Below are 85664 nucleotides of genomic sequence, written 5' to 3'. Positions count from 1 at the left end.
CTATGACGCGGCGCGGCGAGCGCCCCGATCCTTCAGATCATCGCGCCCAAGCGAAGGCGTTCCCATCTCGCCTTTCGCGATCTGCGAGAGCAGGCGCTGCGTATTCTCCGCGCAATCCACCCCTTCGGGGCTCTCCTCGATTTCGCGGATGATCGCGAGCAGATGGGCTTTGCTTTGCGCAAGGCGGGCCTCCATCGCTGCGATTTCATCGACCTTGGCACGCAGCGCGACGATCAGCGTCTCATGCTGCCAGTTGCTCAGATCCCCCGGCAAAAGCGCGCGGATCTCGTCCAGACTGAAGCCTGCTTTCTGCGCAGAGGCGATCAGATTGAGCATGGTCAAAACGTCGCGGGAATAGCTGCGGTAGCCGTTCGGGCGGCGATCAGCCTGCAAAAGACCGATGCTCTCGTAAAAGCGGATCCGGGACGTGGCCAGTCCACTGCGTGCTGCAAGCTCTCCGATCCGCATATGTGCCCTGCGATTTTGACGATTGACCTTAAAGTTAACTCAAAGGTTAAGGATTGTCCAAATCTTCTGACAAGAGGCGAATCATGACGTTGTTTTCCGAACTGACGCTGGCCTCGGGGGGCGTCTTGCCCAACCGGATTGCCAAGGCGGCGATGGAAGAGAATATGGCGGACGGCGATCACGCGCCCTCGGCCGAGCTGCTCAAGCTCTATCGCGCCTGGGCCGAAGGTGGCACCGGGCTGATCATCACCGGCAATGTGATGATTGACGCGCGTGCCATGACCGGCCCCGGCGGCGTCGTGCTGGAGGACGACCGCCATCTTGACCGTTTCGCGCATTGGGCCGAGGCGGCGGGGCAGGGGGGTGCTCTGGTCTGGATGCAGCTCAATCATCCCGGGCGGCAGATGCAGGTCGCGCTCGGGCAAGAGGCGCTGGCGCCCTCGGCGATCCCGGTCGATCTTGGCCCGCAGTCCAAGCATTTTGCGCTCCCGCGCGAGATGACGTCCGACGAGATCGCCGAGGTTGAGAGCCGCTTCGTCGCGACCGCGCTGCTTGCCGCGCGCGCCGGATTTCACGGCGTCCAGATCCATGCAGCCCACGGTTATCTGCTCAGCCAGTTTCTCTCGCCGCTCTCCAACCATCGCAAGGATCGCTGGGGCGGGTCGCTCGAAAATCGCGCGCGGCTTTTGCTCGACGTGATCCGACGTCTGCGCGCCGAACTGCCGAAGGGTTTTGCCCTGTCGGTCAAGCTGAACTCGGCCGATTTCCAGCGCGGTGGCTTTTCGCCCGATGACGCGAGGCGGGTGGTCGATCTTCTGGCGGGGCTGGGTGTCGATCTGGTCGAGCTTTCCGGCGGCAGCTACGAGTCTCCGGCGATGGCGGGCATGGCGCGGGATGCGCGCAGTCTGGCGCGCGAGGCGTATTTTCTGGAATTCGCCGAAGAGATCGCCAAGACCGCGACCGTGCCGCTGATGGTCACCGGCGGCATCCGGCGGCGCGAGATTGCCGAGGAAGCGCTCGCCAGCGGCATGGCCATGGTCGGGCTTGCGACGGCGTTGGCGATTGATCCAGAGCTGCCAAACCGCTGGAAAGCGGGGCAGGGCAGGGCGCCCGTGCTGCGAACGGTCCGCTGGAAGAACAAGCCGCTGGCGGGGCTCGCGCTGATGGCGGCGGTGAAATATCAGCTCGACCGTCTGGCGCGCGGACGCAAAAGCGCGCCCGGGGTGTTTCCCCTCTGGGCGCTGATCGTGGCGCAGCTGAAAAACAAGGCGCGCGCGCGGCGCTATCGCCGCTGGATGGCCTCGGGGCGGCGTGGTGTCGGGCAAGACGGGCAGGCCGCTTAAGGCCTGCCAGCCTGCAAAGAAGCCGAGGCCGCAAGAACGGCTTCGGCCCCTTGGATCAGGACAGAGGAGGTCAGGCCAAGGCCAGGACCGGATAGTCGTTATATCCCTTGACCAGATCGGCCAGATCGCGCGGATCGGCGTGCAGCGGGTTCAGGGGCGCGTTCTGACGCAGACGCTCGACCAGATCGGGGTTGGCCATATAGGCGCGCCCGAAGGACACCGCCTCGGCCTCGCCTTTCGCCAGAACCTCGCGCGCGCTCTCGCGGGTCAGCCCCTGATTGAGAATGACCGGGCCGGTGAAATACTTGCGCAGTTCCGGGGCGATGCGGGGGGCATCCGTGGCATAGGCCTCGCGCGCGAAGATGAAGGCGATGCCGCGCGTCTGAAGCGCTTGCGCGACATAGGTGAACAGCGCGACCGGGTCACTGTCCGACATCGAGTAATCGCTCGACATCAGGTTCAGGTGGACGCCAACGCGATCGGCGGGCCAAACCGTCAGGATCGCATCGACGACCTCGATCAGCAGACGCGCGCGGTTCTCGACCGAGCCGCCATAGGCATCCGTGCGGGTGTTCGAGCCGTCATGGAGAAACTGATCGAAGAGATAGCCATTCGCCGCATGGACCTCGACCCCGTCAAAGCCCGCGGTCTTGGCGTTCGCCGCTGCCTTGCGGAAATCCTCGACAATGCCGGGCAGCTCGGCGGTTTCAAGTGCGCGCGGCACGGCATAGGGCCGCTCGGGCCGCAGCACGCTGACATGGCCCTCGGCGGCAATCGCGCTTGGAGCAACCGGCAGTTGCCCGTCCAGCAGGCTCGGGTCCGAGATCCGCCCGACATGCCAGAGCTGCGAGACAATCAGCCCGCCTTCGGCATGAACGGCCGCGGTGACCTCGCGCCAGCCGGCAACTTGTTTGTCGCTCCACAGGCCGGGGGTGTCGGGATAGCCGACCCCTTGCGGGCTGACCGAGGTGGCTTCGGTCAGGATCAGCCCGGCATCGGCGCGGGCGCGGTAATGCTCGGCTTGCAGCGCACCCACCGCGCGGCCATCGACCGCGCGCATCCGGGTCAGGGGCGCCATGACAATGCGGTTGCGCAGATGCAGGGCGCCAAGGGTGATCGGATCAAAAAGATCGCTCATAATCGGGTCTTTCTCAGAAAACTCGCGAGGTGGTCTAGAGGGTTATTCGGCCGCAAAGCGCGCCGGGGCAACCGGAGGCGCAATGGTCAGCTGATCGCCGTCGCGGGTGATGCGGATGGATTGCGCGGGCTCGTTCACGCCGCGCGGCGCCGAAAGTTCGACCGATTGCCCGGCGGCGAGATCGGTTTCAAAGCGCAGCGGGCTCGCGCCCTCGGCCCCGAGCGTCAGGACAAGGTGATAGCCCTGCGGCGTTTCGACATAATAGCCGGTCCCGCGATTTTCGCCGAGATCGAGCGAATAGCCCACGCCGGGCTTGCCGGTCAGGTTTTGATCATTGCGGGTATCGGCATAGGCGGGCGCAAAAAAGGCCAGCCCGAGAAGTGCGGCGCTCGCCGCTCTGGTCAGACGTGTCATCGTCGGACTCCTGTCAGCTTGATGTTGTGATAAGGATGCGCGCCTTCGTCTGCGCGCCAAGGGCGGTGCGCAGGGTGGCATCGGTCTGTCGTCTGTCTTGCGGCTTGGCTCCTGCCTAGCTGGCGGGACCCTCGCCCTTGTCGTCGGATGCCTCGGCCTTGAGGTGATCGGGCAGGGCATAGCGGTTGCCCCAATCGACAAAGGCCTCCAGCACCTTGCGGAAGTCTTCTCCCGCTTCGGTCAGGACATATTCCTGTCTCAACCCCTTTTCGCCGATGGGCTGCTTTTTCAGCAGGCCATTGGCCACCAGCGAGTCGAGCCTGCGGGTCAGCGTGCTGGTGCCGATTCCCAGACTTTTCTGGAATTCGTCAAACCGGCGCTTGCCCATCCAGGCATCCCGAAGGATCAGGATGCTCCACCACTCGCCCACCTTTTCAAGGCTGAGCGCGATGGGGCAGATCATATCGTCAAAGCTCTTGCGCTTCATGTGTCGTCCTTCCGCTGAATTACTTACATCATGGAAGTAATTTTACAAGATCCGTCGCCGGGATTTTATCGGAGCGCCGCGAAGATTTCCGGCAAAATTTTGAAATCACGCGTGAAATTAATGCGGTCAAACCGCGATGTGCAATGCGCCGATCCGGCTGGTTTCCTCTTCGATCCCGTGAATCAGCGCCTCGAGCGCCGGATTTCGGCTCTTGCGGGCGCGCCGCACGATATAGGCGAGCCCGCCGGGCTGGGGCAGGCCGTGCTCGATCACCTCCATGCCGGGGCGCAGATGGCGTTCGTTCAGCAGCGCGACGCCCATGCCCGCCAGAACGCCCGAGATGATCCCCGCCGCGCTGGCGCAATCCAGAACGATCTCGAAAATCGCGCCCTGATCCTGGCCCTGATCCATCGCCCAACGGCGGTAGAAGCAATTGTCGTCGAAGGACAGGAACGGGATCGGTGCACCGGGGGTCAGCACCAGCTCGGGCGATTTCACCCAGAGCAGACGCTCGCGGTAAAGCAGCACATCGGCGGGGCGGAGTTCATGTTCGAAGACCTGCACGATCGCCGCATCGAGCGCCCCCGCCGCCAGCATCTCAAGCTGAACAAGGCTCATGCGGACCTGCGTGCGCACGCTCACCTCGGGGTAAAGACGGCGGAAGCGGCCAAGGATACGCGCGAGATCCGAGCAGGCGGTGTCCTCGGTCATGCCAAGCGCGATCTTGCCCTGCAGTGGGCTTTTCGTGAGGTTCAGCACCGCCTCGTCATGGATCCCAAGAATGCGGCGGGCATAGCCCAGCAGATCCTGCCCGGCCGAGGTGAACATCGGCGCATTCGGCCGCCGGCTCAGGATCTCGCAATCGAGCGCTATTTCCAGCCGCCGGACCTTGTGGCTGACCGCCGATTGCGAGAGGCCAAGCGCCTCGGCCGCGCGGGTGACGCCGCCGTGCTGCTCGATCGCCATGAGAGCGCGAAGCTGGTCGACATCAAGGCGGCGCTGCATGACTCCGGACATGGGTTGATCTCCTGAGCTTATTCCTTTCGTCATAGAGTGACGGATTTGCGTCGGGAAATCAAATTATCATGCCATTGAGATCATGAAGATCATTGCACCATCAATTTTTGTCATGTGCATTTCTCCCCGGTCCCACGCTAATCCGAAGCCAGTTACCAACTGGGAAACCGTGCCATGACCCGCCAGAAACTCCTAACGCCCCAGCCGCGCCTTCTGTGGCCGCTGCTCGCAACCGCGCTGATCCTGTGCTGGAGCTCGGGCTATATCGGTGTGCGCTTTGCCAGCGAAAGTGCCGATGTCATGCTGGTGCTGTTCTGGCGGACGCTGGTCGCGGGCGTGGTGCTGTTGCCCTTCGCTTTGCTGATCGGGCCCAGGATCACGGCCCATGCCTTGCTGCGGCAGATGGCTTTTGGCGTCGCGACGATGTTTCTCTACCTCGGCGGTTTTGCGCAGGCGATCCAGCTCGGGGTGCCGACCGGGCTGGTCGCGCTGTTTTCTGATCTGATCCCGCTGGCGATTGCTGCGCTCTCGGCCCCGATCCTTGGCCAGTCACTCAGCGCGCGGCAATGGAAGGGCACGGTCATCGGCCTTCTGGGCGTGCTGATCGCGACCGCGAATAGCCTCAGCTTCGGAGCCGCGCCGATCTGGGCTTACGGCCTCGCGATTGCCGCCATGGGGATTTTCGCTTTGTCGAGCGTCCTGCAAAAGCGCCTTGGCGCCTTCGAGATGCCGGTCCATCAAAGTCTCTGCATCCAATGCCTGACCGGAGCCGGGCTCTTCGCGCTGGTCGCCACATCGCAGGGCAGCCTGATCCCGCCGCTTGGCGGTCATTTCGAGATCGGGATTCTTTGGCTCGTGCTGCTTTCGACCTTCTCGGCTTACGGTCTTTACTACACCTGCCTGCGGCTCTTTCCGGCGGCTCAGGTCGCGGGCGTGCTCTATCTCTCGCCGCCGGTGACCATGCTCTGGGCTTGGGCGATGTTCGGAGAGCCGCTCTCGGCGCTGATGTTTGTGGGACTTGCGGTCACGCTCTTCGGGGTGTGGATGACCATGGCGCGCGCGCCGGTCAGCGCAGAACCCGCGCCGCCCAATCCGCGGCAGGCTTGACGCCGCCGAAGGGGAAAAGGTGCAGCTGCGCGATGCCTTGCGCGGCACCCAAATCCAGCTGCGACAGATCCTCGATCAGTTCATTGGCTTCATAGGGCAGCAAAAGCCGGGTCAGATCACGCGCGCGGCGGCGCAGAACCCGGACCGAGGGGCCGATCCCGCAAGAGAGCGCGAAGCGCAGCAGGCTTTGCAGCTTCGCGGGTCCGGGCACGCCCAAATGGATCGGCAAATCAATCCCTTGTCCGCGCAGGCGACGCACCCAATCCATGACCGGAACGGCCTCGAAGACGAATTGCGTGACAATCGCCATCTCGGTCCCACCGCCCGCAAACGCGGATTTCAGGCGCAGGGCCGCGTCGGTCTGGGCAAAGCCGCCCTTGGGGTCGATGTCGGTATTCCCCTCGGGATGGCCCGCGATATGGAGCCGGCGAAACCCCGCTTTCTGGAAGGCGCCGCTTTCGAGCAGTTGTAGGCTCGAATGGTAATCGCCGACCGGTGCCGCCCGCCCGCCCGCGATCAGAAGCGCCTCGCGCACATCGGCCTCGCCCTGATAGCGCGCGATCCAATCGGCGAGCGTGCGGGCATCAGCAATCTCGCGCGCGGGGAAATGCGGCATGACCGGGAAACCGGCCTCGGCGATGCGGCGCGCGGCGGCGACCATCTCGGCAATCGGCCCGCCGCCGAGATGCGCGAGATAGACCCGCGTGCCGGGCGGAAGGCTCGCGCTCAGATCAGGGGTTTTCGCCAGAACCGCCGGGGTCAGTTCGATCGAATAGGGCCGGGCGCGGAAGTCGGGAATTTGGGTCATGGGGTCTCAGATACCGAAACGGGCAGGCGCGAAGGGGCGCGGATCAACCACCGGAGCCGTGCCGCCGATCAGATCGGCCACAAGCCGCCCGGCGCCCGGTCCGATGCCAAAGCCGTGACCCGAAAAGCCCGAGGCGAGCACAAGTCCCGGCAGCGCCGCAAGCTCGCCGATAGCAGGCAGGGCATCGGGCGTCACGTCGATATAGCCGCCCCAGCTTTTTGCCAGCCGAAGGTTGCGGAAAAAACTCATCTGTTTGGCGGCCTCGGTGCGGGCGCGGTCGATCACCGGCGCGACCGGGGCGGGATCCGAGATGCGATGCGCCTCAAACGGACTTGCGCGGTCCAAAGACCAGCGGCGCGGCATCATTGCCTCGGTCACGAAGCTGCGGCCAAGGCGAAAGCGCAGCTCGCGCAGGCTTTGGCGCAGAAGGGGCAGGAAGGGGGCGGCAAGGCGCAGATGGTCGGGGCCAAGATCGGCCACGGTCGCATTGGCGCGTGAGAGCACATAGCTGTCGTCATCCCGCCTGCGCCAGCCAAAGCCCTGCGCCGAAACGGAAAGATCGGGCCCGCCCGCACGCGGCGCGGTGATCGAGACAGAGCCCAGAACCTTCAGCTGCGGAAAGCGGATGCCCAGACTGCCCGCGAAAAGCCGCGACCAGATCCCGCCCGCCAGCACCGCCTGCGTGGTGCGGATCACGCCTTTCTCGGTTACGATGGCCGAGAGCCGCCCGCCCGAAGTCTCGACCCCGCGCACCGCGCAATGAGTGACGATCCGCGCGCCCAAACGCTGCGCATCGCGGGCAATCGCGGGGGCGGCGCGCGCGGGTTCGGCGCAGCCGTCATCGGGGGTGTAAAGCGCGCCCTCTCCGGCAAGAGCGGCATCGGGGATCAAGGCGGCAAATTCGCGGCGTGACAGCAGCCGGGTCGAGAGCCCGGCCCCCGCGACCTTCCCGAGCCACGCGGCCTGAGCGGCACCGCCGCGCGCATCATGGCTCCAGGCGATGCCGGTCGTGCGAAAGCCGGTGTCGAGGCCGCCGAAGACCGCCGGGTCGCGCCAATCCTCCATCGCCTTGATCATCAGGGGAATTTCAGCCGGGTCGCGCAGAGTGTTGCGACACCAGCCCCAATTGCGGCCCGATTGCTCGCCGCCGATCACGCCCTTTTCGCAAAGCGTCACGCTCAAGCCGCGCGCCGCCAGATGCCAAGCCGCTGCAACCCCGATCAGCCCGCCGCCGATGATGACGACATCCGCCTGCTCCGGCAGGCTATCGCTGACGACCGGCAAAAGCTCAAGCGCCGCCGTCCCATGCTCTGCGCTCATGTCGTGGGGCGGATCAGTTTGGGCGTGTCGGCCTGCTGGCCCCATTCGTGCCACGAGCCGTCATAGAGCCGCCAGCCGGAATGGCCGAGCGCGTCGAGCATGAAGCCGAGGATCGCGGCGGTCACGCCCGAGCCGCAGGTGGTGATGATCGGCCGCTCCAGATCAGCCCCGGCGCTGGCGAAAATCTCGGCCGCGCGTTCGGGCGTGACGAAGCGGTAATCCTGCGCCGCGTCGAAAAAGAGCGCCCACGGCGTGTTGATCGCCCCCGGCATATGCCCCGAGGCGACGCCGGGATAGCCCGAGCCCTCATGGCCATCAAACCGCGCCGCCGTGCGCGCATCAAGCAGCGTGACGCTGCCCGAAGCAATCGCCGCGCTCACATCGGCCAAGGCCGCGACGCGCTCGGGCGCAGGCGTCGCGCGGAAGGTGCGCGGGTCTGCGGGCGCGGCATCGCCGGTTTCAATCGCGCGGCCCTCGGCACGCCATTTGCGCCAGCCGCCGTTCAGGATGCGCAGGCGGTCATGGCCGAAAAAGCGGAACATCCACCAAAGCCGCGCCGAGACATAGCCCGCATCATAGATCACGACCTCGGTCTCATTGCCGATGCCAAGCCCGCCGATCACCTCGGCAAAGAGCGCGGGATCGGGCAGCATATTAACGTAAGGCGAGGCCGGGTCAGAGATCTCGGCCAGATCGACGAACCGCGCGCCGGGGATATGGCCCGCGCGGAAATCATCCCGCGCGTGCTTGTCCGCCTCGGGCAGATACCACGAACAATCGAGCACCACCCGGTCCGCACCATCGCCCAAGATGCGGGCGAGTTCCTCGGTTTCGATCAGCCAGTTTGACATCTGCCCCTCGCTTACAATGGCCGCGCCATGCGGCGGGCGTTGAGCTTGCCCGCGCGCAATTCGGCATAGATTGCGGGCACATCCTCGGGCGCGACCTTGGTGCCTGCTTCCAGCCGCTGGCCGATTTCGGCGTAAAGCGCCTGATGGCCGGTCTGGCGCTGGACGCGCGGCAAAGGCGCAAGGATCTCGCTGATCGCGTCATGCAGCGCGCTTGGCCAGAGCTGGTTATAGGCCTCCCGCGCCGGGCCGAAGTCGATGGGCTTGAGGGGCGCATCGCCCCGCTCCGCGCGCAATTCGGCCCGGCGCGCCTCGGTCGCGACCTCGTCGAGCGCGCCCTCCGCGCCGATCACCACGCCATAGGACCGCGCCGCCGTCTCGACCGAGACATAGCCATCCAGCACATCGGACTGAACCTGCTTGGCCGGCCGCTCAAGCGGGTCGCCATAGCCGCCGCCGCCCTGCGTGCCCATGCGGATGATATCGCCGATGCCGACATGAAGAATGTCGATCTTGCCGATATCCTGTTCCGCCTCGGTGCCGGGGTTCAAAAGCGTATAGCCGGTGGTTCCCGGCTCGCCGCCTTGCCGACCGGCTGGCGGGAAGATGTAGCGCTCAAGGTTGCGCGCGGTCACGGTCGAGAACGGCGCATGGGTTTCAAACTCGATGACCGAGCCGGTGCCGCCTCGATATTTCCCCGCCCCGCCCGAATCCTCGCGCAGCCCATAGCGGCGGATGAGGATATCGGGCATCTCGCGTTCCAGAAGCTCGGTCGGGACGTTCTTGAGGAAGTTCAGGATGACCATCGTCCCGTCCACGCCATCCGCCATCGGCCGCCCGCCCGAGCCGCCGACGACCGGCTGCACGACCGAAACCCGCGTCTCCGAGGTTTTGGGATCGGGGGTCGCGACCATCAGAATGCCGCCCTGACCGGAATCGGTCGCGGGCAACTGGTCCGGCACCGCCTGCGCCAAAGCGCCGATGATGACGTCACAGACCTTATGCGAGGTTGAATAGCGCGCGCCGTAAGCCGCGCCCGATTCCGGGTTGATGATCGTGCCCTTGGGGATCGAGATCTTCAGCGGGCGCACCAGACCGGCGTTATAGGCAATGTTCGGATCGCGGGTGCAAAGCCAGTTGACGACGCCGGTGACCAGCATCCAATGGCCGTCTTTGGAAAAGCTCGGCAGGTTCAGCGCCGCGCGGACCTCGGGGGCGGTGCCGGTGAAATCCATGTGGAATTCGCCATTCGTGACCGTCAGCTTCAGCGCCACGCGCAAAAGACCAAGGCCCGCCATATCGCCCTCGATGAAATCCTCGAAGCGGTAGACGCCTTCCGGCACGGTCGAGATAATGCGGCGCGCCTGCGCCTCGGCATAGCTCAGCACATCGTCGATCGAGCGCGAGACCGTTGACGCATCAAAGCGCGAGATCAGCTCGGCCAGACGGCGCTGGCCGGTGGTCAGCGCGGCGATACAGGCCTTCATATCGCCCCAGTTCTGCTCGCCGGTGCGGGTATTGGCGAGGAACATTTTCAGGAAGGTCTCGTCCAGAACCCCCTCGCGGAAGAGCTTTTGCGGCGGAACCCGAATGCCTTCTTGCACCAGCTCATAGCTCGACGGCGCGATCGAGCCAGAGACCCGGCCGCCAACATCGGTCATATGCACGAAGCTCCAGACGTAGCACACGACCTTGCCCGCATGGAAAATCGGCGCCCAGAGATAGACATCCGACAGATGCGTGGCCATGCCGCGCGTCGCTTCGGGATCGTTGGTGATGAAGATATCACCTTCGCGCACATCCTCGCCCATGGCGCGGATCGCGTCATCCATGGGCTTGCCGATCATCATCAAGACGCCATAGCGGCGCGAGGCGGCAAAGACCTCGCCCGAGGTCGAGACCAAAGCCGCGCCGTAATCCTGCGTCTCCTTGATGAAGACCGTATGAGCGGTGCGAAACAGGGCTTGCGCCATTTCATCGACAATCGCCTGAAAGCGATTGGACATGATTTCAAGGCCGATCTTGTCCGCGATCATGACAGGCGTTCTCCGATCAGGTTGAACCAAGGGTCGATCTCTGCGCGGAAACCGGCGGGCAGATAGATCGTGGTGTCGTATTGCTCGATGACGGCGGGGCCTTCGAAGGTGAAGCCGGGCTCGAGCGCGGCGCGCTGATAGACCTTCGCCACGCCGTCCTGGCCGTTTTCGTAAAGCCGCCGCTCGGTCACATCCTTGCGCGCGGTCGGCGAGAAGGGGCGGATGTCGGTGAAATCGGGCTTCGGCGTCTGGCCGATGATCTGAAGCCGCGCTTCGAGCACGCGGATCGGGCTCGAGCGATCGGCATAGCCATAGACCTGCGCATAGCGGTCATGGAACAGCGTCTCGATCTGCTCGCGGCTGATCGGGCCATCGGGGAAGATCACATTCAGCTCGAAGGACTGGCCGTGATAGCAGATATCGGCCGAGCGGATGATGCGGGTCTCGGCGACCTCGACCTGCTGGGCATCGAGCCAAGCCGTCGCATCTTGCTGCAGCTGGTCATAGGTCGCATTGAGCTGCGCATCCGTCAGATCGCGGCTGTCATGCCAAAGACTGCGCACGAAATCGGCGCGCAGATCGGCGACAAGGCAGCCAAGCGCGCACAAAAGCCCTGGCATCGGCGGCACGATCACGCGGCGCAGGTTCAATTCGCGCGCGAGCAGGAAGGAATGGGTCGGCCCCGCCGCGCCATAAGAGAGCAGCGAGAAATCATGCGCATCGACGCCGCGACGGGCCAATTGCGGCACGGTTTCGGCATAGATATTCGCGGTCGCGACCTGCAAGATCGCATCGGCGGTTTCCTCGACGCTCAGACCAAGACGGTCGCCAAGCGTCGCCAAAGCAACGCGGGCCTTGTCGATGTGCAGCTCCATCTCGCCGCCAAGGATCGAGGTCATAATGCCAAGCGCGGCATAGGCATCCGTGACCGTCGGCTCGACGCCGCCGCGCCCATAGCAGGCCGGACCCGGACGCGCGCCCGCCGAGCGCGGCCCGACCTTCAACACGCCCTCGGCATCAAGCCAGGCGACCGAGCCGCCGCCAGCGCCAATCGCCGAGACATCGACCGCGGGCAGCAGCACCGGGAAATCGCCCACGGTGTTTTCGTTCGAATAGGGCACTTCGCCGTCGATCACCGCCATATCGACCGAGGTTCCCCCCATATCGAGTGTCAGGATCTTGTCGTCGCCGATCAGCCGACCGACAAAGCCCGCGCCGATCACGCCCGAGGCCGGACCCGACAGCAGCGTCTCGACCGGACGATCACCCGCCGCATCCAGACCCATGACCCCGCCATTCGACTTGGTCGAGAAGATCCGCGTGGTCAGGCCAAGCTGGGCGGTTTTCGACTGGAGCGTCGCGAAATAGCGCCGCATCCGCGCGCCGATATAGCCGTTGATAACGCTGATCAGCCCGCGCTCATATTCGCGCTGCTGCGGCCAAAGCTCGGCCGAGGTGATGACATAGGCGTCGGGGAATTCTTCGAGGATCCAGGCCTTGGCCTTACGCTCGTGGTCCTCGTGGCGATAGGCATGCAGGAAGCAGATCGCGATATTGTCGGCGCCCTGTTCGATCAGGCCGCGTGCCTTTTCGACGACATCGGCCCGCTCGATCTCGCGGATGATGACGCCGTCATGGCCGATGCGCTCGCGGATCTCGGCGACGCGACGGCGCGGAACCAAAGCCTGCGGGCGCGGCGCGTAGAGGTTGTTGGCTTGCGGCAGGCGCAGGCGGCGCAATTCCAGCAGGTCGCGAAAACCTTCGGTGACCAGAAGGCCGACCTCGGCGCCGTCGCGCTCCAGCAGCGTGTTCACGCCAAGGGTGGTGCCATGCGAGAAATAGCCGATCGCCTCGGGCGCGACGCCGTGACGGTCGCGCAAGGTGGTCAGGCCCGAGATGATCGCCTCTTCGGGGTCCTGACGGTTTGACGGGACTTTGAGCGCGGTCAGTGCGCCGGTCCCTTCCTCAAACAGCAGCACATCGGTAAATGTGCCGCCGATATCCACGCCAAGCCGGTAGCGTGCTTGCGGTGCTGTCATGGGCTGAACGTGCCTCCTGTCATCGCGCCGGGGCGCGGGAATATCGCAGGGCGATCTCTCGCCGTTGTCCCAGATGTCGGAACTTGGTCCCATAATACGATACAATTACTCGGGATGGCAGAGCCGCCGCATTGCTTTTTTCGCCCGATCCGGGGGGCAATCTTCTCCGGCTACCCCGGTTTTCAGCACGGGGCTTTCGCGAAGGCGGTTCTGCACGGGAACGCGGGCATGGGGCGCAAATATTCCGAATTGCGAACACATGTTCCTGATTGCAGAACTTACGGGGTGATTCACCCAGAGGGCAAAGATGGGCAAGACCAGTTTCCGCCATATCGTCATCGGCCTCGGAGGCCTCGGCAGCGCCGCAGCCTACTGGCTTTCACAGCGCGATGGCGGCGATGTGCTGGCGCTTGAACAGTTCGAGCTGGGCCATGCGCGCGGCGAATCCGAGGATCACTCACGCATCATCCGCAAGACCTATCACACGGTCGATTATGTCCGCTATGCGCAGGCCGCCTATGACACATGGGCCGAGGTCGAGGCCCATGCGGGCGAAGAGCTGGTCGTGAAGACCGGCGAGCTGAACTTCTGGCCAGAAGTCACCACGCTCGACGAGACCGCCTTCAATTCGGCGATGGCGGCCTGCGATGTCCCGTTCGAGCGGCTGAGCGCCGCCGAGGTCTCGCGTCGCTTTCCGCAATTCCGCTTTGACGACAGCATCCATGCGGTCTGGCAGCCCGATGGCGGTCTGCTTGCCGCCTCGAAAGCCAATGCCGCCCATCGCCGTCTCGCCGCGCGGCAAGGCGCGGTTCTGCGCGACAACGCCCCGGTCGAGGCGATCCGCCAGATCAATGGCGGCTATGAGGTCCGCGCGGGCGGTCAGATCTATGAGGGCGAAAAGCTCATCCTCGCGGCGGGGCCGTGGACGAACCGGCTGCTTGCGCATTTCGGCCTCAGCCTGCCCTTGGTCGTGACGCAGGAACAGGTCAGCTACGTCACGCCGCTCGACGCCGCGCCCTTCACGCCGGAGCGCTTCCCGGTCTGGATCTGGATGATCCACGACAATTATTACGGCTTCCCGATTTATGGCGCCAATGGCGTGAAAATCGCCCGCGACCGCTTTGTGCCGACCACCGCCGAGACGCGCAGCTTCACGCCTGATCCCGAGAATGAGGCGCAGTTGCGCGGCTTTCTCGAGCGTCATATCCCACAGGCCGCCGGGCCTCTGCTTTACTCCAAGACCTGCATCCTGACCCATACGCCCGATACCGATTTCGTGCTGGACAGCCTGCCCGGTCATCCCGGGGTCTTCTGCGTGGTCGGCGCCAATCACGCGATGAAATTCGCGAGCGTCATTGGCCGCACGCTCGCTGATCTGGCCTGCACCGGCGAGACCGCCCAGCCGATTGAGGCCTTTCGCTTTGGCCGGGATGCTTTGCGATCAACCGAATAGGCTCAGCGCAGCGCCATAGATCAGCACGGTCATCAGCGCCGAGAGCAGCATCCCGCAGCTCGCGAGCGAGACGATCTCGGGTGAGACCGCCAGCGTGCGTGCAATCCCCATGGCATGGGAGGTCGTGCCAAGCGCGAAACCGCGATCCTCGGGGCCAAGTCCACGCCCGAAGAGCCGCCAGATCCCGTCCGAGATCAGGATGCCGCCGACGCCGTTGCACATGACCGCCGCCATCGCCAGACTGTCCCAGCCTCCGGTCATCTGCGAGAGCGGCAGGGCCACGGCCAGCGTCGTCGCTTTGGGGCCGATGCTGGCGAGCACTTCGGGCGATAGGCCCAAGGCCCAGCCTGCGCCGATCGCGCCGAGAATACCGGTGAGGCTCGCGATCAGAGAGGCCACGAACATCGCCCGACCATTGCGGGCAATCAGGCGGCGCTGATGCCACAGCGGCAAGGCGAGCGCGACGGTGGCTATCGAGATGAACAGCGTGACCGGCTGAACCGCCGCCAGATAGTCGCCGGGGGCGGTGCCGCTGAACCCCAAGGCAAGGCAGATCGCGACCGCCGCGAGCACCAGCGGATTGTCGAGCGGCGCGGGCTTCAAGCGACGCGCCAGCCACAGGCAGGGCGGCCAGATCGCCAAGGTCAGGCCCAGCCAGAACAGCGCGGGCCCGCTCATTTCAGCCGTATCCCGCGAAAGACCCGCGCGCAGATGATCATGGCAAACGCCAGCGAGCCGAAGATCGCAAGGCCGAGCTTGACGAGATCGAGCGCGGCGAAATGCGGCAGGCTGAGAAAGCCCACCGCCGCCGGATAAAGAAAGAGCGGCAGATTGCGCAGCAAGAGATCGCCCGGCGCGCGGGCGTGCTCGGCCAAGGCTGGCCGCGCGAGGAAGGCGAGAAACAGAAGCGCCATCCCCGTCACCGCAGGCGGGATCGGCAGACCGGCGAACGCGGTCAGCCAATTGCCCAAGGCCCAGGCGGCAAGGATCAGCGCCGCGCCGGGCAGATAGCGCGCAATCAGGCTGCGCATCGTGTCGCCTCAGCCTTTCGAGAGTTTCCGCTCGGGGTCGAAGAAGGGCATCGGCACGACCTCGGCCAGAAGCGCATTCTCGCCCGCCTGAACCGTGACCTCGGTGCCGAAGGAGAGCGTGCCCTCGATCAGCGCAATCGCGATCGGATAGCCAAGCGTGGGCGAGCCGAGCGCCGAGGTCACGATGCCGATCTGCGCACCGTCAACCAGCACGGCATCCTCGGTCAGCGGAACTTCCTCGCCCTTGAAACGCAGGCCGATGATGCTGCGCTTGGGCGTCTGATGCTTGGCCGCAAGCAGCACCTCGCCGGCGCGCCAGGGCGCTTTGCTTTCCGAGATCATCCAGCCCAGACCGACCTCGACCGGGTTGTGCTGCCAGTCGAAATCCTGCCCGAAATTGAGGATCGAGGCCTCGATGCGGCGGATCCCCAAGGACCGCGAGCCCGCAAGCTTGCCGCCCGCAGCCTCGGTCACTGCCCAGAGATCGGCAAAGAACTGCGCCGCGGGCGCCACCGGGACATAGATGTCATAGCCCAGCTCGGCCGTGTAGCCGGTGCGGGAGATCACGACATCGACGCCGCAGACCTTGGCGCTCAGAAGCCCGTAGAAGGGGACGGCGGCCAGATCGCCCTCGGTCACGCTTTGCAGGATCTCGCGCGATTTCGGGCCCTGGATCGAGGCGACATGGATGCGGTCGTTGAAGCTTTCCACCTTCACGTCGCGGCCCTGTGCATTGGCCCAGATCCATTCCTCGGCGCTGCCCGGACCGCCGATCCACCACAGCCGCTCATCCGAGAATTTCGCGACAATGCCATCCTCGACGATGCCGCCATGATCGTGGCAGAGCACCGAATAATAGCACATCCCGTCCTTCATCTTGCGCACATCGCGCGGCATGATCGCGTCCAGAAGCGCGATCGCATCGGGGCCGGTGATCTCGATGATCTCTTCGCCGGTCACGTCCAGGAGGCCCGCCGTTTCGCGGATCGCGTGATATTCCTCGAGCGGATCGGTGAAGAAATCGGGCTTGAGATAGGTGTTGTGCAGCTTGAAGTTCTCAGCCCGCGCCCAGACCAGATCGAAGAAGGCGGTGCGCTTGAGACCCTTGCGGGCGCGGATCGGGCTGGCGCTGAAGGGCGGCGTGCCGACCACCGAGTTGAAATTGACGGTCACATGACGCGGATCGGGTCGCTGATGCATGGCAGGGGTCCAGTTTTCGTATCGCCAAGGATCGCGTGCCGCCCGGCCATCACGGGCAAAGGGCTGCGGAAAAATCGCGATCCGTTCGACGGCGGACCTTGCTGGAGAGCCGCTTTCATGTCAATTAATGAAATATAGTTCCATATAGCAGAACATTCTCTTTCCAGCAAGCGCGAGAGAATGTTATTTCGAAGAGGCTCACCATGCCAGTTCCCGCCCCGGATTTCAGCGCCTCGACCGCGCCCGGACGCAGGGGAATCGCCCATGATCGCGCAGTTGTGAGAGCTGCGCGCCTCTTTCCCACGGGGCGCGCGCAGCCGCGCGCCCAAGCCGATCCTGAAAGGACAGCGCATGACACAGACCCGCTTTGAAGGCCGCCGCTTTGAAGGCCAAAGCGTCATCGTCTCTGGTGGCGCGGATGGCATGGGCGCGGCCGCGACCCGCCAGCTCGCCCGCGAAGGCGCCAAGGTTTTCGCGCTGGATGTGAAGCTCGCCGAGGCTGAGGCTTTGGCCGAAAGCCTGCGCGCCGAGGGCCATGACGTGACCGCGCTGCGCGCCGATGTCATGGACGAGGACGAGCTGACCGCGGCGATCACCCATGCGATCATCCTCGCCGGGGGCCGGGTCGATGCTCTGGTCAATATCGCGGGCGGTTCGGCCGCCGGGCTGATCTCCGAGATCGATCTCGCGACCTGGGACCGGCTTTACCGGCTCAATGTGCGCTCGACGCTGGTCGCGGCGCGGGCGGTCATTCCGGCGATGCGCGCGGCGGGCAAGGGCTCGATCGTGACGATGTCCTCGATCTCGGGGCTGCGCGGCGATCCCGAATGGGCGGCCTATAATGCGTCGAAGGCCGCGATCATCTCGCTGACGCAATCGCTGGCTTGGGAGGAAGGCCGCTACGGCATCCGCGTCAATGCAATTTGCCCCGGCCCGGTCGCATCCGAGCGGATGCTGGCCACGATCAGCGCCGAGGAGCTTGCCGAATACAACAATGCCACCGCCCTTGGCCGCATCGGCACGGCGGAGGAATTGGCCGATGCGATCCTGTTTCTCGCCTCGGATCAGTCCTCGTTCATCACCGGCGCGCAGCTCGTGGCGGATGGCGGGCTGACGGCCTCGACCGCCCAGCCGACCGGCTTTGGCCGCAAGCTGAAAGCCGGGCTGATCCCCGGCGCGACCGCGTAACGGGGGCCGAACATGCAAAGCTACGACTATATCGTCATTGGCGGCGGCGGTGCGGGCGCGGTGCTTGCCCGCGTTCTCGCCGAAAAGATCAGCGGCACGGTCGCGCTGCTGGAGGCCGGGCCGGTCGATGATCTGCCCGCGATCCATGACCTCGCGCGGTTTTCCGAGCTTGGTGAGACCGCGATTGCCCGCAACCTGCCGGTGGTGCTGCCCGAAGGCCAGCGCGCGCGCTTTCTGATGCCGACGAGCCGCGTCCTTGGCGGCTCGACCTCGCGCAACACCTGCATCTGGTTCCGCCCGCCCGCCCGCGACTTCGCCGAATGGGAGGCCAAGGGCGCGGAGGGCTGGGGCCCGGAGGAGGCCACGCGGCTGTTCGAGGCGCTCGAAGCGCGCATTGCCATTGAAAGCGAGGCGCCCGACGCGCCCGGCCATCGCGTGATGTGGGAGGCGGTGCGCGAAAGCGGCTTTGACGAGATCGACTTCGCCACCGAGATGCGCGAGGGCATCGGGCGCTATCGTTTCTCCAAGACCGGTGCGGCGCGGCAATCCTCGGCGGCGGCCTTCCTGCGCGGCCCCTTGCCCGCGAACCTGCATGTCCTGACCGAAACCGAGGTCTCGCGCCTGCGCCTTGATGCCGATCACCGCATCGAAGCGGTCGAGACCAATCGCGGCGCGTTCACCGCCCGCGCCGAGGTGATCCTGTCGGCGGGCGCCATCGACACCGCGCGGCTGCTGCTTCTGTCCGGCATTGGCCCGGCGGAGGAGCTCGCCGCTTTGGGCATCGCCCCCCGCGTCGATCTGCCGGGCGTCGGGCGGCATTTGCTCGACCATCCGGCGGCGGCCTTGAACCTGCGCGCCACGCGTCCGACCGGCCGCGATGCCTTCTGGAATTACATCGGCGTCCTTTTCGCCAATGTCGCCGATCCCGGCGATTGGCCCGATATCGAGATCCAATTCGGCCCCGAGCTTTACGACCGCCAGACCCTGCAAGCGGGCTATCCGACCGCCGAGGACGGCTTCACCGCCTATCTCAGCGTGAACCGCGCCCGATCCGAGGGCAGCGTGCGGCTGACGGCGGCGGATGTGGCGGCACCTTTGCGGATCGAGACCGATTTCTTCTCGGACCCCGACGGCTATGACCTGCGCGTGATGACCGAGGGGCTGCGTCTGGTCCGCCGCGTCTTTGCAGCGCCCGCCTTTGACGGCTGGCGCGCCGAGGAACTGGCGCCGGGAGCAGATGCGACCGACGACGCGACCCTTGGCGCCTTCGCGCGCGAGACCGCGTTGACCGGCTATCACCCGGCGGGCACGGCCAAGATGGGCGCGGGCTCCGATCCGCTTGCGGTGGTCGATTCCAAGCTGCGCGTTCGGGGCTGCGCGAATCTGCGCGTCGCGGATGCCTCGGTCATGCCGACGATGGTCAGCGTGAACATCGCCGCAACCGTGATGTTGATCGGAATGAAGGCGGCAGAGCTTTTGGCAGAATAAAACGACTGCTTTGGTCGTGATATTTGGGATGTCTTTCTCCCGTTTTTGCTTCATTTTGTGCCGTTTTTTGGAATATAGTTCCAATTAACGCAACAACACGGCGGTTATCGGAACCGCCTTCGCGATCAGCGGAGACTTTCATGACGACTGAGAGAAAGACGGACCTGACCCTGTCCCGGCGCGGTCTGATGCAAGGCGCGGCGGCGCTGGGGCTTGGGCTGACGGCGGGCGGGCTCTGGCTGCCCAAAGGGGCTTTGGCGGCTGGTCCGAAACGCGGGGGCTCGATCGTCGCGGGGATCTCGCATGGCTCGACCTCGGATTCGACCGTGCCGGGCACCTATTCGCATGGTCTGGGGATCCTCCTGTCCTATACGATCCATGCCCGCCTGACGACGGTCGTGCCGGACAACAAGCTGGAAGGCAATCTCGCCGAAAGCTGGGAAGGCTCGGAAGGCGCGACCAAGTGGAAGATCACCCTGCGCGACGCCGAGTTCCACAACGGCAAGAAGGTGACGCCCGCTGACGTCATCGCCTCGATCAACTTCCACCGCACGCCGGACACGACTTCGGTCGCGAAGGAAACCGTCAGCAATATCAAGGATATTGCTGCGGATGGCGACAAGGTCGTGGTCTTTACGCTGAATTCGGGCGATGCCGATTTCCCCTTCCTGCTCAATGATTACCAGCTTTGCATCGGTCAGGCCGATGCCGATGGCGCGATTGATTGGGAAGATGACGGCCGCCGCGCCGGGCCTTACCGCCTGACCGAATATGATCCGGGCATCCGCGCTGTGGTCGAGCGTGCCGACAATTACTGGAACAGCAATGTCGGCTTCCTTGACCGCGCCGAGATCCTGACCATCGCCGATCCGACCGCGCGCCAGAATGCGCTGCTCGCGGGCGAAGTCGATGTGATCGACCGCCCCGACACCCGCGCGCTCGACATCATCACCGCCAATCCCGAGCTGAAGGTTGAGGAGGCTCCGGGCTTCCGCTTCTACGGCTTCACCGTCTTCACCGATGTTGCGCCCTATTCGGATCAGGATTTCCGGCTGGCGCTGAAATATGCGGTCGATCGCGAGGCGCTGCTCGATGTCGCGCTGAACGGCCATGGCATCGTTGGCAATGACCAGCCGATTACCCCGGCTTACCGCTATTACAACCCCAATATCCCGCAGCGCCAGCACGACCCCGACAAGGCGAAGTTCCACCTGAAGAAATCGGGCTATGACGGCGCGGCGCTGGATCTCTCGACCTCGGTCGCGACCTTCTCGACCGCGGTCGATGCGGCGGCGCTTTATCAGGCCAATCTCGCCCAGGTCGGCATCAATGTGAATGTCGTCAACGAGCCCGCTGACAGCTATTGGTCCGATGTCTGGCTGAAAAAGCCCTTCATCACCACCGACTGGGGCGGACGCCCGACCGAAGACATGTTCTTCTCGGTCGCCTTCCAGAAGGACGCGCCGTGGAACGACAGCCATTTCAACAACGAGCGCTTTGAAAAGCTGCTGGTCGAGGCCCGCGCCGAGCTCGACGAGGCCAAGCGCGCCGAGATGTATGGCGAGATGCAGCAGATCGTCCATGACGAGGGCGGCTCGATCACGCCGCTGATCCCGAACAACGTCTGGGCGCGCAGCACCCGCATCAAGCACGGCGAGGCGCTTTCGACCGCCTATGAGCTCGACGGCTGGCACTTCATCTCGCGCTGGTGGGTCGAAGAGGCCTGATCCGCTGAAATCCTCGCCGGGGCGGCCAGACTGCCCCGGCCTTTGCCTTTGGTCCAAACCCGGTCGATGTCACATAGCGAAACCCACCTTTCCGGCCCGAGCCCAATTGTCACGCGGCGTCCGATCCTGGCGCGGCTGGCGCGCATTATCGGATTCCGGCTGGCACTGGGGCTGTTCACGCTCTGGATCATTTCCATCGTGATCTTTGCCGCCATCGAGGCTTTGCCAGGCGATTTCGCGCGCAGCTCGCTTGGCCGTTCCGCAACGCCCGAGCAGGTCGCGATCCTTGAACATCAGTTGGGCCTCGATCAGCCGCTGGCGACGCGCTACGGGGCGTGGATCGGCGGCGTGGTCCAAGGCGATTTCGGCCTGTCGTTGTCGTCAAAACCGAACCGGCCGCGCCCGGTGACGGCGATGATCGCGCCACGCCTGAAGAATACGCTGATCCTTGCGACCGTCGCGGCCAGCATCGCGGTGCCTTTGGCGATTGGGCTGGGCGTCCTTTGCGCCTTGTGGCGGGGCAGCCTGTTTGACCGCACCATCAGCGCGCTCACGCTGATCACCATCTCTTTCCCCGAGTTCTTCCTGGCCTATCTGCTGACCTATCTGGTCATTTCGAAGGATATTTTCCTGCATTCGGAGCTCGCCCAGCTTTTGCCCGGCTGGCTCAGTCAGGCGACGCAAACCGGGCTGGAAGCGATCCCGCGTTTCCCCATCCTCGCCTCGGTCAATGAGCGCACCGGATTTTGGGAGCATATGTGGAAGATCTCGCTGCCGGCGACCGTGCTGGGGCTGGTGATTATCGCTCATATGATGCGGATGACGCGGGCGGTTCTGATCTCGCTTTTGTCGTCGCAATGGGTCGAGATGGCGCGGTTGAAGGGCCTTGCGCCGACCCGCATCGTCGGGCGGCACGCGCTTCGCAACGCTTGGGGGCCGGTCGCGACCGTGGTTGCGCTGAACTTGGCCTATCTGATCGCGGGCGTCGTCATGGTCGAGGTGGTTTTCGTCTATCCCGGCATTGGCCAGCTGATGGTCGATGCGGTCAAGCAGCGCGATATTCCGGTGGTGCAGGCCTGCGCTTTGATCTTTGCCGCGACCTATATCCTCTTCAATCTGATCGCCGATGTGATCGCGATCCTTGCCAATCCGCGTCAACTCCATGCCCGCTGAACTCCATCCCGCCAAGGCGCTGCCGCGCCGCCGTTCGGCCGCTCTTCAAGCGATTGCCGGACTTGGCCTCAGCGCCCAGATCGGGCTGGCCATCATCGCGCTTTATGCGCTGGTCGCGATTTTCGCGCCGCTGATCGCGCCCTTTGGCGAGGCGCAGATCGTTGGGCGGCCCTATCAGGCTTGGGCCGCGCCGACCTATCTTGGCACCGATCAACTGGGCCGAGACCTTCTGTCACGGCTGATCTATGGCGCACGCAATACGATCGGGATCGCGCTGGCGACAACCGCTCTGGCCTTTGCGGTCGGCATGGCGGCGGGGATCTACAGCGCCCTGCGCAGCGGTTGGCGCGATCAGCTGATCTCGCGGCTGGCCGACATCCTTTTGTCGATGCCGAGCCTGATTTTCTCGCTGCTCCTGCTCACCGTCTTTGGCGCTTCGGCGGTCAATCTGGTGCTGATCCTTGCGCTTCTCGACAGCGCCAAGGTCTTTCGCGTCGCGCGCGCCTCGGCCCGCGATGTCGCGGTGATGGACTTCATCGAGGTCGCACGCCTGCGCGGTGACAGCGGCTTGCGGATCATGACGCGCGAGATCCTGCCGAATATCCTGCCGACGGTGGTCGCGGAATTCGGGCTGCGCTTTTGCTTCGTCTTTCTGGCGATCTCGGGGCTCTCGTTTTTGGGCGTCGGTCTGCAACCGCCGACCGCTGACTGGGGCTCGATGGTGCGCGAAAACGCCTCGCTCATCAGCCGCGGCCAGATCACCCCGATCCTGCCCGCGATCTGCATCGCCGTGCTGACGCTGGCGGTGAATTACGTCGCCGACGGCTGGCTGGAAAACCGCGCCGGAGGCTCGCGATGACGCTGCTTCATCTGCGCGATCTGCGCGTGACGGCTGGCGCGCGCGGGCAAGAGACCGCCATTCTCGACGGCGTCTCGCTGGCGCTTGCCAAGGGCGAGGTGCTGGGGCTGGTCGGCGAAAGCGGCTCTGGCAAATCGACCTTGGGGCTCGCGGCGATGGGCCACGCGCGACCGGGCTGCCGGATCGCGAGCGGCGAGATCGGCTTTGCAGGTCACGACCTGCGCGCGCTGCCGCCCGCCCGGCTGCGCGCCTTGCAGGGCGACCGCATCGCCTATGTCGCGCAAAGCGCCGCCGCTGCTTTCAACCCCGGGTTCCGCCTGATCGACCAGACCGTCGAGACCGCGCTGCGTCATGGCCATCTGTCGCGCGAGGCGGCGCAAGCCCGCGCGCTCGCGCTTTTTGCCGAGCTCGGCCTGCCCGATCCGGCGCGCATCGCGGGCTCTTATCCGCATGAGGTTTCGGGCGGGCAGTTGCAGCGTGTGATGACCGCGATGGCGATGATCTGCGAGCCTGATCTGATCGTCTTTGACGAGCCGACGACCGCGCTGGATGTCACGACGCAGGTCGAGGTTCTGGCCGCTTTGCGCCGTGTGGTGCGCGAGCGCGGCACGGCGGCCTTGTTCATCAGCCATGATCTGGCGGTGGTCGCGCAGGTCTCGGATCGGCTGGCGATCATGCGGCAGGGGCGGATCCTTGAGGAAGGCACGGTGCGCCAGATCCTCGACGCGCCGAAAGACCCCTATACCCGCACGCTTTGGACCATCCGCGAGATGGATGCGCCGGTTCGTCCCGCGACCCCGGCGCGGCTGAATATCGAGCGCGTCACGGCGGGCTATCCCGGTGGCGGTGACGTGATTTCCGATGTCGCGCTCTCGCTGGGGCAAGGGCGGACGGTGGCGATTGTCGGCGAAAGCGGCTCGGGGAAATCGACCTTGGCGCGGGTGATCGCGGGGCTTTTGCCCGCGCGACAGGGCCAGATCACGCTCGACGATGCGGCGCTGCCGCCCAAGCTCGACCGCCGCAGTCTGGCGCAGTTGCGCGATGTGCAACTGGTCCATCAATCGCCCGATACCTCGCTGAACCCGCGCCAAAGGGTCAGCGAATTGCTGGGCCATCCGGCGCGGCATTTCCTTGGCTTGAAGGGGGCCGCCCTGAAGGCGCGGATCGACGAGATCCTGCGCTCGATGGAACTCGACCCCGCCTTGGCCGACCGCTTCCCCGGAGAGCTGTCCGGCGGGCAAAAGCAGCGCGTCGCGTTGGCGCGCGCCTTGCTGGCCGATCCGAAATTGCTCATCTGCGACGAGGTGACTTCGGCGCTCGATCAGGTCGTGCAGGGCGATATCCTGCGCCTGCTTGCCCGGGTGCAGGCCGAGCGCGATCTCTCGATCCTTTTCATCACCCATGACCTCGCGACGGTGCGGGCGATTGCCGACGAGGTGGTGGTGATGCGCCACGGCCGAATCGTGGAATCCGGCGCCACCGCCAAGATTTTGGGCGCGCCGAAAGAGGATTACACCCGCAAGCTGATCGCCTCGGTGCCGACGCTTGATCCCGGTTGGCTGGACCAGCGTTTGGCGCTTCGAATGGACCTGAAAGTGGCCTGAGAAAAGGCCGGAAAACGCGCCGGAGGCCTTGCCAAAATCCTGAAAATAGTTCCATATAGTGGAATTACCGAACGAGGATGAGGCAAAGGGTGGAAACAACGGTCGTCAAAGGTCTGCGCGTCTTGGAAGCGATGGCGCAGAACCCAGAGCTTTGTAATCTCACGGCTTTGGCCAATGAATGCGGTATCTCGAAAAGCAATGCGCACCGGCTTTTGCAGACGCTTGAAGCCTGCGGCTATGTCACCCGCGACGCGGCCACGCGCACCTATCGCCCGACCTTGCGGCAATGGGAAATGGGGCGGCGGGTCTATGACCGGCTGAGCCTGCCGACGGTCGCGGGCCGCCATCTGGCGCAGCTGTCGCAAGACACCGAAGAGACCGCGCATCTGTCGGTCTTCGATCAGGGGCAGGTGCTTTACATCGACAAGGTCGACGGGCCCCATGCGGTGCGGACCTATGTCTCGAATGGCGAGCGCGAACCGGCCTTCTGCACCAGCTCTGGCAAGGCGATGCTGGCCTGGCTGCCGCATGAGGAGCTTTTGGGCGTCGGCGAAATGATCCAGAAATTCACCGAAAACACCGTGGGCTCGCTGCCCGAATTGCAGGCGCAATTGGCCGATGTCCGGGCGCGCGGCTATGCGACGACCAGCGGCGAATATCGCCTCGGCGTGACCTCGTTTGCGCGCGCGATCAAGACGCCCTCGAACAAGGTCATCGGCGCGGTCGGCGTCGCCGGTCCGGTCGAGCGCATGAGCCTGTCCGACCCCGAGCGCTATCACGACGCCTTGGCCCGCGCGGTCTCGCTGATCGAGACCGATCTGGGCTTTCCCGCCTGAAGGCTGACGGGCGGGCCGTCTCAGTCCGCCCCAAAAATCACAGCCGCGCACCGAGATCGCGCCCGACGACCCGCGCCGCATTATAGCCCGGAACGCCGGTGACCCCGCCGCCGGGATGGGCGGACGCCCCGCACAGATAGAGCCCCGCCACCGGGGTGCGGTAATCGGCAAAGCCCCGGATCGGACGGCGGAAGAACAGCTGATCCGGCGTCAGATCGCCGTGATGGGGGCTGCCGCCGGGCAGGCGAAAGATCTCTTCGTAATCCTCTGCGAGCAGGATCTGGCGGTGATGCCAGACCCGATCCCAGCCCGGCGCATGGGCGGAAATCGTGTCGAGCACGCGCTGAAACAGCGCTTCGCGGAAGTTCTCGCCACGCCGCTCGCCCTTGGCCGCAGGCGGGACATGGCCGCCGTAAAGCGAGAGCAGATGTTTGCCCTTGGGCGCGAGCGACGGGTCGATCAGCGTCGGACATTGCACGGTCATATAGGGGCGCGACGACAGCTCGCCGAGCTTCATCTCGTGATAGGCGCGCTCGATATAGTCGAGGCTGGGTGCCAGCGTGACCTGCACCGGCGCGTCATGGGGATAGCCCGCCTCGCGCAGCCCGGTGAAGGGGGGCGGGGTATCGACGGCGAGATGGATCTTGAAGGCGGTGGATTGGCTGTGGATCGCCGTCACCTCGCGCCGGAAGGGCTCGGGCGCGGCGCTTTCGGGCACGAGATCGCCGAAAAGATGCTGGGTCGCGGCATTCGAGATCACGCTGCGGGCGCGAATGATCTCGCCGCCGATCAGCCGCACACCACTGGCGCGCGCGCCTTCGATCAGCACCTCCTCGACCTCGGCATTCTCGCGGATTTCAAGGCCATAGCGTCGCCCCGAGGCCGCGATCGCCTGCGTGACCGAGCCCATGCCGCCGCGCGCGAGCCCCGTGCCGCCCGCGGGGCCGAAACCCGGCTCGCGCAGGTGGTTGCGCAGCAGGAAATAAGCCGTGCCCGGATCATGGATCGAGTTCGATTGCCCCGCCGCCGCCGCCGGATAATAGCCAAGGATCGCCAGAACCTCGGGGCTTTCGAACCAGCGCGCGAGATAATCCCAGGCCGACATGGTGATGAGATCGGTCACATCATGGAAGGCCGGAAGCAGCCCGCGATTGGCAAGCGCGGTGCGCGCCAGCCCCACCAGGGACCGCAATCCGGGCTTGGCCGGATCGGGCGGAACTTGCCACAAAAGCCGTTGGAAATGCGGCGCGACCTTGGCGAGATGGGCCTGAAACTTCGGATAATTCTCGGCGTCGCGCTTGGAGAATCGCGCGAATTCGGCCTGTAGTTTCGCCGCATCCTGCCACAACACGACCGGACCGACCCCCTCGATCAGATGCACGCCCGGCGGCGTCGCAATCGCGCCATAGCCGAATTTTTCAAGCTCGAGATCCACGACCACGCGCGGCTGCATCATCCCCAGCATATGCGAGGCGGTCGAGACGTGATAGCCCGGCCAAAGCTCCTCGGTCACGCAGGCGCCCCCGATCAGCGCGCGGCGTTCGAGCACCAGCACCTTTTGGCCCGCCTTCGCCAGATAGGCGCCGCAGACAAGGCCGTTATGGCCGCCGCCGATGATCACGGCATCATAAGTCGTCATGGGTTCATCCAATCGCCGCCCGCGATCAGGGCGGTCCTTTGCCTTCATTCGGATCGATCACGGCGAATCGCTTCCGTCGGATCTTTCGTGATTCTTCTCTTGTGGCGGGCTCGGGTGGCAGATCACCCCTGCCACCTCCCGGAACGCGAGAAAATTTGTTCCTAATAATGATATTCAGTTCCTTTTATTGACACTTTTTGCCCGAGAATGCTAGGCATTGCTCAGGAAATTCGCCGCCAACTGCCCGGTGGACCTGATGGGGCCATTCTAGGTAGGCGGCCCGCCCGACGGGGCGAAATGACACAGATTCAAAGGCTTGCCCGCGCATGTCGCGCCCGCCTGCCAAAGCCGATCGAGGATAAGATGACCGAGACCTCCCGCCGCAACCGCCAGCCCGGCCTTTCGACCCGCGCGATCCATCTGGGCTATGATCCCGCGACCGAAAACGGCGCGCTGACGCCGCCGATCTACATGACCTCGACCTATGCTTTCGAGACGGCCGAGCAGGGCTCCGAGCTCTTCCGGGGTGAGCGTAAGGGCTATATCTACGGGCGGACCAAGAACCCGACCCAGACCATTCTCGAAGAGCGCATCGCGAGCCTTGAGGGCGGCGAGACCGCGATTGCTTTGGGCTCGGGCATGGCCGCGATTTCGGGCACGATGCTCTCGCTTCTGGATGCGGGCGACGAGGTCGTGATCGACCATACGCTCTACGGCAATGCCTATGCCTATTTCACGCAGGCGCTGCCGCGTTGGGGGATCTCGGTGAAACTGGCCGATTTCACCCGGCCCGAGACATTGGAAGCGGCGCTTGGCCCGAAGACGAAGCTCGTCTATTTCGAGACCCCCGCGAACCCGAACCTGCGGGTGATCGACATTGCCGCGGTTGCTGCGATCGCCCATGCCCATGGCGCCGAGGTCGTCGTTGACAACACCTTCGCCACGCCGATCCTGCAGCGCCCGCTCGAACATGGCGCGGATATCGTGCTGCATTCGGCGACGAAATATATCGGCGGGCATGGTGATGTGCTGGCCGGTCTGGTCGTTGGCCGCGCCGAGACGCTGCAAAAGGTCCGTCAGACCGGGCTGCGCTGGGTGACGGGCGCGACGCTGTCGCCCTTCAACTGCTTCCTGCTTTTGCGCGGGCTGAAGACGCTGGAACTGCGGGTCGAGCGTCATTCGTCGTCGGCGATGAAGGTTGCGCGGCTGCTTGAAGGCCACGCCAAGGTCGCGTCGGTCTCTTATCCGGGGCTCGAAAGCTTCGCCGAGCATGAGATCGCCAAGCGGCAGATGTCGGGCTTTGGCGGGCTGATCTCGTTCGAGCTCGACGGGGGGATGGCCGAAGGCATGGCGCTGATGAACCGGCTGGAGCTGGTAACCCGCGCGGTCAGCCTTGGCGATGCGGAAACTCTGATCCAGCATCCGGCCTCGATGACCCATGCGATTTACAGCGCGGAAGAGCGCGAAAAGCATGGGATTTCGGATGGGCTTTTGCGGCTGTCGGTCGGGCTGGAAAATGTCGATGATATTCTCGACGATCTCGAGCGCGCTTTGGATAGCCTTTAAGGCGCGAAACGGCGGGGCAATGGATGCCCCGCTTTTTCTTATTGATAAGGCTGAAGATAATCATCAACCGCCACGCCAAGGGCGGTATTGAACGCATTGGTCGCGAGCATCGTCGCGCCATAGGCGGTCAGATTGACAATCGCGGCCTGATCGAAACGCGCGCGCAATCTGGCCGCGAGATCGGCATTGATCCGCCCCGCTTCGGCAATCACCGCGCCGAGATCGACGAGCAAAGCATCATCGCCCAAAGGCTCCCAAGCGTCGGGCTCTATTCCTTCCGAGATGAGCAAACGGCGGAAATAGGCAGAGCACAACAGGCAGCCAGAACGCGTTGAAATCGCGTGAGAATAAACCGCAACACCGTGGTCTCCGACCAGATCGCGCACGGCGGATTTCACCGCTTTCCAGCCCTCGAATGCTTCGAGCGCGGGCAGCGAATGCAGAAGCGTCGCCTTCATATTGGTCAAGCGCCCCTCGGCCTCATTCAGACGGGCAACAATTCCGGCGAGTTCAGGATCCGTCACCGGGCCGGATTGATCGAGGCGGTCTACCAGGCTCATCTTCTCTCTACTTCCTCCGGCCCTTCACCGCCGGTCAGCGCGTCATCATGTCAGGAATTGTGGTCTTCCCGGCCCTGTAAAAGCAGGCGAATGGCACAATCCGGGTCCATGCAAATGACGCGCCGGGATCACTCCGGTCAAGCCGAATTCCCCGAAGAGACGGGGATTAAATTTCCAAAATTCGCGTGAAAGATGGCGAAGTTTTCCCTTGGGCGAATTGCGCTTGAGATTGGTGGAGACTGGTGGCCGAGAAAGTGCTGAGATCAGCGGGGATTGCGGCGTTTTTGGGTATTTGGATGATGAAGAAAGCGCAACGCTTGGTCGTGATCGGGCCGGTCTTGCGCGGGCAAATGGCGCGGCGTCGTGGGGGGCTTGTGAGGGTAAGCTGGAATGGCTATATGTAAGGGAGTTTTAGAAAACGCATTGGTGATACCATGTCGGAATCGACGATAACGGTCAAAGGTCAGACGACCTTGCCCAAATCGGTGCGGCAGGCCTTGGCTTTGGCGCCTGGCGATCGGCTGCGCTATGTCATTTTGGATGACGGGCAGGTGCGGCTGATGCGGACGCGCTCGGTCGCGGATCTTGCGGGGCTGTTGCGGCGTGAGGGGCAGCGGCCGGTCTCGCTGGACGAGATGGAGCGGGCCATCGCAGCGGGCGCGCGTGACGCGTGATTGCTCTGGATACGAATGTCCTTGTGCGCTTTCTGACGCAAGATGATCCGCAACAATTCGCGCAGGCGGCGGCGCTGATTGCTGGTCTGAGCGAAGAGCGTCCGGGCTATCTGTGCCGCGAGGTCGTGATCGAGCTCGTCTGGGTTTTGGAGCGGGCCTATCACCTGTCGCGTCAGGATATTGCCGGGGCGCTCGACGGTCTGCTCGCTGCGCAGGAGTTGCTGATCGAGGCGGCTGACCGGGTCGGGCTTGCCGTAGAGCGTTACCGTCAGGGCGGCGCGGGTTTTTCCGATCAGATGATTGCGCTCGCCGCCCGGGATCAGGGCTGCGAGGCGATTTTCAGCTTTGACCGGCAGGCCGTTGTGAAAGCCGGGATGATGCTGGTGCCCGAGGCGCAGTAGGCCGGGGGAGATGTGCCTTAGGGCTCTCCCCGAGTGATAATTCGGGCCAATTGCTCGATTTTGTTCAGGTTCTGCTCGGTCCACGGGAATGAAAAATTCAGCGCGGCGTAATTTCCCTTTTGGTCACCAAGCGAAAAAAGGGGTCCAGGCAGCACGCTGATCCCTGCCTCGAAGAGCGCGCCCGAAAGCTGGGCCATGTTGGTCGAGGACGGAAGCTCCAGCCAACACATGAAGCCGCCCGCTGGCTGACGGGGGCGGCAATCGGCGGGCAGGTGCTGCGACAGGATCGCGATGCCCTGCCGCATCCGGTCGCCTAGCTTTTGGTTCAGCTTGCGCAGCAGGCGGTCATAGCTGCGCCCGGCGAGATAATCGGCAATTCCGCGTTGGATGAAGCCATCGCGCAGGCGGTGACCATTCATGTAATGCGTCACCAGCAATTGGCGCTTGTGGCGCCCGCAGGCGATCCAGCCATAGCCATATTCAGGGGGCAGGGTGAATTCGAAGCTGCCGATCTGGACGACATTGTCACTGGCATCGAAATGCTTGAGCGTGATGCGGGAGGCGTCGTCATAGCTCAGATCGCCGAACATGTCGTTCTCGACGATAATGACGTCTCGGGCGGCGGCGATGCTGACCAGCTTTTCCATCTGTGCGGGAGAATAGGTGACGCCGGTCGGAAAGTGATTGGTGGTCATCAGCAGGGCGACGCGGATGGGGTGGGTCTCAAGAAGCGCGCGGAAAGCACCGGAGTCGATTCCGGTCACGGGGTCCGAATGGATATCGACCACCTGCAGGGCGCGGCGGCGCAGGATGGCCAGTATCGGGAAATAGGAGGGCTGCTCGACCAGAACCACGCCGCCGGGGCGAGTGAACGCATCGAGGCACTGGTTATAGGCCTGAATGGCCGAACCGGTGACGATGATATCCTCGGCCTGCGAAGAGGTGCCGCCCTGGCGATATGGCGGCAGATCTCCTGACGCATCTTGAGATCCCCGTCGGGCAGGATCTCCTCGGACAACCTGCGCCTACGCGACGCGCCCGCCGTCACGGGTTCAAACCCAGCAGGCGCGACCGGAAAGGCCGCCGCAAGGGCTGCCGGGTAAGTGCCGACGGCGCTTCGCGAATGCGGGTGCCAATCAGAAGGTCTTGCGCAACGAAAGCGACACCGTCCTCGGCTGGCCGTAGAAGCTGTTCGGCCAGCCGACGCCAAGCCCGGTCAGATAGGTACGATCAAAGAGGTTGTCGACGTTCAGCTGCACGGCGGTTTCGCCATTCAGCTGATAGCGCGCCATGACATCGACCACGGCATATCCGCCTTGGCTCTGCCGCACGCGATTGCCCATGACGGCGGTGCCTTCGGAATAGGTGTCGCTTTGAGCCTGAATCGAGCCGCCGACCGTCAGCCCCTCCAGCCCATCCTTGAACGCATAGGTCGTGTTCAGCTTGATCAGATGGCGCGGCACCGTCACCGTATTGAACCGCCGCCCCTCGCGCGCGCCTTTCGAATAGGCAGCATCGGCATAGGTATAGCCGAAGGAGATGTTCCACCCTTCGCGGATCGCGCCGCTCAGCTCGAAATCGAGGCCGCGGGTGGTGACGGTTTCTGCCGCGCGGGAACAGCCGACTGCGGGCTGTGCGCACAGGCTCGAGGGCTCGACGGCTTCCGGCAGCCCGTCCATGCGGGTCTGAAAGAGCGCAGCCGAGACCAGCAGGCCGTCATCCAGAAGGCTCGACTTCAGGCCAAGCTCGGCATTCGAGCCGGTCGCGGGCGAGAGCTGGGCGCCTTGCTGATTGCGCTCGGACAGCGGGCGGAAAATCCCGGTATAGCTGCCATAGAGCGTCGTATCGGGGGCGATGTCGTAAACCAGCCCGACATAAGGGATTGGCTCGGCCTTGGTGCTGAAGCCGGAGGTGCTGGCGGGATCGCCCATCTTGTTGCTGTAATCATACCACGCAAGCCTGCCGCCCGCGATCAGATGCCACTTGTCAGCCAGCGCGACGCGGCCCGAGGCGAAAACGCCCCATTGCGTCGCGGTGTCCGAAGCGGTCCAGCCGATGATACCATTGTTGCCGGGACGCGGATGCTCCCAGGGATTGGGGCGCGAGGGGTTCGCAATGGGGAGCTCGTAAGCCCCGGTATCGGTGATCCGGGTTTTCAGCCGCGCCCAGTCCGCGCCGAAGGCAAGCTCATGCTCGCGGCCAAACAGCTGGACCGTGCCATTGGCGCGCGCGCCGAAGGTCGCGGTCCGCTCGCCACCGTCGGAAGAGGTGCCGCTGCGCACCAGATGCGTCGGATCCTGCCATGAGGCGGCGCTCGCCTGCCATTCGCGGTCGGAATCGGCAATTCGACCGCCGAGGCGCAGGTTCCAGCCATTGTCGAAGCGATGGGTCAGATCGACAGAGGCAACGGTCTGGCGCCGCGACAGATACTCCCACGCCGCCGCCGAATTGTCGCTTGGGCGGAAGTCATAAGACCCGCCATCGGGCCGCACCCACAAACCGCCCCAAGCATAGCCATCGATCCGGTCCTTCTGATGGCTGAGGCCAAAACCCAAGGTCGTCGTTGGGGTCAGATCAATGTCGAGCGCGCCGTAAATCATCGCGGATTTCTGCGATTGAGCATCGCGCCAAGTGTCGCCGGTCCGACCATAGGCCACGACACGCCCGCGCACCGAGCCGCTTTCGTTCAGCGGTTGCGAGCTGTCCAGGGTCACGCTGGCACGGCCATAATCAGAGGCGCGCAGATCAAGGCTGTTGCGGGCCTCGGCCAAGGGCCGTTTGCGCACGAGATTGATCGAGGCCGAAGGATTGCCCGGCCCTTCCATCAAGCCGGTCGCGCCGCGCACGACCTCGACCCGGTCGTAGATCACCATATCATCGGGCGCACTCTCTTGTCCCCAAGAGGCCGCAGGCTGGCTGAGCCCGTCGAATTGCAGGTTCGAGATCTCGCTGCCGCGCGCGTAAAAGCCCCAATGAGCATCGCCCCAGCGCGAGGCCGTATTGACGCCCGGCGTTTGGTTCAGCGTGTCCTTCAAGATGATGTCGCCAGCATCGACCATGCGCTGATTGGTCACGACGCTGACCGATTGCGGGGTTTCGCGGATGGTCAGACCAAGCCCCGTGGCCGAGCTTGTCGGGGCATCATAGGCATAAAGTCCGCTCTCCTCGCTCACCCCGTTGTTCTGGCTCAGGTAAACCGTATCAAGCGTAATCGCATTGTCAGATGCGGCCTGAACCGCCGCGACGGGTGCCGAGAGGCGCACCATGCGCGGGCCAGTGAAAGCATAGGAAAGCCCGGTGCCAGACAGCACGCTGGCCAACGCCTCTCTGGGCGAAAGCGCACCCTGCGCACCCGTGGTCCGGCGCCCGGCTGTCAGGTTGCTGTCGTAGGCGAGCGTCAGCCCGGCCTGCCGCCCAAGCGCGAGAAGCGCGGGTTCAAGCGGCCCGGCAGGGACATTGATCGTCGCGGTTTGCGCCCAAGCCGGAGCGGTGGTGATTGGCGTCAGTGACGCGCAACCCAAAGCCGCGCCGGTCAGCATCAGTCTCGTTCGTCTTGCGAGGTTCATCTGGTCGTCCCTATCCCGGATTTTTATTCCCTTGATAAGAAAGAGTGCGATCCACGCGGCCTCCTGACGCCGAAGCGAAAATTTTCACCGCAAAAGCGTCAGACCCGGCAGGCGTGTGACGCTTAACCCGAGGCTATCCGCAAGGGCGGTCAGGGCGGCATCCGTGTCGGTGAGGTCAAAGACCCCGGAAACGGGCCTGCCCGCCGCCCTATCGTTCAAAAGCAGAATGCGACCATGGCGATAGCGCGCGAGCACCTCCAAGACCTGCGAGAGAGGGCGGCTGGAAAAGACCAACTGCCCGTCCCGCCAAGCCACGGCATCGGCGTCAGCGGTCCGCGCGCTGAGGTGGTTGTCCTCAAGATCGGCGGCCTCTCCGGCGTGAAGGGTCAGGGTTTCGGCAGTCGTGCTGACTTCGACAGTGCCTTCGGTGACGATCACGCCGGTTTCGCTGGTGCCGTACCGCGTCCCGACAGCTTTTGCGGTCAGCGCGTCGGCCTGGATCAGAAATGGGCGCTGGGTGTCCGGGACGACCTCGGCAAAGACCGTGCCGCGCAGAACTTGCACCTGCCGCTTGTGCCCGTCAAAATCGAGGACCACCGCCGCGCCGCTGTCGAGATCAAGACGGCTGCCATCGGGCAGGGTCATATGGACCACTTGCCCGACCGGCGCCGTGGCATCCGCGCGCAGGCGAAGGGCGAGCTCGGGCCCAAACAGCAAAGCCAGAGCGACGACCAGAACAGCGCCTGTGGCCTGCACCCGGCGCTTGCGCGGCGATTTGATCCGGATCTCGGCCAGATTGCCCCAAAGCGCGCGAAGTTCCGCATAGGCCGCCGCATGGCGCGGATCGGAGTCCTGCCATTTGGCAAAGGCCGCGCGGTCGGCATTGGTGGCATCCGAGGATTGCAGACGCGCGACCCAAAGAGCGGCTTCCTCGTCAATGCTCATCCGCCCGCGAGCTCCCATCGGAGCGCGCGGCAGGTCAGCAGCGCGCGCATGATGTGTTTTTCGACCATATTGCGCGAGATCCCGAGGCTGAGGGCGATCTGTCCATTCGACTGGCCGTGCAGCCGGCTGAGGATGAAGACCTGCTGGCATCGCCTTGGCAGGCCCCGGATGGCGCGGGCCATCAGAACCAGCTCCTGTTTCGCGGCAATGCGGCGCTCGATCTCGGGGGCATCGCTGGCAATCTGGTCCACGGCATCGGGGAGATCGGCGATCATCGCGCGCTCGAGATGGGTCCGGCGCCCGGCCTCGATCGCGACCGAACGCGCCACCGCGTAAAGATAGGCCTGAGGATCGGCGATCTCGTCGGGGCGCGGCGCGCGCAGCATGCGCAGGAAGGTTTCCTGCACCGCATCGGCTGCATCCTGAGGCGAGGCGAGCCCCCGGCGGAAGAAGCGCAGGAGCCGCGAGCCTTCACCGCGATGCAGCTGCCTGACAAGATCCGGAGCGCCCGTCATGGTTAAAGAAACCTCGCGTGGCCTTGCCGGATCACGGGGCAGGGCAGAACGCATGATGGGGCGGGATTGACGCAGCCAAGCATAAAGACCTCACGGAGAAGCCCGAAGCTGGCGTCGCGCAGAGGCGGGCGTGCGAGGGTTCCCTCGACCTAGCCAGAGGCCACGTTGCTTGCAAGTTTTTCAATGCGGATGGCAACGCCTCTGCGTCGGATCATCAAAGGATCTGTGACAGAAACAGCCGCGTGCGCTCGTGCCGGGGGTTGTCGAAGAAATCTTCCGGCGCGCTGCTTTCGACGATCTCTCCGCGATCCATGAACAGGACGCGATTGGCGACCTCTTTGGCAAAGCCCATTTCATGGGTGACGCAAAGCATCGTCATGCCCTCTTCGGCGAGGCCGACCATCGTATCGAGCACCTCCTTGATCATCTCGGGATCCAGCGCCGAGGTCGGCTCGTCAAACAGCATGATCCGCGGGCTCATGCACAGGGAGCGCGCGATCGCCACGCGCTGCTGCTGACCGCCAGAGAGCTGGCCCGGATATTTATGTGCCTGATCGGGGATGCGCACGCGTTCAAGGAAATGCATCGCGGTCGCCTCTGCCTCGCGGCGGTCCATCTTGCGGACCCAGATCGGCGCGAGCGTGCAGTTTTCGAGAATGGTCAGATGGGGGAAGAGGTTGAAGTGCTGGAAGACCATGCCGACATCGCGCCGAACCTCGTCGATCTTGCGCAGATCCTCGGACAGCTCGACCCCATCGACGATGATCCGGCCCTCGTCGTGCTTTTCAAGGCGGTTGATGCAGCGGATGAGCGTCGATTTACCCGACCCGGACGGGCCGCATAGGACGATGCGCTCGCCGCGCCGCACTTCAAGGTCGATGTTTCGCAAGGCGTGGTAGGCACCATACCATTTCCCGAGGCCGGAAATGGAAATGGCGGTTTGAGGTGCAGGGGAAAGGGCGGGATCTGCCGCAAGGGCGGCGAGCTGGGCGTCGGACATGACACACTCCGTTCTGGCCACTGTAGGCCGATGATGTTCAGGCGGGGTCTGCCGCCGGTTTCGTGCTGCGGCCAAGGCGAGCGTTGCGCCGCTCGAGGCGCGTGCCGAACCGGCTCAGCGAAAAGCACAGGAGGAAGTAGATGACGGTTGCGGTGAGATAACCTTCCGTGGCGTGGCCAAGCCAAGCGCTGTCAGAATTGGCGGCCTTGACCGTACCGAGCAGATCGAAGAGGCCGATGACCACGATGAGCGACGTATCCTTGAGAAAGGCGATCGAGGTGTTGACCAGAGACGGGATCACCAACCGAAGCGCCTGAGGCAAAACGACCAGCAGAGTGCAGCGCCAATAGCCCAGACCAAGCGCCGCCGCCGCTTCGCGCTGGCCCTTCGGGATGGACTGAAGCCCGCCGCGCACCACTTCGGCGATATAGGCCGAGGCGAGCAGGATGAAGGCCAACTGCACGCGCAACAGCTTGTCGATATCGACGCCTGCGGGCAGGAACAGCGGCAGCAGGATATTGGCCATGAACAGGATCGAGATGAAGGGCAGGCCGCGAATGGTCTCGATCCAGACAGTGCAGGCGATGCGGATCAGCGGGAAATCCGAGCTGCGGCCAAGGGCCAGAAGGGCGCCCAGAGGAAAGCCGAAGGCCAGCGCGAAGGCGGTCAGCATCAGGGTGACGGGCAGGCCGCTCCACAGATTGCTCGAGACCATCGGCAGGCCAAGCCCGCCCGCCATCAGCCAGAAAAAGACCACGACACCCGCGAGCCAGGCGCCCAGAAGCGCGGGTCGCCAGAAGCGTGGCGTGACGCTGGCACCGACCAGCGCGAGGATCACCAGACTGCCCAGAACGGGCCGCCATTGCTGCTCGGCGGGGTAAAAGCCCAGCAGGAAGAAGCGGGATTTTTGAGCGACATAGGCCCAGCACGCGCCCGCGCCAGCTTGCTGGCAGGCGGCTTGGTCTCCGGTCCAGACCGCATCCCGCACGCCCCAGTTCCAAAGCGGCAGCAGGCAGAGCAGCAAGACGCTCGCGACAAGGACGTTTCCGACCAGCTCGAGGCTGAGCCAATGTCGCGGGGGGGCCTCACCTGCCGGCGCAGAGCGGAATGGCGGCTGGCGATCCTTGACTACAGTATCACTAGACATAGCGCTTCGTTATCCTGCGGTTGAAGAGGTTGAGGCCAAGAGAGATCATCGCGCTGACCGAGAGATAGAGCGCCATGACCACGGCAATGATCTGGATCGGCTGGCCGGTCTGGGTGATCGCGGTATTGCTTGCCCAGATCAGGTCGGGATAGCCGATCGCCACGGCGAGGCTCGAATTCTTGACGATGCCCGCATATTCGCTGACCAAGGGCGGAATGGCGACGCGGGTGGCTTGAGGCAGAATGACCAGCCGCATGGCGCGCAGGCGGCCAAGCCCCAGCGCGAAAGAGGCTTCCCATTGGCCTTTCGGCACGGCCTCGATGCCGCTGCGCACGATCTCGGAGATGAAGGCGGCGGCATAAAGGGTGATGCCGATCACCATGGCGAGGAATTCCGGGCTGATGCGCCAGCCGCCCCGGAAGTTGAACCCGGACAGTTCGGGGCTGGTGATCGTCGCGCGGGTCAGCACCACGGCGACGATGCTCGCCACAGCCAGAAGATCGACCCCGCGCCGCTGTGTCACATGGGCGCAAAGCGCGGGGATGCGCCGGGCGATAATCCAAAGCACCACGGTTGCGGCCAGCAGGCCAAGCCCGAGCCGGTCGATGGAAAGGGCCGGAAGGGCGATGCCGCGCTGGCTGATGAAGACGCTGCCGAATTCAAAGGCCTGCCGCACCGGCGGCAAGGCTTGTAGTACCGTATACCAGAGCAGCAGTTGCAGGAGCAGCGGCGTGTTGCGAAACGCCTCGATGTAAGCCGCGGTCACCCGGCGCAGCAACACCAGCCGCGAGCGTCCCGCCACCGCGACGCCAATGCCCAGAAGCGTCGCAAGAATGCAGGCATTGAAGCTGACCCAGAGCGTATTCGCGAAGGCGATCAGCAGGGCGCGGCCATAGCTGTCGCCCGGCCCGGTCGGCAGCACGGATTCGCCGAAATTGAAGTTCGCCGGTCGCGCCAGCACGCCGAAGCCGCCGCCGCTGTGAAGGTTATCATAAATCAATCTGGCGAGCGCACCGCCGCAGAGCAGCAAAACCAGTGCGAAAACACCTTGATAGAGAAAGGAACGTGATCTGCCGCGCAAAAACATGTGCACCTGCCCGATTTTGAGAGGACGGCCCCTGCCGCAGCAGGGGCAATGAGGTGGATGGCCGGTCTCAGCGGAAGGGCGGGGCGTAGAGCAGGCCGCCTTCGGTCCACATGCGGTTGAGCCCGCGCTCGAGGCCAAGCGCCGTCGAGGGGCCGACATTGGCGTTATAGATTTCGCCGTAATTGCCGACCTGCTTGATGATCTGATAGGCCCAGTCGGGCTTGAGGCCGAGGCCCGCAAAGACGCCCGGATCCTTGCCAAGGAAGCGCGCCACTTCGGGATCGGTGCTGCTCGTCGCAGCAGCGTCGATCGTCTCGCGGCCGAGCTGTTTTTCCTCGCCGACAAAGGTTGCGTAGATCGCCCATTTCACGATCAGGAACCACTGGTCGTCGCCCTGACGCACCACCGGCGCGAGCGGCTCTTTCGACAGCACCTCGGGCAGCAGGACATAATCATCGCGATTGACCGCGATCGAGCGCGCCGAGGCCAAATCAGAGCGGTCGCTGGTCAGGGCATCGCAGCGCCCTGCAAAGAAGGTATTGGTCACCTGATCGAGGCTCTCGATCACCACCGGCTTGAACTCCATGCCGTTCTTCTGGAAATAATCCTGCACATTGAGCTCGGTGGTGCTGCCGGGCTGCACACAGATCGAGGCGCCGTCGAGCTCTTTGGCCGAGGTGATGCCAGAGGCGGCCGAGACCAGAACGCCCTGTCCATCGTAGAAAATCGGCGGCTCGAACAGCAGACCCAGCGAGGAATCGCGCGACAGCGTGGTCGAGGTCTGGCGGATCAGCACGTCGATTTCGCCCGCCTGCAGCGTCGGAAAGCGGGTTTCCGGGGAGACCGGCACGAATTGGACCTTGCTGGCATCCCCCAGCACGGCGGCGGCGATCACTCGGCAAAAATCGACATCCATGCCGCGCCAAACCCCGTTCTTGTCCGGCGCGGCAAAGCCCGCCGAGCCGGTATTGACCCCGCATTTAAGCTCTCCGCGCTGTTTGACGGCATCGAGCGTCGGACCGGCATGGGCCGGTAAAGCGGACATGAACGGCAGCGCCAAACCCAGCGCGGCGAACCAGCTTCCTTTGATCATGTGCAACCTCCCTAAGATTATTCATCAATCTTGTATATGTTTTATGCAAACATACATCGATTGTCAGCAATAAGTTCACTAAGACTGATTCCCCCCGCGTTTGTCAACAAATTCTGGGGACGTCTGTGGACCGCTCGTCAGAGCGTGGGATGACGGCGATGCCAGCCCGTCGCGGCCTGAAAAGCCTCGGCCACATCGAGCAACAGCGGCTCGCTGCCCATGGGGCCGACGAATTGCGCGGCCAGTGGCAGGCCCTCTGGCGAAAACCCCGCGCAAAGCGCCAGCACCGGGTTGCCGCTGAGATTGAAGACCGCGCGCATCACGCCGCGCCCGGCGCGCCGCAGCGCAGCCTCGTCGTGGATGGGCGCGGCTGGTCCGTTGACCACCGGCGTCACAAGGATGTCGCAGCCCGCAAACATCCGCGTCAGCGCGTCGCTCAGGCGGCGGCCAGCAGCCAGCGCTGCGGCATAGTCCGTGCCGCTAATCCCTTGGCCGCGAAGCAGGTCTTGGCGGGCGCGGCGACCGAAGGCCTCGGGCGTCATCGCAAGGCGTTTGCGGTGATGACGAAAGGCCTCTGCGTGCAGGACGGTCAGCACGTCATCGTAAAAGCTCGGGAAATCCGGGGGCCGGATTGCCACCCTGCGTGCCCCGAGCGTGACCAGAACGCGGCAGGTTTCCTGCAACGCCATAGCCGTGTCGGCAGAGCACAGATCGGGCACCAAAACCTCATCGGGCAAGGCGATCCGCAGGCCCGTTAGAGGCCTCGCATCCGGGCAGGGTGAGACCGGCACCAGCGCCTGATAGAGCAGGCGGCAATCGCGCGCCGTCCGCGCCATGGGGCCGATATGATCGAGGCTGCGCGACAGGGCCACCGCGCCCGCCCGGCTGATGCGCCCGCGCCCGGCTTTCATCCCGATGACACCGCAAAGGGCTGCGGGACCACGCACCGATCCCGCCGAATCGGTCCCAAGAGCAAGCGGCACCAACCCCGCCGCCAGCGCGACAGCCGAGCCGCTTGACGAGCCTCCAGGGCTGCGCTGCCGGTCCCAAGGATTGCGCGCGGGCGGCCATGGCAGGTCGTCCAGCGGCGAGCCGATACCCCATTCCTCCAGCGTAAGCTTGCCCAGAAGGATCGCCCCCGCCGCCCGCAACTGACGCACCACCATGGCGTCGGCGGTCGCAGGCAGGGGCGAACTGGCGCGAGACTGCGCCGTGGTCCGCTTGCCCGCCACATCTAACAAGTCTTTGATCGCAAAGGGAATGCCCGCGAGTGGCGGCAACGCCTGCCCTGCCGCGCGCCGCGCATCGACGCGCGCGGCCTCGGTCAGGGCCTCATCGGCATAGACCTCGATGAAGGCGGCCAGTTGTCCGTTGTAGCGCGCAATCCGGTCAAGCAGGGCCTGCACATATTCCACAGCCGAGAGGGCGCGCGAGGCCATCAGCAACCGCGCCTCGGAGGCAGAGAGGAAAGGCAGGTCGTCCATGCCGGTGCTACCGCGAAAGAAACCGCTTCATGCGCGCGAGTGCTTCCAGAATAACCGCTTCCGAATTGGCATAGGAGAGGCGCAAATACCCCTCTCCGAGCACGCCGAAATCGGGGCCGCTGATCAGCGCAATGCCCTCTTCGTCAAGCAAGGCATTGGCCAGCGGCTTGGCCTGCCAGCCGGTCGCCGAGACATTGGGGAAGGCATAAAACGCCCCCTTCGGCACGACGCAGGAGACGCCGGGAAGCGCGTTCAGACCCTCCACCACCAGCTTGCGGCGGCGATCAAAGGCCGCGTGCATCTTTTCGACCGCGTCTTGCGGCCCGTCGATCGCGGCAATCCCGGCAAATTGGCTGGGGGCATTGACGCAGGACCAGCAATTGACCGCGAGCTTGCGCACCTTGTCGTAAAGGTGACCACCCGTGGCGCCCGTGGGCCAGATCGACCAGCCCATCCGCCAGCCGGTCATCGCCCAGGTCTTTGACCAGCCGTTCAGCACGATCAGCCGGTCGCGGATCTCGGGGAACTCGAGAAGCGAGCAATGCTTTTCGCCGTCATAGGTCAGCGTGTCATAGATCTCATCGGACAGAACCGCGACATGCGGGAAGGCCTCGAGACCGCGCACCAGCTTTTCGATCTCGGCCCGGGGTGTGACGCCGCCGGTCGGATTGGCGGGCGAATTGACGATGAGCAGGCGCGTGCGCGGCGTGATCAGGCTCAGCGTCTGCTCGGCGGAGAAAGCGAAGCCATTGGCCTCGAGCATGGGCACCGGCACGGGCTTTGCGCCGACGAATTCGATCAGCGAGCGGTAGATCGGAAAGCCGGGATCGGGATAGAGGATCTCCGCGCCCGGCTCGCCAAACATCAAAATGGCGGCGAACATGGTCGGCTTGCCGCCGGGCAGGATCATCACCGCCTCGGGCGAGACCTCGACCCCGGTCATGGTCAGCGTGCGCCGCACCACCGCCTCGCGCGTGGCAACGAGGCCATTCGCGGGCGTATAGCCGTGATGGCCGTCGCGCAAAGCCTTGATCGCGGCCTCGACGACATGCGGCGGCGTCTGGAAGTCGGGTTGGCCAATGCCGAGGTTGAAGATCTCTTTGCCCTGCTGTTGCAGCGCCGTCGCGCGAGCCAGAACGGCAAAGGCATTTTCCTCGCCCATCCGCTCGAAGGCGGGGACGGTTCGGATCATTTGCGCATCCATCAGCGAAGCTCCTGACAGGCGGCGGCGATGCGGTTGCAGGCGTCGTTAAGGATCTCCATCGAGGTCGCGTAGGACAGCCGGAAATAGGGGCTGAGCCCGTAAGCGCCGCCATGGACCGCCGCCACACCATGATCGCGCAGCAGATAGGCGACGAAATCCTCGTCGGTGTTGATCGTGCGGCCATCGGGTGTCTTGCGGCCGATCAGCCCCTCGCAGGACGGGTAGACATAGAAGGCGCCGTCGGGGCAGATGCAGCGCAGCCCGGCGATCTCGTTCAGGCGCGCCACCACCGCATCGCGCCGGTCGCGGAAGACCAGATTGTGCTCGGCAATGAAGCCTTGCGTGCCGTTCAGCGCCTCGATCGCCGCAGCTTGGCTGACCGAGGAGGGGTTCGAGGTCGATTGCGATTGCACCGTGGCCATGGCCGCGATCAGCGCCTGCGGTCCCGCGCCATATCCGATGCGCCAGCCGGTCATCGCATAGGCCTTGGAGACGCCGTTGACGATCAGAACCCGGTCGCCGAGGCTCGGATCGACCTGCAGCAGCGACATGAACCGATCGCCCGAATAAACGAGGTGTTCATAGATATCGTCGCAAAGGATCAGGACATGCGGATGTTTGCGCATGACCCGCGCCAGCGCGGCCAGCTCGTCCGCGCTATAGACCGAGCCGGTCGGGTTCGAGGGCGAATTCAGCACCAGCCATTTCGTCCGAGGCGTGATCGCTGCGTCAAGCGCCTCGGGGTGCAGCTTGAAGGCGTCTTCCTCGCGCGTCGGCACGACCACCGGAACCCCGTCACAAAGCGCCACCATATCGGGATAAGACACCCAATAAGGCGCGGGGATGACGACCTCATCGCCCGCATCAAGCGTGGCGGCAAAAGCGTTGAAGATCACCTGTTTGCCCCCGGTCCCGACCGAGATCTGCGCGGGCGTGAAGGCAAGATCGTTCTCGCGTTTGAACTTCTCGACAATCGCCTTCTTGAGCGCGGGCGTGCCGTCCACGGTGGTATAACGGGTCTCGCCCCGGTCGATGGCGCGGTGCGCGGCCTCGACAATATTGGCGGGCGTGTCGAAATCCGGCTCTCCCTGCGCGAGGTTCAGCACCTCCTGGCCCTGCGCCTTCATTTCCGAGGCGAGCCGCGCCATCGCCATGCTGGGAGAAGGTTTCACCGCCCCCAGCCGCTGCGACAGCGACCAGGAGGGCGCGGGAATGGGAGAGAGATTGGCAGTCGCGACAGTCATCACATGACCTCATGAGTGGGGTTGGCGCGTCGCAATGTGCAGGCAATAGCCTGCATCATCGGCCCCGAGGCCAGTCTCGGGGCGCGCGCAATGATAGTCAGGTCGAAAGGTTCAGATGCCGGGCGTCAGCCGGCGCGTAACGCTTGGGCGCTTCGCAGGTTTTCCAGCATACGCTGCTTTCCGTTGGCGATATGCTGTTCGAATTCGCGGGCCGCGCCTTCGGAATCAGAGGCGATCAGCGCCGCGAGAATGCGACCATGTTCGAGATTGGAGGCCTTGAGCTGGGCGTGTCCCAAAGCGCCCCGGCGGATGTAAAGCTGCATCTCGTTGCGCACGCTCAGATCGTGCTCTTTCAGCCGACTGTTCGAGGCGGCGGTGAAGATCGCGTCGTGAAAGGCGTGGTTGGCCGCGGTATAGCTTGGGATATCATTGGCCTCGGTGGCGGCGACCATCTTGGCATGCAGCGCGCTGAGGGCATCAAGCTGCTCTTTGCTGGCGCGGATCGCAGCCAGCCGCCCAGCCGCCATCGCCAGCGCCGCGCGCACCTCGTAAAGCTCAAGCGCATCGGGCACATCAACCGTGCGGACGACGACGCCGCGATTGGGGATGATCTCGACAAGGCGGGCATGTTCCAGCGAGCGCACGGCCTCGCGGATAATGCCCCGGCTGACCCCAAGCCTTTGGGTCAGCGACAGCTCGTTCAGGCGGTCGCCGGGCTGAAATTCTCCGCTGAGGATAAGCCGGGTCAGCTCTTCGCGCACGCCACCCGTCAGCGATCCATCTCCCGGTTTTTCCGTCATCTCATTCGTCCCCTGCATCAGAAGTTTTGTCAGCAATCCTGATTTTATTGTAATCATAGGCGCCATCCACGCAAGGCCAAGCTCGTCAACATTCAGAGGGATCCGCAGAGGGCCCGCGCGGGCAGGGCGGAGATGGCTGCCTCCCCGGGATCGGCTTGTCCGAAAATCGCTTCGATCCGCGCGCAGGCCTCAAGCAAGGCCGGGTCCGCCCAGGCAGGTGCCGCGACCAGAAGGCCCAAGCCCAAGGTCGGATCGCCCGCCGGAATCGGCAGCGAAACCGCGCAAAGATCAAGGATATTGGCCACGCGCGAATTGCGCATCAGCCGCATGTTAAGGCGGCGATAATCGGCATCCTCCTGCACCTCGCTGAAGCGTGGCGCGACGATGGGCGTCGTGGGCATCAGCATCCCGTCCCAACCCGCCAACCTCTGGCGCGCAGAGGTCACCAGCTCCTCGCGCAAGGCCAGACTGTCGAGCATCGCGACCGCCGAAATCTGCGCGCCCTCGCGAATGCGGTTCATCATGCGCGGATCGTAATCGTCCTCTCGGTCCAGAAGGCCCCGCCGACCCAGCCAAGCGGCGATTTCGGGCATGGCAAAACCGCCGCCCTCATAGATCTGCGGAATGCGGTCCAGCTCGGGGAGGGTAATCTGCTCGACCTGAATTCCGGCCTGCCGCAGAAGGGAAAGGGCGAGGTCGAAGGCCTCGGCAACCTTCGGGTCGAGATCGGCAAGCACATAGTTGGTTGGAACGCAGAACCGCAATTCTTCGACCGGCAAAGAGGGACGCGCCAGCCAGTCGGCGCGCTCGCGATCGCTCATCGCCCCCGCGAGAAGGCGACAGCTGCTGACCGAGCGCGAGATCACCCCCACCGTGTCGAGATGGCGCGACAGCGGGACCACGCCGTCCCGGGGCAGCAGGCGCGCGGTCGGTTTGTAGCCCACCAGCCCGTTGACGGCGGCGGGCAGGGTCACAGAGCCCCCGGTATCCGTGCCGACCGCCGCAGGCACGATGCCCCGACCGACCGAGATCGCCGCGCCGCTACTCGATCCGCCGGGCACGCGGGCATTGTCCAGCGCATTCGGCGGCGCCGCGTGGTGCAGGCTGGTGCCGATGGATGCCAGCGCAAGCTCGGGCATGAAGGTCCGGCCGAGGATGACCGCCCCCGTCTGACGCAGGCGCTGGACCACGGTCGCGTCACGCGTCGCAGCGGGCTGGGTTTCAAGGACTTTCGACCCCGCCCGCGTGACCTCTCCGGCGAGATCCATATTGTCCTTGACCGTGACCGGGATGCCGTCGAGCTTTGACTTCGGCGCGCCATTGCGCCTGCGCGCATCGGCCTCATCCGCCGCGACAAGGGCGGCTTCGGCGTAAAGGTCGCTGAAGGCCCGGCGATCCCGCGCGGCCAGCGCCAAAGCCGTCTCGACCAACTGTCGGCTGGTGGTCTCACCAAGCGCCAGCGCCTCGGCGATATCCGTGAGTGGCTGCGCGGGTTTGGTCATTGCCGGGCCTCCTTCGCCTTAGCGCATCTCGTGACGGGCGAGAATGTCGCTGAGCTTGAGCAGCTCGATCGTCGAGCGCCCCGCATTGATCTGATCGCGATAGTCATCTTCTGCCGCGACGCGCTGTTTCGAGGCGGCCATCACCGCATCAAGCCTGTCGGCGGGAATGGCGACCACGCCATCACGGTCGCCCACGACGATGTCGCCGGGGTTCACAAGGACGCCGCCGCAGACGACCGGCACATTCACGCGCCCCGGCTGATACTTGTTGGTGCCCTTGATGCTGAGGCCACGGGAAAAGACAGGAAAACCCATCTCGATGATGGCTTCGGCATCCCGCACGGCCCCGTCGATCACCAGACCCGCGATCCCGGCTTTCTGCGCCGCCAGCGTGAGGATGTCGCCCCAGGGGCCGGCGTCCACAAAGGCCTTTGCGTCCACCACCAGCACATCGCCCGGCTGCGCCTTCGACAGCGCATAATGGATGACGAGATTATCCCCCGGACGGGCGTCGACCGTCAGCGCGCGCCCGGCAAGCTTCAGGACAGGGTCAATCGGCTTGATTGCACTGTTCAAAGCGCCGGTTTGCCCTTGCGCCTCATGGATCGTCGCGGAGCCGAACTGACAGAGAGAGTCGAGCAGATCTTGGCTCAAGAAATTCCTTAACGTCGCCATTGCTGGTTCCTCATTCACCAATCTCGCATAGTGTAACGACGATTCGACATCGATTGTCAACAATCGTATTTTAATTGACGACAATAAATCCTGCGATAAGATGCAACGCAGAAGGTAAGGAGCATCCAAGATGAGTAAAGTTCGGTTCGACCACTGCGTTGTCCATGTCTCCGACTGGGCAAGGTCCAACGCCTTTTACGCGAATGTGCTGTTCGCCGAGGTGATCCCAAACAAGGCGGGCTTCGTCTATCGGTTCGGCGACAATCAGCTGAACCTTCACGGCCCGGGCCTCACGCCCACTCCGATCGCCTCCATCCCGGTTCCTCCCGGCGGGTCTGACCTGTGCTTTGAGTGGAGCGGCCCGGTGGCCGAAGCGGCAAACCATCTCGCCGAGCAGAATGTCGCGATCGAGCTTGGCCCGGTTCGCCGTCTGGGTGCGAAGGGCTTCGGCATGAGCGTCTATTTCCGCGACCCTGACGGCACATTGCTAGAATTCATCAGCTATGAGAGCGTCGATTAACGGCTGCGGGGATCAGCTCGGATGAGGCTGAAGCGGTTCGATTTGGGGTGAGGCCTTGCCGGACGGCTCTCTGGTCGCCGGGGACATCTGGCATAGAGCCCCCAAGGCTTCATCGCGGTCGTGGTTTGGCACGCGCGTTTATGGGGCGCGAGTATCACTGCAACGAGTTTGCGCCGCAGTCAGGAGACGCGACCTTTTCCATCTTGAACCGGAATCGCGCGACTTGAGTCTTTCGTGACATAATGCTGATTACTCGACTATTATATTTCGCAACGGTGAGTCCTATTTCTGAGGACCCACCCAAATCCCCATGCTCGGGATCAGGCTCTTCGATGCGGACGAGACCGACCACAGGCCTCCCTACCGCTTCGTGGTCCATCCCGTCCGTCTGCCCCCTCTCGCCCCGCTTCAGACAGCGGAACGATCGCCGCTACAGCACAGCTCGCAATGCCATCTCTGCCCCCAGCAGCAACAGAAACCAGAGAAACATTCGCCGGAATGTCGCGAGCGAGATGCGATTGCGCAGTTTCTGGCCCACCCACATCCCGATCAACGCAGGTCCAACCGCAAGCAGCGACAGCCCCATCGTCCCAGCCGAAAACGCCCCATGCGCCCCAAGTGCAAGCGCGAGCGCCACGGTGGAAACCGTGAAGGACAGCCCGAGCGCCTGAACGAGATCGTTCCTCGACAGATCTAGCGCCTGCAAATAGGGCACGGCGGGGATGACGAAGACGCCGGTGGCGCCGCTCACCATGCCGGTCAATCCACCGATGAGGGGCGAGAGCATCGGCTCAAGCCGGGAGGGAACCGAGAGCGGCCGCGCGAGGAGGCCGTATCCGGCATAAATGACCAGCGCGGCCCCCAGAAGCGTGCTCGCCGCCTCGGTGTCGCTGCCCGCAAGCAAAGCCGCGCCAAGCGCAGTGCCCGCGCAGATTGCCACCATCATCGGCCAGAGCCGGTGCAGGACGGGACCGAGGGCGGGGCCCGCCAGAAGCTGCCAGAGATTGGTGACGAAGGAGGGCACGATCAGCAGGCTCGCGGCGGCCAAGGGCGAGATGAGCGCGCCGAGAACGCCCATGGCGACCGTGGGCAGCCCCATGCCGGTTACCCCCTTGACCGTCCCGGCCGCGAAAAAGGTCGCGAGAATCAGGACGAAAGCGGTTAGGGACATATCGCTCATCGGGCACCCGTGGGGCGCGTGCCGCTGTCAGAGCCACCTTCCGGCGCGGTCCGTCCGGCAAGGCTGTCGGCCGGCGCTTCGTCGCGGGCGGTCTTGCCGTAATCCCGCGTCACCGCCGCAATGCGCAAACGGTAATCGGCAAAGACGCGATCTCGGCCTGCGGCCTGCACCTGCCGATGCTCGGGCAGATTGCGCCAAGCGGTGATGGCGGCCTCGTCGCGCCAGAAGGACAGCGACAGGACCTTGCCGGGAGTGGCCAGACTTTGAAACCGCTCGATCGAGATGAACCCGTCGAGATCTGCCAGAAGCGGGCGCAATTCGGCCGCCAGATCGAGATATTCGGCCTGCGCCTCGCCCGGAACCCAGGCTTCGAAAATCACGGCGATCATGCGCGTTCGCCATGCGGCGCCGAGGCGAGTTTCACAAACAAACGGCTCTCGCGGCGAATGAAGCTTTCGCGTCGGGCGAAGTCGTAGTTTTCGCGCCCGAGCGGGTCTTCGGCCAGACGGGCGCGATAGGCCTCATAATCCGCGAGCGACGGCAGCGAGTAGATCCCGTAAGCGGTCGAGGTCGATCCTTCATGCGGGGCGAAATAGCCGATCAGATCGGCCCCACATCGCGGGATGCAGGCGCCCCAGTTGCGCGCATATTGCGCGAAGAGCTCGCGCCGGTTCGGGTCGATATCATAGGTGATGACGCAGGTAATCATGGGGTTTTGCCTTTCGTTCTGACGCCCCACTTAGCCGGTTGGAGGCGGCGCATGGTTCGGTTAGGATCGAACTATGAGAGAAGGCCCTGATATTGCCCGTGTGGCGGCTCTTGTTGCGGATCCCGCGCGCAGCGCGATGCTGATCGCGCTGATGGATGGGCGCGCCTTGACCGCGACCGAACTGGCCGGGCTCGGCGGGATCACCAAGCAGACCGCCAGCTCTCACCTTGCCAAGCTGGTGGATGGCGAAGTCCTGACCGTCGAGGCGCAAGGGCGGCATCGCTATTTTCGTTTGGCCGGTCCCCATGTTGGGGCTCTGCTGGAAGCCCTGATGGTGTTTTCCAGCGATGCCGTGCCGCCTTTGCGCACCGGGCCGCGCGATCCGGCGCTGCGCAAGGCCCGCATTTGTTACGATCATCTGGCGGGCGAAATGGGCGTTCGGCTGTTCGAGCGGATGCAGGCGGATCACTGGTTGGCGGAGGATCTGACCGTGACCGAGCGCGGCCGGGGCAAGCTGGGCGAGATCGGTCTGGATCTCGAGACCCTGCCGCCAAGCAATCGCCCGCTCTGCCGCGGCTGCCTCGACTGGAGCCAGCGGCGCCAGCATCTGGCCGGGCGATTGGGTCGCGCCATCTTGGACCAGTTGCTCGCGCAAGCCTGGGCGCGGCGATTGCCCGAGTCTCGCATCATCAGCTTCAGCCCTGAAGGCGAGCGGCGCTTCACCGGCTGGTTGAGCTAAGAGGCTTTGGCCGTATCGTTAAATGAAGAGAGAATGCGGCACGGCGGCCAGATCGGGTTCGGCGCAATAGCCGGTCATTCCGGGCTCCTGGCAGGACGGGCAAAGCGCTGTTCCGTGACTTCCGTTCCCCATTGGCTCCCGGCCCTTTCCTCGACCAACAGGAAGCCATGTGCCTCATAAAGATGCCGTGCGGCGGAGAGGCCGCTAAACGTCCAGAGCTGGGTCTCTTTGAAACCCTGCGCATCAACAAACGCCAGCGCGGTCGCCAGCAATCTGCCCCCGATTCCCGCACCTCGGATCGCGTCATCGACGATGAACCAGCGAAGATGCGCGGTGTCGCCGCCCATGTCTTCGCCGTCAATGGCAATCGATCCACAGATTTGATCGTTCTTCCTCACCGTCCAAAGTGCATTTCGCGGATGATCCAGACGCGAGACGAACTCGGCCAGACCTCCGGCAACCACCGTCTCGAAAACGCGTCCGAATCCGGAAGTTCGCGCGTAATACTGCGCATGCATCTGGGTGATGCTTGCGATCACGCCCGTCTGATAGCCGGGCAGGATCTCGAACGGGTCGGCTTCGTCGCCACGGGCAGGAGACCCCTTAAGCGCGGACGAATACAGCGAAAGCCCTTCCAGAACGGTCCGGCCTGCATCGGGCTGAAGGCGGGCGAGTGCCTCGGAAACCTGTGCCCGCGCAAAAGCATGTATCTTTGACACCTGCTCCTCGCCCTGCGGCGTTAACGAAAGCCGCTTCGTGCGCCCATCCTCCGCGCCTGCCGTCTCGGCCACATACCCGGCTTCAACGAGCTTGCGCAACATGCGGCTGACACTCGATTTTTCGAGCCTGAGTAGCGACGCAAGGTCGCGGGCGGTTATGGCCTTCCGCTCTATTTCGATCAGCGCATGAACGGCAGAGGGCGAAAGATCGGTGCCCGCGAAATCCCCGCCCATGAAGCCAAGCTCTCTGACGAGATGTCGGGAGGCTTCTCGAACGGCGTCGATCATGGCTGCAGAGGTCATTTTCAGAGCTCTCGATTCGGTTGTATTGCACAACTAATATGCAGAACCCCGGGATTTATCAAGCCTGCCGCCGATCCGCGGCTCCGACTGCACAGCGGGGGTTTGCCATCGCATCCCGCCCCTTCCCTCTGGCTCCCCTGCCCGCAGGCCCCACCGCGACACGTTTCGCATCTATCACATCATGTGCCATTTCTATTTCTCAGCCGTGCCGCGCCGCTCTTAAATCGGCTGAGACGCCCTGAGCGGGCGCGATGCAGGAGAGATCACGATGAATGCGGAAATACAGGCCAGCGAGCTGCCCCGGCTTCAGGAAATGCACAATGGCGAGCGGGTCCAAGGCACGTTCAGCGCGCCCGAGATGCAGCGTCGCATGGACGGGCTGCGCCAGATCCTGGTCGATCTGAACCTCGATGCGACCCTGCTGACCTCTTATCACAACATCAATTATTTTGCCGATTTCATCTATTGCTCTTTCGCGCGCCGCTATGCCTTCGTCGTGACGCATGACAAGGCGACGAGCCTCTCGGCGGGCGTCGATGCGGGCCAGCCCTACCGCCGCACCTTTGGCGACAACCTGACCTATACCGACTGGCAGCGTGGCAGCTATTTCCACGGCATCCAGCGGCTTCTGCGCGGTGCGCGCCGCATCGGGATCGAGTTCGACCATGTCACGCTCGAAACCCGCGCGCTGCTGGCAGATGCCTTCCCGGGCGTCGAGTTCATTGACATCGGCCAGCCGGTCATGTGGATGCGCACGATCAAATCCGCCGAGGAAATCGCGATCATCACCGAAGGCGCGCGCACGGCCGATGTCGGCGGCGCGGCCATCCGTGCGCTGATCGCCGAGGGCGTGCCGGAATATGATCTCGCACTCGCCGGGACGCAGGCGATGGTGCGCCATATCGCTCAGACCTATCCCCATGCCGAGCTGATGGACAGCTGGGTCTGGTTCCAGTCGGGCATCAACACGGATGGCGCGCATAACCCGGTGACCTCGCGCCGCCTGCAAAAGGGCGACATCCTGTCGATGAACTGCTTTCCGATGATCGCGGGCTATTACACCGCGCTCGAACGCACGATGTTTCTCGATCACGCCAGTGACGAGCATCTGCGCATCTGGGAGATCAACACGCAGGTCCATCGCCGCGGGCTCGAACTGCTGAAACCCGGCGCGCGCTGCGGCGATGTCGCCAATGAGCTGAACGAGATCTATCGCGAGCATGGCCTGCTGAAATACCGCTCTTTCGGCTATGGCCATTCCTTCGGCGTGATGTGCCACTATTACGGGCGCGAAGGCGGGGTCGAGCTGCGCGAGGACGTCAACACCGTCCTGCAACCCGGCATGGTCGTCTCGATGGAGCCGATGCTCTCGATCCCCGAGGGCAAACCCGGCGCGGGCGGCTACCGCGAGCATGACATTCTCATCCTTTCGGATGAGGGGGCCAAGAATATCACCGGCTTCCCCTTCGGGCCGGAACACAACATTATCCCGGCCTGAGCCGCCTTAAGTTAACCTTAGGGAAGGCCATGATCCAAAGGCCCTGCGGAAATCCCCCGCAGGGCCGTTTCCACATCCTGAAGCGAGCCAAGATGCGCAGCATTCCGACCGATCTGCTTAGAACCTTCGTCACCATCATCGACGTGAAGGGCTATACCCGCGCCGGCGATCGTCTGGGCAAGACCCAGCCGACGATTTCCGCGCAGATCAAGCGGTTGCAGGATCTGCTGGGCGTGCAGCTTTTCAGCCGCGATGTGAAAGAGGCGGGGGGCGTCTATCTCAGCGAGGAGGGCGAGGTGGTCGCAAGCTATGCCCGCCGCATCCTGCTGTTGAACGATGAGATGATGCTGCGGATCTCGCGTCGTGACAAACGCGGCAAGCTGCGGCTCGGGATCCCCAGCGATTACGCCGACCACTTCATGCCGAAGCTGATGGCGGGGCTGACGGATGAGCAGGCGGGCTTTACCTTCGAGGTGGTGTGCGATCTCTCGCATGTGCTGCTCAAGGGGCTGCGGGACGGTCAGTTCGATATCGTGGTGGCGATGACGAATGACGGCCCGGCGGAAAATCCTTTCATGACCTGGCGTGAGAAGCTCGCTTGGGTCTCTGGCCCCGCACCGGAGGAGGGGTTCGGCGATCCCTTGCGCATCGTCAGCTTCCCCGAGGGCTGCATCTACCGGCGCAGCATGATGAGCGCGCTGCAACGCTCGGGCCGCAGTTTCGAACTGGTCTATTCCAGCCCCAGCCAATCCTGTCTGGAAACCGCGATTGCCAATGGCTTTGGCATCAGCGTGCTGGCAGAGCGGGTGATTTCCGACAAGGTGGAGAAACCGGGGCCCGAGGCCGGGCTGCCAAGGCTCGATGACGCGGTGGTGGGGATCTACGTGAACGAGCGTGCTCGCCCCGCCACCCGCAGCTTTGCCGCGCGCTTTGCCGATATGTTCGTCGAGCATGTCGGCGCCGCATAACGCGGTCTGGATCGAGCTGGCCAGAACCTCGGTCCCGGCCAGCTCGGATTTAGCCTTTCCGCTTCCGCGTCAGCAAGATGACGAGGACAAAGAGCAAGGTCGAGAGAACCAGCAGCATCGTCGCCGCCACCATTATCGTCGGGTTGATCTGGTCGCGGATGCCCGAGAACATTTGGACGGGCAGCGTGCGCTGCTCGGCACCGGTCAGGAAAAGCGCGATCACCACCTCGTCAAACGAGGTCGCAAAGGCGAAGATCGCGCCCGAGACCATGCCGGGCAGGATCGCAGGCAAGGTCACACGAAAGAAGGTCGAGACCGGCGAGGCGCCAAGGCTGCGCGCCGCCCGTGACAGATTGCTGTCATAGGTCGAGAGCACCGCCGTCACGGTAATCACCACGAAGGGCGTCGCAAGCGCGGTATGGGCCAAGATCAGCCCCGGTTTCGTATCGGTGAGGCCGAGCTTGCCGAAGAAGAGATAAGCCCCGACCGCGACGATCACCACCGGCACGATCATCGGCGAAATCAGCAGCGCCATGACCAGCCGCCGCGCCGGAAAATCCGGCCGCGACAGACCAAGCGCCGCCAAAGTGCCAAGCGTAGTCGCCAGCACCGTGGTCGCGCTTGCCACGACAAGGCTGTTTGCAATCGAGGTCAGCCAACGCTCATTGGCGAAGAAATCGCGATACCAGCGCAGCGAATATTGCTCGATCGGGAAGCTGAAGAACGGGTCATGCGAGAGCGACAAGGGCACGACCACGAAGAGCGGCAGGACCAGAAACAGCAAGACCAGCACGGCGGTCAGGACGATCAGGGTCCGGCCGATGCGCTCGGCCGGGGTTGCATAGGAAGGAAGCCACATGATCGTCACCCCAGACGAATGCGCTCTGCCCCGACAAGGCGCAGGAAGAGCAGGTAAATGGCCAGCGTGACCGACAGCAGGACGACGCCAAGCGCGGCGGCCATACCCCAGTTCAGCTCGCGGTTGATGTAGATCGAGATCAGGTTCGAGACCATCTGATCATTCGGCCCCCCGACCAGCGCGGGCGTGATATAATAGCCAAGCGAGAGGATGAAGGTCATCAGGCACCCCGCGACGACACCCGGCAAAGTCTGGGGCGCATAGACGCGCCAGAAGGCCGCGAAGGGCCCCGCCCCCAACGAGCGCGCCGCGCGCAGATGGCTGGGATTGACCGCGCGCATGACGCTGTAGATCGGCAGGATGGTGAAGGGCAGCTGGATATGGATCATCGCCGTCACCGTGCCAAGCCGGGTGAAGATCAGCTGCAACCGCTCGCTGGTCAGACCCAGAAAGAGCAGCAGATCATTGATGATGGGGTCTGATGCCGGAGAGTGCAGAATCCTACGCTAAGGCCGTTTGGTCATCTTTTGGGCCACCTGTATTCACCGGTGAGAAGGATGTGCGCCCACCCGAGGGGTGAAATATGCGCCAGAAGGTTTGCTGAGCAGTCCAAACCATCACTGCGGCGACTATCGACAGCGTGACCGAGATGTCTGGTGTTCCAGTAAATGATGATGGCGGCGAGGAGGTTCAGCCCGGCCATTCGGAAGTGCTGGCCTTGGGCTGTTCGATCACGGATTTCACCTTGGCGCCCTATGCGCAGGGCGTTTTTCAGCGCATGATGCGCTTCGCCCTTATTCAGGCCGATTTGGGCACGGCGTTGCATGTCGGCATCCAGCAGCCAATCGATGATGAACAGCGTCCGTTCGATCCGGCCGATTTCGCGCAATGCGACCGCAAGTTCATGCTGTCGGGGATATGCAGCGAATTTTCGCAAGAGTTGGCTTGGCGGCATCGCGCCCGCCACCATGGTGGCCGCTGCGCGTAGGATGTCGGGCCAGTTCGAGCTGATGACAGGTTCCCTGACCTTGCCGCCGATCAACCCCTTCAATTCTTTCGGGCAGGATGCCGGATTGAAGAGGTAGAGGCGCTTGGATGGCAGATCCCGGATGCGGGGGATGAACTGAAAGCCCAGAAGGGCAGTGACGGCGAAGACGTGGTCGGTAAAGCCGCCCGTGTCGGCATACTGTTCGCGGATTTTCTGACCTGCGTCTGTCATCAACAGGCCGTCCAGGATGTAAGGGGCCTCGTTCACCGTGGCCGGGATGGTCTGGGTGGCGAAAGGGCCGAACTGGTCAGAGACATGGGTATAGGCTTTCAGACCGGGTTCATGGCCGTATTTGGCGTTGATCAGGTTCATCGCCTCGCCCTGGCGCGTGGTCGGGAAGAATTGCCCGTCGCTCGAAGCGGTCTGCCCTGCGCCCCAAAACCGGGCCATCGGCAAGGCAGATTGACCTTCGATCACCATGGCCAAGGCGCGTGCCATCGCCTCGCTTTCCACATGCCAGCGCGACAAGCGCGAGAGCTGGAAATAATCATGGGTGTTCGTGGCCCCAGCCATTTTGCTGAGGCCAAGGTTCAGCCCCTCAGCCAGCAGCACGTTCAACATGCCGACCCTGTCTTTGCATGGAACGCCGGTGCGCAGATGGGTGAAGGCCTCGGTAAAGCCGATCTCGTCATCCACTTCGAGCAGGAGGTCTGTGATCCTGATCTCTGGCAGGCGGTTGTAGAGATCGAGCACCATGGCATCGGCCTCTTCGGGGACAGCGGCCGTCAGACGGTCGATCTTGAGCACGCCATCTTCGATAGAACCTCCCGGAATGGCACCCGCCCTGGCGGCGCGGGCCAGTCGTTCCAAGCCATCTGCTAGGCGAGATTTTCGATCCGCGAGCCAGAGCTCCGGTTCAAACGGCATGGCCAGTTTTGGCGTGGCCCTGGCAACTTCCGTCGGAACCAGCGCGTCCTTGAGATCACCATACCGGCGGGAATGTGCGAGCCAGATGTCGCCGGCACGGAATGCGTCGCGTAGGTGGCACAGGACCGCCACCTCCCAAAGCCGGTTCCCATCGTCGTGATTCAAGTGTCGATGCCATTTCGAAGCCCGGCGCAGAAAGGTCAGTGGCCGGGTAGTTGTCGTTTCCGTACCCGCGACGATGTCGGCGGCGGCAAGCAACGGTTCGGCCACCGGGGCCGCCTGAATATCGAGCGCCCGGAGCATGCGCGGCGCATAGCGTCGGAAGCGATGATACCCGTGAACAACATGTGCCAGTGGATCAGCCGCCAATGTGTCGGTCAGTTGGGCGGCGGTGGAAACAAGCCCCCTCAGCGATGACCAGCCTCCGGCGTTTTGAATGGCCTCGATCAGGGAGGCCTGATCTTCATGTGCTTCCAGCAGAGCTGATCCAAAATTTGAGAAGCCCTGCAAGGTGTCTTTCAAAGCAGCCTTGGCGTCATCTGCCCGAGCATCGCATACGCGTTTCGCCTCGCGCCACGTCTTCCCCACAATCCGGTCATGGCTTTCGACCACGGCATCGGCAATGGCACTGCGCCATTCCAGAGCGCAGACCGCGAGGATGGCAAGGCGGCGGTCGCCGGAGATATCCCGCAGATCTCCGGCGAAGTAACGTTCACCTTGCCGTCGGAGGCGCGCGATACGGTGGGGCGGCACACCCGACAGGACGGTTCGGTCCACGGCCATGGTCTGCAAGAATTCCAACCGGCCGAGCAGCCGGTTCATGTCGGCCGAGTTCTGGCCCACCTCAAACTGGCGCAGCCAGACAAAGCGGGTGACAGAACCGTCCGCCATTTCCGTCAGCAAGGCGTCAAGTCGGCTGCACATCTCATCATCCAGCCGGTCGGCAATCCGAGCGTCGATCCGTCGCTCTGCAGCAACGAGTGCATCCGCGCAAAGGCGTTCGATAACCGTGATCCCTGGGAGAATGGTCTGGGTCGCCCGGCATTGTTCCACGAAACGCCGCGCCAAGTCCTCGTTCGACCGGGCAGTTTCGGCTGTTCTCTCCAGCCAGGCCTTCAGGTCGCGCGATCCTCGGCCAGTGAACATCTTGTAGCTATAGAGATCCCGCAGGGCCGCCAGATGTTCATGACGCGTTTCTTCGCGGCTTGCATATCCAGCCAGATCGTCTGACTTCAGCCCAAGCTGTGCAGCCAGGAAGCGCGTGATCTCCATTGGAATGACCTCGCCCGGGGTCAACAACCGACCGGGATAGCGCAATGCGCAAAGCTGGAGAGCAAACCCAAAACGATTGTGGGGGCGGCGGCGGGCGCGGATGATTTCCAGATCGTCGTCCGCAAGGATGTAGTGGCGCAACATCGCCGTTTCATCGATCGGAAGATCAAAAAGTACTGAGCGCTGACGCTCGGTGAGGATAGTACGATGCGCCATATTTCTTTTGCTTTCTACATATGGTTTGCGTATTGATGATTAAGATATTGAATAAGGAATTGTTCGGATGGCCGAAAGCGCGCCGCTTTCCAGAACACCTCAAACGAACGTTTGTGAAACATGCTGATCGGCTATGCGCGGGTTTCGAAAGCTGACGGCAGCCAGTCCCTCGACTTGCAACGAGATGCATTGATCGCGTCCGGCGTCGAGGAGGACCAGATCTACTCAGATCTGGCGTCCGGCAAGAAGGATGACCGATCCGGTCTGGAGGCCTGCCTCAAAGCATTGCGTGAGGGGGATGTGCTGATCGTGTGGAAGCTCGACCGCTTGGGGCGCAGCCTCCACCACCTTGTCAAAACCGTCAGCATGCTGTCCGAGCGTGGCGTTGGCCTCAAAGTTCTCACCGGGCAAGGGGCGCAGATTGACACAACGACTGCGGCTGGAAGGCTTTCATTCGGCATCTTTGCTGCGCTTGCCGAATTTGAAAGCGAGTTGATCCGCGAACGCACGATGGCGGGGCTCCAAGCCGCCCGCGCGCGCGGCCGAAAGGGAGGAAGAAAGTTTGCGCTGACGAAAGCGCAGGTCCGCATGGCTCAGGCCGCAATGGCTAGCCGCGACACATCGGTTTCAGAACTCTGTAAGGAATTGGGGGTCAAACCGGTCACACTCTACCGATATGTCGACCCGAACGGCAATCTACGCGATTACGGGAAACGGGTTCTCAGCGCTTAGCGTAGGATTCTGCACTCTCCGGCATCAGACCCCATGATCCCATCGGTCTGCAAGAGCGCCACCCAAGCCGTCGTGCGCACCAAAAGCGAGGTCCAGAGCGGCAAGAGCACCATCAGCAGCATGAGGCTCGCGACATTGCGCGGCGCCAGCGTCAGCACATAGGCGACCGGATAACCCAGCAGCAAGGTGCCAAGCGTGACCATGCCCGCGATCAGAAGCGTGCGGCCCAGCACCGACAGAAAGATCGCCTGATCGGGATCGGCGCGGGTGATCTTGCCCTCGGCATCCCGCGTCAGATCGAGCGCGGCCAGCAGATAATAGGACGTCTGCGCCGAGCCATTGCGCTGGATCACCTGCCAAATCGCGGGCTCGGTCCAGATCCGCGCCGATTGCAGCAGCTCGGCGCGGAAGCTCTCAGCCGGGGTCTTGGCGGCAAGGCGGCTCGCGGCGACCACGGCGCTGCGACTGCCCGAGAGCTCGTAATTCAGGCGCTTGCCCAGCATGGCGGCGGTGCGCTCGGCCTGCGCGCGGACGAGATCGTCGTGAAAGGCGGCAAAGACCGCGTCGGGCGGCAGCCCTACCCCGTCCCAATCCTGCATCGCGACCAGCGTCTCGGGCAGAACCTGACGCGTCTCGGGGTTCTTGATCGCAGCGGCGAGCAGGAAGGCGATGGGCAGAAAGAAAGCGACCAGCAAGAAGCCGGTCAGCGGCAGCGAGAGCGACAAAGCCGTGCGCCGTCCGGGCCGGTCAGACCGGCGGACGGCGCGGGCGAGCGCGGGAAGATCGGCGGCGAGCGTCATGGTGCGTCCCCGACGATCAGGCAATCCTCGATCCGGCAGCTCAGACGCAGCGCATCGCCCGGCGCGAGACCGCGCAGATCGGCAGCATCGGCACGCAGGGCGAGATCGGTTTGCCCCAAGGCCGAGACGCGCAGGCTGACGTGATCGCCTTGGAACACCATCTCGGTCAGGCGCGCGTCAAAGACATTCGCGGTGACATCGCTGAGCGCGGGCAGAATGCGCAGCCGCTCGGGGCGGATGCTCAGATAGCTGCGACCTGTCCCGGCTACCGCGCCGGTCGCGCGCAGCCTTGTGCCGTCGGGACAAATGACCAGACCCGGCTCGGCGTTTTGGCAGGGGATCAGGTTGTTTTCCCCGATGAATCCGGCAACGAACGCATTGGCCGGGCGAGTGTAGAGCGTCACCGGATCAGCCAATTGCTGGATCACGCCGTCATGGAACACCGCAATGCGGTCGGACATGTTCAGCGCCTCGGATTGGTCATGGGTGACATAGACCATGGTGATGCCGAGCTCGGTCTGGATCTGCTTGATCTCGCGCTGCATATGCTCGCGCAGCTGCTTGTCGAGCGCGCCCAGAGGCTCGTCCATCAAGACGAGCGCTGGTTCAAAGACCAATGCGCGCGCCAAGGCGACCCGCTGCTGCTGGCCGCCCGAGAGCTGCCCCGGACGCCGGTCCGCCATCGCGTCGAGATGGACCATCGCACGGGCCTTGCGCACCCGCTCACGCGCGGCCTCGCCCCGGATGCCGCGATAGCGCAGCGGGAAAGCGATGTTTTCGTCCACGGTCATATGCGGGAAAAGCGCGTAATTCTGGAAAACCATGCCGATGTTGCGCCGCTCGGGCGGCAAGGCCTCGACCGGCTTGCCGTCCAGCAAGATCTGGCCAAGCGTCGGCCGCTCAAAGCCCGCGAGCATCATCAGCGTCGTGGTCTTGCCCGAGCCCGAGGGCCCGAGCATCGTCAGAAACTCGCCCTCGCGCACCGCAAGATTGAGATCGCGCACGACCAGATTGGTCCCATCATAGGATTTCTGCACCGCGCGGAACTCGACCCGGTCGCGGGCAGCCGAGGGGGGTTGCCCCCCGGCCCTGTGCGCCTCGGTGAAACTGCCAGCCATATTCATCACCACCGCCCCCTTTACTGCGCGAGCCAGTTGACGAAGCGGCGGCGGATTTCCTCGCCGTGATCGCCCCAGAACCCATTGTCGAGCATGAGCGCGCTTTTCATATTCTCGGGGCTGGTCGGCAGGTTCGCGGCATCCTCGGGCGCGACGAAAGCGACGGCGGTCGAGCGAACCGGGCCGTAGGGGATGTATTTCGTCGTCGCCGCCAGCACCTTCGGTTCAACCGCGTAATGGATGAACGCCATCGAGGCGTCGATGTTCTTGGCGCCTTTCGGAATGGTCCAGAACATCGAATCGAGGATCTGATTGTCCCAGACGATGGCGAATTTGCGGCCCTCGCGGTTGGCATCATAGATGCGCCCGTTCCAGGCGGTGGTCATCACCACCTCATTCGAGGCCAGAAGCTGGGCCGCTTGTGCGCCCGCCTCCCACCACAGGATATCGCCCTTGATCGTGTCGAGTTTCGCGAAAGCGCGGTCGAGCCCTTCCGGCGTCATCAGCGTCTCGTAGACCTCGCCGGGCGGCACGCCCTCGGCCAAGAGCGCGAATTCGAGGTTGGTGACCGGGTTCTTCCACAGCCCGCGTTTGCCGGGGAATTTCTGGGTGTCGAAGAGATCGGCGATGGTTTTCGGCCCATCGGTCAGCTTCTCGGTGTCATAGGCCAAAATCGTCGAATAGACGATATTGCCGACCCCGCATTCCGAGGCCGTGCCGTCGAGCCATTCGCTTTCCGGCCCGATCTTCGGCCAGTCGATCATCTCGAAAATTCCTTCGTCGCAGCCCTGCCGCAGCGTCGGCGCATCGACATCGACCACATCGAGCGTGGTGTTCCCGGCCTCGATCATCGCTTTGATCTTGGCGATCTCGCCGCCATATTCCTGCTCGATGATGCGGATGCCGGTCTCGGCGGTATAGGGCTCGAAGACGGCTTTGCGCTCGGCCTCCTGATAGGCGCCGCCGAAGCTCATGATCGACAGCTTGTCCTGTGCAATCGCGCCAGCAGGCATAAGCAGGCTTGCACCGGTGGCCATCGCCACCAGCCCGATAAGGGTCTTTTGCATCTGTTTCCTCCCCGTGGCGGGCGGGTCCTCTCCTGCCAGCCGATCTTGGGAAAGCCTATGAAGGGGCGCGGGGATATCGAAATCGAAATTCGTTATGACTTCATCAGAACCGACCATTTGAGGTCCGGAAGCGTCGCTTGCCGATGAGCCTTGGACGAGAGGCGGGGCGGACAAGAGCTTGGCGGACGGCGCGCCCGTCACACCCCAGATCGACGTCGCCACGACCCGAGCTACCGCAGTGAGAAGAATGCCGGGCGCGGCCCCTCAGCCGCAAGCAGGTTCGCGATGCCACCTGCGGCCGACATCTCCTAGACCTGAATTCGAAATCTATTAGACTGCCGAAATATGTTATAGCTCAATCGAATCATCTTTATGGAAAGAAGACAGATCGTTTATGGATGACCTGCGCGAACTCGACCTCTATGCCCCGGGCTTCATCGCCTTTGACGCGGCCGTCCGCCTTGGCAGCTTCACCGCCGCCGCCGAAGAGCTGAACGTCACGCAGCCGACGATCAGCTACCGGATCAAGACGCTTGAGGAGCGATTGGGCATCAAGCTCTTCCTCCGGCGCGGACGCGCGACAGACCTCACCTTCGAGGGCCGCGTCGTCTTGGGGCAGGTGCGGGAAACCATGTCGGCGCTTCTGGCCTCGGCCCGAGCGATCCGACGCGCGCGCAATGACCCGAACACGGTGACGCTGCTCTGCTCGTCCTCATTTGCCACCCATTGGATCATGCCGCGCCTCGCCCGGTTCAAAGAGGCCGCGCCCGAGATCAAGCTGCGCGTGCTGACGACCGACATGAGCCAGGAAGAGATCCACGACATGGTTGATCTCTGGTTCACGCGCGGCGCCGGCAGCTTCCCGGGCCGCAAGGCTTGGCGGATCTGCAAGCAGTCGGTCATGCCGGTCTGCACGCCCGAGGTGCGCGCGAAATTGTCCGCCGAGGCGCCGCTCGACGATCTCTCGCCGGTCGATCTGATCGATCTCAACGACCCGCGCCACGCCTATCTGACCTGGAGCCAATGGGCGCTGAATTCCAAGCGACGGCTGCCGAAGGAAGGGCCGCGCCACACGTTCACCGATTATGGAATCGTCGTTTCGGCGGGACTTGCGGGTCATGGCCCGTTTCTTGGTTGGAGCTATCTCGTCCTTGATTATCTGCGCGAGGGCCGACTGGTCGGGCTGGCAGATCAATGGACCTCGGCGGGCGATCCCTTCTGGATCGCGCAAAGCGACGAGACGCTCAATCTGGCAAGCGTCAACCGGATGCGCGAGCTCATTCTGGACGAGGCCAAGGGCCTCATGGAGTTCTAAAAACCATGACAGTTCAAGGAGATATAGAGGAGGACGCGCGCCCCTCGGATGGGTTGACGCGCAGCACAATCTATCTCGTGGCCTCGTGCCTGCTGCTCTATATGCTCAGCACATTCCTGCGCAATTCGGTCGGCGTCATCGCGCCGGATGTCTCGCGCGAGCTCGATCTGAACGCGACCGAGCTGTCGCGGCTGGTGTCTTTCTTCTTTCTCTCCTTTGCGCTTTGCCAGATCCCGGTTGGGGTTCTGGTCGATGTTTTCGGCCCGAGGCGGGTCATTTTGGGCTCGCTCGCGGTCATGCTGGCGGGCTGCGCGGTCTTCGCGACCGGCACAACTTATGTGCAGCTTGCGGTCGGGCGGCTGATCATCGGCATGGGCTGTTCCAGCTTTCTGATGGCGCCGCTCGCCGTCTATGCCCATCGCTTTTCCCCGAGCCGGTTCTCGACGATGATCGGGATCCAGATGGGCGGCGGCATGGTGGGGATGCTGGCCGCGACCGCGCCGCTCGCCTCGGCGGCCGCAACCTACGGATGGCGCAGCGTTTTCTGGGCGGCGGCGATTGCCGGGCTGGTGGTGTTTCTGGCGATTGCGCTCTCGATGAAGGATGAAGCGCCCCGTCAGCCCCGGAAAAAAGACAAGATTGGCAAGCTTTTACGGTCCTCCTTCGCCGGGCTGGGGCAGGTCATCCGCATGCCGGGTTTCGCGCCGGTCATGGCGATGCAGGTCATCACGGTCGGCCCGTCTTCGGTCATTCTCGGGCTCTGGGGCGGGCCCTGGCTGCATGATATCTATGGGATGGAGCTGGTCGAGCGCGGCAATACTTTGCTGGCAAATGGCGCTTTGGCGGCGCTCGGAACCTTCCTTTGGGGTATGTCCGACCGTCGCTTCAAAAGCTACCGCAAGCCCATTCTGATCGGCAGCAGCGTGACTTTTCTCTTCCTGCTGGCCCTCACCTTCACCAAAATCCCGCGAGGCATTTTGCCGTTCTTTCTGGCGGGGCTCGGCTTTTTTGGCGCCTTCGGGCCGCTTGTCTTCGCCTATTCCCGCAGCCTTTTTCCCAAGGAATATGTCGCGCGGGGGCTGACTTTGATGAATACGGCCCAGATCGGTGGGGTCTTTCTTCACCAAGCGATGACCGGCTATCTGATTGATTTCTATGAGCCCGTGATGACCGAAAGCGGGCCCGAATATCCGCTTCAAGCCTATCAGCTGGTCTTTGGCCTGCTCGCGGCCGAGGCGGCGATTGCCTTCCTTTTTTATTGGCGCGCTCGAGAGGTCTATCCCAAGGGATAGACCGCCCGGCCCCGGCGTCTGGTCCTAGCTGGCCAGACGCAGCTTTTCCTGAAGGCCACGCAGCGCATAAAGGCGGCTGGTGTGGTCGATGACGCAGTTTTCCAGCACGATCGGCTCATCCGGCTCGATGATCTGCTTGGCCATCGCGCCTTCCAAGAGGCCAATCGGAATGGATTCGCGCCAGCGGATCTCATCGACACGCATGGCAATGCCGCGATAATCTGCGGCCCCTGCCCCTGCCAAACGCTCGCCCGGCTTCACATCGCGCAGGGCAATCGCGCAGACATCGGCGACCGGGCGATAGGCGAGATCGGGGGTCTTGGCGCCGTCTTCCAAGACCTCGGCCAGTGCGGCAAGCCAGCTATGGGCACAGGACGAAAGCGGGGTAAAGTGCGTGCGATACGCGGTTGATTTTCCTTCTGTTTCCTGCGCTTTCGCAACCGCATAAACTCCGGCGGGAAGCCCGTCCAGAACCGCATAATCGACGCAACAGGGCACCGCGAAAATGCCACCCTCTTCAAGCGGACGATAAAAGCCCGCAAGCTCCTCGGGGCGGCAGTGCTGGCCGTTCATGCCGGGCCGATCCAGCGAAATCCCGGTCGCATTCGCAAGGCACGCCATCTCGATCATCACCGCCGAGATATCCGCGTCAGACAGCGGCTGCTCGCCCGCACCCGAGGCCGGAAGGGTCGCGCCCAGAGAGACGATCTCGAGGCCCGAGGCCTCCAAAGCCTCCTTGAGATCAAGCGCGGCGCGGACGGAGTCGGGCTGCCAGAAGACATAGCGAAGCCCCTTTTCATGGGCCAGGTGGCGCAGATAATGCCCAACGGCGAGATCCGTGCGTGGATTGAGCGACACCACCGGATAGCCGCTTTCCAGCGCGGCCTGACAGACCATCGCCCCGGTCAATGCCCGCCCCGTCGCCTCGACCACGACATCTGGGCGATTCGCGGCCAGAAAGGCCTGAACCCCCGCCTCCATCTCTGCAGCGATCCGCGCCGATTGCGTCGAAATGTCGAAATCGGCGAAGGCGCCGTCGGTGTCCAGATCGAAAGCCAGGATCTCAATTCCCGGGAAAATGGGCATCGGTCCCATGGCTTTCCGGCTTTCGGCGTCGCGCAGCAGCGCGATCCGCACGGGCTTGCCCGAGGCGCGGCTGGCCACGGCCTGCGCCAATCGCGCGATGTCCTTGGGCGGCAGAATCAGCACATCACTCTCCATCCTCATCCTCCTCCGAGTGCTCTTGATGATATGCCTTTTATCGTATGGAGCATTTTCTTTTTTGGAAAGTCGTCTTGACTTCTATGGTTGAAAGAAGAAATTCTTGCCTTGCTGCGACGATCTTGAACCGCAGGGAGAACGGCTTGACCGGTCCCGTCGCGTCGCGGCTGCACATCAGAAATCACGCTTTGGGAGGAGGTGCCGATGGGTAATCGCGATCTTCAATTCTACATCGACGGGGCATGGGTGGACCCGGTCACGCCGCGCCGATTCGACGTCATCGACCCGGCGACGGATCAAGCTTTCGCGCAGATCTCGATGGGAAGCGCGACGGATGTCGATCTGGCGGTCGCCGCTGCCACACGCGCCTTCGCCAGCTTTTCGCGCAGCAGCCGCGCGGATCGGATCGCGCTGTTGCACCGCATTGCCGCCGAATACCGCAAGCGTCAGGACGATCTCGCCCGTGCTGTCTCGCGCGAAATGGGCGCGCCGATCTGGTTCGCGCAGGAGCGTCATGTCGTCATGGGCCTGAGCCATATCGAGAAGATGGCGGAAATCCTGAGCTGGTTCCCGTTCGAGGATCCGCGCGGCGCCTCGATGGTCACGAAAGAGGCGATTGGCGTTGCCGCGCTGATTACGCCCTGGAACTGGCCGCTCAATCAGGTCACCTGCAAGGTTGCGCCGGCGATTGGCGCGGGCTGCACCATGATCTTGAAACCGGCCGAGCAATCGCCGCTCAGCGCGATCATTTTTGCCGAAATCATGGAGGCTGCGGGCACGCCGCCGGGCGTTTTCAATCTGGTGAATGGCGATGGCGCGAGCGTCGGTGCGGCGCTCTCCCGCCATCCGGGCGTCGATATGGTCTCCTTCACCGGCTCGACTCATGCCGGGATTCAGGTGGCGAAAGCGGCCGCCGATACGGTGAAACGCGTTCATCAAGAGCTGGGCGGGAAGTCGGCAAATATCCTGCTGCCCGATGTCGATCTTGAGGATGCGGTCACGAAAGGCGTCGCCGGATGCTATCTCAACAGCGGCCAGTCTTGTGTCGCGCCGAGCCGGATGTTCGTTCATCGCGACCAGTATGACGAGGCACTGCGCCACGCGAAAACCGCGGCCGAGTCCTATGTCGTGGGCATGCAGGACGATGCCGCGACCCGGTTGGGGCCAGTCGCAAGCCGGATGCAATATGACAAGATCCAAGGGCTGATCGAGAGCGGCATCGCCGAGGGCGCGCGTCTGATCGCGGGCGGCCCGGGGCGGCCAGAGGGGCGCGACGCCGGTTGTTTCGTGCGTCCGACGATTTTCGCCGATGTGACGCCCGAGATGCGGATTGCCCGCGAGGAAATCTTCGGCCCGGTCCTGTCGATCCTGCCCTATGACGATGTGGACTCCGTCATCGACGAGGCGAATGCGACGGTTTATGGCCTCGCCGCCTATGTTCAATCAAAGGACCTCGCACTGGCCCGCAATGTCGCCGGGCGGATGCGGGCCGGGAACATCTATATCAACTATCCGCCGGTGAGCGCGGACATGCCCTTCGGCGGTTTCAAGCAATCCGGGAATGGCCGCGAATGCGCTGAATTCGGACTTGAGGAGTTTCTCGAGATCAAGGGAATCCGCGGCTATGGCATCGTCGAAAATCAATAATTCACTTATCCAGTTTCGATAGATTGCGTCTGCGAATCACTCTGCTGACAATCACAGATAGAACGGAAGATTCGATAATCTGCGCTTAAGGGCTAGCGATCTGCTGGCCCTTTTCTCTTGAATTTCTCTGATTTCGCAAGATTATGCCCGAAGTGGCCTGCCCCGGATAGATCACAGCGGCAGAACAGCCCGGCAGGTGATTTATTCATAAAAGAATCAGATGAAAACGATAAAATATAGGCGCTACTAGTCTCATTTTCGCTGCGCTAGGCTTTGGGTAACCCAGCATCGGAGGCAGCCAGCTATGGATCAGAAGACACCGCATCGTGCGGACCCAGAGGCCACCCGTTATTCGCGAAATTCCCTGACGCGGACCTCGATCGGCAAGACGGTGAGCGACCATGGCGCCGCGCAAATGGATATGATCGCGCTGCGTGCCTATCGGCTTCGGCGCGTCCAGGAGCAGCTGCGCAAGCACGATGTTCCGGCAATCCTGCTCTGCGATCCGGTAATCATGCGCTATGCGACCGGCGTGCGGAATATGCAGCCCTGGTCGATGCACGCGAATATCCGCTGCGCGCTCGTGCCCGCCGAGGGCAAGGCGATCCTCTTTGAATATCACGGTTCGGAACATCTTGGCGAAGGCCTCGAAACCGTCGAGATGGTACTGTCGGCCAAGGGGCGTTACAATCTCGATGGCTCGACCTATGCGGGCGGCAAGTCCTTTGCCGATCTGCTGATGTCCTATCTGCCGCCGCAGAAGGTCGGCAAACGGCGGCTCGCCGTCGACAGCCGCGTCGAATACTTCACCGGGCTGCATCTGCAAAATGCCGGGATCGAGGTGATTTCTGGCGGGCGGATGATGTCCGATGCGCAGGCGATCAAATCCGATGAAGAGGTGCAATGCATCATGGCCTCGCTCTCGGTGGCAGAGGTCGCGCTGCACCGGATCAAACAGGCGATCGAGCCGGGCAAGACCGAAATCGGCCTCTGGAGCATCCTTGAGGCGACCAATGTCGAATTCGGCGGCGAATATATCGACACACGGCTTTTGTCCTCGGGGCACCGCACCAATCCCTGGTATCAAGAGGCCACCGACCGCATCGTGCGCCCGCGCGAGCTGGTCGCGCTCGACACCGATATGATCGGCCCCTTCGGCTATGATGCCGATGTCTCGCGCACCTTTTTTTGCCCGAGCGGGCGACCCTCGGGCGAGCAGCGCACGCTGTATCGCACCTCTTACGATCAGCTTCACCACAATCTCGAACTGATCAAGGCGGGCGCGACGTTCCGCGAAATGTCTGAAAAGGCTTATGATCTGCCCGAGCGGTTCAAGCAGCAAATGATGCCGATGACCTGGCATGGCGTCGGTCTTTACGGCCAATGGCCGACCATCGTCGGGCGCGGTCATCACGAGAAATATGGCGAGGAGGGCGTGCTCGAGGAAGGCATGGTCCTGAGCTGCGAAAGCTATTGCGGCGAGGTCGGCGGCTCGGAGGGCGTCAAGCTGGAGCAACAGGTCATCGTGACCCGCGACGGCTATCAGCTCCTGTCCGATTTCCCCTTCGAAGAGGAGCTGCTCGGCCGCGAGATCTGAGCCAATCGGCGACGAAACCGGGGCTGTTCGGCCCCGGGGGCCCGGCAGTGGCAAGGAGGAAGGCCGCTGCTGGACCCGTGAGAGATCTGCAGGCGCCCGCGCCCGCAGACCCCATCACCACGCACCAGAATGGAGGAGATCATGGTCGCAACCGTCACGCGCCGGCAACTCATGGGGTGGGCCGCCGCTTTGGCCAGCACCGCCTATATCCCGACCGCTTTCGCCGAAACCGGCAAAACAAGGCTGCAAATCCGCACCCGCCGCGATCTGGAGGTGCTCGACCCCGCCTTCCGCTCGGGCGCCGAGGACGCCACGGTTTGCCGGGCGATTTACCAAAACCTGTTCGTCTACAAACCCGATCAGGACGGCGTTCCCGCCGATAAACTGGAAATCGAACTCGACGCGGCCGCGTCTTTCGAGGCGATCAGCGAGACCGAATATCGCTTCACTTTGAAGCCCGGGCAGATGTTTACCGACGGCTATGGCGAGATGACCGCCGAGGATGTGAAATTCTCCTTCGAGCGCATCGGCCTGCCAAAGCCCGGCGGCAATATCAGCCCCTATGCTGCCGATTGGGCGCATCTGAAGGGCGTCGAGGTCGATGACAAATACTCCGGCCGCATCCTTCTGGAAAAGCCGCGCGCCTCGCTGGAATATATTCTCGCCAATGCTTCGGGCGGGATCGTCTGCAAACGGGCGATCGAAGAGCGCGGGGTTGCCCATAACATCCAGCCCGTCGGCTCAAGCGCGCTGCGCCTGACCGGGTTCGAGCGCCAGCGCCAGACGACCTTGGCGCGCAATCCAGACTTTCAGGGCCAGCCGAGCGGCTATGACCAGATCATCCTGCGCGTCGTGCAGGATCAGAAGACGGTCGAGCTGGCGATGCGCTCAAGCGAGCTCGATTTCTCGGATGCCGATCCGACGCTCGCCGACAGCCTCGCCAATGTTTCGGATCTGACCGTCGAGGAGCTGCCGGGGATCGCCGATGTCTGGCTGGGCATGAATGTCGAACACGCGCCTTTCGACAATCTCGCGGTGCGTCGCGCGGTGCGGGCGGCCTTGGATGTCGATGAGATGCTGATGGCCGGATATGACGGCAAGGTCGTGCGGGCGAATGCCATGATCATGCCGCAGCTTCTGGGCCATTGGAAGGACGCGCCGGTTCATCAGCGCGATCCGGATCTCGCCCGCAGCCTGCTGGCCGAGGCCGGGATGGCCAGCGGCTTCAGCGCGCAGATGCTGGTCCTGAACCAGCCGACTTTCGTGAATATGGCGCTGGTCGCGCAGGCCCAGCTGGCCGAGGTCGGCATCAATATCGAGCTCGATGTCCGTGACGGCGGCAGTTTCTGGTCGGCGGGCAAGGGCGATGAGGGCAAGAAGCTTCAGCTTTTCATCATGCGCTTCAATGGCGCGCTCGACCCGAATTATCTGGCCTTTCCCTTCGCGAGCAATCAGGTCGGGGTCTGGAACTGGCAGCGTTGGACCGCGCCCGCCTTTGACGAGGCGCTGGAGAAAGCCTCCGAGGCGATGGATACGACCGCGCGCGCGAGCTATATCGTCGATGCGCAAAAGGCGATGGAAGACTCCGCGGCCTTCGTCTGGCTGACCCATGAAACGCTGATCTATGTGCGGCGCAACTCGGTCCGGCCAAGCCTCGGGCCCTTTGGCACGGCGCTGACCTACAACCGCTTCGCGCCGGTGTGACGGGATGGGTCATCTGCTCAACGCGCCAACCACCCGCTATCTGATCAGCCGCCTTGCGACGACCGTGCTCACGATCTTTGGCTCGATGCTGGTCCTGTTCACCCTCAGCGCCATCGTTCCCGGAGACCCCGCGAGCACGCTTCTCGGGCCGCAGGCCACGCCCGAATATGCGGCGCAATTCATCGAGAAGATGGGCCTCGACCGGCCCATCCCCGAGCGGCTGCTGATCTTTTTCGGCAATGTCCTGAGCGGCAACCTCGGTCAGGATGTCATCACCGGGCGCAGCGTCGTCGATATGGTCATGGCCGCCCTGCCCTATACGGTCACGCTGACCTTTGTCGCGATCGCGCTGGCCGTGATCATCGGCGTGCCTTTGGGGATCTATGCGGCGCGCCATCCGGGCTCGCCCATGGACACGGCGCTCGCCTTCGTCTCGGTCGCCTTCATCGCGATCCCGGGCTTTGTCGTGGCGATTCTCCTGCTCGTCATTTTCGCGATCTGGCTGCCGTGGTTTCCGGTGCTCGGCGCGGGCGACAGCGGCAATCTGCTTGATCAGATCTACCGCATGATCCTGCCCGCGACCGCTTTGGCGATTGGCTGGGTCGGCATGATCGCGCGGCTTGTGCGCTCGTCTCTGCTGGAAATCCTCGGCTCGGACTTCATCCGCACGAGCCGGGCCTATGGCCTCTCCGAGCGCAAGATCATCTATAAATATGCCCTGAAAAACGCCAGCATCCCGACCATTGCCGTCCTCGGCATGGGCATCGGGCGCTTGCTCGGCGGGGCGGTTCTGGTCGAGATTATCTTCTCGCGCCCGGGGCTTGGGCGGCTGGTGCTTGACGCGATCACCATGCGGAATTTCCCGGTGCTGCAGGGCGTCGTGCTGGTCATCGTCTTGCTGTTCACCCTGACCAATCTGCTCGTCGATCTGTCCTATTCGGCGCTGGATCCGCGCATTCGGCGCGGCATGACCCGCGCGGGGGGCAGCACATGAGCGAAGTTCTGCGCCGCATCCTCGCCCGCCCGTCGGGAGCCTTCGCCCTGCTGGTCGTCGTGACGATCTGCACGCTGGCGCTGCTCGCGCCGGTTCTAAACCTGCAACCGCCGGGCAAGATCAACATCGCCCATCGCTTCGAGGCGCCGAGCTGGGCCCATTGGCTCGGGACCGACCATCTCGGGCGCGATCTGCTGAGCCGGTTGATCCATGGTTCGACCGTGGCGATGGGCGTCGCTTTGAGCGCGATCGCGCTCGCCCTGACACTTGGCACGCTGCTGGGCATCATCGCGGCGGAATCGCCCAATCGTTGGGAAAGGCCGATCCTGATCGTCTTCGACGTGATCGCCTCTTTTCCATCTCTGGTGCTGGCTTTGGCCTTCATCGCCGTTCTTGGACCGGGGATGTGGAATGTGGCCCTGATCATCGCGATCACCATGATCCCACATTTCGGCCGCGTCGCCCGCGCCCAGGTGCTGACCGTGCGCGAGCAGCCCTATATCGAGGCCGAGCGCATCTTAGGCGCCTCGCGAAGCCGCATCGCGCTGATGCATATCCTGCCAAATATCATGGGGCCTTTGGTCATTTTGGCCAGCATGGACATCCCCGTGGTCATCGCCATCGAGGCGGGTCTCTCGTTCATCGGCCTTGGCGTGCGCCCGCCGCTCGCAAGCTGGGGAACGCTGATCTACGACGGCTTTGCCAATATCAACCAATCGACCATTCCGGTCATCGTCTCTTGCGTCGCATTGGCCGGGGCGACCCTTGGTTTCACGCTTCTGGGCGAGGCCCTGCGCGATGCGATCGACCCCAGAAGGAGGTCCGCAAGATGAGCACCACCCCCCTTGTTTCGATCCGCGATCTCAGCGTCGAGGCCGCAGGCGCGACCGGCCCGCTGCATCTCTTGCGCGGCGTCGATATCGACATCGCGCCGGGCCGGATTGTCGGCGTGGTCGGCGAATCCGGTTCAGGCAAATCGACCCTCGCCTCGGCGATCCTCGGGCTGCTTGCCAGCAATGTCACCAAGGTCGGCGGCGAGATCCGCTTTCAGGGCCTTGATCTGCTGGCGCTCACCGAGCCCCAAAAGCGCGCCTTGCGCGGCGACCGGATCGCGATGATCTTTCAAGATCCGATGACCGTGCTCAATCCGGTCTTCAAGATCGGCACCCAGCTTGTCGATGTCATCCGGCGCAAGCGACCCGGTGTCTCGCGCGCGGATGCCATGGCCGCGGCCGAGGCGATGCTGCAACGCGTCGGCATCTCGGAACCCGCGCGCCGCCTTGCCGCCTATCCGCATCAGATGTCGGGCGGGATGAGGCAGCGCGTGATGATCGCCATGGCGCTGTTGACCAATCCCCAGCTGATCCTCGCCGACGAGCCGACGACCGCGCTAGATGCAACCGTCGAGGCCCAGATCGTCGAGATCTTCCGCGATCTGCAACGCGAGAGTGCCTGTTCGGTCCTCTTCATCTCGCATCACCTCGGGCTCTTGTCCGAGTTCTGCGACGACGCCATCGTCGTCTATGGCGGGCTGGTGGTCGAAGCCGGGCCGATGGCCGAGATCATCGGCAATCCCCGCCATCCCTATACCGCCGCGCTGCTTGGCTGCGAGATCGACGAGGGCGAAAGCGGCACCGCGCTCAAGACCATTCCCGGCCATCCGCCCAGCCCGTCCGCGCTGCTTGCGGGCTGTGCCTTCGCCCCGCGTTGTGCGCTGGTGGACGAGCTTTGCCTGCGTGGCCCGGTGCCCATGGCCGAGGTCGGCGCGGGTGTTTCCGTTCGTTGCACGAGGATCTGACATGGATTGGCGTTCCGAAACTCTCCACCGCACCGCGCCGCCGCTGATCGCTTTCGAGAAGCTCTCTGTCACCTTCGGCAATGTCATCCGCGCGCTTGATGAGGTCACGCTTTCGATCCCGCGCGGCTCGGTCACCGGGCTGGTCGGCGAAAGCGGCTCGGGCAAGACGACGCTGTGCCGGGTTTTCGTGGCCTTACAACGGGCAAGCGCGGGCCGGGTCACCTTCGCGGGCGAAAACCTGTCCGAGCTGCTCGCGAAGGACGAAATGGCCTATCGGCGGCGCGTCCAGATGCTGCTGCAGGACGCCGCCGCCTCGCTTTCGCCGCGCATGGCCGTGGGCAAGCTGCTGGCCGAGCCCTTGCGCATTCACGGCCTGCCCATGGCCGAGCATTGGCCGCGCGTGCTGAAGGCCTTCGAGCGGCTGGGGCTCGCGCGGGAACTGCTAGAGAAATACCCGCATCAGCTTTCGGGCGGACAGGCGCGGCGGGTGGCGATTGCCCGTGCGCTGGCGCTGCAGCCAGAGCTCATTATCGCGGATGAGCCGACGGCGGGGCTCGATCTCTCGATCCGGGGCGAGCTGTTGAACCTCATGCTCGAGCTCAAGCAGGAATATGGCCTGACCTATGTGATGGTCAGCCATGATCTCAATGTGATCCGCCGCGTCACCGATCGCGTCGCGGTGATGTATCTCGGCCAGATCGTCGAAGAGGCCGAGACCGCCGCGCTCTTTCGCCACCCGCGCCACCCCTATACCGCCGCACTTCTGTCTGCGCGCGCCGTCATCGACCCGGCGCAGCGGCAAAAGCGGGTGGTGCTGCAAGGCGAGATCCCAAGCCCGATCAACCCGCCCCCCGGCTGCCGTTTCTCGACCCGCTGCCCGGCGGTGCGCGACCGCTGCCGGGCCGAGGCACCTGCCCTGACGCAAGATGACAGGGGCTCTTTCCGCTGCCATTTCCCGCAGGCGGATCCGGCGGTCGCGCGCCTGTCTGCGACCGTCCAAACCCCCGCGCCTTGAGCGCATCCTGCCGCGCCCAACCGAGGATCTTCTGCCGACTTGACCGGCTCGGGCCGAAGCGGCAGAAGGTTCGGGTCAAGGTTCCCGTCGCCAGATCCTCGGATGTGGTGGCCGGGCTAAGAGGGAATCCGGTGAGAAACCGGAGCTGACCCGCAACTGTATGCAGCGAGGGCTCGCATCACCCGTCACTGGCCCCATGGCCGGGAAGACCGATGCGAAGGCCTGACGACCTGCAAGCCAGGAGACCTGCCTGACGACAGAGGCTGTTCCGCGATCGGGAGTATCGCGGGGGCGTGTTCGCGGTGTCGGGCCCCTTTCAGTTGGGGCCCATCGCTGCCGGATCTCCCCCCATCCCGCTGCGGAACCTGTGCAGGAGGGCGGGCGTGGATCACCGTCAGGAAGGCGAAATGGCGGGCAAACCCCAGCGGCAGGCGCTTCTGCTGCTGGCCAAATCCGCATTCGCGGCCACGCCCCATCGCGAGATGTCCCGGATCGCTGCGGCTTTGGCGGCGCGACCCGAGATCCGCGCCCGGTTCGATCTGGTCGAATGCTGCTATCTCGAACAAGGTGAGCCCTCGCTGCGCGATGCTCTGCGGTCGCTTGCCGAAAAGGGGCTGGCGCAGGTCGTGATCCTGCCCGTGATCGTGCCGATGGAGCCGAGCCTGCGCAATTGGCTGGGCCTGATGCTGGCGCTTTGGCGGGCTGAAAGCCCGTTGCCCGACATCGTGCTGGCCGACGAGATCGCGGCCACCGCGGGCCTCTCCGACATCTTGGCGCGGCTGGCGCTTGAAGCGCCGCGTCATGCCTTGCCTTGTGGCGATGCACCCCGGCCCGAAGCGGTTCAGGTACCGTCCCAGCATTACCGGGTTCTGGTCTGCACCGGACCGACCTGCCATGCGCGGGGCGCGACCGCGATCTGGGCGCATCTGCGCAACCAACAGGTCCGCCGCAAGCTGCGGGTGACCGGCGCGGGCACGATGACGGCCAAGACGAGCTGCCTTGGGCCCTGCGCGCTTGGGCCGGTGGTGCAGGTCTTTCCCGATGGCACCTGGTATGGCGGTGTCACCGAAGAGGCCCTCGACCGCATGATTGACGAACACCTTCTGGCCGGTCATCCGGTCGCCGATTTTGCCTATTCGCCCGGAGGCCGCAAACAGCAGCTCCGGGCCCTGCCCCTTTCCCCTGAGAAGAAGGAACACGAATGACCCTGTTCGGAAAATCGGCTTTCGCGGGCCTTTTGGCCTTGGGCGCGACTCTGGCGCTTCCGGCTTTGGCCCAAGATGCCTTGCGGGTGGGCCAGACGTTTCTGGTCGACAACCTTGACCCCACAGCGGGCTCGGCGGGCTGGGCGCTGACCAGCCACGGCGTCGGCGGCCAGCTCTGGAGCGTCGATGCCGCGGGCCGGCTGGTGCCCGAGCTGGCGCAATCGGCCAACCGGACCGGAGATCTGAGCTGGACCATCACCTTGGCTGAGGGGCGCCGCTTTTCGGACGGCAGCCCTGTGACCGCCGCTGCGCTGAAGGCGGGCTTCGAGAATACTTTCGCCAAGAATGCGCCCGCCGCCGCGACCGGCGGCAAGCTAAGCTTCGAGGCGCCCGATGACCGCACGCTTCTGGTCACGACCGAGCGCCCGGTCGCGATGCTGCCCGCGCTTTTCGCGGAATGGCCGCTGATCGCATATGGCTTCGACGGCGCGGGACAGCCGCTGTTCACCGGGCCCTATAAGGTGACGGGCTTTACCGCCGATGCGACACTGGATCTGGCCGCGAACCCCTATCACCCCGCCGGAGCCGACCGCTCGGATATCACATTGCGCAAATTCGGCGATGCTCAGACCATGGCTCTGGCGCTGCAATCGGGCGAGCTCGATCTGGCGTTTGGCTTGCCGGTCGAGGGGCTTTCCGCGATCCGCGCCAATCCCGATCTGACGGTCAAAAGCTTTCAGGTCGGCTATCAATATTTCGGCTTCCTGAACACCGAAAGTCCGACCCTCTCTGACCCGAAGCTGCGTCAGGCGATTGATCTGGCGCTCGGTCGGCCCGAACTGATCGAGGCTATCGGCAATGGCGTTCCCGCGACCGGCGCTTTCGCGCCCTATTTCCCTTTCGCGGGCAAGGTCGAGCGGGTCAGCGACCGATATCTCGCGGGCGATCTGCTTGATAAGGCCGGTTGGACCGCCGGGTCCGACGGCAAGCGAACCAAAGACGGCGTGCCGCTTCGTCTGAGGCTGGTGACCTATTCCTCGCGCCCCGATCTGGTCACGATGCTGCCCGTGGTCGCGGCGCAGCTGAACCGTCTGGGCATTGCGAGCGAAACCCGTGTTGTCGAAAACCCGGGCGATGCCGCCGCCGAGGGCGATTTCGACATCTTCCTCTGGGCCCAGCACACCGCGCCGAACGGCGATCCGGCGTTCTTCTTCAACTCGATGCTGGTCAGCGGCGCCGCCCTGAACCATGCGCGCTATAAAAGCCCGGCCTTTGACGCGATCATCGCCAAATTCAGCGAAACCGCCGATCCCGAGACCCGCAACCAGATCGCTCTGGAGGCGCAGGACCAGCTTTTCGAGGACGTGCCGGTCACCTTCCTGATCGCGCCGGAATGGCGGGTCGGCCTGTCGACGCGGCTCAAGGATTATGAGCCCTGGGGCTCGGACTATTATGTGATCCGCCCCGAGATGGGCGAGATCCGCTGAGCCGGGACCGCCAAAGGTGATCGCCCATCTGCTGCAAGCGAGCTTGCGCCAAGCCACAAGCCTGCTTGCGGTTTCGGCTTTGGCCTTCTGCGTCGTGGCTCAGATGCCCGCCGATCCGGTCGAGATCGCCATGCGGGCCTGGAACCTGCCGCCGGACCCGGACACAATCGCGCGGTTGCGGATGGAATGGGGGCTCGACCGGCCTCTGGTGCTGCGCTGGCTGTCCTGGCTTGGAGGCTTTGTCACGGGCGATTGGGGCCTGTCCTTTCGTACCGGCGCGCCGGTGCGCGATGAGTTCCTGTCGCGCCTGCCGTTGTCGCTTGGGCTCGGTGCCGCGGCTTTGGCTTTGGCGGTGATCCTTGCGATCCCGCTTGGCTTTGCCGCCGCGCTGCGGCCAAACGGCTGGGCCGATCGCTTCGGGCGCGGCCTTGTCGTCGTCGTGCAAGCGGTGCCGAGCTTCTGGCTCGGGCTCGTGCTGATCTGGTTGCTGGCCGCCGAGCTGCGCCTGATCCGGCCCTTTTCCGGCGGGCCGGTCATTCTGGCGATGGCGGCGGTGCTGATCGCCTTGCCGCCGATGGCGATGATGGCGCGAGTGCTGCGGCGCGAGCTGCTGGCCTCGACCACTCAGCCGTGGTTTCGCACCGCCATCGCCAAGGGGCTCAGCCAAAGCGCGGCGCTTAGACGCCATTCCGCCCGCGCCGGGGCCTATGCCTTGCTGGCGGCGCTGCGCTCGGAAATCGGCTGGATGCTTGGCACGACCGCGACGCTGGAAGTGCTTTTCGGCCTGCCCGGCGTCAGCCAGTTCGTCCTGCAAAGCGTGCCCGCGCGAGATTACGGCGTGCTGCTGGCCTATGTGATGACGGTCGCCTGTCTGATGGCGCTGGCCAATCTTGTCATCACGCTGATCCTTCAGCTTCTCGACCCCAGAGCGCGATGAGGCTGCGCTGGGTTCATGTGGCGGCGGCGATGCTCATCGCTTTTGCCGCGACGGGGGCCTTCTGGCAGCCATATCCACCCGGCGCGGTGGATATGCTGGCCAAGAACCTTGGCCCCTCCCTGCCCCATCCCTTCGGCACAGATCATCTTGGCCGCGATCTGGCCTCGCGGATGATGGAGGCCGCCGGGCGCTCGCTGCTGGTCGTGGCGCTGGTCGCGCTGATCGGGTTTCTGGGCGGGATGTTGACGGGAAGCATCGCCGCCCTGCTCGGAGGCTGGCGCGAGCGTCTGCTGCTGCGCGCCGCCGAGATGTTCATCGTCCTGCCGACGCTGATCTGGGCGCTGGTCGCGGGCGCGCTCTTTGGTCTGAACCCGCTGACGGCCGGGCTTGCGCTGGGGCTGGCGGGGCTTGGTCCGATGGCCTTGACCGCGAACAGCCTGACCCACCGCACGCTTGGGCTCGATTATATCCGCGCCGCGCGGGCGCTTGGCGTGACGCGCGCCGGGCTTTTGCGGCGCCATGTCCTGCCCGCCATCCTGCCGCTTTTGTCGGCGCAAGCGGGCGCGCAGGCCGGTCAGGCGGTGGTGGCCTATGCCGGGCTGGCGTTTCTGGGGCTTGGGGTCGATCCGTCGCGGCCCGATTGGGGCGCGATGCTTTTTGAATATCGCATGTTCATTTTCGAGACCCCGCGCCTCATGCTGATCCCGGGTCTGGGCATTGCCACAATGGCGCTGATCATCAACCTGCTGGCCGATCCGCCGAAATAGGCGCGGGCGGTGCGTCGGTGCCTGTTAGCCGAGACCCGCGCCATCATCGGGAAAGCGGCGGATGAATTCGGCGCGGCTTTGCGTGCCGGTCTTTTCGAGAATGCGGCTGACATGGGTTTTCACCGTGGGCAGCGCGATGCCGAAGTGACGCGCGATCTCTTTGTTCGAAAGCGCCCGCCCGAGCAGAACCGCGATTTCCCGCTCGCGCGGAGACAGCGTGCTTCCCGCCAGCGCTTGCACCCGTTTCTCGGCCGTGCCGAAGCCCGAGAAATCAACCAAAGCCTCCAGCAGCCGGATATTCTCGGCGCTGAACCCGCCCTGATCGGCATTGCGCAACAGCGAGGCGCCCGCGACGATCTCTGCACCCTGACGGAAATAAAGCTCGGCCTGATGCAGCGTCCGCTGGGGCGCCAGAAACCCCGCGAGATATTCGCGCTCGCCGGGGCTCACCGGCCCGGCCGAGCGGTCGAGCGCCTGCACCCGGATGCTTGCGCAGGTCATCCGCGCCGGATGCAACGGGTCGAATTGCCAGAAATAGCTGCGGTATTTCTCAAGCCAATAAGGCGACAGCTCGGACAGCCGATGGTTGACGGCGTGGCATCCGTTCTCGACCCGGTAGAAGCAACAGCCGTCAAGAGGCAGGGCGGCCGTGACAAGCGACAGCAGGCGATCGCCGAAATCCGCAGTATCGAGCAGCATGGCCGACCTCGGGCTGTGCTGGGAAAAACAGGCTGGCAGCCTAGCATCCCCTCGGTCCCCCGCCAAGCGCGTCGCGAAAGCGATCATACCTCAGTATCATTGCTCGGCCCTCGTGCCGGTTCCAGTCTTTGCGAGATCAGACCCGACACCGGGCTCCGGGCGGGTTTTGCCCGGCATCCGACGATGAGCGAGACCAGACATGACCGAACGCCCGCCCTATATTCCGCCCTATATGACCATCGGTCTGTCGACCATCACCACCGGCGTGGCCGAGCGCAAACACATCAAGCACAACCTCGAAACCATCGAGGAGGCGATCCATGCGGCGATCTCGATCATCTCGATCAATGCGCCGGTGCGGGTCGTGGCGCTGGCCGAGGGCGCGCTGACCGGCTTTACCGATGAGATTTTCGACGTCCCCCATGTCACCGCCGCGCGCGAGATGTTCATCGACCTGCCCGGCGAAGAGACCGAGGCTCTGGGCAAACTCGCGCGCCATTACGACACCTATATCATCGGGCAATGCAAGGCGCGCTGGCCCGATGTGATGGAAGACCGCTTCTTCAACACGCTGTTCGTCATCGACCGCAAAGGCAATGTCGTCCACCGCGCCGCCAAGAACCATATCTGGTGCCGCGAACGCAGCTGCACGCCGCATGACATCTATGACCGCTGGGTCGAGATCTTCGGCGACGGACCCGAAGCCTTTTTCCCGGTGCTGAAAACCGACGATATCGGCAATATCGGCACGATCTGCTGTTCGGATGGCGAATATCCCGAGGCGGTGCGCGCGCTGGCTTTCGGCGGGGCGGAGGTGGTCTATCGCCCGTCCGAGGCGATGCCGATGACCGCCTCCTCCTATCCCGGCGGCGGGAGCTGGATGGTGCAGAACCGCGCCCATGCCGAGTTCAACTCGGTCTATATGCTCTGCCCGAATATCGGCCCGGTCTATCTGTCGCCGAGCTCGCGCTTCCCCGTCGATATCGCGGGCGGCAACAGCCATATCGTCGATTACCGCGGCAACATCATTTCCTATTCCGCCAATAGCGCGAATACGATGGTGGCGGGCATGGTCGATATCGAGGCGCTGCGCCAGTTCCGCATGAGCAATCTCAACTCGAACTGGCTGAAGGATCTGCGCACCGAGCTGTTCGCCCGGATGTATGAGCGCCCGATCCATCCGAAAAACCTCTGGCTCAAGGACGAGCCCGCGCGCCATGCCGCCGTTGACGAGATCTATCGCGGCAATATCCAGCGGCTGGTCGAGCGCGGCACCTGGAGCCTGCCCCATCATGAGACGCCGGGCGCGCGCTATACGCCGCAAGACCCCGATGACGCCGACACCTGGCAGGACGCCAAGGCGCTCTGGCGGCCCTGGCACAACAGCTGACAGCACAAGACCGATTTGACCGGGAGGCTCACATGACGAAACTGCACAGGATGATCCGGGCGCTTGGCCGCAGCGCCCTGCCGCTGCTGGCTGCCGTTTTGCTGGTCTTTGCCGCGACGCAGACCCCGCGCGCCGCCGAGACGGGGCAGGATGCGATCATCGGGACCTGGGTGGTCAAGGCGCCGGATGCGCCCTTCACCCATCACATGTTCGTCTTCAACGCGGACGGCAATATGCAGCAGGCCAATCCCGACGCGGGCAATCCCGACAACAGCGACAGTGACGGCAAGGGCATCTGGATCCGCGAGGGCGATGTCATCAAGGGCAAGTTCGTCGAGGTCACCGCCGACCGCAAGACCGCGAAATTCGTCAGCCGGGGCGAGGTCTCTTTCGAGATCACCGCCATCGACAAGGACAGTTTCACCGGCACCGCCAGCGCCAAGTTCTATGATGACAACGACAAGCTGCTGCGTGGCCCCTTCCCGACGCCGCTTTACGGCAAACGCGTCACGCTGCCCTGATCCGTCCTGACCTCCGACATTCCGCGCAAGGTTTTCCCATGGCCCCTTCCGATCACATCCCCCGGCGCTCGCTGCACAGCCCCGACATCTTCTTCATGGTGGTCGCCGCCGCCGCCCCTCTGGCGGCCGTGGTCGGCAATGGCGCGCTTGGCACCTTGCTCGGCAATGGCGCGGGGATGCCCGGCGCCTATCTGATCGCGGGGCTCGTGCTGATCCTCTTCGCGATCGGCTTTGTGAAAATGAGCCCCTATGTGAAAAGCGGGGGCGCGTTTTATGCCTATATCCGTCAGGGGCTCGGCGGGTTTGCGGGCGGGGCGGCGGCCTATGTGGCGCTGCTCGTCTATCTGGTCATGGTGGTCGGCTCGGTCGCCGGCATGGGGTTTTTCTGCAATATCTTCCTTGCCGAAGTCTTCGGGCTCGATGTCTCGTGGAAGCTGATTTCGATCTTGTGCCTGATTGTCACCGGCGTCGTCGGTTACCGCGAAATCACCCTTGGCGCGCGTCTCCTTGCGATCCTGCTCTCGCTCGAGATCGTGGTGCTGCTGGTGCTGGCGCTCGCGGTCTTTTCGCCGGGCAGCGGGGCCGAGGTCTCACTGACCAGCTTCAGCCCGGCGACGGTCTTTTCGGGGAATTTCGGCGTGGCGATCATGTTCGCCTTCGTGTCGTTTCTCGGCTTTGAATCCGCTGCGATCTACAGCGAAGAGGCCCGCGACGGCACCCGCACCGTGGCCCGCGCCCTGATCGCGGCCGTGCTGTTCATCGCGATCTTCTATGCAATCTCGATGTGGAGCGTGGTTTCCGCCTTCGGCCCGGACAAGGTCGCCGCCGCCGCCGCCGAGAACCCCGGCACGCTGGTCTATCGCGCCTTCGGCCTGTTCACGCCGGGCATTTTCGTGATGCTCGCCGAGGCGCTTATGGTCACTTCGGCGCTCGCCGCGACCATCGCGCTGCATAACGCCGCCGCGCGCTATGTGCTCGCCCTCTCGCGTGAGCGGATGCTGCCCGCCGGGCTCGGTCGGCTGCATGACCGGATGGGCTCGCCGCATCTGGCCAGTCTGACCGTCTCGGTTATCACCGGGCTGATCGTCTTGGGCTTCATTCTGGGCGACGCCGATCCGCTGATGACGGTGCTGTCGGCCTCCTTCGGTCTGGCCGCGCTTGGCATTGCCATCCTGCAGGCGGTGACCTCGGCCGCGGTGATGACCTTCTTTCTGCGACGTGGCCGCGACACCGGGCAAAAACCGCTCGATCTGGCGATTGCCTCGGTGGCGACGCTGTGCCTTGCCGCGATCGCGGTTCTGATCCTCTCGAATTATGCCGTGCTGACCGGCAGCCTCGGGCTGCTCGATTATGCTCCCTGGCTGATCCCGCTGGCCGCGGTTCTCGGCGCGCTGCTGCACGGGCCCGGCCGCCGCGACACAGGAGAAGCAAGATGAGCGAGACCTCTCTGATCGGGCGCCGCGCCCTCGTGACCGGCGCGGCAGGCGGCATCGGCGCGGCGATTGCCCGCAGCCTGCGCGAGGCGGGCGCCGAGGTCGCCATTGCCGATATCGATCTGGCCGCCGCAGAGGCGACCGCCGCCGCCATCGGCGCCCATGCGCTGCGCATGGATGTGCGCCACCGCGCCGAGGTCGAGGCGGGCTTTGCCCGCGCGGTCGAGCAAATGGGCGGTTGCGACATCCTGATCGGCAATGCCGGCGTGTCGACCATGGCCCATGCGCTGGACATCACCGACGAGGAATGGGACTTCAATCTCGACGTCAACGCGCGCGGCATCTTTCTGACCAACCAGATCGCGGCGCGACATTTCGTGGCCGAGGGACAAGGCTGCATCGTCAACACCGCCTCGGTCGGCGGCAAAGGCGGCGCGCCTTTCCTCGCCCATTACTGCGCCTCGAAATTCGCGGTGATCGGCTGGACGCAATCGCTGGCGCTCGAGCTCGCGTCGAAGGGGATCCGGGTCAATGCGGTCTGTCCGGGCTATACGCGGACCAGCATGCAATCGCGCGAGCTGATCTGGGAGGCCGAGCTGCGCGCCATCACCCCCGAGGAGATGATGGCGCAATATGCAACCCTCGCCCCGCTTGGCCGGAACGGCTCGCCCGAGGATGTCGCGGGCGTGGTGACCTTCCTGTGCTCGGATCAGGCACGGTTCATGACCGGGCAAAGCCTGAACGTCGACGGCGGGCTTGTGATGCATTGAGGCGGCTGTTTTTGTGGGAGGATGGCTTTTTGCTTTCGCTTGCCCTGTTTCATTTAACGGCGAAAGCCTCGCATGACGCGAGACTTTTTGGTCTGGGCTGCGCTGATGACCTGGTTTGAGTCCGTGTTTCGCGGCGGTGTTTTCGCCTCTCAGCGGGGCTTTATACGAACTGCTTTGCTGATCGGCGAGAGCTTTTTCCCAAACGGTTACATCCCCGCGGAGCGAGGTTGTTCTGTATCTATATTTGGATTTGGTTGCGGGGACAGGATTTGAACCTGTGACCTTCAGGTTATGAGCCTGACGAGCTACCGGGCTGCTCTACCCCGCGCCGGTTGCGCTGCTGGTTTTGCGGCGCTTTTTTTTATCATCGTTTATGAGAGATATGTTTGCTTCTTACCAGGTCTGGCGGTGACCTACTCTCCCACGTCTTAGGACGCAGTACCATTGGCGCGACGGCGCTTAACTGCCGAGTTCGGGATGGGATCGGGTGTTTCGCTCGTGCTTTGGCCACCAGACCAGGAAAGAAGCAATCGGCGTTTCCCTTTCGGGATCGGTTTGTCCAAGTATTGATGCTTTTGGAAGTTTAGACAGGTCTGTCTTCTTCCGGATCAAATCAAGCCTATCGAGCCATTAGTACCAGTCAGCTGAACGCATTGCTGCGCTTACACCTCTGGCCTATCGACGTGGTGGTCTTCCACGGCTCTCAAGGGATACCTTGTTTTGAGGGGGGCTTCACGCTTAGATGCCTTCAGCGTTTATCCTGTCCGTTCATAGCTACCCAGCACTGCCGTTGGCACGACAACTGGTCCACCAGTGGAACGTTCACCCCGGTCCTCTCGTACTAGGGGCAACTCCTCTCAAGTATCCTACACCCACGGCAGATAGGGACCGAACTGTCTCACGACGTTCTAAACCCAGCTCACGTACCTCTTTAAACGGCGAACAGCCGTACCCTTGGGACCTGCTCCAGCCCCAGGATGAGATGAGCCGACATCGAGGTGCCAAACGATGCCGTCGATATGGACTCTTGGGCATCATCAGCCTGTTATCCCCAGCGTACCTTTTATCCGTTGAGCGATGGCCCTTCCACTCGGGACCACCGGATCACTATGGCCGACTTTCGTCTCTGCTCGACTTGTCAGTCTTGCAGTCAGGCTGGCTTCTGCCATTGCACTCAACGAGCGATTTCCGACCGCTCTGAGCCAACCTTCGCGCGCCTCCGTTACTCTTTGGGAGGCGACCGCCCCAGTCAAACTACCCACCACGCAGGGTCCCGGATCCGGATAACGGACCGCGGTTAGACATCAAGAGTGCGAAGGGTGGTATCTCAAGGATGGCTCCACCGGAACTGGCGTCCCGGTTTCAGCGCCTACCACCTATCCTGCACATCACAATCCTGATGCCAGTGCGAAGCTATAGTAAAGGTGCATGGGGTCTTTCCGTCTAACCGCGGGAAGTCTGCATCTTCACAGACAATTCAATTTCGCTGAGTCCACATTTGAGACAGCGGGGAAGTCGTTACGCCATTCGTGCAGGTCGGAACTTACCCGACAAGGAATTTCGCTACCTTAGGACCGTTATAGTTACGGCCGCCGTTTACCGGGGCTTCAATTCAGAGCTTGCACTCCTCCTTTTAACCTTCCGGCACCGGGCAGGCGTCAGACCCTATACGTCGTCTTACGACTTCGCAGAGCCCTGTGTTTTTAGTAAACAGTCGCCACCCCCTGATTTGTGCCCCCCGCCTATAGTTGCCTACAAACGGGGCCTCCTTCTCGCGAACTTACGGAGGTATTTTGCCGAGTTCCTTAAATGTGGTTCTCTCAAGCGCCTTGGTATTCTCTACCAGTCCACCTGTGTCGGTTTAGGGTACGGTCTTGTGGAGGGCTATTTCCAGGAACCCCTCAGCAGCCCATTCAATCCGATAAGGATGAACTACCTCTGGGATCCGTCACCATCTCCTGGCCCAGGAATATTAACCTGGTTCCCATCGACTACGCCTTTCGGCCTCGCCTTAGGGGCCGGCTTACCCTGCTCAGATTAGCTTTAAGCAGGAACCCTTGGACTTTCGGCGACAGGGTCTCTCACCCTGTTTGTCGCTACTCATGTCAACATTCTCACTTCTGATCACTCCACCGGATGCCTTACAGCCCGGCTTCACAGTCAGAACATTGCCTCTGTTACTTTTTGCAAAGCAAAAGAGGCAGCGTTCTATATCACAGAACGCTCCGCTACCACGCACTTACGTGCATCCAAAGCTTCGGCTCGTGGCTTGAGCCCCGTTACATCTTCGCCGCAAGACCTCTTATTTAGACCAGTGAGCTGTTACGCTATCTTTAAAGGATGGCTGCTTCTAAGCCAACCTCCTGGTTGTTTTGGAAGTCTCACATGCTTTCCCACTTAGCCACGAATTGGGGGCCTTAGCTGTTGGTCAGGGTTGTTTCCCTCTCCACGACGGACGTTAGCACCCGCCGTGTGTCTCCCGGATAGTCCTTCTCGGTATTCGGAGTTTGCTTAGACTCAGTAAGGCTGTGGGCCCCCATCATCCATGCAGTGCTCTACCCCCAAGAGGAT

Annotated in this window: 75 protein-coding genes, 1 tRNA gene, 2 rRNA genes, 1 pseudogene and 1 riboswitch (1 of these 80 cut by a window edge); of the genes and pseudogenes, 35 read left to right on the top strand and 44 right to left on the bottom strand. The window is 63.6% G+C overall.

Annotated features, from left to right (window positions below; translation table 11 throughout):
• A complete protein-coding gene (locus JCM7686_RS18150) occupies positions 1-468 on the bottom strand; it encodes a MerR family transcriptional regulator (protein WP_020952838.1) in 468 nt (155 codons plus the stop codon).
• An 83-nt stretch (positions 469-551) separates the two neighbouring features.
• Between JCM7686_RS18150 and JCM7686_RS18145 the strand changes: the two genes are divergently transcribed.
• On the top strand, positions 552-1811 hold the full coding sequence (locus tag JCM7686_RS18145) for an NADH:flavin oxidoreductase/NADH oxidase family protein (RefSeq protein ID WP_020952837.1): 1260 nt from the start codon (positions 552-554) through the stop codon (positions 1809-1811).
• 70 nt (positions 1812-1881) lie between these two features.
• Here the strand turns inward: JCM7686_RS18145 and JCM7686_RS18140 are convergent, their stop codons facing one another.
• The 4 genes from JCM7686_RS18140 to JCM7686_RS18125 form a co-directional block, all read right to left on the bottom strand.
• A complete protein-coding gene (locus JCM7686_RS18140; RefSeq protein WP_020952836.1) occupies positions 1882-2949 on the bottom strand; it encodes an alkene reductase in 1068 nt (355 codons plus the stop codon).
• Positions 2950-2991: 42 nt separating this feature from the next.
• On the bottom strand, positions 2992-3363 hold the full coding sequence (locus JCM7686_RS18135) for a hypothetical protein (protein ID WP_020952835.1): 372 nt from the start codon (positions 3361-3363) through the stop codon (positions 2992-2994).
• Between the two features lie 115 nt (positions 3364-3478).
• The gene (locus tag JCM7686_RS18130) at positions 3479-3850 is read right to left on the bottom strand and encodes a winged helix-turn-helix transcriptional regulator (protein ID WP_020952834.1); all 372 of its coding nucleotides are present in this window, start codon (positions 3848-3850) and stop codon (positions 3479-3481) included.
• A gap of 126 nt (positions 3851-3976) precedes the next feature.
• Positions 3977-4867, bottom strand: a complete 891-nt coding sequence (locus JCM7686_RS18125) for a LysR family transcriptional regulator (protein WP_020952833.1) — start codon at positions 4865-4867, stop codon at positions 3977-3979.
• A 174-nt stretch (positions 4868-5041) separates the two neighbouring features.
• Between JCM7686_RS18125 and JCM7686_RS18120 the strand changes: the two genes are divergently transcribed.
• Positions 5042-5974 (top strand): DMT family transporter, encoded by a 933-nt coding sequence (locus JCM7686_RS18120; protein WP_020952832.1) that lies wholly within the window; start codon positions 5042-5044, stop codon positions 5972-5974.
• Here JCM7686_RS18120 and JCM7686_RS18115 read toward each other — a convergent pair.
• The 5 genes from JCM7686_RS18115 to JCM7686_RS18095 are packed head-to-tail and all read right to left on the bottom strand — an operon-like array spanning position 5934 to position 13025.
• Positions 5934-6782 (bottom strand): methylenetetrahydrofolate reductase, encoded by an 849-nt coding sequence (locus JCM7686_RS18115; protein WP_020952831.1) that lies wholly within the window; start codon positions 6780-6782, stop codon positions 5934-5936. The two genes, JCM7686_RS18120 and JCM7686_RS18115, sit on opposite strands and share 41 nt — an antisense overlap.
• A gap of 6 nt (positions 6783-6788) precedes the next feature.
• Positions 6789-8102: an NAD(P)/FAD-dependent oxidoreductase gene (locus JCM7686_RS18110; protein WP_041528096.1), complete on the bottom strand. Its 1314-nt coding sequence runs from the start codon at positions 8100-8102 to the stop codon at positions 6789-6791.
• The gene (locus JCM7686_RS18105; RefSeq protein ID WP_020952829.1) at positions 8099-8953 is read right to left on the bottom strand and encodes a sulfurtransferase; all 855 of its coding nucleotides are present in this window, start codon (positions 8951-8953) and stop codon (positions 8099-8101) included. The genes JCM7686_RS18110 and JCM7686_RS18105 overlap by 4 nt, the downstream gene beginning before the upstream one ends.
• Positions 8954-8964: 11 nt before the next feature.
• Positions 8965-10986 (bottom strand): hydantoinase B/oxoprolinase family protein, encoded by a 2022-nt coding sequence (locus JCM7686_RS18100; RefSeq protein ID WP_020952828.1) that lies wholly within the window; start codon positions 10984-10986, stop codon positions 8965-8967.
• Positions 10983-13025, bottom strand: coding sequence for a hydantoinase/oxoprolinase family protein (locus JCM7686_RS18095; RefSeq protein WP_020952827.1), 2043 nt, complete (start codon positions 13023-13025; stop codon positions 10983-10985). The genes JCM7686_RS18100 and JCM7686_RS18095 overlap by 4 nt, the downstream gene beginning before the upstream one ends.
• 307 nt (positions 13026-13332) lie before the next feature.
• Between JCM7686_RS18095 and solA the strand changes: the two genes are divergently transcribed.
• On the top strand, positions 13333-14478 hold the full coding sequence (solA, locus tag JCM7686_RS18090) for an N-methyl-L-tryptophan oxidase (RefSeq protein WP_020952826.1): 1146 nt from the start codon (positions 13333-13335) through the stop codon (positions 14476-14478).
• On the opposite strand, the gene JCM7686_RS18085 is transcribed toward solA, so the two are convergent.
• From JCM7686_RS18085 to JCM7686_RS18075, 3 genes are read right to left on the bottom strand one after another with little or no spacing between them, the layout of a single operon-like run.
• Complete coding sequence (locus JCM7686_RS18085; protein ID WP_020952825.1) at positions 14467-15156, bottom strand: LrgB family protein; 690 nt, start codon at positions 15154-15156, stop codon at positions 14467-14469. The genes solA and JCM7686_RS18085 overlap by 12 nt on opposite strands.
• Positions 15153-15509 carry a CidA/LrgA family protein gene (locus JCM7686_RS18080; RefSeq protein ID WP_020952824.1) on the bottom strand — a complete coding sequence of 119 codons (357 nt, stop codon included), beginning with the start codon at positions 15507-15509 and terminating at the stop codon, positions 15153-15155. Before JCM7686_RS18080 ends, JCM7686_RS18085 begins: the two co-directional genes overlap by 4 nt.
• A gap of 9 nt (positions 15510-15518) precedes the next feature.
• Positions 15519-16709, bottom strand: a complete 1191-nt coding sequence (locus tag JCM7686_RS18075; RefSeq protein WP_020952823.1) for an aminomethyltransferase family protein — start codon at positions 16707-16709, stop codon at positions 15519-15521.
• 351 nt (positions 16710-17060) lie between these two features.
• On the opposite strand from JCM7686_RS18075, the gene JCM7686_RS18070 reads away from it, so the two are divergent.
• The 7 genes from JCM7686_RS18070 to JCM7686_RS18040 all read left to right on the top strand — a co-directional run bounded on the left by JCM7686_RS18070 (position 17061) and on the right by JCM7686_RS18040 (position 25584).
• On the top strand, positions 17061-17897 hold the full coding sequence (locus JCM7686_RS18070) for an SDR family NAD(P)-dependent oxidoreductase (RefSeq protein ID WP_020952822.1): 837 nt from the start codon (positions 17061-17063) through the stop codon (positions 17895-17897).
• 12 nt (positions 17898-17909) lie between these two features.
• Entirely contained in the window at positions 17910-19385 is a 1476-nt protein-coding gene (locus JCM7686_RS18065; protein WP_020952821.1) for a GMC family oxidoreductase, read from the top strand.
• A gap of 140 nt (positions 19386-19525) precedes the next feature.
• Positions 19526-21112: an ABC transporter substrate-binding protein gene (locus JCM7686_RS18060; protein WP_020952820.1), complete on the top strand. Its 1587-nt coding sequence runs from the start codon at positions 19526-19528 to the stop codon at positions 21110-21112.
• Between the two features lie 66 nt (positions 21113-21178).
• Positions 21179-22285 carry an ABC transporter permease gene (locus JCM7686_RS18055; protein WP_020952819.1) on the top strand — a complete coding sequence of 369 codons (1107 nt, stop codon included), beginning with the start codon at positions 21179-21181 and terminating at the stop codon, positions 22283-22285.
• A complete protein-coding gene (locus JCM7686_RS18050) occupies positions 22275-23144 on the top strand; it encodes an ABC transporter permease (protein WP_051201693.1) in 870 nt (289 codons plus the stop codon). Before JCM7686_RS18055 ends, JCM7686_RS18050 begins: the two co-directional genes overlap by 11 nt.
• Positions 23141-24748 (top strand): nickel ABC transporter ATP-binding protein NikE, encoded by a 1608-nt coding sequence (nikE, locus tag JCM7686_RS18045; protein WP_020952817.1) that lies wholly within the window; start codon positions 23141-23143, stop codon positions 24746-24748. Before JCM7686_RS18050 ends, nikE begins: the two co-directional genes overlap by 4 nt.
• Before the next feature lie 89 nt (positions 24749-24837).
• Positions 24838-25584 carry an IclR family transcriptional regulator gene (locus JCM7686_RS18040; RefSeq protein ID WP_051201692.1) on the top strand — a complete coding sequence of 249 codons (747 nt, stop codon included), beginning with the start codon at positions 24838-24840 and terminating at the stop codon, positions 25582-25584.
• Positions 25585-25621: 37 nt separating this feature from the next.
• Here JCM7686_RS18040 and JCM7686_RS18035 read toward each other — a convergent pair whose 3' ends face one another.
• A complete protein-coding gene (locus JCM7686_RS18035) occupies positions 25622-27223 on the bottom strand; it encodes a phytoene desaturase family protein (RefSeq protein WP_041528121.1) in 1602 nt (533 codons plus the stop codon).
• A gap of 363 nt (positions 27224-27586) precedes the next feature.
• On the opposite strand from JCM7686_RS18035, the gene megL reads away from it, so the two are divergent.
• On the top strand, positions 27587-28789 hold the full coding sequence (gene megL / locus JCM7686_RS18030) for a methionine gamma-lyase (protein ID WP_020952814.1): 1203 nt from the start codon (positions 27587-27589) through the stop codon (positions 28787-28789).
• Between the two features lie 38 nt (positions 28790-28827).
• Here the strand turns inward: megL and JCM7686_RS18025 are convergent, their stop codons facing one another.
• Positions 28828-29349: a carboxymuconolactone decarboxylase family protein gene (locus JCM7686_RS18025; protein ID WP_020952813.1), complete on the bottom strand. Its 522-nt coding sequence runs from the start codon at positions 29347-29349 to the stop codon at positions 28828-28830.
• Positions 29350-29783: 434 nt separating this feature from the next.
• Between JCM7686_RS18025 and JCM7686_RS18020 the strand changes: the two genes are divergently transcribed.
• Positions 29784-30023: a type II toxin-antitoxin system PrlF family antitoxin gene (locus JCM7686_RS18020; RefSeq protein ID WP_020952812.1), complete on the top strand. Its 240-nt coding sequence runs from the start codon at positions 29784-29786 to the stop codon at positions 30021-30023.
• Complete coding sequence (locus JCM7686_RS18015) at positions 30020-30424, top strand: PIN domain-containing protein (protein WP_020952811.1); 405 nt, start codon at positions 30020-30022, stop codon at positions 30422-30424. Before JCM7686_RS18020 ends, JCM7686_RS18015 begins: the two co-directional genes overlap by 4 nt.
• A gap of 17 nt (positions 30425-30441) precedes the next feature.
• Here JCM7686_RS18015 and JCM7686_RS18010 read toward each other — a convergent pair whose 3' ends face one another.
• The 14 genes from JCM7686_RS18010 to JCM7686_RS17940 form a co-directional block, all read right to left on the bottom strand.
• The gene (locus JCM7686_RS18010; RefSeq protein ID WP_236635902.1) at positions 30442-31326 is read right to left on the bottom strand and encodes an aminotransferase-like domain-containing protein; all 885 of its coding nucleotides are present in this window, start codon (positions 31324-31326) and stop codon (positions 30442-30444) included.
• Between the two features lie 234 nt (positions 31327-31560).
• Positions 31561-33990, bottom strand: a complete 2430-nt coding sequence (locus JCM7686_RS18000; RefSeq protein WP_020952809.1) for a TonB-dependent siderophore receptor — start codon at positions 33988-33990, stop codon at positions 31561-31563.
• An 84-nt stretch (positions 33991-34074) separates the two neighbouring features.
• Complete coding sequence (locus tag JCM7686_RS17995; protein WP_158442378.1) at positions 34075-34935, bottom strand: FecR family protein; 861 nt, start codon at positions 34933-34935, stop codon at positions 34075-34077.
• Positions 34932-35450, bottom strand: a complete 519-nt coding sequence (locus JCM7686_RS17990; RefSeq protein ID WP_020952807.1) for an RNA polymerase sigma factor — start codon at positions 35448-35450, stop codon at positions 34932-34934. The genes JCM7686_RS17995 and JCM7686_RS17990 overlap by 4 nt, the downstream gene beginning before the upstream one ends.
• Before the next feature lie 214 nt (positions 35451-35664).
• Positions 35665-36450, bottom strand: a complete 786-nt coding sequence (locus tag JCM7686_RS17985; RefSeq protein WP_020952806.1) for an amino acid ABC transporter ATP-binding protein — start codon at positions 36448-36450, stop codon at positions 35665-35667.
• Between the two features lie 37 nt (positions 36451-36487).
• A complete protein-coding gene (locus JCM7686_RS17980) occupies positions 36488-37597 on the bottom strand; it encodes an amino acid ABC transporter permease (RefSeq protein WP_020952805.1) in 1110 nt (369 codons plus the stop codon).
• Complete coding sequence (locus JCM7686_RS17975; protein WP_158442377.1) at positions 37590-38597, bottom strand: ABC transporter permease subunit; 1008 nt, start codon at positions 38595-38597, stop codon at positions 37590-37592. Before JCM7686_RS17975 ends, JCM7686_RS17980 begins: the two co-directional genes overlap by 8 nt.
• 154 nt (positions 38598-38751) lie before the next feature.
• Positions 38752-39777: an amino acid ABC transporter substrate-binding protein gene (locus tag JCM7686_RS17970; RefSeq protein ID WP_020952803.1), complete on the bottom strand. Its 1026-nt coding sequence runs from the start codon at positions 39775-39777 to the stop codon at positions 38752-38754.
• Between the two features lie 137 nt (positions 39778-39914).
• Positions 39915-41261, bottom strand: coding sequence for an amidase (locus JCM7686_RS17965; protein ID WP_020952802.1), 1347 nt, complete (start codon positions 41259-41261; stop codon positions 39915-39917).
• Positions 41262-41268: 7 nt separating this feature from the next.
• Positions 41269-42453 carry a pyridoxal phosphate-dependent aminotransferase gene (locus tag JCM7686_RS17960; protein ID WP_041528117.1) on the bottom strand — a complete coding sequence of 395 codons (1185 nt, stop codon included), beginning with the start codon at positions 42451-42453 and terminating at the stop codon, positions 41269-41271.
• An 11-nt stretch (positions 42454-42464) separates the two neighbouring features.
• Positions 42465-43709: an aspartate transaminase gene (locus JCM7686_RS17955; protein ID WP_020952800.1), complete on the bottom strand. Its 1245-nt coding sequence runs from the start codon at positions 43707-43709 to the stop codon at positions 42465-42467.
• A 125-nt stretch (positions 43710-43834) separates the two neighbouring features.
• Positions 43835-44509 carry a GntR family transcriptional regulator gene (locus JCM7686_RS17950; protein WP_020952799.1) on the bottom strand — a complete coding sequence of 225 codons (675 nt, stop codon included), beginning with the start codon at positions 44507-44509 and terminating at the stop codon, positions 43835-43837.
• A gap of 92 nt (positions 44510-44601) precedes the next feature.
• Positions 44602-46011 carry an amidase gene (locus JCM7686_RS17945; protein ID WP_020952798.1) on the bottom strand — a complete coding sequence of 470 codons (1410 nt, stop codon included), beginning with the start codon at positions 46009-46011 and terminating at the stop codon, positions 44602-44604.
• Positions 46012-46029: 18 nt separating this feature from the next.
• Entirely contained in the window at positions 46030-46686 is a 657-nt protein-coding gene (locus JCM7686_RS17940; RefSeq protein ID WP_041528091.1) for a 4-carboxy-4-hydroxy-2-oxoadipate aldolase/oxaloacetate decarboxylase, read from the bottom strand.
• 130 nt (positions 46687-46816) lie between these two features.
• Between JCM7686_RS17940 and JCM7686_RS17935 the strand changes: the two genes are divergently transcribed.
• The gene (locus JCM7686_RS17935) at positions 46817-47206 is read left to right on the top strand and encodes a VOC family protein (protein ID WP_020952796.1); all 390 of its coding nucleotides are present in this window, start codon (positions 46817-46819) and stop codon (positions 47204-47206) included.
• A gap of 430 nt (positions 47207-47636) precedes the next feature.
• Here the strand turns inward: JCM7686_RS17935 and JCM7686_RS17930 are convergent, their stop codons facing one another.
• Genes JCM7686_RS17930 through JCM7686_RS17920 form a run of 3 tightly spaced genes read right to left on the bottom strand, consistent with a single transcriptional unit; the run spans position 47637 to position 49095 of the window.
• Positions 47637-48386, bottom strand: coding sequence for a sulfite exporter TauE/SafE family protein (locus JCM7686_RS17930; RefSeq protein WP_020952795.1), 750 nt, complete (start codon positions 48384-48386; stop codon positions 47637-47639).
• Positions 48383-48775, bottom strand: coding sequence for an antibiotic biosynthesis monooxygenase family protein (locus JCM7686_RS17925; protein WP_020952794.1), 393 nt, complete (start codon positions 48773-48775; stop codon positions 48383-48385). The genes JCM7686_RS17930 and JCM7686_RS17925 overlap by 4 nt, the downstream gene beginning before the upstream one ends.
• A complete protein-coding gene (locus JCM7686_RS17920; RefSeq protein WP_020952793.1) occupies positions 48772-49095 on the bottom strand; it encodes an NIPSNAP family protein in 324 nt (107 codons plus the stop codon). Before JCM7686_RS17920 ends, JCM7686_RS17925 begins: the two co-directional genes overlap by 4 nt.
• Positions 49096-49168: 73 nt before the next feature.
• On the opposite strand from JCM7686_RS17920, the gene JCM7686_RS17915 reads away from it, so the two are divergent.
• Positions 49169-49834: an ArsR/SmtB family transcription factor gene (locus JCM7686_RS17915; RefSeq protein ID WP_020952792.1), complete on the top strand. Its 666-nt coding sequence runs from the start codon at positions 49169-49171 to the stop codon at positions 49832-49834.
• A 74-nt stretch (positions 49835-49908) separates the two neighbouring features.
• Here JCM7686_RS17915 and JCM7686_RS17910 read toward each other — a convergent pair whose 3' ends face one another.
• A complete protein-coding gene (locus JCM7686_RS17910; RefSeq protein ID WP_236635898.1) occupies positions 49909-50841 on the bottom strand; it encodes a bifunctional helix-turn-helix transcriptional regulator/GNAT family N-acetyltransferase in 933 nt (310 codons plus the stop codon).
• A 283-nt stretch (positions 50842-51124) separates the two neighbouring features.
• On the opposite strand from JCM7686_RS17910, the gene JCM7686_RS17905 reads away from it, so the two are divergent.
• Together JCM7686_RS17905 and JCM7686_RS17900 are read left to right on the top strand one after the other, a co-directional pair.
• Positions 51125-52354 (top strand): M24 family metallopeptidase, encoded by a 1230-nt coding sequence (locus JCM7686_RS17905; protein WP_020952790.1) that lies wholly within the window; start codon positions 51125-51127, stop codon positions 52352-52354.
• Between the two features lie 92 nt (positions 52355-52446).
• Entirely contained in the window at positions 52447-53322 is an 876-nt protein-coding gene (locus JCM7686_RS17900) for a LysR family transcriptional regulator (RefSeq protein WP_051201689.1), read from the top strand.
• 49 nt (positions 53323-53371) lie between these two features.
• Here JCM7686_RS17900 and JCM7686_RS17895 read toward each other — a convergent pair whose 3' ends face one another.
• The 3 genes and pseudogenes from JCM7686_RS17895 to JCM7686_RS17885 all read right to left on the bottom strand — a co-directional run bounded on the left by JCM7686_RS17895 (position 53372) and on the right by JCM7686_RS17885 (position 57584).
• A complete protein-coding gene (locus JCM7686_RS17895) occupies positions 53372-54181 on the bottom strand; it encodes an ABC transporter permease (protein WP_020952788.1) in 810 nt (269 codons plus the stop codon).
• 5 nt (positions 54182-54186) lie between these two features.
• A pseudogene (locus JCM7686_RS17890) lies at positions 54187-54663 on the bottom strand (ABC transporter permease); the annotation flags it as partial.
• Positions 54664-54701: 38 nt separating this feature from the next.
• The gene (locus tag JCM7686_RS17885; RefSeq protein ID WP_013496756.1) at positions 54702-57584 is read right to left on the bottom strand and encodes a Tn3 family transposase; all 2883 of its coding nucleotides are present in this window, start codon (positions 57582-57584) and stop codon (positions 54702-54704) included.
• 120 nt (positions 57585-57704) lie between these two features.
• On the opposite strand from JCM7686_RS17885, the gene JCM7686_RS17880 reads away from it, so the two are divergent.
• Positions 57705-58316, top strand: a complete 612-nt coding sequence (locus tag JCM7686_RS17880; RefSeq protein ID WP_013496757.1) for a recombinase family protein — start codon at positions 57705-57707, stop codon at positions 58314-58316.
• On the opposite strand, the gene JCM7686_RS17875 is transcribed toward JCM7686_RS17880, so the two are convergent.
• From JCM7686_RS17875 to JCM7686_RS17865, 3 genes are read right to left on the bottom strand one after another with little or no spacing between them, the layout of a single operon-like run.
• The gene (locus JCM7686_RS17875; RefSeq protein ID WP_020952786.1) at positions 58313-59116 is read right to left on the bottom strand and encodes a spermidine/putrescine ABC transporter permease; all 804 of its coding nucleotides are present in this window, start codon (positions 59114-59116) and stop codon (positions 58313-58315) included. The two genes, JCM7686_RS17880 and JCM7686_RS17875, sit on opposite strands and share 4 nt — an antisense overlap.
• Positions 59113-60240 (bottom strand): ABC transporter ATP-binding protein, encoded by a 1128-nt coding sequence (locus JCM7686_RS17870; RefSeq protein WP_236635901.1) that lies wholly within the window; start codon positions 60238-60240, stop codon positions 59113-59115. The genes JCM7686_RS17875 and JCM7686_RS17870 overlap by 4 nt, the downstream gene beginning before the upstream one ends.
• A gap of 14 nt (positions 60241-60254) precedes the next feature.
• On the bottom strand, positions 60255-61301 hold the full coding sequence (locus tag JCM7686_RS17865; protein WP_020952784.1) for an ABC transporter substrate-binding protein: 1047 nt from the start codon (positions 61299-61301) through the stop codon (positions 60255-60257).
• A gap of 394 nt (positions 61302-61695) precedes the next feature.
• Here JCM7686_RS17865 and JCM7686_RS17860 point away from each other — a divergent pair, with 394 nt between their 5' ends.
• Positions 61696-62616, top strand: a complete 921-nt coding sequence (locus tag JCM7686_RS17860) for a LysR substrate-binding domain-containing protein (RefSeq protein WP_020952783.1) — start codon at positions 61696-61698, stop codon at positions 62614-62616.
• A gap of 5 nt (positions 62617-62621) precedes the next feature.
• A complete protein-coding gene (locus tag JCM7686_RS17855; RefSeq protein WP_020952782.1) occupies positions 62622-63908 on the top strand; it encodes an MFS transporter in 1287 nt (428 codons plus the stop codon).
• A 24-nt stretch (positions 63909-63932) separates the two neighbouring features.
• Here the strand turns inward: JCM7686_RS17855 and JCM7686_RS24970 are convergent, their stop codons facing one another.
• Entirely contained in the window at positions 63933-65117 is a 1185-nt protein-coding gene (locus JCM7686_RS24970; protein ID WP_236635900.1) for a hypothetical protein, read from the bottom strand.
• A 216-nt stretch (positions 65118-65333) separates the two neighbouring features.
• On the opposite strand from JCM7686_RS24970, the gene JCM7686_RS17845 reads away from it, so the two are divergent.
• The 11 genes from JCM7686_RS17845 to JCM7686_RS17795 all read left to right on the top strand — a co-directional run bounded on the left by JCM7686_RS17845 (position 65334) and on the right by JCM7686_RS17795 (position 78280).
• Entirely contained in the window at positions 65334-66776 is a 1443-nt protein-coding gene (locus JCM7686_RS17845) for an aldehyde dehydrogenase family protein (RefSeq protein WP_020952780.1), read from the top strand.
• Positions 66777-67080: 304 nt separating this feature from the next.
• The gene (locus JCM7686_RS17840; protein WP_020952779.1) at positions 67081-68373 is read left to right on the top strand and encodes a M24 family metallopeptidase; all 1293 of its coding nucleotides are present in this window, start codon (positions 67081-67083) and stop codon (positions 68371-68373) included.
• Between the two features lie 141 nt (positions 68374-68514).
• The gene (locus JCM7686_RS17835) at positions 68515-70077 is read left to right on the top strand and encodes an ABC transporter substrate-binding protein (RefSeq protein ID WP_041528107.1); all 1563 of its coding nucleotides are present in this window, start codon (positions 68515-68517) and stop codon (positions 70075-70077) included.
• A gap of 4 nt (positions 70078-70081) precedes the next feature.
• Positions 70082-71071: an ABC transporter permease gene (locus JCM7686_RS17830; RefSeq protein WP_020952777.1), complete on the top strand. Its 990-nt coding sequence runs from the start codon at positions 70082-70084 to the stop codon at positions 71069-71071.
• Positions 71068-71904, top strand: coding sequence for an ABC transporter permease (locus JCM7686_RS17825; RefSeq protein WP_020952776.1), 837 nt, complete (start codon positions 71068-71070; stop codon positions 71902-71904). The genes JCM7686_RS17830 and JCM7686_RS17825 overlap by 4 nt, the downstream gene beginning before the upstream one ends.
• Complete coding sequence (locus JCM7686_RS17820; protein ID WP_020952775.1) at positions 71901-72869, top strand: ABC transporter ATP-binding protein; 969 nt, start codon at positions 71901-71903, stop codon at positions 72867-72869. The genes JCM7686_RS17825 and JCM7686_RS17820 overlap by 4 nt, the downstream gene beginning before the upstream one ends.
• Position 72870: 1 nt before the next feature.
• Positions 72871-73884, top strand: coding sequence for an oligopeptide/dipeptide ABC transporter ATP-binding protein (locus JCM7686_RS17815; RefSeq protein ID WP_051201687.1), 1014 nt, complete (start codon positions 72871-72873; stop codon positions 73882-73884).
• A 75-nt stretch (positions 73885-73959) separates the two neighbouring features.
• A riboswitch (cobalamin riboswitch) is annotated at positions 73960-74152 on the top strand.
• Positions 74153-74267: 115 nt separating this feature from the next.
• Positions 74268-75089, top strand: a complete 822-nt coding sequence (locus JCM7686_RS17810; RefSeq protein ID WP_236635899.1) for a (2Fe-2S) ferredoxin domain-containing protein — start codon at positions 74268-74270, stop codon at positions 75087-75089.
• Complete coding sequence (locus JCM7686_RS17805) at positions 75086-76576, top strand: ABC transporter substrate-binding protein (RefSeq protein WP_020952772.1); 1491 nt, start codon at positions 75086-75088, stop codon at positions 76574-76576. The genes JCM7686_RS17810 and JCM7686_RS17805 overlap by 4 nt, the downstream gene beginning before the upstream one ends.
• Positions 76577-76592: 16 nt before the next feature.
• A complete protein-coding gene (locus tag JCM7686_RS17800; RefSeq protein ID WP_020952771.1) occupies positions 76593-77513 on the top strand; it encodes an ABC transporter permease in 921 nt (306 codons plus the stop codon).
• Positions 77510-78280 (top strand): ABC transporter permease, encoded by a 771-nt coding sequence (locus tag JCM7686_RS17795; RefSeq protein ID WP_020952770.1) that lies wholly within the window; start codon positions 77510-77512, stop codon positions 78278-78280. The genes JCM7686_RS17800 and JCM7686_RS17795 overlap by 4 nt, the downstream gene beginning before the upstream one ends.
• A 24-nt stretch (positions 78281-78304) precedes the next feature.
• Here JCM7686_RS17795 and JCM7686_RS23615 read toward each other — a convergent pair whose 3' ends face one another.
• On the bottom strand, positions 78305-78979 hold the full coding sequence (locus JCM7686_RS23615) for a helix-turn-helix transcriptional regulator (protein WP_020952769.1): 675 nt from the start codon (positions 78977-78979) through the stop codon (positions 78305-78307).
• 199 nt (positions 78980-79178) lie between these two features.
• Here JCM7686_RS23615 and JCM7686_RS17785 point away from each other — a divergent pair, with 199 nt between their 5' ends.
• Genes JCM7686_RS17785 through JCM7686_RS17770 form a run of 4 tightly spaced genes read left to right on the top strand, consistent with a single transcriptional unit; the run spans position 79179 to position 83093 of the window.
• Positions 79179-80369 (top strand): nitrilase-related carbon-nitrogen hydrolase, encoded by a 1191-nt coding sequence (locus tag JCM7686_RS17785; RefSeq protein ID WP_020952768.1) that lies wholly within the window; start codon positions 79179-79181, stop codon positions 80367-80369.
• A 32-nt stretch (positions 80370-80401) separates the two neighbouring features.
• On the top strand, positions 80402-80890 hold the full coding sequence (locus JCM7686_RS17780) for a hypothetical protein (RefSeq protein WP_020952767.1): 489 nt from the start codon (positions 80402-80404) through the stop codon (positions 80888-80890).
• Between the two features lie 38 nt (positions 80891-80928).
• Positions 80929-82326: an APC family permease gene (locus JCM7686_RS17775; RefSeq protein WP_020952766.1), complete on the top strand. Its 1398-nt coding sequence runs from the start codon at positions 80929-80931 to the stop codon at positions 82324-82326.
• Positions 82323-83093, top strand: a complete 771-nt coding sequence (locus tag JCM7686_RS17770; protein WP_020952765.1) for an SDR family NAD(P)-dependent oxidoreductase — start codon at positions 82323-82325, stop codon at positions 83091-83093. Before JCM7686_RS17775 ends, JCM7686_RS17770 begins: the two co-directional genes overlap by 4 nt.
• A gap of 251 nt (positions 83094-83344) precedes the next feature.
• Here the strand turns inward: JCM7686_RS17770 and JCM7686_RS17765 are convergent.
• The 3 genes from JCM7686_RS17765 to JCM7686_RS17755 all read right to left on the bottom strand — a co-directional run.
• A tRNA-Met gene (locus tag JCM7686_RS17765) sits at positions 83345-83421 on the bottom strand.
• Between the two features lie 72 nt (positions 83422-83493).
• Positions 83494-83608 (bottom strand): 5S ribosomal RNA (rrf, locus tag JCM7686_RS17760).
• A 94-nt stretch (positions 83609-83702) separates the two neighbouring features.
• Positions 83703-85664 (bottom strand): 23S ribosomal RNA (locus JCM7686_RS17755); it runs 867 nt beyond the window's last position.

It is taken from the genome of Paracoccus aminophilus JCM 7686 (genome assembly GCF_000444995.1).
Taxonomy (GTDB): domain Bacteria; phylum Pseudomonadota; class Alphaproteobacteria; order Rhodobacterales; family Rhodobacteraceae; genus Paracoccus; species Paracoccus aminophilus.
This window is presented reverse-complemented; position numbering and strand designations above follow the sequence as displayed.

Bases quoted from the DNA above. Each gene is read 5' to 3' on its own strand.
- JCM7686_RS17900 (WP_051201689.1), top strand. From the start codon at position 52,447: ATGCGCAGCATTCCGACCGATCTGCTTAGAACCTTCGTCACCATCATC.
- JCM7686_RS18075 (WP_020952823.1), bottom strand. From the start codon at position 16,709: ATGCATCAGCGACCCGATCCGCGTCATGTGACCGTCAATTTCAACTCG.
- JCM7686_RS17815 (WP_051201687.1), top strand. From the start codon at position 72,871: ATGGATTGGCGTTCCGAAACTCTCCACCGCACCGCGCCGCCGCTGATC.
- JCM7686_RS18025 (WP_020952813.1), bottom strand. From the start codon at position 29,349: ATGAGCCTGGTAGACCGCCTCGATCAATCCGGCCCGGTGACGGATCCT.
- JCM7686_RS18050 (WP_051201693.1), top strand. From the start codon at position 22,275: ATGCCCGCTGAACTCCATCCCGCCAAGGCGCTGCCGCGCCGCCGTTCG.
- JCM7686_RS17935 (WP_020952796.1), top strand. From the start codon at position 46,817: ATGAGTAAAGTTCGGTTCGACCACTGCGTTGTCCATGTCTCCGACTGG.
- JCM7686_RS17925 (WP_020952794.1), bottom strand. From the start codon at position 48,775: ATGATCGCCGTGATTTTCGAAGCCTGGGTTCCGGGCGAGGCGCAGGCC.
- JCM7686_RS17795 (WP_020952770.1), top strand. From the start codon at position 77,510: ATGAGGCTGCGCTGGGTTCATGTGGCGGCGGCGATGCTCATCGCTTTT.
- JCM7686_RS17905 (WP_020952790.1), top strand. From the start codon at position 51,125: ATGAATGCGGAAATACAGGCCAGCGAGCTGCCCCGGCTTCAGGAAATG.
- JCM7686_RS17825 (WP_020952776.1), top strand. From the start codon at position 71,068: ATGAGCGAAGTTCTGCGCCGCATCCTCGCCCGCCCGTCGGGAGCCTTC.
- JCM7686_RS18060 (WP_020952820.1), top strand. From the start codon at position 19,526: ATGACGACTGAGAGAAAGACGGACCTGACCCTGTCCCGGCGCGGTCTG.
- JCM7686_RS18000 (WP_020952809.1), bottom strand. From the start codon at position 33,990: ATGAACCTCGCAAGACGAACGAGACTGATGCTGACCGGCGCGGCTTTG.
- nikE (WP_020952817.1), top strand. From the start codon at position 23,141: ATGACGCTGCTTCATCTGCGCGATCTGCGCGTGACGGCTGGCGCGCGC.
- JCM7686_RS18110 (WP_041528096.1), bottom strand. From the start codon at position 8,102: ATGAGCGCAGAGCATGGGACGGCGGCGCTTGAGCTTTTGCCGGTCGTC.
- JCM7686_RS17845 (WP_020952780.1), top strand. From the start codon at position 65,334: ATGGGTAATCGCGATCTTCAATTCTACATCGACGGGGCATGGGTGGAC.
- JCM7686_RS17945 (WP_020952798.1), bottom strand. From the start codon at position 46,011: ATGACCAAACCCGCGCAGCCACTCACGGATATCGCCGAGGCGCTGGCG.
- JCM7686_RS18080 (WP_020952824.1), bottom strand. From the start codon at position 15,509: ATGCGCAGCCTGATTGCGCGCTATCTGCCCGGCGCGGCGCTGATCCTT.
- JCM7686_RS18070 (WP_020952822.1), top strand. From the start codon at position 17,061: ATGACACAGACCCGCTTTGAAGGCCGCCGCTTTGAAGGCCAAAGCGTC.
- JCM7686_RS18020 (WP_020952812.1), top strand. From the start codon at position 29,784: ATGTCGGAATCGACGATAACGGTCAAAGGTCAGACGACCTTGCCCAAA.
- JCM7686_RS17785 (WP_020952768.1), top strand. From the start codon at position 79,179: ATGACCGAACGCCCGCCCTATATTCCGCCCTATATGACCATCGGTCTG.
- JCM7686_RS17770 (WP_020952765.1), top strand. From the start codon at position 82,323: ATGAGCGAGACCTCTCTGATCGGGCGCCGCGCCCTCGTGACCGGCGCG.
- JCM7686_RS17955 (WP_020952800.1), bottom strand. From the start codon at position 43,709: ATGACTGTCGCGACTGCCAATCTCTCTCCCATTCCCGCGCCCTCCTGG.
- JCM7686_RS17860 (WP_020952783.1), top strand. From the start codon at position 61,696: ATGGATGACCTGCGCGAACTCGACCTCTATGCCCCGGGCTTCATCGCC.
- JCM7686_RS18120 (WP_020952832.1), top strand. From the start codon at position 5,042: ATGACCCGCCAGAAACTCCTAACGCCCCAGCCGCGCCTTCTGTGGCCG.
- JCM7686_RS18130 (WP_020952834.1), bottom strand. From the start codon at position 3,850: ATGAAGCGCAAGAGCTTTGACGATATGATCTGCCCCATCGCGCTCAGC.
- JCM7686_RS17865 (WP_020952784.1), bottom strand. From the start codon at position 61,301: ATGCAAAAGACCCTTATCGGGCTGGTGGCGATGGCCACCGGTGCAAGC.
- JCM7686_RS17820 (WP_020952775.1), top strand. From the start codon at position 71,901: ATGAGCACCACCCCCCTTGTTTCGATCCGCGATCTCAGCGTCGAGGCC.
- JCM7686_RS18115 (WP_020952831.1), bottom strand. From the start codon at position 6,782: ATGACCCAAATTCCCGACTTCCGCGCCCGGCCCTATTCGATCGAACTG.
- JCM7686_RS18065 (WP_020952821.1), top strand. From the start codon at position 17,910: ATGCAAAGCTACGACTATATCGTCATTGGCGGCGGCGGTGCGGGCGCG.
- JCM7686_RS18150 (WP_020952838.1), bottom strand. From the start codon at position 468: ATGCGGATCGGAGAGCTTGCAGCACGCAGTGGACTGGCCACGTCCCGG.
- JCM7686_RS17960 (WP_041528117.1), bottom strand. From the start codon at position 42,453: ATGATCCGAACCGTCCCCGCCTTCGAGCGGATGGGCGAGGAAAATGCC.
- JCM7686_RS17880 (WP_013496757.1), top strand. From the start codon at position 57,705: ATGCTGATCGGCTATGCGCGGGTTTCGAAAGCTGACGGCAGCCAGTCC.
- JCM7686_RS17990 (WP_020952807.1), bottom strand. From the start codon at position 35,450: ATGACGGGCGCTCCGGATCTTGTCAGGCAGCTGCATCGCGGTGAAGGC.
- JCM7686_RS18125 (WP_020952833.1), bottom strand. From the start codon at position 4,867: ATGTCCGGAGTCATGCAGCGCCGCCTTGATGTCGACCAGCTTCGCGCT.
- JCM7686_RS18100 (WP_020952828.1), bottom strand. From the start codon at position 10,986: ATGATCGCGGACAAGATCGGCCTTGAAATCATGTCCAATCGCTTTCAG.
- JCM7686_RS18105 (WP_020952829.1), bottom strand. From the start codon at position 8,953: ATGTCAAACTGGCTGATCGAAACCGAGGAACTCGCCCGCATCTTGGGC.
- JCM7686_RS18140 (WP_020952836.1), bottom strand. From the start codon at position 2,949: ATGAGCGATCTTTTTGATCCGATCACCCTTGGCGCCCTGCATCTGCGC.
- JCM7686_RS18135 (WP_020952835.1), bottom strand. From the start codon at position 3,363: ATGACACGTCTGACCAGAGCGGCGAGCGCCGCACTTCTCGGGCTGGCC.
- JCM7686_RS17830 (WP_020952777.1), top strand. From the start codon at position 70,082: ATGGGTCATCTGCTCAACGCGCCAACCACCCGCTATCTGATCAGCCGC.
- JCM7686_RS17840 (WP_020952779.1), top strand. From the start codon at position 67,081: ATGGATCAGAAGACACCGCATCGTGCGGACCCAGAGGCCACCCGTTAT.
- JCM7686_RS17875 (WP_020952786.1), bottom strand. From the start codon at position 59,116: ATGACGCTCGCCGCCGATCTTCCCGCGCTCGCCCGCGCCGTCCGCCGG.
- megL (WP_020952814.1), top strand. From the start codon at position 27,587: ATGACCGAGACCTCCCGCCGCAACCGCCAGCCCGGCCTTTCGACCCGC.
- JCM7686_RS17985 (WP_020952806.1), bottom strand. From the start codon at position 36,450: ATGTCCGACGCCCAGCTCGCCGCCCTTGCGGCAGATCCCGCCCTTTCC.
- JCM7686_RS17970 (WP_020952803.1), bottom strand. From the start codon at position 39,777: ATGATCAAAGGAAGCTGGTTCGCCGCGCTGGGTTTGGCGCTGCCGTTC.
- JCM7686_RS23615 (WP_020952769.1), bottom strand. From the start codon at position 78,979: ATGCTGCTCGATACTGCGGATTTCGGCGATCGCCTGCTGTCGCTTGTC.
- JCM7686_RS17930 (WP_020952795.1), bottom strand. From the start codon at position 48,386: ATGAGCGATATGTCCCTAACCGCTTTCGTCCTGATTCTCGCGACCTTT.
- JCM7686_RS17780 (WP_020952767.1), top strand. From the start codon at position 80,402: ATGACGAAACTGCACAGGATGATCCGGGCGCTTGGCCGCAGCGCCCTG.
- JCM7686_RS17920 (WP_020952793.1), bottom strand. From the start codon at position 49,095: ATGATTACCTGCGTCATCACCTATGATATCGACCCGAACCGGCGCGAG.
- solA (WP_020952826.1), top strand. From the start codon at position 13,333: ATGGGCAAGACCAGTTTCCGCCATATCGTCATCGGCCTCGGAGGCCTC.
- JCM7686_RS18095 (WP_020952827.1), bottom strand. From the start codon at position 13,025: ATGACAGCACCGCAAGCACGCTACCGGCTTGGCGTGGATATCGGCGGC.
- JCM7686_RS17950 (WP_020952799.1), bottom strand. From the start codon at position 44,509: ATGACGGAAAAACCGGGAGATGGATCGCTGACGGGTGGCGTGCGCGAA.
- JCM7686_RS17855 (WP_020952782.1), top strand. From the start codon at position 62,622: ATGACAGTTCAAGGAGATATAGAGGAGGACGCGCGCCCCTCGGATGGG.
- JCM7686_RS17870 (WP_236635901.1), bottom strand. From the start codon at position 60,240: ATGAATATGGCTGGCAGTTTCACCGAGGCGCACAGGGCCGGGGGGCAA.
- JCM7686_RS18055 (WP_020952819.1), top strand. From the start codon at position 21,179: ATGTCACATAGCGAAACCCACCTTTCCGGCCCGAGCCCAATTGTCACG.
- JCM7686_RS17835 (WP_041528107.1), top strand. From the start codon at position 68,515: ATGGTCGCAACCGTCACGCGCCGGCAACTCATGGGGTGGGCCGCCGCT.
- JCM7686_RS17980 (WP_020952805.1), bottom strand. From the start codon at position 37,597: ATGTCTAGTGATACTGTAGTCAAGGATCGCCAGCCGCCATTCCGCTCT.
- JCM7686_RS18035 (WP_041528121.1), bottom strand. From the start codon at position 27,223: ATGACGACTTATGATGCCGTGATCATCGGCGGCGGCCATAACGGCCTT.
- JCM7686_RS18145 (WP_020952837.1), top strand. From the start codon at position 552: ATGACGTTGTTTTCCGAACTGACGCTGGCCTCGGGGGGCGTCTTGCCC.
- JCM7686_RS17910 (WP_236635898.1), bottom strand. From the start codon at position 50,841: ATGATCGACGCCGTTCGAGAAGCCTCCCGACATCTCGTCAGAGAGCTT.
- JCM7686_RS17940 (WP_041528091.1), bottom strand. From the start codon at position 46,686: ATGGCGACGTTAAGGAATTTCTTGAGCCAAGATCTGCTCGACTCTCTC.
- JCM7686_RS17895 (WP_020952788.1), bottom strand. From the start codon at position 54,181: ATGTGGCTTCCTTCCTATGCAACCCCGGCCGAGCGCATCGGCCGGACC.
- JCM7686_RS17775 (WP_020952766.1), top strand. From the start codon at position 80,929: ATGGCCCCTTCCGATCACATCCCCCGGCGCTCGCTGCACAGCCCCGAC.
- JCM7686_RS17965 (WP_020952802.1), bottom strand. From the start codon at position 41,261: ATGGACGACCTGCCTTTCCTCTCTGCCTCCGAGGCGCGGTTGCTGATG.
- JCM7686_RS17885 (WP_013496756.1), bottom strand. From the start codon at position 57,584: ATGGCGCATCGTACTATCCTCACCGAGCGTCAGCGCTCAGTACTTTTT.
- JCM7686_RS17915 (WP_020952792.1), top strand. From the start codon at position 49,169: ATGAGAGAAGGCCCTGATATTGCCCGTGTGGCGGCTCTTGTTGCGGAT.
- JCM7686_RS18085 (WP_020952825.1), bottom strand. From the start codon at position 15,156: ATGAGCGGGCCCGCGCTGTTCTGGCTGGGCCTGACCTTGGCGATCTGG.
- JCM7686_RS17995 (WP_158442378.1), bottom strand. From the start codon at position 34,935: ATGAGCATTGACGAGGAAGCCGCTCTTTGGGTCGCGCGTCTGCAATCC.
- JCM7686_RS17805 (WP_020952772.1), top strand. From the start codon at position 75,086: ATGACCCTGTTCGGAAAATCGGCTTTCGCGGGCCTTTTGGCCTTGGGC.